The sequence below is a fragment of the Streptomyces sp. A01 genome (assembly GCF_059026195.1).
In genome coordinates this window covers 1-113,499 of record NZ_JBWLKN010000008.1, presented here as the reverse complement: position 1 = coordinate 113,499, position 113,499 = coordinate 1, and the positions used below count along the sequence as shown (strand labels likewise).

Below are 113,499 nucleotides of genomic sequence, written 5' to 3'. Positions count from 1 at the left end.
GCAGGGCGGCGTCCCCGACGAGCGCGAGGGCGGTCGCCGCGCGCTGGGCGAGGCCGCCGGAGAGCTGGTGCGGGTAGCGGTCGAGGTGGTCGGCGGGGAACGCGGCGCGCTCGGCGGCCGCTTCGGCCGCCCCGCGCAGCCTCGGCCGCCGGGTGCCGGTGAGCTCCCTGACGGTTTCCTCCAGCTGGGCGCGTACGGTCCGTACCGGCGTGAGGTGGGCCGCTGGGCTCTGCGGTACGAGGCCGACGCGCCGGCCGCGGATGGTGCGGGAGAGCCGTCGTTCGTCGGCGGTGAGCAGGTCGACGGGCTCTCCCCCGTCGGGGTCGCCGAGGTGGGCGCTGCCCGCTGTCTCGGCGTTGCCGGGCAGCAGTCCGAGGAGCGCGGAGGCGAGCACGGACTTGCCGCAGCCGCTCTCCCCCACCAGGGCCAGGCACTGGCCGGCGTGGAGCGCGAAGGTGACGTCGGAGACGGCCGCGATGGAGGGGCCGCCGCGCATCCGGAAGCGCACGGAGAGGTCGTTCACCCCGAGGACGGGTGCGACGACGGGCGCGCGGCCGGGCGTGTGGGGGCGGTCGCTGGTCACAGGGTCAACTCCGATCGGCGGCGCGGGTTGATCCGGTCGCGCCAGGCGCCCGCGAGGCCCGCGATGGCGAGCGTGGGGACGATGATCAGCAGCCCGGGGAAGAGCGTCGGCCACCAGTCACCGGCCAGCAGTGAGCCGCGGGCGCTCTGCACCATGGCGCCCAGGCTGGCCTTGTGGCTGGGCAGTCCGAGACCGAGGAAGGAGAGCGCCGACTCGTGCCAGATGGCGTGCGGCACCATCAGCACGGCGGCGAGCCCGGCCTGGGGCGCCACCGCGGGCAGCAGATGCCGTACGGCCACCCGCCAGCGTGACGCGCCGCCGGAGATGGCCGCGTCCACGTAGGGCCGGGTGCGCAGCGACAGCAGCTCGGCGCGGACGATGCGCGCGGTGGACAGCCAGTGGGTGAGGGCCACGGAGATGACGACCGGCCAGATGCCGGGCCGGAACATCGCCACGATGAAGATGCCGAGCAGCAGGTGCGGCACGGAGGAGAAGAGGTCCACGAGCCGCATCACGAGGCGGTCCGCCCAGCCGCCGAGGGCGCCCGCGAGCGCGCCGACGGCGGTGCCGATGACCGTGGCGGCGAGCGCGGCGACGACGCCGACGAGGAGGGAGACCCGCAGCCCGTACACGCAGCGCAGGAGGAGGTCGCGGCCCACGTCGTCGGTCCCGAAGGGGTGGTCGGGGGACGGCGCCTGGAGCTTGTCGGCCAGGTGGACGGCCTGCTCGTCCAGGGGGAAGAGCAGGGGGACGAGGAGGACGGTCAGGACGATGGCGGCCACGAGGGCGGCGGGGACGCCGGGCGGGGTGCCGGCCGCGCCGGGCTGGGCGTCGGCCGCGCCAGACGAGGCCGCGGCCACGCCAGACGAGGGCCCGGCCGCACCGGACGGGGCCTCGGCCGTGCCGGACTGGGCTGCTATGGACTGGGCTGGCCTGGATTGGGCCGGTGTGGACCGGGCCGGTGTGGACCGGGCGGGTGCGGGCCGTGGGCCGCTTTCCGGGTGGAGGGGGTGGTCAGCCATCGAAGCCCACCCTGGGGTCGGCGAGTCCGTACAGCAGGTCGGAGAGCAGGTTCCCGGCGAGGACCGCCAGCGTGGCGAGCACCGTGAGGGCGGCGAGGAGCGGGAAGTCCACGCTCGTCGCCGCCTCGACGGTCGCCGAGGCGATGCCGGGCCAGCTGAAGACCGTTTCGATGAGGAGCGCTCCGGTGATGAGCTCGGGGACCCGGGAGCCGATGAGGGTGAGGACCGGAAGGAGTCCTGAGCGCAGGGCGTGGCCGAGCAGGACGGTGCGCTCGCTCAGGCCGCGGGCGCGCGCGCCGCGTACGGGGTCCTCGTCGAGCGCGTCGCCGACGCCTTGCCGTACGTACAGCACGAACCACGGGAGCTGGGAGATCGCGAGGACGGCGGCGGGCAGGATGAGGTGGCTGGTGACCTGACTGAACGTGGCGACCTCGCTGGAGGTGTCGGTCAGCCCGCCCGCCGGGAGCGCGTCCAGCCTCAGCGCGAACAGCCAGACGGCGAGCAGTCCGAGCCAGAACGGCGGGGCGGCCTCCAGCGTGTAGCAGAGGAAGGTGACGACCCGGTCGAAGACCCCGCCCCTGCGGCGGGCGGCGAGCACGCCGAGTGCGGTGCCGATGAGCACGGCCAGCGCGAAGGCCACCGCGCACAGCAGCACGGACCAGCCGATGCGCTCGCTGATGACCTGGGCCACGGGCTGCCGCAGTGAGGTGGAGTCGCCGAGGTCTCCGGTGACGGCCGAGGTCAGCCAGTTCCACCAGCGGACGGCGAAGGGGTCGTCGGCGCCGAGGTTGGCCCGCAGCTGGTCGAGGTGTTCCTGGGAGGCGGTGAGCCCGGCGGTGCCCGCGTATGCCTTGACCGGGTCGAACGGGGAGGCCGCGGCCATGGCGAAGACGCCGAGGGTGACGCCGAGCAGCACGGGCACGGCGAACAGGACGCGCCGTCCGGCGAGCCGTGCCATGGAGGCCCAGGGCAGGCTGCCGCCGCGCCGGGGGCGGGTCACTTCTTCGGCTGCCACTTCTCGACGTTCCACCAGGGGCCGGAGGCGAGGCCGTGGTCGTGCGGCTCGGTCTGCGTGGTCAGCGGGGCCCATTTGTCGGCGAGGACGTAGAGGTGGTCGATGTGGGTGAGGAAGGTGTAGCCGGGGTCGTCGGCCAGTTCCCGCTGGATGGTGTCGTACGCCGCCTTGCGCCGCGCCTTGTCGCCGCTGCGGCGGCCTTCGGTGAGGGCCTTGTCCACGGCGGGGTTGTCGTAGTGGGCCATGTTGTTGAAGCCGTCACCGGCGAGCGAGGAGTTGAGCAGGGTGTACTGGTCGAAGTCCGGGTCGGCGGGGCTGCCGCCGCCCGCGAGGACCGCGTCGTGCTTCATGCGCGGCTCGATGACCTCCCAGGTGCCTGACTGCACCTTGGCCTGGATGCCCGCCTTCTTGGCGTCGGAGGCGTAGGCGAGGGCGTGGTCCTGGCGGAGCTTGTCGCCGGTGAGGTACCAGAGGGTGAACGAGGCGCGCTTGCCGTCCTTTTCGCGGATGCCGCCCTTGCCGGGCTTCCAGCCCGCCTCGTCAAGGATCTTCTTGGCCTTGCTGAGGTCGTGGGGGCGTTCGGTGCCCTTGGTGAACCACTCGCTGCCGGTCGGGACGGGGCCGTAGGCGGCTTTGCCCGCGCCGTCGAGGATGCTGTCGACCATGGCCTGCCGGTCGACGGCGACGTCCAGCGCGCGGCGTACGGCGCGGTCGCCGGTGACCGGGTTGCCGCTGGGGAGCGTCACGGTGCGGTAGTCGTACGTCGTGGCCTTCAGGGTCCGCAGGTCGCTCTCGCTCTTGAAGGTGGCGGCGAGGTTGGGCGGCAGGATGGCGCCGTCGAGGTCTCCGGAGCGCAGCCGGGTGGCGCGGATGTCGTCGTCCTTGATGATGGCCATCGTGAACTTCTTGACCTTCGGCGCGCCGCCCCAGTAGGTGGGGTTGGCCTTGAAGGTGAGCTTTTCGCCCTTGCTCCAGCGGCTGAGGACGTACGGCCCCGTGCCGATGGGCTTGGTGGTGAAGGAGCCGGTGTTCACGTCCTGCTCGCCCGCGACGTGTTCGGGCGCGACGGGCAGCACGGTGCGCTCCGCGAACGGCGCGTAGGGGTACTTCAGGTGGAAGACGACGGTCTTGTCGTCCTTCTCGCGGACGTCTTTGATCGCGTCGAGTTCGGTCTTGGAGGCGTTGTTCGTCTTCTTGTCGAGGATGGTGCGGTACGTGAAGACCACGTCGTCGGCGGTGAACGGCTCGCCGTCGCTGAACCGCACGCCGTCGCGCAGGGTGTACGTGTAGGTGCGGCCGCCGTCGGATATCGCGGGCAGCTTCTCCGCGAGGGCGGGCTTCAGGCGCATCTCGGCGTCGTGCGTCAGCAGGCCGTCGAAGATCTTGGAGTTGCCGTCCTTGCCGTAGCCGAGGAGCGGGCTCAGGGTCTCCGGCTCGTAGGCGATGCCGACGACCGCCGCGTCGGCCGGGCCGCCGTCCTTGCCGTCACCGGGGGTCGAGCAGGCTGCCGCGCTCAGTGCCAGGACGCCTGCCGTCGTCGTGGCGGCCACTGTCCGTATCGTCCGGGCCGTCATGCCCCACACACCTCTGTTGAAGATCAACCGTTACTGCGAAACGGTCGCAATTAAACACTGTCGCTATTAAACAACGTGTCGAAGTGAGCGGGGCCAGCGGGCCCCGACGAGGGGAAGGCCCGACCGGCGCCGGGCGGTGGTGCGGGCGACCGGCCCGGCGGCGCCGGGCTGACACCCTCCCGTGTCAGCCCGGCGCCGGGTGGTCGTGGGAACCGGTCAGCTCTGCGGCGGCGCCAGGCCGACGAGCCGGCCGAGGGCGTCCTGGTGGCGCCCGGGCGTGCCCAGCGCGATCTCGTCGCTCTTGGCCCGCTTGAGGTAGAGGTGGGCGGGGTGCTCCCAGGTCATGCCGATGCCGCCGTGCAGCTGGACGCACTCCTCGGCGGTGCGCACGGCGACCCGCGCGCAGTGCGCCTGCGCCACCGCCACGGCGACCGGCACGTCGGGGCTCTCCGTCGCGAGCGCGTCAGCGGCGGCGCGAGCCGCCGCGCGGGCCGAGACGAGATCGAGCCACAGTGCCGCCATCCGGTGCTTGAGGGCCTGGAACGAGCCCACGGGGCGGCCGAACTGGTGACGCTCCTTGGTGTAGCGCACAGTCTCGGTCAGGCACCATTCGGCGAGCCCGAGCTGCTCGGAGGCGAGCAGCCCGGCGCCGGTCAGCAGCGCCTGGTCGAGGGCGGCGGCGTGTCCTGGCCCGGCGACGCGGCGGGCGGGCGTGCCGTCGAAGGTGACGTCGGCGAGCGTGCGGGTCAGGTCGAGCGGGGTGACGGACTCGATGCGGGGAGCCGTCGCCCCGGTCCCCGCGCCGGACTCGCGCTCCGTGTCGACGGCGTACAGGCCGAGCCCTTCCGGGCCGTCGGCGGGGACGAGCAGCAGGTCGGCGGCGAGCGCGTCGGCGACGCCGGTGACCTTGCCGGTGAGGGCGGAGCCGCCGTCGGCTCGTACGGTGAGGGGCAGCGAGCCGCCCGGCGCGGCGGACAGCGGCACGGTGAGCACACCGACGCGGCTCCCGGCGGCGAGCGCGCCCAGCAGCCCGTTGACGTCCGGCCCGGCTGACGCGCCGCGCTCACCCGCCGCGCCGCTCTCGTCGGCCGCGGCGGCGCAGCTCAGCAGCGCCTGGGTGGCGATGACCGCGCTGCTGAGGTACGGGACGGGGGCGATGCCCCGGCCGAGTTCCTCCAGTACGACGGCCGCTTCCCTGGCGCTCGCGCCCTGGCCGCCCAGCTTCTCCGGGACGAGCAGCCCGGCCACGCCCATGTCGGCGGCCAGGGAACGCCACAGTCCGGCGTCCAGTGGGCGGCCGGTTTCGGTGTGGGCGAGCACGGCCGACGGCGGGCAGCGGTCGGCGAGCAGCGAACGTACGGCGGCCCGCAGGTCCTCCTCCTGCTCGGCGTAGAGCAGGTCGGGTGCGCTCGTGGGAGCCTGGTGCGTCATCGGGGGAGGTCCTTCCAGGCGGCGTCCTTGTCGGTGCGGGGCTCGGACGGCAGGCCGAGTACGCGTTCGGCGATGATGTTGAGCAGCACCTCGGAGGTGCCGCCCTCGATCGAGTTGCCCTTGGCGCGCAGATAGCGGTAACCGGCGTCGCGCCCGGTGAAGTCCACGAGTTCGGGGCGGCGCATCGTCCAGTCGTCGTACGCCAGTCCCTCCTCGCCGAGGAGCTCCACCTCCAGGCCGCTGATCTTCTGGTTGAGACGGGCGAAGGCGAGCTTCATCGCGGAGCCCTCGGGTCCCGGCTGGCCGACGGCCAGCTGCTGGCCGAGCCGCTGCCCGGCGAGCCGGGCGACCTCCGCCTCCACCCACAGCCGCAGCAGCCGCTGGTGCAGGTCGTGGGTGCGCAGCTCGGGGCGCTCACGCCAGGTGCGCGCCGCGACGCCGATCATGCCGTCCTCGCGGGGCACGCTGCCGCCGCCGATGGCGACGCGCTCGTTCATGAGGGTTGTCTGGGCGACGCGCCAGCCGTCGCCGCGCTCGCCGAGGCGGCGTGAGTCGGGGATGCGCACGCCGGTCAGGAAGACCTCGTTGAACTCGGCCTCGCCGGTGATCTGGCGCAGCGGCCTGACCTCGACGCCGGGGTCGGTCATGTCGCAGACGAAGTAGCTGATGCCGCGGTGCTTGGGCAGGTCGGGGTCGGTGCGGGCGATGAGGATCGCCCACCGGGCGACGTGGGCGCTTGAGGTCCACACCTTCTGCCCGTCGATCACCCAGTCGTCGCCGTCCGGTACCGCGCGGGTGGCGAGCGCGGCGAGGTCGGAGCCCGCGCCCGGTTCGCTGAACAGCTGGCACCACACCTCTTCGCCTGTCCACAGCGGGCGCAGCAGCCGCTGCTTCTGCTCGTCGGTGCCGTACCGCAGGATGGTCGGGGCCGCCATGCCGAGGCCGATGCCGATCCGGCGCGGGTCGTTGTCGGGGGCTCCGGCGGCGTCGAGCGCCGCGGTGACGACGCTCTGCAGGGCGCGCGGCGCGTCCAGGCCGCCGAGTCCGACGGGATAGTGCACCCAGGCGAGTCCGGCGTCGAAGCGGGCCCGCAGGAAGTCCAGCCGGTCCGTGGTGGCCGGGTCGTGGGCGGCGAGCAGGTCGGCGACCCTGCGCCGCAGTCCGGCCGCGTCCACCTGGCCGGGCGCCGCTGTGCTGTCCGCGGTCATCGGGCATCCTCCGTGAATCCGGGTACGACGACGAGGCGGCCGGTGGTGACGCCGTCGGCGACGCGCTGTACGGCGTCGGCCGCCCGGGACATCGGCACGCGCTCGCTGACCAGTGGCTTGACCGCGCCGCGTGCCGCGAGCCTGGTCAGCTCCTCGTGGCAGGCGCGGACGGCGGCCGGGTCGTGGGTGTTGTACAGCCCCCAGTGCAGGCCGAGCACCGCGTAGTTCTTCACGAGCGCGTGGTTGAGAGCGGCGCTCGGGATGACGCCGCTGGCGAAACCGACGATCACGACGCGGCCCTCGAAGGCCACGCACTTCACCGACTGGGTGAAGGCGTCGCCGCCCACCGGGTCGTAGATGACGTCGGCGCCGCGGCCGCCGGTCGCGGCCTTGACCGCGGCGACGACGTCGTCGGTGCGCCGGTCCAGAACGAGGTCGCAGCCGAGCTCGCGGGCGACGGCCGCCTTGTCCTGGCCGCCGACGACGCCGATCACGGTCGCCCCGGCCGCCTTGCCGAGCTGTACGGCGGCGCTGCCGACTCCGCCCGCCGCCGCGTGCACCAGCAGCGTCTCGCCCGCTTCGATCCGGGCCCTGCGGTGCAGGGCGAACCACGCGGTCTGGTAGCCGATGTGCAGCGCCGCGGCCTCGGCGTCGTCCAGGGTCTCCGGCGCGGGCAGCACGCTGTCCGCGCTCACGACGGCGTGCTCGGCGAAGCCGCCGGTGGGGACCGGAGGCTGGGCCAGTACGCGGGCGCCCACGCGCGTCGCGGGCGCTGCGGCATCCACGCCCTCGCCGAGTGCGGTGATCTCGGCGCACACCTCGACGCCTGGGATGAACGGCAGCGGGGGCCGCACCTGGTACTGCCCCCGGCAGAGCAGCGCGTCGGGGAAGTTGACGTTCGCGGCGCGGACGCGCAGCAGTACCTCGCCTGGGCCCGGCACCGGGTCGGGGACCTCGTCAAGGCGCATCACCTCGCGCGGCTCGCCGTTCTCGTGCACTCGCCATGCCTGCATTCGCTGGCCTCCCACAAACGGTCAGGTGGTACGCGGCGCGGTCCCGCGCTGGGCGCATACTAACCAGTCGGTACGAGCTGGAGACAGCCCCTGTCTCCGACGCGCGGGTCACACCCGGCCGGGGCCGGGTGCCCGGCGCCGCGCGCCCCCTCCGTCCGCCCGCCGGGTCGGCACGCGCGCCCCCGCGCGCGGTGCCCTCGCCCATCGCCGCCCTCTTGTGGCGGTGGTACGGCGGCCCTACGCTGTGGCGCGCCGAACGCTCGCGCGGCAGGCGCGGGGAGAGGAGCGCTCCATGCCGTTACGTGGCCGCCATCGCCGTTATCAGCCCAACCGAGTCTCTCGCGCCTCGCTCAGTGTCACAGCGGGCAGCGCGGGCATGGCCCTCCCGCTCGTCGGCGCCGCCGGGGCCACCGCCGCCCCGCAGGACACCTGGGACAAGGTCGCGCACTGCGAGAGCACCGACAACTGGGACATCAACACCGGCAACGGCTACTACGGCGGGCTCCAGTTCTCGCAGAGCACCTGGCAGGAGTTCGGCGGCACCGCCTACGCGCCGCGCGCCGACCTGGCGACCCGCGAGCAGCAGATCGCCATCGCCGAGAAGGTGCTGAAGGTGCAGGGCCCGGGCGCGTGGCCGAACTGCTCGGCTGGTGCCGGGCTGACCCGGGACAGCGCCGCCCCGCAGGCCCAGTCCGCCCAGGACCGGCCCGCGAAGGCCGACAGCCGCCGCACGAAGGCGCAGGCCGCGCCCACCTCGCTGCCCGGGAGCGGCCCCAAGGCCGGTGCCTATGTCGTCGTGGGCGGTGACTCGCTGTCCACCATCGCGGACAGCCACAACGTGGGCGGCGGGTGGCAGCGGCTGTACGACGCCAACCGGGAGACCATCGGCTCCGACCCCGACCTGATCCTGCCCGGGCAGCGGCTGTCGCTGAGCGGCGGCCGGTCGGCCCCCGTCAAACCGCGGCCCGAGCGCCCTGAGGCGCGGAGCGAGAGCCCGAAGGCGAAAAGCCCGGACAAGGCGAAGGGCGGCAACGGCGAGCAGCGGTCAGCGCCCACCCGGAAACCGGCGCCCAAGCCCGCGCAGAAGCCGGCGAAGAGGGCGGTGCCGATCTCGGGCTTCACCGCGCCCGTCAGCGGCAGCGGCGTGACCACCGGGTACGGCGTCGCGGGGTCCAGCTGGGCCAGCGGCTACCACACGGGTGTCGACTTCCCGGTCTCCATCGGAACCTCGGTGAAGGCGGTCGGCGGTGGCACGGTCGTCTCGGCGGGCTGGGCCGACGCATACGGGTACCAGATCGTGATCCGGCACACGGACGGCAAGTACAGCCAGTACGCCCACCTGTCACAGGTCTCCGTGCGTGCGGGCCAGCCGGTGAGCGGCGGGCAGCTGATCGGCCGGTCCGGCTCCACCGGCAACAGCAGCGGGCCTCACCTGCACTTCGAGATACGCACCGGTCCCGGCTACGGCTCCGACGTCAATCCCCTCGCCTACCTCAGATCACACGGCGTCAGCATCTGAGCGGTTGTCACAGCCGGCGGTTACGTTAGGCCGGTGACGACATACGTGGCGCTGTTGCGCGGCGTCAATGTGGGCCGGCACAACCGGATTCCGATGGCGACCCTGCGGGAGTTGCTGACGGGTCTTGGGTGCGCCGATGTGCGTACCCATCTGCGGAGCGGCAACGCGGTGTTCACCGCTCCCCGGCGGGAAGCCGGGCACGGGGCCCCCACCGGCCCCGACGCGATCGGTGACGCCCTGGAGCGGGCCATCGCCGAGCGGCTGTCGCTGGACGTACGGGTGCTGGTGCGGGACGGCGCCGAGCTGCGCCGGGTCGTCGAGCGCGACCCCTTCCGGGACCCCGGTGTGGACCCGGCCCGGCTCCTGGTCACGTTCCTGTCCGGGCCCGCCGCCCCCGCGCTGCTCGCGGACATCGACCCCGCAGCGTATGCCCCGGACGAGTTCCGCCTGGGCGAGCGCGAGATCTATCTGCACTGCCCGGACGGCGTGCGGAATTCGAAGCTGGCCCAGGTGCTGTCGGACAAGCGGCTCGGCGTGACCGGGACGGCGCGCAACTGGAACACCGTCAGCAAGCTGGCCGAGATGGCCACCGCGGCACAGGAGGCATGACGGTCGCGCCCGCGCCCTCCCTGGGAGCGCGAGGGCGGCGACTCGGGGCCGGCGGGCGGGACCCGGGCCGCTGCCGGGAAACGACGGCGGGGAAATCCGGCTCAGTGGGTCCAGGACTGGTTCTTACGGCCGTTGCAGGACCACTGGATCACCCGGGCGCTGTCCGCCTTGCTCGCGCCCTGCACGTCCACGCATTTCCTGGAATGCGCGGCCTTGAGCGACGAGTGCCGCTTGCTGATGTTGATCCAGAACGACTGGTTGCTTTGCGCGACACACGTGTACTGGTCGATCACCGCGCCCTTGGCCTTGCTCGCACGGCGCACGGTGAGGCACTTCCCGCTGTTCATGTTGCGCAGCGCGTAGGACAGACCTCCGGTGTTCTCCCCATTCCACCGCTGGTTGGCCGCCCCCACGCAGCGGTACTGGTTGACGATGGCGTTGTTCGCCTTGCTGGCCCGGTAGACGGTCAGGCATTCGCCGCTGTTCTTGCTCTTGATGTACTTGACGCTTCCGGCGGCGCCCGGGACCTGCTCGAACGCGAATTGCCGGATTCCGAAGTGACGCTCGGCAACCTACGGCGCCCGCACCCCGGTACAGTCCGCCCCTCGATGGAATTCCGTGCCAACCGAGGCGGTACGAGCGGCTCGCTGCCCACCCTCCGGGGTAGTGCTCAGCGCCGTCTGCGCGGCGAAGCGCCGCGCGCGGAGCCCGCCGTGAGCGCGCCTCGCGCCGAGGGAGCGCGCCCCGCCCCCGGTGGTTCCCGCCGAACCGCCGGGGGCCGGGGGCCGGGGGCGCACTCGGCGTCACTCCCGCGCTTCGGCTTCCGGCACCGCGGCCACGGCGCTGACGATGGCGGCCTCGGCGGCCGCCTTGTCGACGCCGAGGCCGGTCAGCACGCCGGTGCCCGCCTCGAACTCCAGCAGGGCGAGCAGGATGTGCTCGGTTCCGACGGCGGTGTGGTCCAGCCGTAGGGCCTCCCGGAAGGTCAGTTCCAGCACCTTCCGGGACCCGGCGTCATACGGGATGAGCTCGGGGACCTGGTCGGCCGCCGGGGGCAGCACCGCGGTCACGGCCTGCCGGACGGTCTCCAGCGGCACGCCCCGCGCGACGAGCGACGTGGCGGCGAGCGCGTCCGGCTCGCTCAGCAGTCCCAGCACCAGGTGCTCGGGGCGGATCTCGTCGTTCTGCGCGGCGCGGGCCTCGTTCTGCGCGCCCACGACGGCGTTCCTCGCCTCCTCGGTGAACCGGCTGAACCCCTGGCTCGGGTCGAGGTCCGAGGTCTCGCCGGGCTTCTTGGGCACGAACCGCTTCTGAGCCGCCTGCCTGGTGACCCCCATGCTCCTGCCGATGTCCGTCCAGGACGCGCCCGAGCGCCGCGCCTGGTCCACGAAGTGCCCGATCAGGTGGTCGGCCACCTCATCGAGGTGGTCGGCTGCGATGACCGCGCCGGAAAGCTGGTCGAGAGCGTCGGAGTGAACCTTCTTGATGGCCTCGATCAGATCGTCGAGCCGGATGGGGGACGTCATACGGACTTGATTCGCCATGCGTCAACCCTAGGTTGACATTTCCCGATCGTCAACCCGAAGTTGACAGTCGATCTCCCGGCGCCGGCGGCACCTGGTGAGCCCATCTCCAAGGCGGACGTGCGGAGTTCGGCGGCGGTCGGCACGGGGCCGTCACTCAGGCCGACTCCAGCGGGACGTGGACCGGGGCGCGCCGGTGGTCACCCTGTCGCGCGCTCGATCCACGAGATCAGCTCGGCGACCACCTCGTCGCGGTTGGTCTCGTTGAACAGCTCGTGCCGCCCTCCGGGGTAGATGTCGTACGTGATGTCGGTGAGCCCCGCCTTGCGGTAGCGCTCGACCAGCAGGTCACTCAGGGCCAGCCCCTGGTTGAGCGGGTCCTGGTCGCCGACCATGACATACAGGGGCTTGTTCGCGGGGAGGTCCCCGAACTCGACCAGCCTGCTCCGCGCGGCGACGGCCAGCTCCCCCATGGCCTTGTCGTCCAGGAGGAAGCCGCTCAGCGGGTCGGCGAGGTAGAGGTCCACCTGGGCGTCGTCGCGGCTGAGCCAGTCGGCTTCCGTGCGGAGGGGCTCGAACGGGGCGTTGAGGGCGCCCGTGATGTCGGGCCGCACCTCGTCGAGCCAGTCGACGAACCCGTCGACAACGGTGGTCCCGGACAGCACCACCGCGTCGGCGAGGCCGCTGTGGTCCAGCAGGTACTGCTGGACGGCGAACGAGCCGAGGCTGTGGCCGAGCATGACCAGCGGCAGCCCGGGGTGCCGGTCGCGGGCGATGCGCGACAGTTCGGCGATATCCGCCACCAGCAGGTTCCACCCGTCGTCGCCGAGCACCCCGGGACCCGCGTGCGTGGTCAGGCCGTGGCCCCGGTGGTCGTCGGCGTAGACGGCGTGACCCTTGCTGGTCAGCGCCCGTGCGAGCGGTGCGTAGCGGCCGGCGTGTTCGCCCATGCCGTGGGCGATCTGGACGATGCCGCGCGGCGGGCCGTCCGGGAGCCACGTACGTACATGGATCGGCAGGCCGTCCTGACTGGTGAAGGTGAACAACGGTGCCTCCTGTAGAGATTGGCTGTCAGCGATCGGTGACACGAGACCGGGCCTTTCGCCGGCCTCCCTTCCGGGGGAGTGACACGGCGGCGGGGCCGCGCACCCCGCCAAGGACCTGGCAGGACGCGCCGCACGGACAGCGGCCATCGGCGACGACGGCGTCGTCATGCCGGTGTATCCCACAACCCACGGCGACGGCCACCACATCGGCCGCGCCGCGCCGTTCCGGGGCGCCAGCACGCCGACGGTACGCGCGCGCGGAGTCGCCCGGCGCCCTTGGCGGAGACTGGCGAAGAGGCGTCCGACCTTTCGAGCCACACCCCTGATCCCCGTGAGCGGTTCGCCCGCCCGGGCGCGCGCGGAGAGGCATCCGACGCCACCGGCACCCGGCTCACCAGGGCTCGGCCGACCATGATCTAGGCTTACCGAATGATCTTTATTGTCGTGAAATTCCCCGTGAAGCCAGAACACGCCGACGACTGGATGCAGCACGTCGAGGCGTTCACCAACGCCACCCGGGCCGAGCCGGGCAATCTCTGGTTCGAGTGGTCGCGCGGTGTCGAGGACCCGAACACCTACGTCCTCGTCGAGGCGTTCAAGGACGACGCGGCCGAGGCGCATGTGAACTCGGACGACTTCCGTGCGGCGATGGAGACGATGCGCCCCTTGGTGCGCCACACACCGGAGATCGTGAGCACCACGATCGAGGGCGCCACGGGCTGGAGCGCCATGGGAGAACTCACGGTCGACTGACAACGCACCCCCAGGGATCTCTGCGAGGCTTCCGTACCGACAGCCCCGCAGACAGCCCCGCAGACAGCCCCGCTGGCAGCCCTGCCGCCGGCCCCGTGCGGGCTCGTCAGCGCGCCCCGTACACGGGTGGCGGCGGGTCGGCCGCCCCCAGCAGCCGCCGTGCCGTCGCGCCCGCCTCGCGCGGGGTCCAGCGAGCACCCTTGTCAGCGCTGGGGCCTGGGCGCCAGCCCTCCATGACGGTGATGCGGCCCGCCTCGGCCTCGAAGACGCGGCCCGTCACCCCGTCGCTGGCGGCTGAGCCGAGCCAGACGACCAGCGGTGAGACGTTCTCCGGTGCCATCGCGTCGAAGCACCCCTCCGTGGGCGGCGCCATCGCCTCGGCGAAGACCGTTTCCGTCATACGGGTACGGGCGGCCGGGGCGATGGCGTTGACCTGGACGCCGTAGCGGCCGAGTTCGGCGGCCGCGACGAGGGTGAGAGCGAGGATTCCCGCCTTGGCCGCGGAGTAGCCGCCCTGCCCGACGCTTCCCCGCAGTCCCGCGCCCGAGCTGGTGTTGATGACGCGCGCGACCGGCCCGCGGCCCGCCTTGGCTTCGGCGCGCCAGTGGGCGGCGGCATGCCGCAACGGCAAGGCGTGGCCTTTGAGGTGCACCCGGATCACCGCGTCCCAGTCGTCCTCGTCCAGCGTGACGAGCATGCCGTCCCGGAGGAATCCGGCGTTGTTGACCAGGGTGTCCAGGCGGCCGTAGGTGTCCACGGCGGCGGCGATGAGACCGGCGGCGCCGTCGGAGGTGGCGATGTCCCCGCCGTGCGCGATGGCCTCGCCTCCGGCGCGTACGATCTCGGCGGCCACGCGCGCGGCGGGCTCGTCGGCTCCAAGAGCGCCGGACCCGCCCGTCCCGGGAGGCGGGCCTGCCGCCGGGGCCTCCGGCGCGCCGTCCGCGCTCACTCCGAGGTCGTTGACGACGACCCGGGCGCCCTCGGCGGCGAGCGCCAGCGCGTGCGCCCGGCCGAGCCCCCGTCCCGCGCCGGTGACGACGGCGACGCGCCCCGCACATAATCCGGTCATCCCCACTCCCCTGGCTCCCCTGGCTCCTCTGGCTCGGACGGCGCAGCCGACCCGGGTCGGCGCGTGTCGTCCGGTCCGTCCGGGCCGTCCGAATGGGGCGTGGCGTCGCTCAACGCCCCGAGGTACGCCGGGCATTCCCCACCGCCGTCGAGCCGCAGGCTGGCGCCGCTGATGTACGAGGCCAGGGGGGACGCGAGGAAGACGCAGGCGTCGCCGACCTCGGCGGGTTCGGCGAGACGCCCCAGCGGCACGGTCCGTCCGACGGCGGCGACGCCCTCGGCGTCCCCGTAGTGGCGGCTGGACCGTTCGGTGCGGACCATGCCGACGATGAGCGCGTTCACGCGTATCCGGGGCGCCCACTCCACGGCCAGGGAGCGGGCCAGGTTCTCCAGCCCCGCCTTCGCCGCGCCGTAGGCTGCCGCGCCGGGGGACGGCCGGTTGCCGCTGACGCTGCCGATCATCACGATCGACCCGCCGCCGGGCTGCCGCCGCATCACCTCGTACGCGGCGAGACCGGCCGTCACAGATGCGGTGAGGTTCAGTTCGATGACCCGGGCGGCGCGGCGCCGGCCCACGTCGGCGAGCAGGCCAGGCGGGGTGCCGCCCGCGTTGCTGACCAGGATGTCCAGCCGCCCGAACAGGCGGTGGACGCCCGCGAAGAGAGCGTTGACGGCGTCCGGGTCGCAGAGGTCGACAGGCAGATAGCGGGCGGTGCGTCCGCCCGCGGTGAGGGCCAGGTCAGGGGGTCTGCGCGCGCAGACCACGACCTCGGCTCCCGCGGTGAGCAGGGCGCGGGTGATGCCGGCGCCGACGCCCCGGGTGCCCCCGGTGACGACAGCGACGCTGCCCGACAGATCGATGATGACGGCCAAGCGGCACCTCCCGTGACGCGTTCACCGCTGCTACGTTCGCACCTAACAAATGTTTGGTGGAAAGGTAGCTGATCCTGCCATGGGTGTCTCCACTTCCTTCCCCGGCTTCCCCGGTCTCTCCGCCGACGACTGCGGCATCGCCGTCGTCACCGTCGACTTCCCGCCGGTCAACGCCCTCCCGGTGCGCGGCTGGCGTGAGCTGGCCGCCGCCGTGCGCGAGGCGGGCGACCGGCCCGAGGTGCGCTGTGTGGTGCTCACCGCCACCGGGCGCGGCTTCAACGCGGGCGTGGACCTCAAGGAGTTGCAGCGCGCCGAGGACCACCGCGCGCTGCTCGACGTCAACCGGGGCTGCGCGGAGGCGTTCGCCGCGGTGTACGAGTGCGCGGTCCCCGTCGTCGCCGCCGTGCACGGGCACTGCCTCGGTGGTGGCATCGGGCTGGTCGGCAGTGCCGACGCCATCGTGGCGAGCGAGGACGCCACGTTCGCCGTGCCCGAGCTCGACCGGGGAGCGCTCGGCGCGGCGACGCATCTGGCCCGGCTGGTGCCGCAGCACCTGACGCGCGCCCTGTACTACACCTCACGCACGGTCAGCGCGGCGGAGCTGCACCACCACGGCTCGGTGTGGCGCGTCGTCCCGCGCGAACAGCTGCGGGAGGCCGCGCGGGAACTGGCCGCGGAGATCGCCGCCAAGGACGGCTACCTGCTGCGGTTGGCCAAGTCCGCCCTCAACGGCATCGATCCGGTGGACGTGCGGCGCTGCTACCGCTACGAGCAGGGCTTCACCTTCGAGGCCGCCCTCAGCGGCGTCGCCGCCCGCCGCCGTGCCGCCTTCGGCAGCCGGGACCGGCCGGGCGGCGATCCCGGCACGGGCCCGGACGCGCGAGAGCCGGGGGGACAGGCATGAGCCGCGACAAGACGATGACCGCCGACGAGGCGATAGGCCGCCTGGAGAGCGGCATGACGCTCGGCATCGGCGGCTGGGGGTCTCGGCGCAAGCCCATGGCTCTGGTACGCGCGTTGCTGCGATCGCCGCTGACCGACCTGACCGTGGTCTCCTACGGCGGCCCCGACGTGGGGCTGCTCGCCGCCGCGGGAAAGGTCCGTAAGCTGGTCACCGCCTTCGTCACCCTCGACTCGGTCCCGCTGGAGCCGCACTTCCGTGCCGCCAGGGAAGGCGGCGCGCTGGAGCTCACGGAGCTGGACGAGGCGATGGTCATGTGGGGGCTGACGGCCGCCGCGCAGCGATTGCCGTTCCTGCCGACGCGGGCCGGGCTCGGCTCTGACCTCACCCGGATCGACCCGGCGCTGCGGACCGTGACGTCGCCGTACGCGGATGCCGAGGAACTGGTGGCCGTGCCCGCGCTGCGGCTGGACGCCGCCCTCGTACACCTGAGCCGCGCCGACGCGTACGGCAACGGCCAGTACCTGGGCCCCGATCCGTACTTCGACGACCTGTTCTGCTCGGCGGCGGACGCGGCCTACCTCTCGTGCGAGCGGATCGTCGGCGGCGGCCGGCTGCTGGAAGGGCACGCCCCGCAGACCCTGCTGGTCAACCGGTCCCGGGTGGACGGCGTGATCGAGGCACCCGGCGGCGCCCACTTCACCTCCTGCGCCCCTGACTACGACCGCGACGAGGCGTTCCAGCGGGAGTACGTACGGGCCGCCGCCTCACCGGCGGCGTGGGCGGCCTTCGCCGAGCGGTACCTGTCGGGCGGCGAACGCGCGTACCGGACGGCTGTCGCCGCCTTCCGCGGGGAGCCGACATGAGCGGCCCGGCCCCGGGCGGGCGAACCAGCGGTGCGGGCGCGGGCGCCAGGGGCGCGCGGCCGGCGGCGCCGACCCGGGCCGAGTACTGCGCTGTTGCCTGCGCGGAGGCGTGGCGCGGGGACGGCGAGATCCTCGCCAGCCCGATCGGCGTGCTGCCCACCATCGGCGCCCGGCTCGCGAGGCTCACCTTCGCCGCTGATCTGCTGCTCACGGACGGCGAAGCGCTGCTCGTCGGCGAGGTGTCAGCGGTGGGCGCCCCCGCGGAGGCGGTGGAGGGCTGGCTGCCCTACCGGCGGCATCTCGCGCTCGTCGCGGGCGGCCGACGGCACGTCATGATGGGCGCCGCCCAGCTCGACCCGTACGGCAACCAGAACATCTCCCGCGTGGGCGGCGCCGACCGGCCGCTGCGGCAGTTGCTCGGCGTTCGCGGAGCGCCCGCCAACACCGTGAACCACACGTCGAGTTACTGGATTCCCCGGCATTCCCCGCGCGTGTTCACGCCACGGGTGGACATGGTGTGCGGCGTCGGCTACGACCGGGCCGCCGCCGCTGGGCCCTCGGCAGCCCGCTACCACGAGCTTCGCCGCGTCGTCAGCGACCTCGGCGTCTTCGACTTCGCCACCCCCGGCCACACGATGCGGCTGTGCTCACTGCACCCGGGCGTGACCCTGACACAGGTCGTCGAGGCGACGGGCTTTCCGCTGGCGCTGCCCAGCACCGTCCCGTACACCCGCGAGCCGACGAGGACGGAGCTGCGGCTGATCCGGGAGGTCATCGACCCGCGTGGGCTGCGGGACCGGGAGGTACGGGCGTGACGGGGCCACCCGGGCCGCCGCCGTCACCGGACCCGGCGCCGCTGCCGACCGCGCTGACGCGGCTGGCCGGGGTGCGGTATCCGGTCGTGCAGACGGGCATGGGCTGGGTGGCCGGGCCGCGTCTGGTGTCGGCCACCGCCAACGCGGGCGCCCTGGGCCTGCTGGCCTCGGCGACCATGAGCGTCCCCCAGCTGCGGGCCGCCGTACGGGAGGTGCGGGCGCGTACCGACGCCCCGTTCGGCGTCAATCTGAGGGCCGACGCGGGCGACGCCCCCGAACGCGTGCGGCTGATCATCGAAGAGGGAGTGCGCGTCGCCTCCTTCGCCCTCGCTCCCTCCCGGGCGCTGATGGCCGAGCTGAAGGACGCGGGTGTCGTCGTCATCCCGACCGTGGGAGCCAGGCGGCACGCGGAGAAGGCCGCCGGGTGGGGCGCGGACGCGGTGCTCGTGCAGGGCGGCGAGGGCGGCGGGCATACGGGCGAGGTCGCCACGACCGTACTGCTGCCGGAGGTGGTGGACGCGGTCGACATCCCCGTCATCGCGGCGGGCGGCTTCTTCGACGGGCGCGGCCTGGTCGCCGCGCTCGCCTACGGCGCCGCCGGGGTCGCCATGGGCACCCGCTTCCTGCTGACCTCCGACAGCACGGTCCCCGACGCGGTGAAGGCCAGATACCTGGCGGCGGCGGCCAGGGACGCCGTGGTCACCACCGAGATCGACGGGCTCCCGCACCGGATGCTGCGGACGGAGCTCGTCGGCTTCCTCGAACGGTCCAGCCGTGCGGCGCGGCTCGTACGGGCGCTGAGGCAGGCGAACGCCTTCGCCTCGGAGTCCGGCATGGGCTGGCCCCGGATGATCAGCGACGGGCTGGCGATGCGGCGGCGCCGCGACCTGACATGGAGCCAGGTCCTGCTGGCCGCCAACGCCCCCATGCTGCTGAAGGCTTCCCTGGTCGATGGCCGCACCGACCGGGGCGTGATGGCGTCCGGCCAGGTCACCGGGGTCATCGACGACCTGCCGTCGTGCGCGGAACTCGTCGGGCGCGTCATGTCCCAGGCCTACGAGGTCCTGGACGGGCTGCCGCGCCCGGAAGCCCCACCGCGTCCGTACCCGTCCTGAGCCCGCCGGACCGGCCACCCGCCACTGGCCGGGGCCGCGGGCCGTGCCGTACGGGCGTGGCCGCCGGGCGCTCAGCGGGGGCCGTGAGCGCGGGTCGCCACCGGACGTACGGTGTCATGTGCCGACGAGCGCCGGACGTACGGTGACGCGCGCGGGCGCGCGGAAGGACGTACGGCGGCGTGCTGACGAGTGAGGAAGAGACATGAGCGAGGCAGCCGAAGAGACAGCCCGTGCCCTGTGGCCGCTGGTGGAGACCGTCCACGCGGTCAGCTACTTCGCCCCCGACGCGCTTGCCGCCTTCCAGGAGGCGGGCCTGAAGGGCTTCTGGCGAGGGTACTTCGCGGGCCGTGCCGCGCCGCTCGGCCCGGTCGGCCCTGAGCCGGTCACCGCCGCCTTCTTCAGCTTCGCCCCGGGGATGGTCGCCCGGGCCGTACCCGAGGTGTGGAGGGCGGCCCCGCCCGAGCGGGCGCTGGAGGCGCGGCGCGCCGGGGCGGGCGCGGCGCTGCGGCGGCTGCTGGCCGGTCAGGAGGCCGGAGTGGAACGGGCGGCGGCGGCCCTTGGCGAGCTGACCGCCGGGCTTGACTGCGCGGGCCGGGTGCTCGCCGCCGCCAACGCCCGGCTCACCGGGCCGGAGGCGCCCGTCGACCGGCTGTGGCACACGACGACGCTGCTGCGCGAGCACCGGGGCGACGGCCATGTAGCGGCCCTCGTCGCCGCCGGACTCGACGGCTGCGAGGTGCTGGTGCTCCGTGCGGGCATCGATCTGCCGCGCGAGGAGCTTCAGCCGCACCGGGGATGGACGGACGCCGAGTGGGACGCCGCGCACGAGCGGCTGGCCGAGCGCGGGCTGCTCGCGGCGGACGCCGCCGCCACGGACGCGGGCCGGGATCTGATGCGCGAGGTCGAGCAAGCGACCGACCGGGCGGCGCGCCGCCCCTGGCAGGGCATCGGCGCCGGCGGACGCGAGCGGCTGACCGCGCTGTTGACGCCGCTGGCCCGGGCCTGCGCACCGGCGCTGCGGTTCCCCAACCCGATCGGTCTCCCCGCGCTCGCCGACGCTCCGGCGTAACGGCCCGAAGACGGGGCGACGGGGCAGCCGTGGCTCCGGGGCACACCGGGGACGGTGGGCACGGGGCGGGGTTGAGCATGGGCGGTGAGCGGCGAGTTCCGGACGTTGCGGCGCTTTCCGCGCGCACGCGGGGCACGCGGGCGCCAGGGTGAAGGGCGCCTGCCAGCAAGCCCGGCGGAAGCCCGCGACGACGCGGGGCGCCGGGCACAAGCGAAGGGATCACCGCACGTGCCGACCTTCAAGCCCCGCGTGAAGCACCGGCTGCGCCTCGCCGCCATCGGGACCGCCGTCGCTCTCGCGGTGGGGGCGCCCACCGCGTACGCCACCCTGGACACCGACTCCCCCGCGCCCGCCTCCACCACCACCAAGCGCGGCAAGGCGTACATCGAGACACGCCTGTTCTTCGGCACCGAGCGCCCGGACGGCGGGCCGCCGGTGACGGACAAGCAGTTCCTCACCTTCGTGGACCGCAAGGTCACACCCGCGTTCCCGAGCGGGCTCACCATCCAGGACGGCCGTGGCCAGTGGCGTGACCAGAACGGCACCATCGAGCGCGAACGCTCCTACGAGCTGATCCTGCTGTACCCGCGCTCCGAGGCCAAGATCCACGACGGCGACATCGAGCGCATCCGCGACGCGTACGAGAAGGCGTACGCGCAGGAGTCCGTGGCCCGTGCGGACGAGCCGACCTGGGTGGACTTCTGAGAACGAGGCCGGGGGCGGGGACGGGACGAGAACGGCGCCACGGTGAGGGTGAGTCGCGCGGGCGCGCGTCAGGCGAGCGGCGGACAGGCCGCAGGGCCGGTCAGGCGGCGCCCGTTCGCGTCGCGGTGACCACCACCGTGGCGTAGCGCATCGTGAAGCTGCCTCCCATCGCGTCGACGGCGGCGCCGACGCCGGCCAGCACCTCCTCCAGCCTGCCCGGCGGGAGCTGGGTGTGGCCTCCGGTCGTGGGCAGTTGGTCCAGCCACTCGTCGCGGGTGTAGATCCGCTCCCAGTCGAATCGCCACTGCTCCGGCTCGCTGAACGCGCCCGCCTCCCGGATGCCGTCGGCTGCCCTGGTGCTCAGCGCCGAGTACCCGTCCGAGCTGGTCGTCCACTGCCGGGAAGCCAGCGAGTCGGGCATCACCCGGCGGTAGACCGAGGCGAAGGACTCGGCCAAGTCGGGTGAAGGCCTGCCCGCGTTCCAGAACACCGCCAGCCGGCCACCGGGCCGCAGCGCCTCGGCCGCCTTCGCGGCTCCCGCGACCGGGTCGACCCAGTGCCAGGTCTGCCCGGAGACGACGGCGTCGAACGCCCGCCCTGCCGGGTCCCAGGCTTCGAACGCCGCCACCTCGACCGCGAGCCCGCGCTGCCGCGTCCACTCGGCCATCCGCGCGTCGGCCTCGACCCCGAGCACGCTGCGGCCGGCCGCCTGGAACTGCCGGGCCGCGATGCCGGTTCCGATGCCGACGTCGAGAAAGTCGGGCCCGGGGCTCCCGGCGACGATCCGCTCCACCATCGCGTCGGGATAGCGCGGCCTGGCCCGGTCGTAGCGTTCGGGGTCAGACCCGAACGACTCGGCTATCTGTCGGGCTCGATGGGGCTCGGATTCGGCGAGACGTGCGCGCTCCGGCGGTATAGTGGGCATGTGCCCACTATAAGTGGGCACATGCCCACTCGTCGACCGGGTGGGGCCGGTCGAGGCAGGAGGAACCACGGTGCCGACGGGCGTAGCCATCCGCGACGCGTGCGAGCAGCTGTTCGACGCCGCCGAGCGCGTCCTGCTCCGGGACGGGCCGAGCGCGCTGACCAGCCGAGCGGTCACCGCGGAGGCAGGCTGCGCCAAGGGGGTCCTGCACCGGCACTTCGCCGACTTCGACGCCTTCCTCGCCGAGCTCGTGCTGGACCGCGTCGCCCGGATCGACCACCAGGCCGCCGCCCTGCGCGGCGCCGCCGGGACCGGCACCGTCGCCGGTCACCTCGCCGGTGCGCTGACGGACCTGTTCGGGTCGGTCGCCGTGGCGATCGTCGGCCTCGTCACCTCCCGGGATGACCTGCGCGCCCGGCTGCGCCAGGCCAGACCGACCGGCGTCCCGGTCCTGACGGAAGCCGCGGCCATGATCGCCTCCTACCTCGCCGCCGAGCGGGAACTGGGCCGCGTCGCGCCCGACGCCGATGTCGACACTCTCGCTCCCACGCTGATCGGGGCCGCGCACATGCTGTTCGCCGACCGGAAAGGCACCCCGCCGGAGGCTGAAGCTGTCCACAAGGTCGTGACCACGGTCATCGCCGGCGTCACGCGGGAACCGCCACGCTGAAGGGGTGTGCGGGCGGAAGCCGTCACACTTCCGTCCGCACGATTCCAGGATCGCTCGCCCGGTGCCACCGAGCGAGCGCTCGCGCCCCGCTGCCTGATGGGCGTTGACGGGGTCGGCGGCCTCGATCCCGCGTTCCGGCCCCGGGCCCGTCGCCGAGGGCCGTCGTCCGTCTCCCCGACGGGAAGGGTGGCCGCCCGTCGCCTGCCACGGCGCCGCCGACGGCGGCGAGGTGGCCCGGCTGGCCGACTACGCGCGCGACGCGCGCGCGGACCACTCAGTCCTGGCGAGGCCCGGCCGCGGGCGGCGCCGTTGGCGCGGAGCGGCCCGCTCACAGCCGTTCGATGATGGTGACGTTCGCCTGGCCGCCCCCCTCGCACATCGTCTGGAGGCCGAACCGCCCTCCGGTGCGCTCCAGTTCGTGCAGCAAGGTGGTCATCAGCCGGGTGCCGGTCGCCCCCAGGGGGTGGCCCAGGGCGATGGCCCCGCCGTTCACGTTCACCGTGCCGGGGTCGGCGCCGGTCTCCTTCAGCCAGGCGAGGACGACGGGCGCGAACGCCTCGTTGATCTCCACCAGGTCGATGTCGTCCATCGTCATGCCCGCCGCGCGCAGGGCGTGGGCGGTGGCCGGGATGGGCGCGCTCAGCATCGTGATGGGATCGGCGCCGCGCACCGACAGATGGTGGACGCGGGCGCGCGGGGTCAGCCCGTGGTCGCGTACGGCGCGCTCGCTCGCGACCAGCACGGCTGACGCGGCGTCGGAGAGCTGCGAGGAGAGGGCGGCGGTCAGCCGCCCGCCGTCGGCGAGGGGGCGCAGTGCGGCCATCATCTCCAGGGAGGTGTCGCGGCGCGGCCCTTCGTCGGCCGTCACCTCCCCGTACGGCACCAGTTCGCGGTCGAAGCGGCCCTCGTCGATGGCCCGCACCGCGCGCTGGTGGGAGCGCAGCGCGAACTCCTCCATGGCGGTGCGCGTGATGTCCCACTTTCCGGCGATGAGCTCGGCGCCGTGGAACTGGGAGACGGGCTGGTCCCCGTAGCGTGCCCGCCAGCCCAGCGAACCGGCGAAGGGGCCACCGGTCAGACCGAGGGGTTCGGCGGCCCGGCCGCTGGCGTAGCCGATGGGCACCTGCGACATGCTCTGCGTGCCGCCCGCCACGACCAGGTCCTGCGTTCCGGACAGGATGCCCTGCGCGGCGAAGTGCAGGGCCTGCTGGGAGGAGCCGCACTGCCGGTCGATGGTCACGCCGGGCACGTGGTCGGGCAGTCCGGCGGCCAGCCAGCTGGTGCGGGCGATGTCACCGGCCTGCGGGCCGACGGTGTCCAGGCAGCCGAAGACGACGTCGTCCACGGCGGCCGGGTCGGCGCCCGAACGGTCCATCAGCGCCGTCAGCACCCGGGCGCCGAGGTCGGCGGGGTGGACGGCGGACAGCCCGCCGCCGCGCCTGCCGACGGGCGTCCGCACCGCTTCCACGAGGTATGCCTCCGCCATGGCCACTCCTTTCGTCGTGCCCGTCATGTGGCCGGCCGGGATGCCGCGTGGACTCCCCTCCGGCCCCGCCGGGCGTCATTCACGTACGGCGACCCCGTCGAGCACCATCGTCAGGTACTGGCGGGCGATCTCCTCCGGGCTGTGCTGTCCGCCCGGCCGGTACCAGGACGCCGCGACCCAGACGGTGTCGCGTACGAAGCGGTAGGTCAGCCGGATGTCGAGGTCGGCGCGGAAGGCGTGTTCGGCCACTCCGCGCTCCAGGGTGCCGAGCCAGGCACGTTCGAACTCGCGCTGCGACGCGGCCAGGTAGCCGAAGCGCGGCTGGCTCGCCAGATGCCTGGCTTCCCGCTGGTAGATCGCGACAGCGGCGCGGTGCCGGTCGATCTCCCGGAACGACTCGGTGACCAGCGCTTCGATGGTCTGCCTGGGCCCGTACCCGGCGGCGAGCACCGCGTCGTAACCGGCCCACAGCTCGTCCAGGAACGTGGAGAGGATCTCGTCGAGGATCGATTCCTTGGAGTCGAAGTGGTAGTAGAGGCTTCCGGCCAGCAAGCCCGCCGCGTCCGCGATCTGCCGCACGGTGGTGGCGTTGTACCCCTGCTCGGCGAACACGTCCGCCGCCGTGCTGAGCAGTTCGCGACGGCGCTCGGCGGCCGGGCTCACCGATGCCTCGCGCTGCCCGGACCCGCCACCGGCCCTGGCTCTCGTACGGGTGGCGGCCGGGCCGGTGGTCTTCTTGGCGGCCGGGGCGGCGGTCTTCTTGGGCACCGGGCCGCCGCTGGTCGGGGTGCTGGGTGTCGCGCTGGTCTCGCTGGTCTTCGGCACCCGGCCATTGTCGCCTCACGCGCGCTGGCTGCTGACGGACACCGTCTCGCCGGTCATGTACGAGGCGTAGTCGCTGGCCAGGAAGACGATGACGTTGGCGACCTCCCACGGCTGGGCGGAGCGGCCGAACGCCTCGCGCCCGGTGAGCTGTTCGAGGAGGTCCGCGCTGGTGACCTTCGCGAGGTGCGGGTGCGTGGCCAGGCTGGGTGAGACGGCGTTGATCCGTACTCCGTACGCGGCGGCCTCGATCGCGGCGCAGCGGGTGAGCGCCATGACGCCCGCTTTCGCCGCCGCGTAGTGGGCCTGGCCGCGCTGTGCGCGCCAGCCCGCCACCGAGGCGTTGTTGACGATGGCTCCGCCGCCGCTGGTGTCCCTCATCCGGCGCAGCGCGGCGCGGGTGCAGCGGAAGGTGCCGGTCAGGGTCGTGCCGATGACCTGCTCCCACTGGGTGTCGGTCATGTCGGCCAGTTCGGCGGTGCCGCCGAGACCGGCGTTGTTGACGAGGATGTCGAGCGGGCCGTGCCGCCGTTCGGCGAGGGCGAGGAGGTCGGCGATCTGCTGTTCGTCGGTGACGTCGCAGGGCAGTCCGGCGACGCTGGAAGCGCCGAATTCGGCGGCGAGGGCGTCCACGGTCTGTGTGAGGCGGCGGGCGTGCCGGTCGCCGAGGACGACCTGAGCGCCTTCTTCCAGGAAGCGCCGCGCGGTGGCGCCGCCGATGCCCGTGCCCGCCGCCGCGGTGATGACGGCGCTGCGGTGGGCGAGCAGGCCATGGCCCGGCACGTAGCCGGGCGGAGGGAGTGCGGGCGTCATGCGCGGGGCCTTCCTCGGGCGGCTGCCGACGGCCTTCTCGGTCTCTCGACTCGTGACGCACCGCAGGCTAATCTACCAAACACTTGTTAGGGAAGCTGGGAAGCTGTTTTCAGCGGAGCCGTTGTCAGGGCGCTGGCGCCAGGAGCGCTGGTGTCACCAGCGCGCGACCCGGTGAGGGGCGGAGCGGATGGACCTCGATGTCAGCGCGGAGGACGCGGAGTTCCGCGCCGAGGCGCGGCGCTGGCTCGCCGCCCACCTACCCGCCACGGCGCTGCCCTCGCTGGAGACCGCCGAGGGTTTCGCGGCGCACCGGGAGTGGGAGCGCGTCCTGTGGGACGGCCGATGGTCGGTGGTGTCCTGGCCCGAGGAGTTCGGCGGGCGCGGCGCGTCGCTGACGCGCTGGCTGATCTTCGAGGAGGAGTACTACGCGGCGGGCGCCCCCGGCCGGGTCAGCCAGAACGGCATCAGCCTCCTGGCCCCCACCCTCTTCTCGCACGGGACAGCCGCGCAGCGCACCCGGCTGCTGCCGGCGATGGCCAGCGGCGACGTCGTCTGGGCACAGGCGTGGTCCGAGCCGGAAGCGGGCTCCGACCTCGCCTCGCTGCGCTCCACCGCCACCCGGACAGGCGGCGGGTGGCTGCTGAACGGCCACAAGACCTGGTCGTCCCGGGCCGCGTTCGCCGACCGCGCCTTCGGTCTCTTCCGCGGCGCCCGCGCCGAGCGGCCGCACCAGGGCCTGACGTACGCGATGTTCGCGCTGGACGCGCCAGGGGTGACGGTGCGGCCGATCGGGCGCCTGGACGGCAAGCCCGCCTTCGCGGAGATCTTCCTCGATGACGTGTTCGTGCCCGACGCGGACGTCGTCGGCGAACCCGGCGAGGGGTGGCGGGTCGCGATGAGTGCGGCGGGCCACGAGCGCGGGCTGACGCTGCGCAGCCCCGGGCGCTTCAGCGCGGCCGCCCAGCGGTTGGCACGGTTGTGGCGGGCGCGGGCCGACCCGGCGGACGCGGCGCTGCGCGACCGCGTCGCCGACGTGCTGATCCGCGCCCGCGCCTACCAGCTGTCCGGTTACGCGGCCGCCGCGCGGGGCGCCGACGGCGGCCCCCGGGGGGCGGAGACGAGTGTGAACAAGGTCTTCTGGTCCGAGCTGGACATCGCCTTGCATGAGACGGCGCTGGATCTGCTCGGCCCGCTGGGCGAACTCTCCGACACGGCCGCCGAGGCTCCCGCGCACGGCAGCTGGTCGCAGGGCTATCTCTTCGCCCTCGCGGGACCGGTCTACGCGGGCACCAACGAGATCCAGCGGGACATCATCGCCGAGCGGCTGCTCGGCCTGCCGAGGGGGCGCCGGTGACGCGGTTCGCGCTGACCGGCGAGCAGACGGAGTTCGTCCGCACCGTGGACCGGCTGCTGACCGCCGCGGCGCCGCAACGGGCCGCACGGGCCTGGGCGAGCGGCGACCCCGCCGAGGGCAGGACGCTGTGGCGGCGGCTAGCTGAGACGGGCGTGTTCGCGCTGGCCGTGCCCGAGGCGCAGCGGGGAGTGGGACCGCTGCCGGTGGAGCTGGCGGCCGCCTACATCGAACTGGGCCGCCACGCGGTGCCAGGTCCCGTGGTGGAGACGGCCGCGGTGGCGGCGCTGCTCACCGCCCTGGCCGAGCACGGTGTGCCAGGCCCCGCCGACGCGTTCCTGCCGGGCATCGCCACGGGCACCATCACCGCGTCGCTTGTGCTGCCGGGTTCGGGACCGTACGCCCTCGACGCGGACACCTCGGATGTGACCTTCGTCGTCACCGGCCGGGCGGACGGCGCGGACACCGGCGACGGCGGCGCGGAGGGCTCGCCGACCGGTGACGGCGCATCGGCCACGCGGACCGCACCGGCCACGGCAGCGACCACCGAAGGCGTTCCGGACCGCACCGGCGACCCGCGTGGGCGGTGCGCCGGGCACGCGGTGTGGCGCGCGGGCGGGCACGGCCTCGTGCAGGCGTCGCTGGACCCCGCGCGGCGGCTGTCCCGGCCGGTGCCCGGCGGGCGGCCGCTGGCATGGGGCGCCGCCGTCGGGCCCGCGGCCGCGCGAGCCGGACGGTGGGCCACCCTGGCGACCGCGGCGCAGGCGCTGGGCGTGGGGCTGGCGCTGCTGGAGCGCACCGCCGAATACGCCAGGACGCGCACCCAGTTCGGCAGGCCGATCGGCTCCTTCCAAGCCGTGGCGCACCGGCTGGCCGACACTCTCGTCGGTCTGGAGTTCGCGCGTCCCCTGCTCTACGGGGCGGCTGTGGCCGTCGCTTCCGGCGCCGCGCACGCCGACGCCGAGGTGGCCGCCGCCAAGGCGATGGCCGGTGACGCCGCGTACGAGGCGGCGCGCACCGCGCTCCAGGTGCACGGCGCGACGGGGTACACCGCCGAGAACGACCTGTCGCTGTGGCTGACGAAGGCCCGCGCCCTCCGCACCGCCTGGGGCTCACCGGCCGCCTGCCGCGCCCGGGTCCTGGACGCTGACGCCCCACCGGATTCCCCGGATTCCCCCGACTCACCGGACCGCCCCCTCGCGTGGTGAAACACCCGGCGCCGTAAGGGAGTTGCTCCCCCGCCTGCCGTGTCCCGGCGCCGCATCCGGTCATCCGCGCATAGGCTGGCCCGGCACGGCGCGCCGCGCGGCGGCCCGAGGACCCGCGAGGGAGACGTCGATGGACCGGTCCAGGCCCACGCTGGAGAACGTGGCGCTGCACGCGGGCGTCTCGCGCGCCACGGTCTCCCGTGTCGTCAACGGCTCACCGCATGTCACCGATGACCGGCGTACGGCGGTCCTGCGGGCGATCCAGGAGCTCGGCTACGTCCCCAACCAGGCCGCCAGGAGCCTGGTCACGCAGCGCACGGACTCCTTCGCCCTGGTGCTGCCCGAGACGCCGGGGCGGGTCTTCTCCGACGACCGGTTCTTTCCCGCCATCGTGCGCGGGGTGGGCCAGGAACTCGAAGAGGCCGACAAGCAGCTCGTGTTGCTGATGGGCGGCTCGGCGGCCAGCCGGGACCGCATCGAGCGCTACGCGGTGTCCCGCCATGTGGACGGAGTGATCGTGGCCTCCGTGCACGGCGCCGACCCACTGCCCGGCAGGCTGGCACGGATGGGCCTGCCCCTGGTCAGCAACGAACGGCTGCTGGGCCCCGGCGCGGCGACCCTGCCCTATGTCGGCGTCGACAACGCCGGGGGCGCGGCGGCGGCCACCCGCCATCTGGCCGGGGCCGGGCGGGCCCGGATCGCCACGGTCGCCGGTCCTCCCGACATGGTCGCGGGGGTCGACCGGCTGGCGGGCTATCAGGCGGAACTGTCCGCCGCCCGGCTGCCGGCCACCGTCGCGACCGGGGACTTCACCCAGGAGTCCGGCGCCACGGCGATGCGGCGGCTGCTCCTGGAGGACCCCCGGCTGGACGCGGTGTTCGCCGCCTCCGACCTGATGGCCATCGGGGCGCTGCGCACCCTGCGCCTGGCGGGCAGGCGAGTGCCCGACGACGTCGCGGTGGTCGGCTTCGACGACATCGAGACCGCCCGGTTCACCGACCCGCCGCTGACGACCGTACGGCAGCCCATCACCGCACTCGGCCGCTGCCTCGCCGGGCAGTTGCTGCGCCTGGCCGCGGGCGAACGGGTCGCGCCGTCGGTCGTGCTGCCGACGGAACTCGTGATCAGGGAGTCGGGCTGACGGACCGCGCGGCGGGCCCGCTGGGCCCGAACGCGGATCTGACGCTCCGACCTGGCGTTCGCGTGGAGGCCGGCACGTCCCCCGCGGCCCGCGAGCCGTCACCGCCGCCGAGCACGCGCCGCATGACGGCCTCGGCCCACCCGCCGCTGCCCCGTCAGGCCGCGTGGCCGAGCACCACCGCGCGGAACTCCCGCTCGAAGCCGTCGTAGGCGGCCCGCAGCGCGCCGCCCGGCCAGTCGGCGGGCAGCAGGGGCTCCGGCAGGACGGGGTCGGACAGCAGGTGCCGCAGGATGGCCGCCGAGACGGTGAACCGCCGCGCCGGGTCGTCGGCCGCCGTCAGAGCTGACAGCAACCCGCGCGCACGCGCGGCCCAGTGGTCGAGGTCCCACAGGGTCGCCACGAGCCGGCCCGGCGCCCCCTCCGGGGTGCCGGTGAGCCAGGCGCACTGTTCGGCGGCGACGGGCGGGCGGGGCCGTACGAGGTTGGCGGGGCGCAGCCAGCTGCCCTCGCGGAGCTCGGCCAGCCGCAGGGTGCTCATCGCCTGCCGGAGGGCGGCGCGCTCGGCCGCCGGACGGCGGCGCTCGCCGGTGACGAGGGCGATCTCCCAGTCTCCCGCCCAGGGCCTGGTGCGCGGGGCGAGGCTGTCGTCCTGGCGCGCCTGCCGGGCCAGCAGGCGGGCGGACAGCCGGTAGGTGCCGTCGCTCTGCTCCAGGTCACCGGCGGCGACCATGCGGGTCAGCGCGACACGGACGGTGCCCTCGGCCGTGCCGAAGAGTTCACCGACGCGTACGAGGGCGCGGGCCGGGAGCTGGGCGGGGTGGTGGCCGAGCAGGGTGCTGAGCACGATCGAGCGGGCGGTCAGCGGCCGCGGCGTCAACGGCCCTGCGGCTGCCTCGGGTGTCTGGACTGCCTGGACTGCCCCAGCCGCTCTGACCGCCGTGCTCGCTCCTGAGGTCCTGGCTGTCTCAGTTGCCCCGGCTGTCCCAGCTGTCCCCGCTATCTCTGCCGCCTCCGCTGCCTCCGCCGCCTCGTGTACATTCCTGGCCGCGTTCGTGTCCCTGCCCGCGCCCGCTTCGCCGCCCATGCCTGTCTCCTGCCGTACACGTTCACCGGAGCCCACCCCCCACCGCATACGCGTACGTGCGTACGCGTGCACGCCACGCGCGTTCTCGCTGTCACACTCGCCGCTCTGCCCGTCGCTGTGCTCCATGGTGACGCCTTTGTCGTGGGGTCCGGAATCCAGGCGCCCCACCCCTGGCCATTACAGTTCACCATCACGCATCATAGATGTGTAAGGGTATCGGCTCGGCACGCCCGGAGGTCCTCGTGAGCCCCACGCATGACGTGTTCAACCAAGCCCCGCCGCTGACGGATTTCAGCACGGCCGACGACGCCGCGCTGCTGGAGTCCCTGCACCGCGAGGGCGGCGGCTGGGGGGAGCCCGAGCTGCGGGAGACCGGCGCCCGGGCGGGCTCGGCCGAGGTGCAGGAGTGGGCACGGCTGGCCGAGAAGAACCACCCCGTGCTGCGCACGCATGACCGGTACGGGCACCGTGTCGACGAGGTCGAGTTCCATCCGGCGTGGCACCAGCTGATGCGCGAGGCCGTCGCCAGTGGGCAGCACGCGGCGGCGTGGAACGAGCCACGGCCGGGGGCGCACCTGGTGCGGGCGGCGAAGTTCTACGCGTGGGCCCAGGCGGAGGCGGGGCACGGCTGCCCGATCTCCATGACGTACGCCGCCATTCCCGCGCTGCGCGCCGAGCCGGAGCTGGCCGCCGCCTACGAGCCCCTGCTCGCCTCCCGCACGTACGACTTCGGTCTGCGGCCGCCGCTCGGCAAGCAGGGTCTGATCGCGGGCATGTCGATGACCGAGAAGCAGGGCGGCTCCGATGTGCGGGCGAACACCACGAGCGCCGTTCCAGCGGGCGACGGCACCTATGTGATCACCGGTCACAAGTGGTTCACCTCGGCGCCGATGAGCGATGTCTTCCTGACGCTCGCACAGGCACCCGAGGGGCTGACCTGCTTTCTGCTGCCGCGTGTCCTCCCCGACGGCAGCCGTAACGCGCTGCGCCTGCAGCGGCTCAAGGACAAGCTGGGGAACCGGTCGAACGCGTCAGCCGAGATCGAGTACGAGCAGGCCGTGGGCTGGCCGGTGGGTGAGCCGGGGCGCGGGGTGCGCACCATCGTGGAGATGGTCAACATGACCCGGCTCGACTGCGTCATCGGCTCGGCGGCGGGCATGCGGGCCGGACTGCGCCAGGCGCTGCACCACACGGCGCACCGCCGCGCGTTCGGCGCCGACCTGATCGATCAGCCGCTGATGCGGCATGTGCTGGCGGACCTGGCGGTGGAGTCCGAGGCGGCGACGGTGCTGGCGATGCGGCTGGCCGCGTCGCTGGACCGGGCGCTGGCCGGTGACGCGGCGGAGGCGTCGCTGCGGCGGCTGGGGCTCGCGGTGAGCAAGTACTGGGTGTGCAAGCGCGGCAGCACGCACGCGGCCGAGGCGCTGGAGTGCCTGGGCGGCAACGGCTACGTCGAGGAGTCCGGCATGCCCAGGCTCTACCGCGAGGCACCGCTGCTGTCCATCTGGGAGGGCTCGGGGAACGTGGCCGCCCTCGATGTGCTGCGGGCGCTGGCGAAGGACCCCGGCGCCGCGGACGCGTTCCTCGCCGAGGTGGACGCCGCCGCGGGCGCCGACGCCCGCCTCGACGCGGCGGTCGCCCGGGTCCGCGACCTGCTCCGCCAGCTCACCGATCCGCAGCGGGCCCAGGTGCTCGCCCGTCGGCTCGCCGAGCAGCTGACGCTGGTGCTCCAGGGCAGCCTGCTCGTCCGGTACGGCCATCCGGCGGTCGCTGACGCGTTCTGCGCTTCGCGGCTCGGTGGGGACTGGGGGCACGCCTTCGGCACCCTGCCGCCCGGCACGGACACCCGGTCGATCGTCGAACGCGCGCACGCCAAGGAATCCCGGTGACCAGCCCCGTCCGTACCGAACATGCCGGCGACGTCAGCACGGTGATCCTCGCCCGCCCGCACGCCCGCAACGCGGTCGACGGGCCGACGGCGACGGCACTGGCCGACGCGTTCCGGGCCTTCGAGGCGGACGAGCGGGCGCGCGTCGCCGTGTTGTGGGGAGAGGGCGGAACGTTCTGCGCCGGGGCCGATCTCAAGGCGATCGGCACCGAGCGAGGCAACCGTGCCACCGAGGACGGCGACGGCCCGATGGGGCCCACCCGGCTGCGGCTGTCGAAGCCGGTGATCGCCGCCGTCAGCGGCCACGCCGTCGCGGGCGGTCTTGAGCTGGCCCTCTGGTGTGACCTGCGGGTCGCCGAGGAGGACGCGGTCTTCGGTGTCTTCTGCCGCCGCTGGGGCGTTCCCTTGATCGACGGCGGTACGGTGCGGCTGCCCCGGCTGATCGGCGCGAGCCGTGCCATGGACCTGGTGCTCACGGGGCGCCCGGTTCCGGCACCGGAGGCGTACGGCATGGGCCTGGTCAACCGGCTGGTGCCCACCGGGCAGGCGCGGGCCGCGGCGGAGGAACTCGCCGCTGGGATCGCCCGCTTCCCGCAGACCTGCCTGCGCGGCGACCGGGCCGCTCTCCTGGAGCAGGAGGGGATGCCGGAGGAGGCCGCCATGGCCAACGAGCTCCGGCACGGCCGGGCGGCGTTGGGTGAGGCGATGAGCGGCGCCGCCCGCTTCGCGGCGGGAGCGGGACGCCACGGGGACTTCGAGGACCTGGCCGAGGGCCGGTCCCGCGACCGGCCAGGAGACCAGCCTGGAGCCCCGGCCGCAGACCGGCTTCGAGGCCCGTCCGAAGGCCCGTCCCGGGACCAGTCCGAAGACCGGTGAGAGCCACCGGCCTGACCGGCGCCTCCTCAAGCCCATAGGGAGCCGACTGCGCGTCGTGCGCGGGTGGTGGGGACTGCCTCGCCCGCCGACCGGTACGGCGCGGCGGCTATCCCCCCGCCCGGTCACGGCCCCCCGGCCCCGCGGCGGTCGGCCCCCGGAGCCGCCCGCCGCGCGGGCCCCCGGAGCCGCGCCGGGTCCTCCCCGGCTCCCGTGAGCCGTCGCACGGGTGCCGGCTCGTGGCGGCAAACCCACGGCGTACGGTTTTCAGCCCATCGGAGGAATCCGCTGCCGCCTCTGTGGCTCCCCGCCACCAGGGGCGCACAGCATGGCGGCGTGAACCGATGGCACTGGGCAGCCCGTTCAGGGGTAGGGATCGCGGCCGTCGTCCTGGCTTCGGCGGGGGCCACGGCCTCGGCGGGTGACGGGGGTGACGGCAGCTCCGTCACCGTTGGCGGCACGCGGGTCGAGGCCGGTGACGGCTCCGCGCGGATGGAGGGACCCGGGTCGGCGCGGCCGGGACGGCCCGGGCCGGGAGTCCCCCGCGTGGAGGTGAGCGCGTCCGCCGGTGACGCGTCCGCCTCGGTGGCGGTCGGCCCGTGCGGGGTGTGCGTCAGCGCGTCGGCGGGCGGCACCACGGCCGTGGTCCAGCTCGGATCGTGTCCCACGCCCACCCCGCCACGGCCGACTCCCCCGGAGCCGAGCCCACCGGAGCCGAGCCCGCCCACCCCGCGACCGCCCACCGCGCCGCCGGTCACCCCGAAGCCGCCCCCGCGGCCCGCTCCGCCGACCGTACGGCCCCCGACGCCGCCGCCCGCGCGGCAGACGCCACCCGTCGCCGCCCGGCCCGCGCCACCCCGCACGCCGACGCAGGCGCCCTCCGCGCCCCCGCCCGAGCCCGAGCCTTCGACGTCCGAGGCCCCGCAGCCCGCACCTCCCAAGCCCGAGCCTTCCCAGTCGAAGCGACCGAAGGAGATCGAGCTGCGCGCCTACCACAAGCCGTCGCGGCAGCAACCGGAGCGCGGAGCCTCCGTCGTGACGCTCACCCTGCTCCTCACGGTGCCCGCGGTGCTCGCCGCTGCCGCCATGCGGGCCCGCTCCGCCACCCGCGGCCGCCGTCGTTAGACCGGCCACCGGACCAGCCGGCGAGCCGCCGCCCGTGCCAGCCGCGCGGGCGGCGCTCCACGGTTCAGCCCCCCGCTCCAGCTCTCCGCCGACGTGTCGCGCGTCGGCGTCCGGAGGTCTCCCATGTCCGAATGGTTCGTCCTGTCCCTCGCGATGGCCGCGGCCTGCGCGGTCGTCCTCGTCATCGTCCTCCTCAACCAGCGCCGCATCGGCGAGGACGACGACCCGTCCGAGACGCCGGACGTCATCGAGTACATGGCGATGATGATCGGTGTGGTGTACGCCATCGTGCTGGGCCTGGCCATCGCCGGGGTCTGGGAGGGCAGGGGCGCGGCCGGTGACACCGTACGGCTTGAGGCGCAGGCGCTGCACGAGGTGAGCGAACGGGCCCACGTGTATCCGGCGCCGGTGCGGGACCGTATCCGCGCGGACGTCGACGCGTACGTGACGTATGTGGTGGACGAGGAGTTCCCCCGGATGATCGACAAGGGTGAACTCTCCGAGCGCGGTGACGCGTTGCTGCGGAAGCTGCGCCATGACGTGGCGGGGTACGAGCCGCGCGGCGAACTCGCCGCGCAGACCTACCAGCCGCTGGTCGACCAGGTCGCCGCCGCCGATGACGCGCGGGGAGCCAGGGAGCAGAGCGCGGGCGCGACGCTGCCGGGGGTGGTGTGGTTCGGCCTGGTCGGCGGGGCGATGGTGACCGTGGGACTGATCTTCACCTTGCAGATCCGCCGCTCGCCACGGGAGTTGTCCCTGGCCGGGCTGTTCAGTGCGCTGATCGCCTTCCTGCTGTTCCTGGTCTGGCACTTCGACGCCCCGTTCGGCAGGTCGGCCGCCGAGGCGGCGGCCCCGTTCACCGACCTGTTTCCCAGCTGACCGGCAGGCTCTTGAGCCCGTTCTGGAAGTTGGAGGTCAGCCGCACGGCCGCACCCGACCGGCGCAGACCGGGCAGCCGGTCGAGGGTCTGCCGCAGCATGGTCCGCAGCTGCACGCGGCCGAGGTGGGCGCCGAGGCAGAAGTGCGGGCCGTACCCGAAGCTGACGTGGTCGTTGGGCGTGCGGGTGATGTCGAAGCGGTCCGGGTCGTCGAAGACGGTCTCGTCGCGGTTGGCCGACGCGTGGTAGACAACGACCTTCTCGCCGCGCCTGACGCGCGCTCCGCCGAGTTCGACGTCCCTGGTCGCTGTGCGGCGGAAGTCGATGACCGGCGGCCAGAACCGCAGGATCTCCTCGATGGCCGTGCCGGTCAGTTCGGGCCGCCGTCGCAGGAGTTCCAGCTGGCCGGGGTGGTCCAGAAGAGTGAGCAGGCCGCCGGGGAGGCCGTTGCGGAGCGTCTCGTTCCCGGCGACGGCGAACAGGAAGAACATGTTCTCGAACTCCGCCCGGGTCAGGCCGCCCTCCCGCATCCGCGCCATGACGCTGCCTGGCCGTGGCCGCTCGGCGAGCGCGTGCGCGTAGTGGAACATGTCGGCCAGGGCCTCCCGGGAGCGTGGGTTGAGCGGGCGGCCGTCGGGCCGGGTCATGGAGGCGGGCCGGTGGGCGAGGGCGGCGCGGCCCATGGCGCTGAGCCCGGCCGGATCGGCGGTGCGTGACTGGGCGTAGTCGGCGTCCTGGTAGCCGATCACCCGGCTGGCCCAGTCGAACAGCAGCCGCCTGTCCTGCTCCGGGACGCCCATGACATGGGCGAGGGTCCACACCGGCAGGTCCGCGGCGAGCTCGACGTAGTCGGCCTCGCCCTGGTCCACGACGGAGTCGAGCAGTCCGGCCGCCCGGGCCTCGATGACGCCCTCCAGCTCGCGGACGGCGCGCGGGGTGAGGGCGGCGGCGACGATACGGCGCAGCCGGGAGTGGTCGGGCGGGTCCTGGTTGAGCATCATCGCCCGGACGAACTCCAGGTCGGTGGGCGTGTCGGGGTCGCGGATCTGGGTGGCGCCCAGGTGCGAGGAGAAGACCTCGGGGGTGCGCAGCACATGTTTGACGTCGGCGTGCCGGAACACCGCCCAGTAGCCGGGCCCGGCGGGCCAGGGGCCGACGGCGGGCTCCTCGGCCCAGCACACCGGGTGCGCCGCGCGTGCCTGGCGGAACAGCGGGTAGGGCACCCCCTCGGCATACGTGCCGGGGTGGAAGACCGCGGACGCCACGAGAGGTTTCACGTCCGCGACCGTACGATGAGCTGTGGTGGCTGCGTCAAGGGGTAGTCAAGAGGCGGGCGCTCTTGAGTGTGGGCCACCACGGTGGCTATAGGTGGTGCGGGGCACCGTGCCCCCACCGGGCCGGATGAGCATGACCCGGCGGACGGGAGGCTGGATATGCCCGAACAGCTGCGGCCGTCGCGTGCGCGGACGGTCACCGAAGCCGAAGTGGATGTCCTGGTACGGGGCATCTGTTTCAAGACAGGCCCGCCGAGCAAGCTCGGTGTCGAGCTCGAATGGCTTGTGCACGACCTTCACGACCCCGTCCGGCCCGTACATCCCTCGCGGCTCACCGCCGCCACGGACGGCCTAAGGACTCTCCCGCTGCGTTCCGCCCTCACCTTCGAACCGGGCGGGCAGCTCGAACTCAGCTCCCTCCCAGCGTCCTCCCTCACCGCCTGTGTGCGGGAGATGGCCGAGGACCTGGCCGCCGTCAGAGCGGCACTGACTCCCCTGGGCCTCGGCCTCGCCGGTCACGGCGTCGATCCGTGGCGGCCGCCCCGCAGACTGCTCACCCAGGCCCGCTACGGCGCGATGGAGCGCTACTTCGACCGCTGGGGCCCGGCGGGCCGCACCATGATGTGCCGTACCGCCTCCGTGCAGGTCTGCCTCGACGCGGGGCATGAGGAGCCGGGGCCGCTGGGTTTCGGGCGGCGGTGGCGGCTGGCGCATCTGCTGGGCGCGGTGCTCGTCGCCGCTTTCGCCAATTCGCCACTGGACCAGGGCAGACCGACCGGATGGCGCTCCACCAGGCAGGCCGCGTGGACGATGCTCGACCCCGGCCGCACGCAGGCCCCCGCCGACGGCCCCGACCCGCGGGCCGCGTGGGCCGCGTATGTGCTGGACGCGCCCGTGATGTGCGTACGGAACGAGGACCACGGGACCAGCGAGGAGGACGCCGGGCCGTGGACGGTGCCCGAGCGGCTCAGCCTCCGGAGCTGGGTCGCCGGCGGCCTGCCGAGACCCCCGAGCGCCGACGACGTGGCCTACCACATCTCGACCCTGTTTCCGCCGGTCCGCCCGCGCGGGCATCTGGAACTGCGCATGATCGACGCTCAGCCGGGTGCTGACGGCTGGGTCGTCCCGCTCGCGGTGACCGCCGCCCTCTTCGACGACCAGGAGGCCGCCGAGTCCGTGTACCGCGTGGTCAAGCCGCTCGCCGACATGGCGGGCCCCGGGCCCGCGCCACGCAATCCGCTGTGGCGGCGCGCGGCGCGCGACGCCCTGACCGACCCGGAACTGCGCGCGGCGGCCGGTGCCTGCTTCGCCATCGCCCGGGAGGCGCTGCCCCGGCTCCGCGCACCGGGCGCGGTCCAGGCCGCCGTCGCCGCCTTCGCCGAGCGCTATGTCGCGCGGGGCAGATGTCCCGCTGACGATCTGCTCGACTCCGTACACGGGAAGGACAGCCGCCCATGACCGCCGCACCCCAACGGACCGGCCCCGGCCCCGCCGTCGGCACAGGCCCGGCGGACGACCTCGGCTCGGAAGCGCTTCGGGCCCGCGCGCTGGGCGCCCTCCGCCGCGCCCGGCTGCGCACCGCCCACCTCACCGGTTGCGTGGACGACGGTGAGCTGACCGCCCAGCACTCCCCCCTGATGTCGCCCCTGGTGTGGGATCTGGCGCATATCGGCAACCAGGAGGAGCAGTGGCTGCTGCGTACCGTCGCAGGGCAGGAGGCGCTGCGGCCTGAGATCGACACCGTCTACGACGCGTTCGAGCATCCGCGCGCCGCACGCCCCACGCTGCCGCTGCTGCCGCCCGCCGAGGCGCGCGGCTACACCGCCGATGTGCGTGGCCGGGTGCTCGACGTGCTGGAGAGCAGCCCGCTGCGCGGCGGTCCGCTGCTGGACGCCGCGTTCGCCTTCGGGATGATCGCCCAGCACGAGCAGCAGCACGACGAGACGATGCTGATCACGCATCAGCTGCGCCGGGGGACCACCGTGCTCACCGCCCCCGAGCCTCCCGCCGCACCGGCCGACGCCGTCCGGCTGCCCGCCGAGGTGCTGGTAGCCGGGGGTGAGTTCACGATGGGGACCTCGGCCGAGCCGTGGGCGCTGGACAACGAGCGCCCCGCGCACAGCAGGACGCTGCCCGCGTTCCACATCGACACGGTGCCGGTGAGCAACGGCGCGTATCTGCGGTTCATGGAGGACGGCGGCTACGCGCGGCAGCGCTGGTGGCGCCCCGAGGGGTGGGCGCTGGTGCGCGAACACGGCCTGACCTCTCCCCTGTTCTGGCGGCGGGAGGGCGGTGCCTGGCTGCGGCGGCGGTTCGGCTCCGTCGAGGACGTACCGCCCGATGAGCCGGTGCTGCATGTGAGCTGGTACGAGGCCGACGCGTACGCCCGCTGGGCGGGGCGGCGGCTGCCCACCGAGGCGGAGTGGGAGAAGGCCGCACGCCACGACCCGGCGACCGGGCGTTCCCGCCGCTACCCGTGGGGAGACGCCGACCCCACCCCCGGGCACGCCAACCTCGGCCAGCGGCATCTGCGTCCCGCGCCCGTCGGCGGCTACCCGCTGGGCGCCTCACCGCTCGGGGTGCGGCAGCTGATCGGGGACGTGTGGGAGTGGACGGCCGACGACTTCCTGCCGTACCCGGGGTTCGCCGCCTTCCCCTACCGCGAGTACTCGGAAGTCTTCTTCGGCGGTGCCCACAAGGTGCTGCGCGGCGGTTCCTTCGCCGTCGATCCGGTGGCCTGCCGGGGCACGTTCCGCAACTGGGACCTGCCGGTGCGTCGCCAGATCTTCTCCGGATTCCGCACGGCCCGCGACGCGCACCCGGACGAGCGGTGAGGGCGGCTGCCGGGGCCGGGCGCCCGGCCCGCCGTCCGGCCGCGGGGAGGCGGCGCTGATGTGCAGGCACCTCGCGTATGTCGGGGACGCGGTGAACCTCGGCGCCGTTCTCACCCATCCACCGCACTCGCTGCTGCGCCAGTCCTGGGCACCGCGCCGCCAGCGGCACGGGACGGTCAACGCCGACGGGTTCGGCGTCGGCTGGTACACGGCCGACGACCCACGGCCCGCCCGCTACCGGCGGGCCGGGCCCATCTGGGCCGACGAGTCGTTCGCCGACCTGGCCCGGGTGATCCGCTCCGGGTCGTTCCTCGCCGCCGTACGCGACGCCACCGAGAGCGGCGCCGACGGTGAGGCGGCCGCCGCCCCGTTCACCTCGGAGCGGTGGCTGTTCAGCCACAACGGCGCGGTCCAGGGGTGGCCCCGCACGATGGCCGGCCTGGTGCGCACGCTGCCCGCCGACGCCCTGCTGAGCATGGAGGCACGCTGTGACGCGGCGTTCCTCTGGGCGCTGGCGCTGCGCCGGCTGTGCGGCGGCGCCACCGTGGGCCAGGCGCTCGCCGGGACCGTGACGGCGGTGGACGCCACCGCTCCCGGTTCCCGGCTCAATCTGCTGCTCACCGACGGGGTGACGATCGCCGCCACCGCCTGGGGCGACAGCCTGTGGTATCTCGCCGACCAGGAGGCGCGGGCGGTCGTCGTGGCCTCCGAGCCGTACGACGACGACCCGCGCTGGGCCGAGGTGCCCGACCGCACGCTGCTGACCGCCACCCGGTCCGGCGCCGATCTCACCGCACTCGGCCCCACCGCGCCGCTACCCCGTTCTTTCCAGCAGTTCCACCCGCTCAAGGAGTCCTCCGCGTGAGCCCGTTCGCCCTGACCCGCACGCTCCCCGCCAACGCGACAGCGGCCGCTCTGCGCACCGACGTGTCCGCCGGGCTGACCGCCGAGCCCAAGTGGCTGCCGCCCAAGTGGTTCTACGACGCGCGCGGCAGCGAGCTGTTCGAAGAGATCACCCGGCTTCCCGAGTACTACCCGACCCGTGCCGAGCGCGAGATCCTGACCGAGCGGGCGCCTGACATCGCCGCGGCGGCCGGTGCTCTGACCCTGGTGGAGCTGGGCTCCGGCTCCTCGGAGAAGACCCGGCTGCTGCTCGACGCGCTGCCGCGGCTGCGGGCCTATGTGCCGGTGGACGTCAGCGAGAGCGCCCTCTCCCTCGCCGGGCACGCCCTGCTCGGCGAGCGTCCGGGGCTGGCGGTGCACGCCCTCGTCGCCGACTTCCAGCAGCGGCTGGAGCTGCCCCGTACGCCGGGCCCCCGGCTGCTGGTCTTCCTCGGCGGCACCATCGGCAACCTGCTGCCGGATGAGCGTGCGCACTTCCTCGCCTCGGTGCGTTCGCTGCTCGGACCGGGGGACGCGCTGCTGCTCGGCACCGACCTGGTCAAGGAGGAGAAGGTGCTGCTCGCCGCGTACGACGACGCGGCGGGTGTCACGGCCGAGTTCAACAAAAACGTTTTGTCGGTGGTGAACCGCGAACTCGGCGCCGACTTCGACCCGGCGGACTTCGAGCACGTCGCCCGGTGGGACGCGGAACACGAGTGGATCGAGATGCGGTTGCGGGCCACGGCCCCTGTGACCGCCAAGATTCCCGCCCTCGATCTCGCGGTGACCTTCGAGGCGGGCGAGGAGATGCGCACCGAGGTCTCCGCCAAGTTCCGGCGGGAGGGAGTGGCCGCCGAACTCTCCGCGGCCGGGCTCGGGCTGCGCCACTGGTGGACGGACGGCGCGGGCCGGTTCGCGCTCTCGCTGTCCACGCCCGAGAGCCCGGCCGCGCCGTCCTGACCCGTCAGGTCACCGGGCCACCTCGGGCAGCACCCGGCGCAGCAGGGTCTCCGGGAGCCCCCTGCGCCGCCACTCGCGGGGATAGCCGAGGGAGACCTCCTCGAACCGCACACCGTCCTCGGTGGTGACGCGCGGGATGTGGAGGTGACCGTAGATGACGGCGGCGGCGTTGAAGCGCCGGTGCCAGTCGGCGGTGAGCTTGGTGCCGCACCACAGCGCGAAGTCGGGGTAGTACAGCACCTCGGTGGGCAGCCGGGTGAGCGGCCAGTGGTTGATGAGCACAGGCGGGGCGGCGGGGTCGATCTCCGACAGCCGCCGCTCCGTCTCGGCCACCCGGGCCCGGCACCAGGCTTCCCTGCTCGGGTACGGGTCGGGGTGCAGGAAGTGCTCGTCGGTGCAGACCACGCCCGACTCGTAGGCGGCGGCCAGCGCCTCCGCCTGCGTGTGCCGGGGGTTGGCGCGGAAGGTGTAGTCGTACAGCGTGAAGACCGGGGCGATGGTGAGCGGCCCTGCGACGCCCTGCCACACCGCGTAGGGGTCCTCGGGCGTGCTGACGCCCAAGGAGCGGCACATCTCCACCAGGCGGTCGTAGCGCGCCACTCCGCGCAGTTCCAGGGGGTCCTTGGGGTGGCTCCACAGCTCGTGGTTGCCCGGCGCCCAGATCACCTTGGCGAACCGCTCGCTCAGCATCCGCAGGGTCCGCTCGATGTCCTCGAACACCTCGCCGACATCCCCGGCGACGATCAGCCAGTCTTCGTCGGAGTCCGGCCGCAGCTTCTCGGTGATGTCGCGGTTGTCCTGGTAGCTGACGTGCAGGTCGCTGACGGCGAGGAGTTCACCGTGGTGCCCGCCGCCCGTCACCGGGACGGCACCAGGGTCGCCGCGGTCCGCTCCACGGGACCGGCCGGGCCTGCGGCCCGCGTCAGCCGCCTTATGTCCACGCCGTCTTCGACGGGCGTACCGCGCATTCGTCTCTCCCGTTCTCGCCGCACCGTGCCGTGCGGGCGGCCGCCGACGTCCCGTACGGGCCGCGCCCCCGCGCGTGCCGGTGTCACGGTGACGGCAGCCCCCGACGGCCGTCGCACAAGGTCGTTTCCCGAAAGGATCGCATAGTGCGGCAGTTCGAGGCGAGCGACGAAGGTCACCCCTGCCCGGGCGTCAACCCTCCGTGGTGGGACCGTCTTCGGACTCCAGCGCCACCTGATGGGCCATCGCGCGGCGGGCTCTGAGCTGGAAGAGGCTGCCCGCCGAGGCCACCAGGAGGGAGACGGCGCAGCCGATCGCGATGGCGAGCCACCGGTTGCCGGCCGCGGCACTGCCGAGGTAACCGAGGCCGACCGAATAGCTCGCCCAGATCGACTCGGCGATGCCGGCACCGATGAGGTAGCGGTGCGCGGGGTAGCCGACGACACCGGCGCCGAGCGCGCCGATGAGGCGGCCACTGGGCAGGAAGCGTACGCCGATCACGAACGGCACCCCGTGCCGCTGGATCTGGCTCGCCGACCAGGCGAGCAGCGACTTGCGGCGTGTCCTGCGGTCGGCCCAGCGCTGTACGGGGCCGCTGAACCGGCTGCCGCACCAGTGCAGCAGCAGATCGCCGAGCAGCGCGCTCCCTGCGACGACCAGCAGGACCAGAACGATGTTGAGGCTGCCGCGTGACGCGAGCACCCCGCTGGTGACCAGCAGCGCCGAGTTCGGCACGAGGGGCGGCAGGGTGGTGATCACCAGCAGTGCGTAGGCCCAGGCGGCGCCGTCGGACAGCTCGCGTTCCAGGCCGTCCGCCAGTCCCCCGGCGAGCCCCGTTCCGTGCAGGAGTCCGAGGGCGGCCAGGGACTTCGTCACCGGTACGGCGTCCATCCGGCCACCTCTCGTCGGGTGCCACGGCAACGGCGGCACGCCCGTATAACAACGCTGACAACGGACCTCGTGCCAGGCAACACAAAATCAAGAAAGATAGGGGTACGAACTGATCCCTCTCACTTGTGGAGATCTGGCCGGGAACAGCCGCCGCCGGGGCCGCGAGCGCCGCACCGGGTCACACCGGCCTCGCCGTCGGCCTCGCCACCGGCCCGGGTGTCCGCGACCGGCTCCCGGCGGCGGCGAGCGTCAGCGGGCGGTGGCCCGCCCTGACAGCGGGGCGCGCCTCGCGGGGGCCCAGCGGTGGCGGGGGCCGTACCGGCCGTTAACCTCGCACCTGTGGTGGACAAAGTGCCCGCGGACTTCGAACGCGGAACGGACGGCCCGAAGGTCATCGTCGTCGGCCTGGACGGCTCGGAATCGTCATGGCGCGCGGCGGCCTACGCCGCCGGTCTGGCCAGGCGGCAGAACGCCCTGCTGGCCGTGGTCTACGTACAGCCCGTACTGGCCGCGGGCGCGACGCTGGGCGCTCCGGTCGTGGAGGCCACGGGCGAGATCGCCGAGGAGCTGATCGCGGAGATGCGGGCCGCCACGGAGCGGCTGCGGGGGGTCTTCGAGGTGCGCTGGGAGTTCCACACCTTCCGCGGCGACCCGTACAACGGCCTGGTGACGGCGGCCGAGCAGCTCAAGGCGGACGCGGTGGTGGTCGGCGTCTCCGAGCAGGCGGGGCACCGGATCATCGGCTCGGTCGCCCTCCGGCTCGTGAAGGCCGGGCGCTGGCCGGTGACCGTCGTTCCGTAGCGGCCCGCCGCCGCGGCCCGAGGGAGCGTGCGCCGCCCGGCTCGCGCGGCACGGTCGGGTAGGGCACGGTGGGAGGACAGACCAGCACCCAAGGGAGCCGGGAGTCGAAGATGTCCAACCACACCTACCGGGTGACCGAGATCGTCGGCACGTCGCATGAGGGCGTGGACGCGGCGATCCGCAACGGGATCAACCGCGCCTCGAAGACCGTGCGCAACCTCGACTGGTTCGAGGTCAAGGAAGTACGCGGGCAGATCGAGAATGGCGTGATCGAGCATTACCAGGTGGGTCTCAAGGTCGGTTTCCGGCTGGAGGACTCCGACTGACGCGTCGGGCGACGCCGGCTCCTGACCCCGCGCTCTCCCCGGCCCAGTGCCGGGGGCGGGCGTGGCGGGGTCAGCCGCGCGGCACGACGGTGGAGAGCGCGCCCGGCAGCGGGTACCAGTCGGCGGTCGCGAAGCTCGCGTGCCGGGAGGCCAGTTCGCCGACGCGGGCGCGGGCCTGCTGCTCGGTGGGGCGGGTGCCGTCGATCGCCGGGGGCACCTTGTGCGCGTCGGTCATGATGAGCAGGTAGTGCCGCTCGTCGTACCAGGCGGTGTCGATGCCGCTGCCCGCGTAGGTGGCCGCGTCGCCGTCGAACAGCACGAACCACGGCCGGATGGCGGCGTCCTGGTAGCGGGCGCGCGGGTCTCCCGCGACGGCACCGTGCACGGCGGGGAACGCGGTGGCCCGGCCCAGTTCGCCCCGGTCGGCCAGGTCGCGCAGGTGCGTCGCGTACTCGCGGTCGGTCCACAGCTTGTCCAGCGGGTTGTTCTCCTCGACGGTGCCGGGGATCAGCTCGACGATGAACTTGCCCGCGAGCGCGCCGCGCGTGGGCCAGCCCTTCGCCCGCACCGCCGCGTCCAGGCTGCCGTGTCCGGCCACGAGGTCAGCGGGCCGGTACAGCGCGTCGCCCAGGCCCGCGTCGAGCAGGGCGTCGAACTCGTCGGGGCCCCGGCCGCGCCGGTCGTTGAATCCGTCCTTCAGTTCGACCTTGAGCACGATGGGCCGGTGGCCGGGGTTCGCCTCGTGCCAGGCCCGCATGTCGGCCAGGCAGCCAGGCAGGCTCTGATCGCGGGGCAGGGTGCGGAGCTTGGCGGCGGAGTCCGCGTTCTCGCAGTTGTTGTCGTTGCCGAGCGGGTTGCTGTGCGAGACCCGCCACCGCGAGCTGAGACCGTTGGTCCATACGTCGAGTTCGAGCAGCGAGGCACCGGAGTCCAGCGCGTCGGCGAAGTACGGGTAGGAGCTCTTCTCGTACGCGTTGTGCACGCCGACCGAGGTGGTGGCGGAGAACGCCGGGTCGTCGGCCGCCGCCGCGCGCGCTCCCGCCGGTGCCGCGGCGACGGACAGTGCCGCCAGAGCCGCTATCGCCACCGTGCCCTGGTATGCCGCCTTGTTCATCCGTCCCGCCCTCACCGCCGCCGTCGTGATCGCGCGTCAGCGTACGGCAGCCGCCTCGGGAGCTGCCAGGAGGGAGGGGAACGGGGGCGGGGGACGGCCCCGGTCGTCGGCGGGGGCGATGACGGACCGGGGCCGCAGCTCCGCCGGGCTTGGCTGGAGCTGGTCTGGCTGGAGCTGGTCCGGGGCGGGCTGACCCGCGGCTCTGAAGGGCTCGCTGAGGGCAGGGAAGGCGGGCGGCTGCCTCAGCTGGGCGGGGCGTGGCCGGGGAAGTGGGCCAGTTCCGGGGTGGCGGTGTCCAGGGGCACCGAACCGGAGCGGACCAGTCCGAGCTGCACGCCCTGGCGCGGCAGCGCGGCGTCCAGCGCCCAGTCGGCCGCCACCCTGACCCGGTTTCCTGGCATGGCCATCAGGTGGTAGCCCCGGGTCACGGCGTTGGCCAGCGGGCCGGACAGCGGTACGTGCAGCGGGTTGGCGGCCGCCTCGGTCCCGCCGAGGTCCACGGTGAAGCCGAGATCGTGGTGCTTGTACGGGCGCTTGGTGCCGACGCCGCAGGACGCGGCGACGTTGTGGGCGGCGGTCTTGCCCTGGCGCCCGGCGTGCTGTGCGGTCATCGGCGTGTACTCACCGGGCTTGGTCAGGTCGGGGACGGCGGCCGCGTCACCGCAGGAGAACACCTCGGGATGGCCGGGCACGTTCAGGTACTGGTCGACGCACAGCCGCCCGCGCTCCGTGGGCAGGCCGAGACCGGCCACCAGCGGATCGGGCCGCACACCCACGCACCAGATCAGGGACCGCGTCTCCACGAACTCCCCGTCGTCGAGGAGCACGCCGTCAGGGGTTGCCTCCTTGACCGACGTCTTGGTCCGTACGTCCACGCCACGGGCCCGCAGGACCCGGTCAGCGGTGTCGGACAGGCGCCGGTCCAGCTCGGGCAGCACCCGGGGGGCCAGGTCGAGCAGCAGCCAGCGCGTCGGCGTGTTCCGCAGCCCGGCGTTCTGCCGGGTGAGCGCGTCGGTGTACGGCTTGCCGTGCGCGGCGACCTCCGTGCCCGTATAGCCCGCGCCGACCACCACGAAGGTGGACCGGCTGGCGCGCTCCCGGTCGTCGGCGGCGGCCCCGGCCAGTTCGATCTGCCGGGTCATGTGGTCACGCAAGTACAGCGCCTCCGGCATGCCGCGGAAGCCGTGCGCGTGCTCGGCGACGCCGGGGATCGGCAGCAGCTTGTTGACACTGCCGACGGTCAGCACCAGCCGGTCGTAGCGCAGCTCGCCGCGCCGCCCCTCGGGGTCGGTGTAGCCGACGGTGCGCGCGTCGAGGTCGACCGCGTCGGCTTCGCCGAGCACCAGGCGCACGCCCGGCAGGGTGCCGGTGAGCGACACCGAGACCCGGCGGGGCTCCAGGATTCCGGCCGCGACCTGCGGTAGCAGGGGCAGGTAGAGAAAATAGTCATTGGGGTTCACGAGCACGATCTCAGCGTTGCCCCGAGCGCTCCGGGACAGCTGGCGGGCGGTCTGGTAGCCAGCGAATCCGGCTCCGACGATGACGATCCGGACGGGCTTCACTCTCGGCTCCAAGGCTTCGGGGACGGCGGACCTTCCGCGACCGGTCGCGGACGTACCGGGTCCCCGCACGGCCCGGTGGCAAACGTCGGCGGGGCGGGGCGGGGACGGCGGACCGCGCGGACCGGTGCCGTACAGGCCGAGGTGGAGGCGGAGGCCACGGGCGAGGGCCACGCCGACACGTCCTCGGTCACCGCCCCGGTCACCGCCCCGGTCACCGCCCCGGTCACCGCCCCGGTCACCGCCCCGGTCACCGCCCCGGTCACCGCCCCGACCGCTGCTCCGACCGAGGCCGCGGCGGGCTCGGCGGGCTCGGCGGGCTCGGCGGGCTGACGCTCAGCGCGGAACACCCCCGTGGAACGCCCCGAGGTACGCCGCGCGAAGCGCCGCGCCCCCCTCAGTGATGGCCAGCGGCGAACGCGCGGACACTGGAGTCAGTTGACTCACGTGGAGGACTCATGACCGCCAGGAAACCGTTCAGTCCGCTGCCGCTCGCGGCCACCGCGCTCACCGGCGTGGTCGCCCTGTACATGGCGCTCGTGGCGTTCGGCAACATCACCGACTTCGGCACCAACCGCGCGTTCGTGCGCCACGTACTGGCGATGGACACGACGTTCAAGGACCCGGACCTGATGTGGCGGGCCATCGAGTCGGAGACGGTGGCGGACATCGCGTACGTCGCCATCATCGGGTGGGAGACAGCCGCCGCGCTGGTGCTGATCGCGGCGACCGTGGTGTGGGCCATGGCCCTGCGGCACGGCGGCGCGTCCCGGCACGGTGGCGTGTCGCGCGCCAGGCGGCTGAGTACCGTGGGCCTGCTGATGGTGCTGGTGCTGTTCGGCGGGGGCTTCATGGCGATCGGCGGCGAGTGGTTCGCCATGTGGCAGTCGGACGACTGGAACGGCCTTGACGCCGCCGCCCGCAACGTGGCACTCGCCGCCTTCGCGCTGCTGGTCGTCCATCTCCCGGTCAGGGACGAGGGCTGACGGCGCGCCGCGAACGTTCCCGGGCGCGGCAGGCCGCAGGCGCGGCGCCCGGCCTCACCACTGGATGCGCCTCACCACTGGATGCGGTAGTCGGTCAGCCAGTTCTCCGCGCCCGCCCCGCCCCGGTCGGTGCGGCGCGGCGCCCCGCTGCCGCCGGCCGCCCCGCTCGCCGGGCCTGGTGTGGTCTGGCGCGCCATGCGGGCGCTCGTGGCGACGGCCTTCTCCACCCGTTCGCGGCGCAGTTCCTCGTACGCGGCGAACGCCCGCCGCGGGCTGGGCCGGTCCCGCAGGCAGATGGCGAGGACGATGCCGTCCTCGATGGCCATCGAGGCGCCCTGGGCGGCGTTGGGGGTGGTCGCGTGCGCGGCGTCACCGATGACGACCATGGTGTCGGTGAACCAGGTGGGTGTGGAGGCGATGTCGTAGGAGTTGGAGCCGGTGATGTGGGCGCCGGTGGAGCGGATCACGTCGGCGGCGATGGTGTCGTCGTCGGAGAAGAGCCCTGCGACGCGGTCGCGCCACTGCGCCGGGGTGGTCGCGGCGAGCTCGGCCCTGGACAGCTCGGGCCCCGGCGCGTTGGCGAACCACCACACGCCGCCGTCCGGGGCGAGCGTGCAGCCGAAGAAGGCGCGCTTGCCGGAGATCATGGTGTACGTGTCGGCCGCGGGCGGGCGCGGGGCGGAGCGGGTGTAGCCGCATACGGTGTGCTGGCCCGCGTAGCGGGGGCGGGGTCCCGCGGGGTCGATGACGGCACGGGTGACGGAGTGGATGCCGTCCGCGCCGATGAGCAGGTCTCCTTCGGCGCGGCTGCCGTCGGCGAAGGAGGCGGCGACCCGCCCGTCGCTGAGCGTTTCGGCGGCGACGAGCCGCTTGCCGTAGTGGAGGGGTATGCCCCGCCTCGCCGCCTCGCGCTGCAGTTCCCGGTAGAGGACGGCGCGGCGCAGCGTGCGGGGCCCGAGGGCGCGCTCTCCGCGTTCGACGCCCGCGATGGGACGGGCTCCGACGCGCTCACCCGTATCGCTGAAGAACTCGACGCGCCCGGCGGGGAAGGAGTGCGCCAGCACGGGCGGGTGCGCGTCGATCACCCGGAGCGCTTCCAGGCCGTTGGCGAAGACGACGAGGAAGGCGCCCGCGTCGTCCGTGCCCCCTTGGTGGGCCTCGAAGACCTGTGCGTCGATGCCCGCCTTGTGCAGGGCCATCGCCGTCACGGCTCCCGCGATGCCGCCACCGATGATCAGGGCGTTGGTCATGGGCCGCTCCCCGTCGCGCTGCCGGCCGCGGCCCGGGCGGCCGCGGCTGCCCGTCCACCTTGGCCCTGGACAGTGGCCAGAACCAGACACCTTCGAGCCTGAGTTCGCCGTACGGGTGTCCTCAATGCGCCACGTACACGGCTTCGGCCCGGCGGCCGGATCGACGACACGCGGCGGCAGGCGGCGCGGACGCCCGGTGGCAGGGCCGCCTGTCACCCGGGCCGATGTCCCGCTGGCGTCCGGAGCAGCGGTGAAGGCCCTTGCGGGTGTTGTAGGTTGGGAGTTCTTACCGTCTTGCCGACCGGTGTGTACGCCACCCAGCCCCCGTTGTCTGCCCCCGATCCGAGATGGTGCTGCCCGCACCAACGATTCGGAGCCGATATGTCCCGGCGCGTGCCCGTCCTGGTCCTTGCCGTGTGCGCGGCTGCCCGGGTCACTGCCCTATGAGCGAGGCGGAGGGCTCCCCGCGCGACGAGCGGATCGCCGCCGCGCTGGTCGATCTGGCCGACACACTGATCGACGACTACGACCCGGCCGATCTGCTGCACCGGGTGAGCGGGTACTGCATGAACCTGCTGGACGTGCAGGATGTGGGCGTCATGCTCGCCCCGCCCGGTGGGTCACTGGAGCTGGTGGCGGCCTCGTCCGAGAACGTGCGCGTGGTGGAGCTGTTCGAACTCGACGCCGCCGAGGGCCCCTGCTTCAGCGCGTATCGCAGCGGCACCCCCGTAGACCATGCCGATCTGACCGTTCCCTCCACGCGGTGGCCCGGCTTCACCGCCCGCGCCCGGCAAGCCGGGTATCGCTCCGTGCACGCCACCCCGGTGCGGCTCCGGGAGGACACGATCGGTGTGCTGAACCTCTTCCGCAGCGAGCCCGGACCGCTGCTGCGGTCCGATCGCCGCATGAGCCGGGCGCTGGCCGGTATCACCGCGATCGTGCTTCTCCAGCAGCGCTCTCTGGAGCACTGCCGGACCCTGGGGCAGCAGCTCCAGCACGCGCTGACCAGCCGCACCCACATCGAACAGGCCAAGGGATTCCTCGCTGCGCAGCACGGCACCGATCCCCAGACCGCGTTCGAGCAGCTGCGCCGCCATGCCCGGTACCACCGCCTCAAGATCGTTTACCTCTCCCAGGACGTCATCAGCGGGACGACCGTCCTGCCTCCGCCCGGCCACTCGGGCTCAGCACCGACGTGAGCGCGTCCCGCCGCGCGGGCGCTGATGGTGCGGGTGGCCGGTGTCAGCTGATCAGGCCGGTCAGGAACATCAGCGCGCCGCCGAGGGCGGCCAGCGCGAGCGACAGCTGGACCAGCCGGTGCTTGCGCCAGGCGATGGCGCCGGCCCGTACGAGTTGACGGGTGAGTACGGGCAGTACGTCCCGCTCCCGCAGAGCACGCTGCAGCGCGACGGGGTCCCAGTGCCGTAGGTGACCGAAGTAGACGAAGTCCTGTGCCGCCTCGTCTCTTGCTCGCGCGGCACGCAGCCGGGGGGTGACGGCGAGCGCCGCGAGGACCGTCGCGAGCACCAGGGTCAGCACACCTGTCCAGTAGATGACCGGCACAGCGAGGCCGTGCCGGTTTCCGAGGGGCTGGCCGCTGGCGGACAGCGCCACGACGCCTCCCAGCGCGGCGGATTCCAGGGTGAGGGCGAACGACGCCTTGGCGTCCACCCGGGCCGTCCACTCACCGACGGCGGTGTGCACGCGCCAGGCCGTCTCGCGGGCCGTGTCCCCCTCCGGGCCGGGGTCTGTCACTCCGTCTCCTCCCCCGCCCCTGTCCGGGGCCGTTCGTCAGGGTGCGGGGACTCCTCGCGGTCGGGCCGGGCGGCGCGCCGGGGCGCGTCGCCGCCGAGCGCGTGGGACCGGCGGCGCAGCGCGTCGAGTCCGAAGCGCAGTGCGGTGTGGCGGGCCACGGTCGCCCGCAGGCCGGGGAGGCGGGCAGCGCGTTCGCGTACGGTGCGCTGCCTGCTCTCCTGGAGCCGCCGGACGGACTGCGCGAGGCTTTCGGTCTGCGTCTCGATGTGCTCGTCGAGCGCTCTGGTCAGGGCCTTGCCGTAGTCGCGCACCTGGTAGCCGAGGTCCTGTTCGGCCTGGCGGCGGCTGGCGTCGATCATCGGCAGTACCTGGTCCCGCAGCCGGGCCGTGGCCTCCCGGCGCTGGCGCGCCTCGGCTTCCGCACGGGCGAACCGGGAGCCGCCGACCCAGCCCGCGATCTGCCCGATGACCCCGCCGACGACGCCGCCCACCAGCGTGCCGATGACCGGCACGACGCTGCCGACCACCACGCCGATCGTGGCGCCGAGGCCACCGCCGGTCAGCCCGCCCGCCCAGGTCTCGCGCAAGCGGCGCCAGCCGGTGGCCGAGGGCGCGTCACCGCTTCCGGGAGCGGTGAGCACCGGCGCGAACGAGGAGTCGGCCGCGGCGGCCCGGATCGGGGCTGAGGTCTTCTCCGCGTACCGGGTGGCGAGGTCGTCAGTGATGGCCAGGAGAGCGCGGTGGGCGCGCTGTGCGGCGTCCACAAGGCCCTCCGAGGCCGTGCGGACCAGCGCGCCCGGGTCGGCGGTGGCCTGGTCGCTCTCGCTGCTCTGCTTGAACGCGGCGCGTACCGCGTCGATATCGGCGGCCAGGGCGCCGCGCACGGGGCGGGCCGCCGCCTCCAGTTCCTCCTGGAGCTCCCGCCTCCAGCGGCTGCCGCCGGAGCCGAGGTGCCGTGCCTCGTCCTGTGCGCGCTGGAGTTCGGCCTCGACCTGGGCCAGGGAGGACTCGTCGTGGAGGGCGGCGAGTTCGTTGAGCACGGGCGCCTCGACGTCGGTGAGGGCCGCCAGCAGGTCGTCGAGCGCGCCCTGTACGGCGGCGGCGCCGCAGGTGACGGCCAGTCCCTCCCAGACTTCGGCCTCCAGCTCCGGGAAGCCGGAAGCGACGAGCAGCGCGGGGTCCTCGTCCTCCAGCGCGTCCCACTTGCGGAACGCGGAGACGGCGATCACCGTGAGGTCGCCGGGCGGGACGGCCGCGACGGCCGCGATACGGCGGCGCGCCTCGGTGACGACGGGCGCCGGGTCCACGACCCGGTCGGCCATGGTGATGGCGGTGACGATGACCGGGCACTGGGTCAGCGCGTGGGCGAGGAAGTCGAGTTCGACGGTCGTCAGCGGCTCGACGGCGGCGCCGACGAACAGCACGGCGTCCGCGTTCGGCAGGAAGGCCCGGGTGGCCGCCGTGTGGGCGGGGTTGACGCTGCCGGCTCCGGGGGTGTCGACGAGGACGAGGCCGGTCGCCAGCTGCGGGACCGGCGCCTCCAGCTCGATGCGGTCGATGTGCTTGGTGTTACCGGGGTTGGCCTGCTCGGTGGCGTACTCGTACACCTCGTCCAGAGGGACCTCGAAGGGCTCGGGAGAGGTGGCCGCCCCGCCCCGGAAGGGCGGGTTCGGCGAGCGGGTAGACGACCGCTCTTTCCTTCGCGCCCCAGCGCAGGGTGACGACCAGCGCCGTCGTCACGTCCACGTCCACGGGAAACAGCCCGGGGCGTTCAACCAGCGCGTTGAGCAGGCTGGACTTGCCGCGCCGGAACTCCCCGCAGACGACGACGTGGTAACGGCCCGCCGCGAGCCGGTCCCGGCTCTGCGCGAGCATGCCGCGCCGGGTGGCGGGCAGCGCGTCGCCCAGCACCGCGAGCGCGTGGGGAAGATCTCCCGGGTCTCTGCCCTGAGCTGGTCGAACACCGCCCCCCTGCCGCAAGGCGGGAGTCCCGCAGGGCAAGTACTGCCGCCAGGACCAGGGCGACGGCGCCCTGCTGCTCTTCCCGCCGGGTATCGACGAGGCGCGGGCGGTGCCGCGCTCGGTGCTCGCCATGTGCGCGGCGCTGGGCGCTCTGAACTCGTCCCCCGACACCGGCGGCCGCATCCGGCTCCGGTTCGCCCTCGCCCAGGGCCTGGTCCACGAGGCCAGCACCGGCTACGTCGGTGACGCGGTGGTCCTGGCGGCCCGGCTGCTGGACTGCGACGAACTGCGCGCCGCGCTGACCGGCGCCCTTGGCAGTGATGTGGTCATCGCGGTGGCCGACGACCTGTACCGCGATGTGCTGCGGCACGGCTACGACAAGCTCCCCGCGCGGGTGTTCGCCCGCTTCAGTGCGACGCTTCCGGCCAAGACCTTCGCGGCCGAGGCGTGGATGTTCGTCCCGCCGTCCGAGCGGGGCCGCGGGCTGCCGCGCTATCCGGGCCCGCGTGACCCGGCGACGCGGCTGGCACAACGAGCCTTTTGGGCATCGGTCCTGGTCATCGGTGGCGCGACCCTGAGTCAGGGCAACGGCCACCCCGACCCGTCCACCGACACCGGCACCCTCCCCGAGGGCGGCGGGTCCCCTCCTGGTTCCGGGGAGTCGGCGGGTCCGGAGCGGCCCGGGGAGCGCACTGCCGACGCACCGCCGCCCGCTCCCCCGCCACCGCTGCCCCCGCCGGAGCCCTCGCACGCCGACGAGGAGCCGTTCGTCCACCAACCGGCCCTTCCCCCGCCCGGGGACCTTCCGCCCTCCGCGTCAGCGCCCGCGGAGTACGCGGTCCCGGAGCTGGCTCCGCCGACGTACGACCTCCCCGAGTTCGCCCCCGGGGACTGGCAGTTCGACGAGGGCCCGCTGCCCGACCTGGACATGCCTGACCTGGATCTCGGTGACGGCACACCCGACTGGTGAGGCGCGGGGCCCGTGCCGCGAGGCTGACGTACGCCCCTCCGGCGCGTCCCGCCCGCGAGGCACGGCCGCCAGGGCCCCGGAGGAGGATCGGCTCGCGGGGCCTCCGACGGGATGCGGCCATCGCCTCGGCCAGCGGATGGGGCTGGCGGGTCCCCCGGGGCAGGGCAGGCCGGGGACACGCCGCGCCGCGCGGGCATGTGCCGCGTCTGACCCCCGCCGAGCTGGGGACTTGAGCCGCGCCCCGCACCGCCCCGGCACCTCGGCCCGGCATCGGTTCATCGGCCCGAATCTCCCGCTGCCCCCGGTGATTCCCGCCGAGTAGCGTCTGGTTCCCCCTGTCCCGTATGGAGGATGCGATCCATGAGCGACAGCGCGACCGACACAGGGCGGTTCCACCGGTATTCGATGTACGAGAAATACGAGGGTGGCAGCCCGGAGGCGGAACGGAAGACCTTCGAGAAGCTGGCGCGGGACATCATGCGCGTACAGCTGGCCAACCGGCGCGGTGCCGAGCGGCCCACGAGAGCCTTCCACGCCAAGGCGGCCCTGGGAACGGAGAAGGCCCGGCTGCGTTTCCACGACAGCCTTCCCGAGGACCTGCGGGTGGGCTATGCCCAGCCCGGCGCCGAATACCGGGCGACCGCGCGGCTGTCGAACGCCAGCGGAATACCCCAGCCCGACGCCGCGCCCGACCTGCATGGCGCGGCCGTGCGCGTGGAGGTGTCGGGCGAGGAGAGCCACGATCTCCTGATGACGAGCTTCCCGGTCTCGCATGCCCGCGACGCACGGGAGTTCGTCGCGTTCGCCAAGGCGATGGCGGGTGCCCGCAGCCCCGTGGAGAAGGCGTTCGGCCTCTTCGTCAAACTGCCGCTGACCGTGGGGCTGGCCGCCGCGACCCGGATGCGCCGCACTGTGCGGGCCGCGACCCGGAACCCGGCGGGGAGTCTCGCCCGCGAGACGTACTGGAGCCGGGGCGCGGTGCTGTGGGGCGAAGCGGGCCCCGTGCAGTACCAGCTGCGGCCCGCCCCGGGCGGCGCCCCGGCGCCGAAGCCCGACCGCGCCGACCCCGACCGTCTCCGCCGTGAACTGGCCGCCCGGCTCGCGCGGTCCGACGTCGCCTTCGAGCTGTGTGTCCAGCGGTACGTGGATGAGGAGCGCACTCCCGTCGAGGACGGCTCGGTGGAGTGGCGGGACGCCGTCTCGCCGGTCGTCCCCGTCGCCTTGCTGACCGTGCCACGCCAGGACCTCGACACCGCCGAGGCGCTGTCGGCGGCCCGCAGGGTGGAGCGGCTTGAGTTCAACCCGTGGCACACCACCGAGGACTTCCGCCCGCTCGGCAACCTCAACCGGGCCCGCAAGGTCGCCTACCAGGCCAGTGCCGCACACCGGCTCGGCGCCAGGTTCGCCGTCGAGGAGCCGCGCCGCAACACGGTCCTCGGCGTGCCGCTGCGGGCGGCTTTCGGTCTCGTCAACCGCCTGGTGCCCTGGCACCGGCTGCCGGTCCAGATCGGGCTGCTGAACCTCGTCGCGCTGCGCCAGGCGCTGCGCCGCCACAACCTGATCGACACGGAGACGCGTGAGGCGCCGCCGAACCCGGTGCCGGTGCCGCCCGCGCCCGTCGATGAGAGCCTGCGCGTCGCGCGTTCCTACGACGGGACGGCCAACGACCTGTCGGAGCCGGGCATGGGCGCCGTCGGCTCGGCCTTCGGCCGCAACCTGAAACCGGTCTACCGGCCGGACCTGTTCGACACGCCGAACCCGGTGACGGTCAGCGAACAGCTGCTGCGCCGCGACACGTTCCGCCCCGCCCGGTCGCTCAACATCCTCGCCGCCTCGTGGATTCAGTTCCAGGTGCACGACTGGGTCAACCACCGCCGCCACCCGGTCGGCGGCAAGAGCGTCGAGGTGCCGCTGCCGCCAGGCCGCGGCTGGCAGAACACCCCCGACGGGCCGGAAGAGCGCGTCATGCGCTTCGCGGAGAACGTGGGCATCGAGCAGCCCGGCGGCCGGCCTCCGATCCTCTTCTCCAACGCGGCCTCGCCCTGGTGGGACGGCTCCGAGGTGTACGGGGGCGACGAGCAGACCGCGAAGTCGCTGCGCGACGCCGACGGCGGGGCCGCGCTGCGCCTGGAGGACGGCCATCTGCCCATCGGCGCGGGCGGCATACCGCTGACCGGCTTCAACGAGAGCTGGTGGCTGGGCCTCAGTGTGATGCACACGCTCTTCGCGCGGGAGCACAACGCGGTCTGCGAGGCGCTGCGGCACGCCTACCCGTCGATGAGTGAGGACCAGATCTACCGCACGGCGCGGCTGGTGGTCGCCGCCCTGATCGCGAAGATCCACACCGTTGAGTGGACCCCGGCGATCCTCGCCACCGAGGCCATCGACATCGGGCTGAAGACCAACTGGCATGGCCCGCCGAGCAACTGGCTCACCAAGCTCGGGCTGTGGCTGTTCGAGGCGCACGCCCTGACGGGCATCCCCAAGACGCTGCCGGACCACCACCAGGTGCCGTACTCGCTCACGGAGGACTTCGTGACCGTGTACCGCATGCATCCGCTCATCCCGGACGACTTCGAGTTGCGCGAGCACCACTTCGGGCAGCGGCTTGAGACCCTGGGTTTCAACGATGTGCGGGGTGTGGCGTCCGAAGGCGTCTTCCGTAAGACGGGCCTGTCCAACACCCTGTACTCGCTGGGCATCGCCCATCCCGGCGCCATCACGCTGAACAACTTCCCGCACGCGTTACGGCGCTTCGAACGGGACGGCGAGTTCATCGACCTGTCAGTGGTGGACCTGGTCAGGACCCGGCGGCGCGGCGTGCCCCGGTACAACGACTTCCGTGAGGGGCTGCGCAAGGGACGCGTCAGCAGCTTCGACGAGCTGTCCCGAGATCCCGAGACGGCCGCACGGCTGGCGGACGTCTACCGCTCGGTCGACGAGATCGACACCATGGTCGGCCTGTTCGCCGAGAACCCGCCGGACGGCTTCGGCTTCAGCGACACCGCGTTCCGCGTCTTCATCCTGATGGCGACGCGGCGGTTGCGGAGCGACCGGTTCCTGACGGTCGACTTCCGTCCCGAGGTGTACACACCGCTCGGGACGGACTGGGTGGAGCAGGGCAGCATGACGTCGGTCATCCTGCGGCACGCACCCGAACTCGCGGGCCTGCTGCCACGCGACGCGAGCGCCTTCGCGCCGTGGCGGCCCGTACAGCCCGCCCGTGACACGGGCGTCAGCGACGCGTAGCGGAAAGGAGGTCAGGTCACACGAGACGCCCCCCAGGCGACCCCTCGGCACCTTAAGGTGGCGCCGGGGGGTCTGCCACTGGGGAGGGGCGAACCATGCGGGGCGGGAAGGTGGTTGGCGGCGTCGTCGCCGTGTCGGCGACGCTGGCCGTGCTGGCTGGGCTGACGGGATTGGCCGGGTGTTCGTCGTCGGACGACGACTCGGGGAAGGCGAAGAGGAGCGGCGGTCCGTCCTCCGCCGGTGACGCGGGCAAGGGGCCGAAGAGCGCGGCGAGCCCGACGCCGACCGGCGGCGCGTTCACCGCGAATCCGGAGAAACTGCCGCACAGCTCGCCCGACGCGTTGCGGCTGGCCCGCGCGATCGCGGTCGAGCCCAGCGCGTTCGGCGCGGGTTTCATACGGCAGAGCGCCTTCGAGGACGACACCGGCCAGTGGGCCGTGCTCGGCCCGACGTGCGTATGGCAGCGCGAGAAGCTGCCGTCCGGAGTGCTGACGAGCCTGGCCCAGCACAGCGTGCTCCCGGCCCGGGGAGGGAAGGGTGCCGTGAAGGCGGTCACCGTGGTCTCCGTACACGGCGGCGCCGACAGCGCCGACCAGGAGATGGCGACCACCTTGGAGGAGGTCCTTCGCTGCCCCGAGCAGCAGCTGAGCGGGGACGAGCAGATCAGCGGACTGTCCTCCGCCGGCAGCCCCTGGGGCAAACGCGGGCAGCGGTCCTCCGACGACATGATCTGGGAATCGGGGCAGTACACCAGCCGGTCGGCGGGCGGCCCCCACCCGTACGAGTGGGCGACCGCCCGCCTCGGTCCCGTCACGCTGTCCGTGACGGTCAAGGGCAGCGAGGGGCACAGCGAGGAGGAGCTGGACGACATGCTGCGCACGCCGCTGGTGGAGATGATGTCGAACACCGAGAAGGAACTGGCGTGAGAAGGCCCCGCGCTGGTGAGCGCCGTCGTACCGGTGACCCTGTGGGCGGAGGACACCTCTGATGCGGCCGTTACGCTCCGCCGATCCCTCCCGGGTCGCTGACCTCCGCCTGCTCGGCCGCCTCGGGGCAGGCGGCATGGGCGTCGTCTATCTCGGCCGCTCCACCGGCGGCGGCCTGCTCGCCGTCAAGGTGATCCACCCCGAGCACGCGGGCGATCCGGGCTTCCGCACCCGCTTCCGCCGTGAGGTCGCCGCCGCCCGGCGGGTGGACAGCCGCTGGGTGGTGCCCGTCACCGAAGCGGACACCGAGGCGGACGCCCCCTGGCTCGCGTCGGCCTACGTCCCCGGCCCCTCCCTCAGCGAAGCGGTCGGTGCGCAGGGGCCGCTCCCGGCCCGTGCGGTACGGGCGCTCGGCGCGATGCTGGCCGAGGGGCTGGAGTCCGTGCATGGAGCGAGGCTCGTCCACCGGGACGTCAAGCCGGGCAATGTGCTGCTCGCGCTCGACGGGCCCCGGCTCATCGACTTCGGCATCGCCCGCGCCCTGGACGACACCGCGATCACCACGACCGACATGGTCATCGGCTCCCCCGGCTTCCTCTCTCCCGAGCAGGCCCAGGCCGCGGGCAGCGAGATCGGGCCGCCCAGTGACGTCTTCTCCCTCGGCTGTGTGCTCGCCTACGCGGCCACCGGCCGTCCGCCGTTCGGCACCGGCGACGCCGCCGCGATGCTGTACCGCACCGTCCACGACCCGGCGGATCTGAGCGGTGGGCCCGATGACCTGCTGCCGCTGCTGGAGCGGTGCCTGGACAAGGACGCCCGGGGCCGCCCGGACGCCGCCTGGGTCCGCCGCGAACTGACGGAGGTCGGCGCCCCCGACGGCCCCGCCGACTGGCTTCCCGACCCCCTGATGCTCCTGGTGGCGCGGCGCTCGGCGGACGTCCTCGCGCTGCCGGACGCCGAGCCCGCCCCTGCCCGCCCGGCCGTCCCGGCCACGGACGAGGTCGAGCCGGCTGAGGGAGCCACCGCCGTGGCCGCCACCGGACCGTCACGGCGCCGGTTCTTCGGCGCGTCGGGCGGCGCGGTGCTGGCCGTCGGCGGCGGGTTCGCCACCTGGGCCGCGCTCCGCGACGACGACGACGATGACGGCGCCCCCGGCGGGACGGGGCTTCCCGTGCGCACCATCGGCCTGCACGCCGACCTGAGCGGGGAGCACGCCGCCTCCGGCGACGCGCAGCGCACCGGCCTGCGGTTGGCGGTCGACCAGTTCAACGCCCGTGACGGCAAGCCGTTCGAACTGCGGCTGAAGACCGCCGACGACGGTGGCCGCGCGGACCGGGCGGCGGCCGCCGCCAAGAAGCTCGCCGCCGACCGCTCGGTGCTCGCCGTCATCGGTCCCACCACGGACGACGCCGCCGCGGAGGCGGTCGGCGTCTACGACGAGGCGCTGCTCCCGATGCTGGGCGTGTCCTTCGGCGCCTTCCTGGCGAGCTCGCTGCCCACCCGGTCGGTGGTCCTCACCAGGCCGGACGACCGCTTCCACGCGACCCCCATCGCGCCGTACCTGCACACCGTGACGAAGTCCCGCAGGACCGGGGTGATCGATGACCGCAACGCGGACAACTACAGCTGGATGACCACCCGCGCCCTCGCGGGCTCCCTGCGGATTCCCGGGCACACCGTCGTGCCGCGCGTCGTGCGGTCGCTGTCCCGGGACTACCGGCCGATCGTGCGGTACCTCCTGGACCAGGAGGTGGACTCGATCATGTTCGGCGGCTACGCGCACGGCGCGGCGGAAGTGGCGCGGGAGCTGCGGAAGGCGGGCTTCACCGGCCCCCGGGTGGCCACCCAGGCGGCCCTCGATCCCCTGTTCCTCACGGAGGCCGGGGAGGCGGCGGAGGGCTGGACGGTGACCTCGACCTTCATCGACCCGGCAGCGACGCCCAGGGCCGCGCGCTTCACCGCCGCGTACCGCGAGCGCTTCGAGAGCGCCCCGCCCTACCTGGCCGCCGAGGCGTACGACGCGGCCAACCTCGTCATCCGCACCCTCGGCGAACTGGCCGGGGGCGGCGGCGGGTCCGGCGGCGCGAACGGCACCGGCGGTGGCGGCAAGCGCTCGCCGAAGCCGACGGCGAGCGCGGCGGCCACGGCGCCGCCGAGCCGCAAGGAGCTGCTGGCGCGGCTGCGCCGGGCGACGTACCAGGGGATCGGGAAGAAGCTCGCCTTCGACCCGAGGACCGGCACGTACAACACCCCGGGCGGCGCGTACTTCTACCAGGTCAAGCGCGGCCGGTTCCAGTTCGTCGGTGACGCCCCGTCCGGGAGGGCGTAGGCCGTGGAACCACTGCGTCCCGCCGACCCCTCGCATGTCGGGGGCTACCGGCTGCTGCGCCGGCTCGGGGCGGGCGGCATGGGTGTCGTCTATCTCGGCCGGTCCAGGGGCGGGAGCCTGCTGGCCATCAAGGTGATCCTGGCCGAGCGCGCCGACGACCCCTCGTTCCGGATCAGGTTCCGCCGTGAGGTCGCCGCCGCCCGCCGGGTCAGCAGCCCGTGGGCGGCGGCGGTGACCGACGCCGACACCGGCGCCCCGGCGCCCTGGCTGGCGACGGCGTACGTACCCGGACCGGCGCTCAGCGAGGCGGTCAGCGCCTTCGGGCCGCTCCCCGAGCCGCAGGTGCGGGCGCTCGGCTCGATGCTGGCGGAGGCACTCGGCGCGGTCCACGCCGCCGGACTCGTGCACCGCGACGTCAAGCCGGGAAACATCCTGCTGGCCCTGGACGGGCCCCGGCTCATCGACTTCGGCATCGCGCGGTCCGCCGAGGACACGGCGCTGACCGGCCTGAACGCGGTGATCGGCTCTCCCGGCTACCTCTCCCCCGAGCAGGCGCGGGCACAGGGACCCGGGGTCGGCCCGCCCAGTGACATCTTCTCCCTCGGCTGCGTCCTCACGTTCGCCGCCGGTGGGCGGCGGCCCTTCGGGACCGGGACCCCGGCGGCGATGCTGTACCGCACGGTCCACGGCACCGCCGACCTGAGCGCGGTGCCCGACGAGCTGCTGCCGCTGCTTGAGGCGTGCCTGGACAAGGACCCCGCGCGGCGCCCCGACGCGGACGAGGTGCGCGGGCGGCTCGCCGCCGACGCCCCCGCCGACGGCTCGCGCTGGCTGCCCCGGCCGGTCACCCGGCTGATCGCGGAGCGCTCCACCGCCGTGCTCGCGCTCCCCGGCATCGAGCCGACGCGGGTCACACCGGTGGGCACGACCGGGACTCCGGGGGGACAGCCGCGCCCGGCCGCTCCGGGGCGCGCGGGCCTGGGTGGCACACCGCGGCCGAGCCGCCGCCGGTTCCTGAGGACGGCGTCGGCGGGCGGGGTGCTCGCCATGGGCGGCGGCATCGGCGCGTGGGCGGCCTTACGCGGCGGCGGGCAGACGCCTGACGGCGGGTCAGGCGGTAGCGGGCCGCGCTACACCATCGGCGTGCAGGCCGACCTGAGCGGCCCCGGCGCCGCGCTGGGCCGCGCGCAGGAGCGGGGCGCGCGGATCGCCGTCGCCGAGTTCAACGCGCGGCGGGGCGCTGCCTTCACGCTCGCCCTGCGGGTCCTGGACGACGGCGGGCGGGCGGCGACCGCGAAGAGCGCGGCGCGGCGGATGTGTGCGGACCGGTCGGTACTGACCGTCATCGGCCCGACGTCCGACACGGCGGCCCTGGCCGCCGCCGGCGTCTACGAGCGGGCCACGATGGCACTGGTCAGCGTTTCCGTCGGCACAGCGGAGGTCTCCCACATCGAGCACCACACGTACCTCGCGACCCGGCCGACCGACACCAGCCTGACCGTCCCGCTCCTGGGCTATCTCGCGAACAAGACGCGGCCGCGCGTCGCGGGCCTCATCGACGACCGCAACGCGGGTGACGTCAGCTGGGACGCCATGCGCGGCATGAGCGGGGCGCTGCGGGGCGTGGGCGTCACCACGGAGTTGCGCACCGTCCCCGAGGGGTCGGCGGACTTCCGTCAGGTGGTGGGGGAGCTGATGGCGGCGAAGGCGGACGCTGTGGCGTACGGCGGCTTCCTCGACGGCGCCGTCGCCTTGGCCAAGGAGCTGCACGGGGCCGGGTTCACGGGCGATCGGCTCGCCGCACAGCCGGTCCTCGAACCCGCGTTCCTCACCCGGGCGGGGGACGCGGCGCGGGGGTGGATCATCAGCGCGTCCTTCGTCGACGCCACGGCCAAGCGGGCGGCGCGGGCGTTCGCCGGCGCCTACCGCGCGCGGTACGGCGCCGCTCCCCCGAGGTACGCGGCCGAGGCGTACGACGCCGTGGGCTTCGTGGCGCGGGGCATGCGGGAGCTGGGTGCCGGCGGCGTGGAGCGGGGCGCGCTGGCGGCCAGGCTGCCCCAGGTGACGTACAAGGGTGTCACGAAGGAGATCCGTTTCGAGGAGGACACCGTCATCGTCAAGGACAGGGGGCTGTTCCTCTACCAGGCGGCCGAGGGGCGGTTCCGGTTCCTCGGGGAGTACAAGAGCGTGACCGGGGCCAGGACCTGACCGGTGACCGACACCCCGTCCGGCGGGCGCGGCCGGACGGGGTGTCGCTGACTTCGAGGTCTGTGCCAGTCCTATGCCAGTCCTCTGCCAGGCCCGTTCCGGGCTGGGTCAGACGGCCTGCTGCAGGCGGCGCAGGGACGCCACCAGCTGGTCCACCTCCTCCGATGTGTTGTAGAGCGCGAGCGAGGCGCGGGCCGCCGATTCGAGGCCGTAGTGCGCCAGCGCGGGCTGGGCGCAGTGGTGCCCGGCGCGGATGGCGATGCCGTCGCGGTCCAGCCAGTCGGCGACGGTGGCCGGGTCCTGGCCGATGAGGGTGAAGGTCAGCACGGCGATCCGGTCGGGCGCCGAGCCGATGATCTCCAGCCCCGGCACGGTGGACATGGCCTGCTGCGCGTAGGTCATCAGCGCCTCCTCGTACGCGGCGATGGCGTCGCGGTCGAAGGAGGTCAGCCAGTTGAGCGCGGCCAGCAGGCCGGTCACCCCCGAGATGTGACCGGTGCCCGCCTCCAGGCGGTGCGGCACGGGAGCGAAGGTGGTGCGGTCGAAGCCCACCGACTCGATCATGTTGCCGCCGCCCTGCCACGGCGCCATGCTCTCCAGGAGTTCGGGCTTGCCGTACAGGGCGCCGATCCCGGTGGGAGCGAACAGCTTGTGCCCGGAGAAGGCGTAGAAGTCGGCGTCCAGGTCCTGGACGTCCACGGGGAAGTGCGCGACCGCCTGCGCGCCGTCCACCAGCACCTTGGCCCCGTAGCGGTGCGCGAGCGCCGTCATCTCCTTCACCGGCGGGACGGTGCCGAGCACGTTCGACGCGTGGCTGATCGCGACGAGCTGGGTCCGCATGGACAGCAGATCGGCGTACGCGTCCTGGTCGATCCGGCCGTCCGGGAGGAGCGGTACGGGCACCACTCGGGCCCTGGTCTCCTTGGCGATCAGCTGCCAGGGCACGATGTTGGAGTGGTGTTCGAGCACCGGCACGAGGATGTCGTCACCGGGGCCGAGGTTGGCCCGCCCCCAGCTCTGGGCGACGAGGTTGACCGCCTCGGTGGTGCCACGGGTGAAGACGATGTTCTCCGGGGAGGCCGCGCCCAGGAACTGGGCGACCGCCGCGCGGCCCGCCTCGTAGATCTCGGTGGCCTCGCGCGCCATGGTGTGCGCGCCTCGGTGGATGTTGGAGTTGGCAACGCCGTAGTACGCGGCGAGCGCCTCGATCACCTGGAGCGGCTTCTGGGTGGTGGCGCCGTTGTCGAGCCAGACCAGCGGGTGGCCGTTCACGGTGCGGCGCAGGACCGGGAAGTGCTGCCGTGCCAGCTCGGCGGAGAAGGCACCCGGCTGGCGCGCTCCCTGGCCGGAGCCGGCGCCCTGGGCGGCTGCTGTGCCGGGAATCGCCGTGGTCAGGGGGGCGGTTGAGGTGGCTGGAGCCGTCGGGGCCTGGCCGAGGCCGGGGATTCCGGCGCCGGCGGGCGCCCCGGCGGTGGGCACCGCCGTGGCCGTCGGCGCCGTCGGCGCCGCCCCTGGGCTCATGGCCGCGCCACCTGGGACCGCACTCAGGCCGGGGACCGCGCCGAGACCGGGGACGGTGCCGAGACCGGGGACCGCGGCGGGCGGTGCGGGCGCGGTGACGCCCGGAAGGGCCGTGGCACCGGGGTCCGCCGCTGTGCCGGGGAGCGCGGTGACGGCTGCGGGAACCGCCGTTCCGGCTCCGCCGGGGCCGGGATTGCGCGCCGCGGCGAGCGGGTCGGCGCCCCCCTTCTCCCGCGGGCGCCGGGTAACGTCAGGAGTAGTCATGGTAGGTGGACACCTCGACGTTCTTGAGCACGGCGATCGCGTCTTCCACCAGGACCGCGGTGTTGAAGTACGCCGTCATCAGGTACGACGTGATGCCCTTCTGGTCGACCCCCATGTTCCGCATCGACAGGCCGGGCTCGACCTCGTCCGGGACGCTCGCCGGGCGCAGCCCCACGACGCCCTGTTCCGCCTCGCCCAGCCGCATCAGCAGGATCTCGGTGGTGCCCGTTCCCGCGCCGCCGGAGAAGCGCACCTTGTCGGAGGGGAGCAGCGGTACTCCGCGCCAGGTCAGCAGCGGGCTGCCGAACTGGTTGTCGGTCACCGGGGGCACGCCCCTGCGGGTACATTCCCGGCCGAAGGCGGCGATCGCCCGCGGGTGGGCGACGAAGTAGCCCGGCTGCTTCCACACCCGCGTCAGCAGCTCGTCCAGGTCGTCGGGGGTCGGCGAGCCGGTGCGGGCCTGTACGCGCTGACCGGCGGAGACGTTGTTGAAGAGGCCGAACTCCGGGTGGTTGAGGAGCGCCGCCTCCTGGCGCTCGCGCAGCGCGTGCACGGTGAGGTTGGACTGCGCCCGGGTCTGGTCGATGTCCCCGTTGTACAGATCGGCGACGCGGGTGTGCACCCGCAGCACGGTCTGGGCCAGGGACATGTGGTACTCGCGGGGCGCGTCCTCGTAGTCGACGAAGGTCCCCGGCAGTTCGGGTTCGCCGATGTGCCCGGCGGTGAGGTCCACGGGCACCTCGGAGCCCGCGGACGCGGCGTCCCCGGCGGCGTAGGCGTCCATGGCGGCGCTCATGGCCTCGTCGCGCTCGGCCAGGGCGGTCAGCGCGCCGCGGTCGGCGCAGAGGGCGACGCCGGAGGTGAGGGCCTTGACCCGGTAGGGCATCGGCTCGGAGCGGGTCCAGGCGCCCAGGTCGAAGTACTGGCCGTCGCCGATGACTTCGAGCACCGCGTCCTCGCCGTAGGGGCCGGTCACCCGCTTCTCGGCGCGGCCCCGGACGAGTATCCACAGCCGGTCCGCCGGGTCGCCGTCCTGGACGAGCACCTGCCCGGACTCGAAGGAGACCTCGGTGAAGGCGTCGGCGAGTTCGGCGAGCAGCGCGTCATCGGCCTCGCGCAGATACGGCACCTCCCGCAAGTCGCCGGGGATGACCCGCGCGGTGCCCTCGGCGCCGTCGGTGTGGGTGCTGATGCGGTCGTCACCGAGCATGAAGGTCCTGCGGCGGTTGACCCGGTAGACGCCGGACTCGACGTCCACCCAGGGCAGGGCGCGCAGCAGATAGCGGGGCGTGATGCCGCGCATCTGCGGGGTGGTCTTCGTCGCTGTCGCGAGTTGCCGTGCCGCGTCCGGGCTGAGACTCATCCGGTCGTTCACAGGGACCTCCTCGTTGAGTGGACGTGCCATACGGATGACGCCGAATGACACGCGATGACACGCTGGAACGAGAACTGATCGTGTTCTTGGCATCCCCCGACCACAAGAGACCGCTTACTCGCACTCGGCCTGAAACACATGAAATGCCGAATCCGCGGGTTCGCAAGGATGTGCGGCTGCCGCAGGTCACGAGCCTCGCCACCACGTACGCACACAGCGGAAAGGCGCGTTCCGAATCCGGTCCGCCGCATTTCCCCGTCTGATATATACGACGGGTTTTCACCCCATAACACGTCTTTGCCTTTCCTCAAGGACTCCTTATAGCGCGCACATGGATGTTCATAAACGACCGGAAGCGTCAATAAAAGACCGTTGATATTTCATCAGAACGGCGCGGACAGCGGGCGAGGCCGCGGCGGCGGACCCGCATTCGGGCCCACCTCACCAGGGCGCGCGAACCCAAGCGGAGCGGCGTCTTCCTTCGGGCCCCGGGCTGGGCCATCATGATCCGCCGTCAGTCGTCGGCGGAGAGGACACATCATGGCCAGGCTCCGGGCAGGACAGGGCGTGCTGCGCCGTAAACCCATCGAGAGCATCGACGAGACCGAGGGCGCACCGAGTGAGCAGCTCACCCGCACGCTGGGGCTGTGGCAGCTCACGGCGATCGGCGTCGGCGGCATCATCGGCGCCGGGATCTTCACCCTGGCGGGCACCGTCGCCAACGGGACGGCCGGGCCCGCCGTCCTGATCTCCTTCCTCATCGCGGGCGTCGCGAGCGCGGCGGCCGCCTTCTCCTACGCGGAGTTCGCCGGTCTCATCCCGAAGGCCGGTTCGGCGTACACCTACGGCTACGCGGTGCTCGGGGAGCTGGTCGGCTGGTTCATCGGCTGGGACCTGCTGCTGGAGTACACGGCGATCGTCGCCGTCGTCGCCATCGGCATCTCCGGGTACTTCTCCTTCCTGGTGGGGGAGATGGGAGCCGACCTGCCGAACTGGATGCTGGGCGCGCCGGGCACCGGCGACGGACACAAGGTCGATCTGTTCGCGGTGGTGCTGTGCTTGTTCGTGGCGTATCTGCTGACCCTCGGCATCAAGAGCGCGGCCCGCTTCGAGATGGTCGTGGTGGTGCTGAAGGTCCTGGTGGTGCTGCTGGTCATCGTGGTGGGCTTCTTCCACATCGAGACCGGCAACTACACCCCGTTCTTCCCCTACGGGGTGGGCGGCGCCTTCACGGGCGCGGCGACGGTCTTCTTCGCGGTCTTCGGCTACGACGCGATGAGCACCGCGGCCGAGGAGTCCAAGGACTCGCAGCGCCACATGCCGAAGGCGATCATGTACTCGCTCGCCATCTCGATGGTGCTGTACGTGCTGGCCTGCCTGGTGCTGACGGGCATGCAGAACTACACGGAGGTCGACAAGGAGAGCGGGTTCTCCACGGCGTTCAAGTCCGTGGGGCTCAGCGGGGTCGCCGACATCATCGCGGTCGGCGCGATCATCGGCATCCTCACCGTCATGTTCACCTTCATGCTGGGCGTGACCCGGGTGTGGTTCTCCATGAGCCGTGACGGGCTGCTGCCGAAGTGGTTCGCCAAGACGCACCCCACGCGGCACGTCCCGACGCGCGTGACGTGGATCATCGGCTTCGCCTCGGCCGGGATCGCCGGGTTCGTGAAGATCGGCGAGGCGGCGGAGCTGACCAACATCGGCATTCTGCTCGCCTTCGCCGTCGTCTGCGTCGCCGTGATCGTCCTGCGCTACAAGCAGCCCGACCTGCCGCGCTCCTTCCGCTGCCCCGCCATGCCGCTCGTGCCCGCCATCGGGGTCGCCGCCTCGATCTGGCTGATCACCTACCTCCAGTGGCAGACCTGGCTGCGGTTCGCGCTGTGGTTCCTCCTCGGGCTGATCATCTACTTCGCGTACTCCTACCGGCGCTCGGAGCTGGCCAAGGCGCCCGCGGTCCCGCCTGCCGGTCCGGGGTCACCCGGCTCGGAGGGCTGAGGCACCCCCCGTGACGGCGAGGGGTCAGGTCGGCAGCGCCCGGGCCAGGTAGCGGGCCGTCACGCTCTCCGCCGTCCGGGCGACACCGGCCGGGGTCCCGGTGGCGACGACGCGGCCTCCCTCGTCGCCCCCGCCGGGGCCCAGGTCGATGACCCAGTCGGCTCCGGCGGCGACCGCCATGTCGTGCTCGACCACGAACACCGAGTTGCCCGCGTCGACCAGTCCGTGCAGCTGACGCAGCAGCAGATCGGTATCGGCCGGGTGCAGCCCGGTGGTGGGCTCGTCGAGGACGTACACCGTGTGGCCCCGGTGCGCGCGCTGGAGTTCGGTGGCGAGCTTGATGCGCTGCGCCTCACCGCCGGACAGCTCGGTGGCGGGCTGCCCGAGCCGCAGATAACCGAGGCCGACCTCGCGCAGCGCCCGCAGGCCCCGCAGCGCGGCGGGGATGTCGGCGAGGAAACCGGCGGCGGCGTCGACCGTCAGCTCCAGGACGTCGGCGATGTTCGCGCCCCGGTAGGTGATCTCCAGCGTCTCCGGGTTGTACCGCGCGCCGTGGCAGGCGGAGCAGGGCGCGTACGTGCCGGGCAGGAAGAGCAGTTCCACGGCGACGAACCCCTCGCCCTGGCACGTCGAGCAGCGCCCGCTGGCGACGTTGAAGGAGAACCTGCCCGCGGTGTAGCCGCGCGCCCGCGCCTCGTCGGCGGCGGCGAAGACCTTGCGTACGGCGTCGAACAGGCCCGTGTACGTGGCCAGGTTGGAGCGTGGCGTACGGCCGATGGGGCGCTGGTCCACGCGGACGATCCGGTCGACGGCCTCAAGCCCCTTGGCCGCCGTCAGCACGGCCGCTCCAGCCGCGTCCGCTCCGGGCTCGGCGGCCGGTTCGGCGTCGGCGGCGCCGGGGGCGGCGGCGTCCCCGCCGATGTGGTCGGTCAGGACCTCGGCGAGCACCTGGGTGATGAGCGTCGACTTGCCGGAGCCGGAGACCCCCGTGACGGCGGTGAACACCCCCAGTGGCAGTTCCACGTCGAGATCCCGCAGGTTGTGCCTCCGCACGCCGTGCAGCTCCAGCCAGCCGGACGGCTGCCGTGGCGTGCGGGCGGGCACCCGCGGCCCCTCGGGGAAGACGTACGCGCGGGTGGCCGACTCGGTGACGGAGGCGAGCCCGGGCACGGGCCCGCTGTACAGCACCCGGCCACCGTGCTCACCGGCCCGTGGGCCGACGTCGACGATCCAGTCGGCGCGGCGCACCACATCGAGGTGGTGCTCCACGACGAACAGGGAGTTCCCGGCCGCCTTGAGCCGGTCGAGGACGGTCAGCAGCGACGCGCTGTCGGCTGGGTGCAGCCCGGCGGACGGCTCGTCGAGCACGTACACGACGCCGAAGAGCCCGGAGCGCAGCTGGGTGGCCAGCCGCAGCCGTTGCAGCTCACCAGCGGAGAGGGTGGGGGTGGGGCGGTCCATGCTGAGATAGCCCAGGCCCAGTTCGGTCAGCACCTCGATACGGGCGACGAGGTCGCCCGCGAGCGTCGCGGCGACCTCGACGGTGACCTCGTCCATGGCCTCGCCGCCCGCCTCTCCCCGCGCGCCGCTCTCCTTGGCCGCGGCCGGGCGCAGCACCTCCACGAGGGCGCTCAGCGGCAGCGCGGCGAGCGCGCCGATGTCGTGCCCGGCGAAGGTGACCGCCAGCGCCTCCGGCCGCAGCCTGCGCCCGCCGCAGGCCGGGCACGCCGCGCTGACCAGGAACTTCCCCACGCGCCTGCGCAGCGTCTCGCTCCCGGAGTCGGCGAAGGTGTGCAGCACGTAGCGCTTCGCGCTCATGTACGTGCCCTGGTAGGGGCGTTGGACGCGCCCGGCGTCCCGTACCGGGTGCACGGTGACCACCGGCTGTTCGTCGGTGAACAGAATCCACTCGCGCGCCTCAGGCGGCAGCTCGCGCCAGGACCGGTCGATGTCGTGACCGAGCGCCGCGAGGATGTCCCGCAGGTTCTTGCCCTGCCAGGCACCGGGCCAGGCGGCGATGGCACCGTCCCTGATGCTCAGCGAAGGGTCGGGCACCAGCGAGTCCTCGGTGACGTGGTGCACCCGCCCGAGCCCGTGGCACTCCGGGCAGGCCCCGGCGGCGGTGTTGGGCGAGAAGGCGTCGGAGTCGAGCCGTTCCGCCGCGCCCTCCGGGTACGTACCGGCGCGGGAGAAGAGCATCCGCAGCGAGTTCGACAGGGTGGTCACGGTGCCGACGGAGGAGCGTGCGGTGGGCGCGGAGCGGCGCTGCTCCAGCGCGACGGCGGGTGGCAGCCCGGTGATCTCCTCCACCTTGGGCGCGCCCACCTGGTGGATCAGCCGGCGGGCGTACGGGGCGACGGACTCGAAGTAGCGGCGCTGGGCCTCCGCGTACACGGTGGCGAAGGCGAGCGAGGACTTGCCGGACCCGGACACCCCCGTGAAGACGACGAGGGCGTCGCGTGGGATGTCCACATCGACACCGCGGAGGTTGTGCTCGCGGGCGCCGCGCACCCGCACATACGAGTCGGTCATCCCTCCATGATCAGGCCTGTCGCCCGCCGCCTCACGCGGGGGCCGCCTTGTGGCGGTGAGTCCCGGCGGCGGGTCCCGTCCGCGCGGCGCTGACCGCCCACCGGGCCGTTACCCGCAAGGCTTACGCTGCGGGGCATGCCTTTCTCCACGTCACCGGGAAACTCCGACGCCCCTGGCACACCGAACAGCCCTGATATCCCTGACCTGCCCGCCGCCTCCGATGCCGCTGCCGCCTCTGATGCCGCTGACAGCTCTCACAGCTCTGCCGCCTCCGCCGACCTGCTGCCGCCCGGTCTGCCCGTCGTGACCGAGATGGCCCGGACCCCGTCCGGCCGGGCGTGGCTCGAGCGGCTGCCCGCGCTGATCGAGGAGTTCCGGAGCCGCTGGTCCCTGCGGCTGGGGCCGCCGATCCACGGCGGGAGCTGTTCCTGGGTGGCGCCCGCGACGCTGCCGGACGGCGGCAGGGCGGTGCTGAAGCTGACCTGGCCGCACCGCGAGGCGGCGGGTGAGCCGGTCGGTCTGCGGGCCTGGGACGGCAACAGCGCGGTGCGGCTGCACGCCGCCGACCCGGACAGGTTCGCGCTGCTGATCGAGCGCTGCGAGCCGGGCACCGAGCTGACCGACGCCGATGACCTGGCGCCGGAGACGCGGCTGACGGCGGCGGCCGAGCTGCTGAACGGCCTGTGGTCGGCGAAGCCACCGGCCGACGGCGCCCTGGAGACGGTCGCCGCGGTGACCGGCGAATGGGCCGACGAGGTGCTGGAGCGCATGGCCCGGCTCAACCCCCGCTACGACCCGGCTCTGGTGGCCACCGGGGCGGACCTGCTGCGTACGCTGCCGGCCGGTGCGACCCGTGAGGTCGTGGTGCACGGCGACTTCAACCCCGGCAACGTGCTGGCCGCGGCGCGCCAGCCGTGGCTGGCGATCGACCCCAAGCCCATGCTGGGCGACCCCGGATACGACGTGTGGCCGCTGCTCACCCAGCTCGACGACCCGTTCGAACACTCCGACCCGCACCGGGTCCTCCGCCACCGGTACGCGCTGGTCGCCGACGTGGTCGGCGAGGACGCGCGGCGGCTGCTGGCATGGTCGGTGGCCCGCTCCGTGGAGTGCGCGCTGTGGCTGGCGGACCTCGGCGAGCCCGAGGACGGGGCGGAGGAGCTGGTGCAGGCCCGGACCCTGGCGGAGCTGGCGGGCCTGTGAGGCGGTGAGGCCGTACGGCGGCCAGTCCGTACGGCAGTGAGTCTGTACGGGCGCCGCGAGTCCATACGGCGGTGACTCCGAACGGCGGTGGGGCTGCGACTCCGTACGGCTGTTAGGCCGCACACACCGCGGTGCCCTCTTCGTCGCATCGACGAGGAGGGCACCGTACGGCGCTGCCACCGGCGGCCTCACCGGGCGGCGGCCACCGGCTCGGGAGCGGCCGGGCCCGAAGCGGCCTGGTCGGGGTTGGCGTCGTCGGCGAACTGGGTGCGGTACAGCTGCTCGTACCTGCCGTGCTCGGCGAGCAGTTCGGTGTGGGTGCCGCGTTCGACGACCCGCCCGTTCTCGACCACGAGGATGAGGTCGGCGGCCCGTACGGTGGAGAGCCGGTGGGCGATGACGAGGGACGTCCGGCCGTCGAGGGCCTCGGTCAGCGCTTCCTGGACGGCCGCCTCCGAGGTGGAGTCCAGGTGGGCGGTGGCCTCGTCGAGGATGACGACCCGGGGGCGGGCCAGCAGCAGCCGGGCGATGGTCAGGCGCTGGCGTTCGCCGCCGGAGAGCCGGTAGCCGCGTTCGCCGACGATGGTCTCCAGGCCGTCGGGCAGTCCGGCGATGAGGCCGTCGAGACGGGCCCGGCGCAGCACCTCCCACAGGTCTTCCTCGGTGGCCGCCGGGCGGGCGAGCAGCAGGTTCGCGCGGATCGACTCGTGGAAGAGGTGCCCGTCCTGGGTGACCATGCCCAGGGTTCCCCGGATCGAGTCGGCGGTCAGGTCGCGTACGTCCACCCCGCCGATCCGTACCGCGCCGCCGTCCGCGTCGTACAGCCTCGGCAGCAGCTGGGCGATGGTCGACTTGCCCGCTCCTGAGGAGCCGACGAGGGCGACCAGCTGTCCCGGCTCGGCGCGGAACGAGACCTCGTGCAGCACCTGCTCGCCGCCGCGGCTGTCGAGGGTGGAAACCTCCTCCAGGGAGGCGAGGGAGACCTTGTCGGCGGACGGGTAGGCGAAGTCCACGCTGTCGAACTCGACCGACACCGGCCCCTCGGGCACCTCGCGGGCATCCAACTTTTCCGTGATCAGCGGCTTCAGGTCGAGCACCTCGAAGACCCGCTCGAAGCTGACGAGGGCGCTCATCACCTCCACCCGGGCACTGGCGAGTGCGGTCAGCGGGGCGTAGAGGCGGGTCAGCAGCAGGGCGAGGGCGACCACGGCGCCCGGGTCGAGCTGACCGCGCAGCGCGTAGTAGCCGCCGAGGCCGTAGACGACGGCGAGGGCGAGCGCCGAGACGAGGGTGAGCGCGGTCATGAACACCGACTGCACCATCGCGCCGCGTACGCCGATGTCCCGCACGCGCCGGGCCCTGGCGGCGAACTGCGCCGACTCGTCCGCCGGGCGGCCGAACAGCTTGACCAGCGTGGCGCCGGGCGCGGAGAACCGCTCCGTCATCTGGGTGCTCATCGCGGCGTTGTGGTTGGCCCCCTCCCGCTCAAGCCGGGCGAGCCGGGCGCCCATCCGGCGGGCCGGGAGGACGAAGACCGGCAGCAGGACCAGCGCGAGGAGGGTGACCTCCCACGACAGGCTCAGCATCACACCGAGGGTGAGCAGCAGCGTCACCAGGTTGCTGACGACACCGGAGAGGGTGTCGCTGAACGCCCGCTGCGCGCCGATGACGTCGTTGTTGAGACGGCTGACGAGGGCGCCGGTGCGGGTCCGGGTGAAGAAGGCGATCGGCAGCCGCTGCACGTGGTCGTAGACGGCGGTCCGCAGATCGAGGATCAGGCCCTCGCCGATGCGGGCCGACATCCACCGCTGGGTGATGCCGAGGGCGGCTTCCGCCACCGCGATGACCGCGATGAGCACGGCGAACCAGACGACTTTGCCGGTGGCGTCGCCGTCCACGATGGAGTTGACGACGCGGCCCGCGATGACGGGGGTGGCGACGGCCAGTGCGGCGGTGAGGACGCTGAGGATCAGATATCTGGCCAGCTGGGGCCGGTGCGGGCGGGCGAAGCGGGCGATCCGCCGGACGGTGGCCTTGGAGAACGGGCGCTTGTCGTCCTGTGCGTTCACCACGCTGTGCAGCGATGTCCAGGCGGCGATTTCCATGCTCATGGGAACTCCTCGGTGCGGAGAGCACCGCCTGACCGGCGGCTCCAGAGGAACGTACGACTTAAACTATTGTTCAAGTCAAGCCTCCGGGCCGCCGACGCCTTTCCAGCGGTCGCCCGTACGTACCGTGCGGGTTCGCCGGTTCGCCGGTCAGTTGCTCCGCCGGTCCGCCGTGCGCCCGCGCTACGGGGCCACGGTCTCGCCCACCGCGCGGGGCCGGGCAGCGGGACCGCTCGCGTCATGGGTCTCGCTCGCCGCGATCAGTGAGGCCGTGAACGGGTGCCGCGGGGCGGTCAGCACCTGCCACGCCCGCCCGCGCTCCACGACCTCTCCCCCGTCCAGGACAGCTACCTGGTGCGCCAGCGCCGCCGTGTCCAGATCGTGGGTGATCAGGACGAGTGCCATGTCATCGCGCTCACGCAGCAGTGTGACGAGGAGTTCGAGGATGCCGCGCCGGGTGACCGTGTCGAGCCCGGAGGTGATCTCGTCGCAGAGCAGCACGCGCGGGCGGGCGAGCAACGCGCGGGCGAGTGCGGCCCGTTGCAGCTCACCGCCCGACAACTGCCCGGGAAGACGGGCCCCGAGGGCGGCGTCGAGACCCGTACCGGCCAGGGCCGCGTTCGCCTGCTCCCGTGCGGCGCCCGGCTCGGCGCCGCGCAGCCGCACGGCCGTGCGTGCCACCTGGTCGAGCACCGGCCGGTACTCGTCGAACGCGGAGCGTGCGTCCTGGAAGACGTACTGCACAGCGGCGAGCTGCTCGCGTGAGCGGTCCCGCAGGCTACGGGGCAGCGCGCGGCCGTTGAGCAGCACCTCGCCCTCGTACGCGCGGTGCAGCCCGGCCACACATCTGGCGAGGGTGGTCTTGCCGCTGCCGGACCGCCCCACGACCGCCAGGCACTCCCCCGGGCTGACCTCCAGCTCCGCGTCCCGCAGCACGGCGACGGTGCCACGGCCGCCCGCGCGGTGCCGCGCGGTGAGCCCCCGCACGACGAGCGCACCGGGCCGGGGGCCCCCGTGCGCGTCGGCGTTCGCGGGTGCCTCCGGCGCCGTATCCGATCCGGCGATCGCGTCCGGGCCCGTCACCGCGGCCCTGCCCGCGCCTATGCCCGCTCCCTGGCCGGGGTTGCGGCCGGGGCCGTGGCCCGTGTCCAGGTCGGCGTCCTGCCCTCCGGCCGGGTCCGGCGCGGCAGTTGCCGTGGCGGCCCGCCCTGAACCCGCCCGGGCGGCCGGGTCCGCGACGGTGTCCGGGTCCGTCGCCGCACCCCCGTCCGCGCCCGCGTCCTGTCCCCCCGCCGAGTCCGCAGCGCCGGGCCGGCGGCGAGCCGCAGGCCGCCCCGTGCTCCCCGCTTCCGGCGCGGCAACTGCCCGCGCGGCCCGCCCGGAACCCGCTCGGGCGGCCGGTACGGCGCCCTCGACGGGCTGCCGCACGGGGCCAGGGTCCGCGTCCGGCGCACCGTCAGGCACCGTGTCCGGCGCGGCGGTCCGCCCGGCGTCCGGGGACGGGCGTTCCCGGCCCGGCTCCGGGAGGGTGGCCAGCAGCTCGCGTGTCCAGGGGTGACGGGGACTGTCCCAGACCTCGGCGGCCGGACCGCTCTCGACGACCTGGCCGTCACGCATCACGAACACCTCGTCCGCGAGTTCCCGCACCACGTCCAGATCGTGGCTGAGCAGCACCAGCGCGATCCCGCGCCGGGCGACAGCGGCCAGTTCCGCGACGACGCGGCGCTTGGTCAGCGCGTCCTGCCCCGTGGTGGGCTCGTCGGCGACGATGACGCGCGCGCCGAGCAGCAGAGCCTGCGCCAGGACGACGCGCTGCTGCTGGCCGCCGGAGAGCTGGTGCGGATAGCGCCCGATCACCTCGCGGCCGTCGGGGAGCTGCGCCGCCTCCAGAGCGCTCAGCACGCGTTCCGTGGCCGCGCTCCGGCGCCGGCCGCGCGGGAGGTCGCCGACCTGCGCACGGGCGATGTCCCGCAGCAGGGCGCCGACCCGACGCGCCGGGTTGAGCACGGACGCCGGGTGCTGCGGTACGTATCCCGCCAGGCCGTCGGCGACACGGACCTCGCCGGTGACCGTGGCGCCCGCCGGGTGTTCGCCGAGCAGCGCGAGACCGGTGGTGGTCTTGCCACTGCCCGAAGCGCCGACCAGCGCCGTCACCTTGCCCGGCCGGGCAGACAGGCTCACACCGTCCACGATGGCCCGGCCGCCCACCTCGATCCGCAGATCCCTGACCTCGGCTACGGCGTCCGTCATGGCGCTCACCGGCGCTTCTCCTTCACTGTGCGCTCGCTGTCGCGCTCCGGGGCGCGCTCGCTTCCACCAGGTGTCGCCGCGCGCCCGTCGGCTCCCGCCCCGGAACGCCGCTCGGCGCGTCGCGCGGCCCTCTTCGCGCCGCTACGCGTCCGGCGCGGCGCCAGCGCGGCGTCGAACAGCAGGTTGGTGCCCATCGACAGGGCCACGATCAGCAGCGCGGGCACCACCACCGCCCATGGCTGGAGGAACAGCCCGGTGCGGTTGCGGTCGACCATCACCGCCCAGTCGGCGGCGTCCGGTTCGACTCCTACGCCGAGGAAGGCGGCGGTGGCCACCAGGTACAGCACACCGGTCAGCCGCACGCCCGCGTCGGCGGCGAGGGTGCGCCGCATCGACCGCCCGACGTACCCGACGGCGATACGGCGCCAGGTCTCGCCCTGCATCCGCAGCGCTTCCACGGCCGGGCGGGACGCCGCCTCGGCCGCGGAGGCGCGGACGATGCGCGCCGCGTCGGGGATGTTGACCAGCGCCACCAGCAGGGCGAGCCCCGCGCCGCCCGGCGAGTACACCGAGGCGACGAGCAGGACGAGCAGCAGCGACGGCACGGCGAGCAGCACATCGAGCGGGCGCATCAGCAGTTCTTCGAGCCAGCCCCGGTGGGTGAGGGCGGCGGTGAGGCCGATCGGCAGGGCGGCAGCGTAGGCGAGAGCCGTCGCCGACAGGGCGACCAGGACGACCGACTGGCCGCCGAGGAGCACCTGCCGCCACACGTCACGCCCGACGAAGTCGGTGCCGAGCCAGTGGCCGCCGCCGGTGGTGAAGGAGACTCCGCGCGCCCCGGCGTCCCCGGCGAGCAGCGGGCCGAGGAGGGCGAGCAGCAGCGGTACGGCCACGATGACGAGGCCCAGGGCGAACCGCCCAGCCCCCAGCTCGCGAAGCCGCCCGAGACCGGACGCCGTTCCCCCGGGCTGCCTGGGCTCCTGTGGTCCGGCCTCAGGTGAGGTCGCGGACGGGCCGCCCGGGTTCGCGGCGGCGGATGGGGGGAGCGGACTCACGCGGCCACCCCCGTCCGGGGCGCGAAGCGGTGCGCTACCACGTCGGCGGCGAGGTTGAGGACCACGGCGAGCACGCCGAACACCACGGCGAGCCCCTGCACGACCGGCACGTCGCGCGCCGCGACCGCGTCCATCAGCACCGTGCCGAGGCCGGGGATGATGAACAGCGCCTCGACGACGATGACTCCGCACAGCAGCCAGTCGACGGTGCGGGCGAGTTGCTGGGCGGCGGGCGCCACGGCGTTGGGCAGCGCGTGCGCGTAGCGGACGCGCGGGCCGCTGACGCCGTAGCGGCGGGCCTGCACGGCGTACGGGGACGCCAGCGCGTCGATCATCCCGGCTCGCACCAGGCGGCTGATGGAGCACACGGGCCGGGACAGCAGCACCAGGACGGGCAGCACGAGCACCGCCGGGTGGGCCAGCAGGTCCGTGCCGTAGCCGACGGCGGTGGGCGGCAGCCAGTCGAGGCGCAACGCGAAGACGGTCACCAGCAGCACGCCGAAGGCGAACTCGGGCACGGCGTACACGCCGAGCGTGACCGAGCTGATGATCTTGTCAGCGGGGCCGCCCTCGCGGCGGGCCGCGAGCACGCCGAGTCCCACCGCGATCGGCACCAGCAGCGCCACGGTGAGCGCGGCGAGCAGCAGGGTCGGGCCGAACCCGTCGGAGAGGTAGCCGGTGACGGGCCGTCCGGACGCCAGCGACGAGCCGAAGTCGCCGTGCAGCATTCCGGCGGCCCAGTCGGCCAGCCGCTCCAGCGCGGGCCGGTCCAGGTCCATGGCCTCGCGGATCGCCTTGACCCGTTCGGGATCGGGGTTGTCGGCGGCCAGCGCGACGGCGGCGTCTCCCGGCAGCGCCTCGGTCAGCGCGAAGACCAGCAGCACGACGGCCACCGTCTGCGCGACGCCGAGGAGCAGCCGCCGGGCGAGCCAGGAGCGCAGTGGACTCAACGCAGCCACACCTTGTCGAACCGGGCCCAGTCCAGGGTGTTCGCGGGCGCCTGCCGTTCGACGCCGCGCACCTTGTTCGCCGTGCCGACGATCCAGTCGGCGAAGCCCCACACCAGGAAGCCGCCCTCGGAGTGCAGACGGCGCTGCATGCGCCCGTAGACGGCCGCGCGGGCCTTCTTGTCCTTGGTGGACTGGGCCTGCTGGTAGAGGCTGTCGAAGTCCTTGTGGTGCCAGTGCGTGGCGTTGGTGGAGGAGTCGGTGAGCAGCCGCTGCGAGATGTGCGACTCGATGGGCATGGCCCCGGAGCGGTAGCAGCACAGGGTGCCGGAGTCGAGGATGTCGCTCCAGTAGGTGTCCTTGTTGCCCGTCTTCACCTTGATCTTGACGCCCGCCTTGGCGGCCTGGTCGCGGAAGATCCCGGCGGCCTCGGTGAACCCGGCGGCGACGTCCGAGGTGTCCAGGGTGATCCGCAGGTCGTCGGCTCCCGCCTTCTTCAGCAGGTGGCGGGCGCGGTCCAGGTCCTGCTCGCGCTGCGGCAGATCCTTCGCGTAGTACTCGTACCCCTTGCCGAACAGGTCGTTGCCGATCTCCCCCGCACCGGAGAGCGCACCGTCCACGAGTTCCTCGCGGTCGGCCATGAGGAAGAACGCCTCCCGCACCCGCTTGTCGTCGAACGGCGCCCGGTCGGTCTTCATCGCGAACGCCTGCATGGCGCTGTTGCGCAGCCGGACGACGTCGATCTGCCCCTTGCCCTCGTAGGCGCGGGCGGTGGCCGGGTTCAGCTCGTGCGCGTACTCGATCTGCCCGCCGAGCAGCGCGTTGATCCGCGCGGACTCCTCGTTGGCGATGACGAACTCCAGCTCGTCCAGGTGCGGCGCGCCCTCCCAGTAGTCCTCGTACCGGCGGACGACGCAGGAGCGGCCGGGGGCGAAGGACACGAAGCGGAACGGTCCCGAGCCGACCGGCTTGTCGAACTTCTCGGTGCCGTCCGGCACGATGTACGCGCCGAACGCCGCGAGGATGTTGGGGAATTCGGCGGTGGGCCGCTTGAGCCGGAACTCGATGGTCCGCGCGTCCTTGGCGCGGCTCGCCTTGAGGTCGATGGGTTCCAGGGACGCCTTGGCGCGGTAGGTCTTCTTCGGGTCGGCGATGCGCCGGTAGCTGAACAGGACGTCCTGCGCGGTGACCGGCTCGCCGTTGTGGAAGGTGGCCTCCCGCAGGGTCACCGTCCAGCGGTCCAGGTTGGCGTTCGGTTCCCACTTGGCGGCGAGCCGGGGCTGGGCGGCCATGTCGGCGCCGCAGTCGGCGAGCTTGTCGAACAGTGCCTTGGCGCGGGCGGCGTCGGCGAACAGGTTGCCCAGGTGCGGGTCGAGGGTTTCGGCGGTGCCGCCACCGGCGAAGGCGGCACGCAGCCGCCCGCCGCGGCGCGGCTTGCCGTCACCGCCGCCGTCTCCGCTGTCGCCGGAGGAACCGCCGCCGCAGCCGGTGAGGGCGAGCGCGCCCAGCCCGGCCGCGGCGCCCACGGCGAGGAACCCACGCCGCCGCAGGGCGGGGTACGAGCGGTCAAGGTCAGCGGATTCGGTCACTGGGGATCTCCTCGCGATGCGGTGGCGTTGTCGTCTGGTGTCGCGGTGTGCGGTGCTTGGTGTCGCGGTGCTTGGTGTCGCGGTGGGGGCTGGTGCTGTGGGCGCGTGGTGCTGTGGGCGGGCGGGGAGCGGGGTGCGGTACGGGGGCGTGCGTACGGGTCCGGGCGGTACGGGTCCGGGCTGGTGGGCGGCGCGGGCGTCAGTGGTCCGCCAGGCGGGCCACGACGTGCAGCCGGTCGCCGTCCGCCGCTGCCCCCGGCAGGTCCCCCTCCCGCCACGGGGGTTCGGTCCGCGGCCCTGGCCCGTCGTGCAGGTCGAGCACCGTGAAGCCGTGGGCGGCGAGCAGGTGGCGCAGCTCCTGCGGGAACAGCAGCCGCCAGGCGGAGCACTGCTCGACGGGCGGTGAGCCGTCGTCGGCGGCCCATGTCCTGCGGCGGCGCAGCAGTTGCGCGGCGCGGTCCACCCACAGCGTGGTGACCGACTCGTACGTGATGCCCTGCCAGCTCAGGGACCCGTGGGCCGGGGCGTCGAGGAGTTCGGTGCTGCCGAGGAAGAAGGCCCCGTTGCGCATCTCGGCGACGAGCAGTCCGCCGGGGTTCAGCGCACGGCGGCAGGAGGCGAGCAGGCCGTCGATGTCGTCGTTGGTGTGGCAGTACAGCAGGGCGCTGTCCAGGCACACGACGGCGTCGAAGGCGCGGCCGAGGTCGAAGTCCCGCAGGTCGGCGCTGACGTAGGTGGGCCCCGGGTGGTGCTGGCGCGCGTGCCGCAGCATCGCCTCTGAGAGGTCGGCGCCCACCACCCGGCGTCCCGCCGCGTGCAGATGCGCGGCGTCGCGGCCGGTGCCGCATCCGAGGTCGAGGACGCGCGGCCCGGCGCCGTGCCGCGCGAGGGTCGCCTCCGTCCAGCGTGCGGCGAGCCGGTCGGTGTCGGGGAACCGCGCCTCGTACAGGGCCGGGTTGTCGGTGAGGAGGTTGCCGCCGCCCTCCCGCGCGGGGGCGGCGGCGTTGGCGGTGACCGAGGGGCCGGGCGGTGGGGTTCCGGTCGTCATCGTCGCGCTCCCGTCTTCTCGTCACTCGCTGCGTCAGCACTCGTCGCGTCAGCACTCGTCGCGTCAGCGCGCGTCCCGCCGTCACCGCGGTCTCCGGGACGCTCCCGCCGGAAGGCCTGTGAGATCTGCGCGCGCGTGCCGGGCCGCCGCGCCGGAGCGCCCGCTGCCACGGTCTCCCGCGTGTCCACCGGGCCTTCCTGTGCCGCGCCGCTGCCTGGTGCCGCCGCAGGGGCCTCCGGCGGGGGCGGGGCGGGCAGGACGCGCAGCCGGTGCAGCCAGGCCACGCCGCACGCCGAGGCGAGCCCGAAGGCCAGGCAGCAGACCCAGGGCAGCCAGGCGGCGCCCTCCTCCCCGGCGTCCATGGCCCAGCCGACCGCCGTGTTGCCGAGCGCCGCGGCGATGCCCGACACCACGTAGAAGATCCCGAAGTACGTGCCGGTCAGCTGGGAGCGGCCGAACGCGGGGATCAGCTCCATCACGAACGGCTGCGCGATCATGACGCCGAGGTAGAGCAGCAGCGCCCCGGCCAGGACGGGCAGCAGGCCGAGCACCGCGCGGCCCGTCCCCTCGGGCGTACCCGCCCCGGCCACCGCGAGCGGGGGCACGAAGGCGAGACCCATCAGGGTGAGTCCGAGGGTGATCCAGCGGGCGCGGCTGCCGCGTTCTTTGAGCTTCCCTGTGATGCGCATCTGGAGCGTGAGGTTGGCGAGGGTGCCGACGAGGAAGACGATTCCGGCGGCGCCCTGCCAGCCGGTGGCGTGCCTGGCGCCGTCGGGGATCAGCAGGTACAGCTGGTTCTCCATGGTGAACATGCCGACCATGGCGAGCGAGAAGGCGAGGAACGCGCGGTTGCCGAGGACTTCGCGCCAGTCGCCGAGCACGCTGCTCTTCGCGGGCGGCACCTCGCGGGCGGGGAGCACCAGCGCCTGGGCGACGGTGAGCACCGCGAAGATCGCGGCCGCGGTGAGGGCGGAGACGCGGAAGTCCACGAGCAGCAGCGCGCTGCCGAGCAGCGGGCCGATCAGGGCCCCGGTGGTGGCGAAGACGTTGAACAGTGCGAACGCCTCGGCCTTGCGGCCCCCTGCCTCCTGGGCGAGGTAGGCCCGTACGGCCGGGTTGAACAGGGCTCCGGCGAGGCCGCTCAGCACGGAGGCGGCGAGCAGCACGGGGAGTCCGTCGCCCAGCGCGAAGAGGGCGAATCCGACGGTGCGCAGCGCGCATCCGGCGATGATGACGCCGCGTGCGCCGAGCCGGTCGGCCGCTGAGCCGCCGATGATGAACAGGCCCTGCTGGCTGAGGTTGCGGACGCCGAGGACGATGCCGACGACGGCCGCCGACATCCCGAGGTCCTCGCCGAGGTGGGTGGCGAGGTAGGGGATGAGCAGGTAGAAGCCGGTGTTCACACCGAGCTGGTTGATCAGCAGGAGGCGGATCGCGAGCGGGAAGCCGCGTATCTCACTCCAGGTCTTCACGGTGCGATGTCTCCTTGGTACGGGCGGTGCCGGTGCGAGGGATGTGTGGGAGGGCCTCGGCGCGAGGGCGGGCCGGGTGCGGGTCCACCGGGGCGGAGCCGCGCCGGGTCAGGTCAGCCGCCGCTCCGGCGCCTCGGCCCCGAGCTCTTCGCGCGCGCCCGGGCGCGTAGGGCGCACCCCGAGTCCCGCGCGGCTGCTGGCGCGTACGGTTCCGTCGGTGCCGCCGATGCCGGTCCACGGGTCGTCGGCGAGCAGCAGATGCCCGTCGAGGTCGATCCAGCGGGCCCGGTCGGCGAGGTGGACTGCGGGCGCGATGCCCAGGGAGCTGGCGGTGAGGCAGCCCAGCATGAGCGAGGTGCCGCTGCCCGCGATGAGTTCGGCGATGCGCAGGGCGGCGTGCACCCCGCCGCACTTGGCGAGCTTGACGTTGACGCCGTGCACCCGGCCCGCCAGGCGGCGGATGTCCTCGTAGCTGACGGCGTCCTCGTCCGCGATGACGGGCAGCGGGGAGCGCTCGGCGAGGGCGGCGAGGCCGTCGGGGTCGCCGGGGGCCGTGGGCTGTTCGACGGCCTCGACGCCGAGTTCGGCGTACCGGGGCAGCAGGTCGAGTGTCTCGGCCGCCGTCCAGGCGCCGTTGGGGTCGAGCAGCAGCCGCATGCCGGGAGCCTCGGCGTGGATGACGCGCACGCGCTCCACGTCCTCCTCGGGGTCGGCGCTCCCGGCCTTGACCTTGATGGTGGTGAAGCCGCTGTCGGCGAGGCAGCGGGCGCGGACGGCGGCCCGGATGGCGGTGGTGATGCCGATGGTGCGGGCGGTCGCCGCCGCGGGCGGGGTCAGCGTGCCGAGGAGGTGGTGGACGGGTGCCCCGGCGCGCTTGCCGACGAGGTCGAGCAGGGCCGCTTCGACGGCGGCGGTGATGGCGGGCGGCGTACCGTCGGCGGGCAGTTCCCCGGCCCGCAGCGCGCCGAGGGCCGTCTCCGGGTCGGGGAAGCGGGCGAGGTCGAGCGCGGCGTCGGTCAGCAGCCGCCCGATGGTCTCGGTGTCGAGCCCGAAGTACACGCTGGCGACGACTTCGCCGTGGCCGCGCAGCCCGCGGTGCTCGATGGACAGCCATACCGCGTCACGCGCCGCCATCACCGAACGCGAGATGCGCAGCGGCTCGGCGAGTTCGAGCCGCGTGGTACGCAGGGTGGTCTTCATGCGGTGCCTTCCAGGGGGTCGACGACCGTGGTGCAGCGCACCCATCCGGCGGCTTCGGCGGCACGGGGGTGCGGTATCTCCATGGGCCGGGTGGCGGCTGCGGCGGGGTCGATGCCGTGTGCCGTGGTGAAGGCGTCGTCGTAGACGCTGCCGAGGTAGCGCTGCGGGCCGTCGGGGAAGACGGTGGCGACGACGGCGCCGGGGTGGACTCGCGCCGCCCACGCGGAGACGAGGGCGACGGCGCCGGTGCTCCAGCCGCCGCTGACGAAGCTCGAACGGGCGAGTCTGCGGCAGCAGTCGGCGGACTCGGCGGGTCCGACCCAGTGCACCTCGTCGAAGGCGCGGTAGGCGACGTTGCGGGGGTGGATGCTGCTGCCGAGGCCGCGCATCAGCCGGGGCCTGGCGGGCTGGCCGAAGATGGTGGAGCCGGTGGCGTCCACGCCGATGAGGCGCAGCGCGGGCCAGTGGCGGCGCAGCGGTGCGATGATTCCGGCGCTGTGCCCGCCGGTGCCGACACTGCACACGAGGATGTCCAGGTGGTCGAGCTGGACGGCGAGTTCGGCGGCGAGTGAGGCGTAACCGGCCACGTTGTCGGGGTTGTTGTACTGGTCGGGCCAGTACGCGCCGGGCAGTTCGGTCAGCACTTCCCGCAGCCGGTTGATGCGGGCGGCCTGCCAGCCGCCGTCGGCGGCGGGCCGGTCGACGATGTCGAGCCTGGCCCCGTGGGCGCGCAGCAGCTGGCGCATCGACGGTTCGAGCTCGTTGTCCCCGACGAGGACGACGGGGTGGCCGAGGGCCTGCCCGGCGAAGGCGAGGCCGATACCGAGGGTCCCCGACGTGGACTCCACCACCGGGGCACCGGGCAGCAGTTCACCGCGTTCCCTGGCGCCGAGCAGCATGGAGACGGCCGCGCGTGCCTTCATGCCGCCCGCCCCGAGCCCTTCGAGCTTGGCCCAGAACCCGGGCTGCGGGCAGGGCAGGTCGGTGGTGATGCGGGCGAGGGGGGTGCGGCCCAGCAGGGCGAGGAGTTCGTGGTTGGCGGCGGGCGCCATGGCCGTGACGGTCAACAGGTCTCTCCGTAGCGGTAGATGACGCTGGGCCCGCCGTCGAGCCAGAAGAACGGGTAGGGCTCAGCGGATACGGCGCTGACGCCGGAGCCGAGCAGGCGGGGCAGCACACCGCTGCCCGTCTGGGCGAACATCACCAGGGGCTTGCCGTGCCGTTCGGCGTGGTCGCGCAGGGTCTCGAAGGTGCCGTTGCCCAGGGTCATCCCTGAGGCGAGGATGGCGTCGCAGCGGGCCAGTTCGGCGGTGGCGTCGGTGCTGATGGGCTCGCCCCACTCGGTGGTCCCGCCCTTGAGGTCGCAGGGCAGGCAGGTCAGGCCGCGCTCCCGCAGGGCTTCCAGGAGGGAGTTGACGACGCCGATGACGAGGACGGTCGCGCCCGGTTCGGCGTCCACCAGGGCCGCCACCGCGCGGGCCCTGGCCCGCGACTTCTCCAGCGAGCTGCCGCCGGGCAGCGGGCAGGGCGCGGCGCCGGGGGCGGTGGCGTGCGGGAGGCAGTGCAGCAGGTAGGCGTCGAGAGCGGCGACGCGTACCGCGGGCAGCGGGTGGGCGAGGAGGGTGGCGATGTCGGCGCCGACGCAGTCGTCGAGGGCGGCGGGGGGCAGCGCGCCGGGCTCCACGGCGCAGGAGCCGACGGCTTCGGCGAGGCGCAGGCTCAGCACCTCGTTGCGGTAGCCGCCGCCGCGCCCGTCGTGCCGTACGGCCTGGGTGGTGGTGAAGGCGACGGATATTCGCTGGCCGGTGGGGTCGGGGCCGAACTTTCCCGCGCGCACCCGGCGGACGAGGTCGGCGTAGCCGGTGGCGGGCCGCAGTGTGGTGCTCATCGGCTGACCACCTTGGGCCGCAGTCCGCCCAGCAGCGCTTCGACGCGGGCACGGGCGCCCGGGCCCGCGGGGTCGGCGACCATGACGTGGCCGAGGTATTCGTTGTTGCTGCCCGCCGCCTTGACGGCCTTGCCGGGCTCGGCGAGCTGGACTTCCAGCACACCGGGCCGCGCGTCGAGACCTTCGCCGCCGTCGATGGCCTCCAGTACGCCCTCCTGGTCGGGCACCAGGAAGCCGATGGCCGCGCTGGCCACGCCGGTGTCACGGGGCGTCACGTCCGGGGTCTGGCCGAGGGCGACGTCCACGCAGGCGGCGGCGAGGTCCACCCCGGTGACGTGCCGCACCAGTTCGGTGATGCGGTTCCCCGCGGGGCGCGGGTTGACCTCGACGACGCGCGGCCCGGCCTCCGTCAGTTTGATCTCGGTGTGCGCGACGACGTTGTCGAGGCCGAGCGCGGCCAGCGCGCGTACGGCGGTGCCCGCGGCGGCCTCGGTGTCGGCGGGCGTGAGGGCGGCGGGAAACATGTGGCCGGTCTCGATGAACGCGGGGGCGCCGCCGACGCTCTTGTCGGTGACGCCGACGACGTGCGCCGTCCCGCCGAAGGAGACGGTCTCGACGCTGACTTCGGGTCCTTCGAGGAGTTCCTCGATGAGGACCTGGGGCTCGCGGCGCTGGCCCCTGGCGTTGACGGGGAAGTCGGCGAGGGCCCGGTAGGCGGCGCTCAGCTCCTTCTCGTCGTCGACGCGGCGTACGAACATGCCCGCGCACAGATCGACGGGCTTGATGACCAGCGGGTAGCCGAGCTCCCGTGCCGCCTGGGTGGCGGCGGCCAGGTCGGCGCAGACCGCGAAGCCGGGGCCGGGGACGTCCGCCTCGCGCAGGGCGCGCCGGGTGGCGTCCTTGCGGCAGGCGTTCCGTACGGCCTCGGGCGAGGCGCCGGGCAGGCCGAGGTGCTCGGCGACGCGGGCGACGGCGGGCAGGTAGTAGTCGCAGGAGGTGAGGACGCCGTCGAAGCCGAGCACGGCGTGCAGGCGCTCCACGTGGGGCAGCAGCGTGGCCAGGTCGTTGGTGTCGGCGGTCAGCACATTGCGGGCGCCGAGCAGGGGGTGCGCGCTGCCTTCGGGTGCGTTGCGCAGGTAATGGTGCAGGTCACGGGTGAGGAAGGTGAACTCGTGCCCGCTTTCGCGAAGGGCTCGCGGCAGCAGTCGGCTCATCGACCCGACCCAGCTTTCGATCATCAGCAGGTGACCCACAACGCTCCTTTTCGGCGGTGACGCTTTGGTCCGGGCATGCCGGAGGGAGCCCTCCGGGGGGGCCGGGACCGTGTTGACCGAGAGCACACGCTACCGATAATCATTTTCATTGTCACCTAGCTGGACCACTCCGGTCCCGATTGCGAGAACCGCCGTGCCTGAACCCGCTCCGACCTCGGCCGCCACCCCGGCGACCAGCGCCGCCAGCTCCCCAACCACCCGCCGCGGAGCCGCGATAGTGTGCGCGGTGCTCGCTGGCACCGCCGCCCTCGCGCCCGCCGCCCCGGCCCCCGCCGCCGCCCGCCCGGCACCCGCGGCCCACCCGGTCGCCTCCCTCGGCTTCGGGCCCTGCCCCGACTCGGTGCCCGCACCGGGCGGTGCCGACCGCGTGGAGTGCGGCACGGTGCGGGTGCCGCTCGACTGGAGCCGCCCCGGCGGTGCGCGCCTGGACATCGCCGTCTCACGGGTACGCGCCTCGGGCAGCGCCGCCGAGCGGCGCGGTGTGCTGCTGGTCAACCCCGGCGGGCCCGGCGGCTCCGGCCTGTCGTACGCCGTCACCAAGCGCGCCAAGCTGCCCGAGCGGGTGCGGCGCGCCTACGACGTGATCGGCTTCGACCCGCGCGGCGTCGGGCACAGCGCGCCCGCCGACTGCGGCCCGATGGGCGGCCTCTTCGACAGCCCGGGCGCCGACCCGGTGCCCGTCGGGCGTACCGCCGAGCGCGGCTACCTCCGCTCGCTGCGGGACATGGCCGCTGACTGCGCCACCGGCACCGGTGGGGCGCTGCGCCACCTGTCGACCGAGGCGACAGCGCGCGACATGGACGCGATCCGCGCCGCGCTCGGCGAACGGCGGACCAACTTCCTCGGTGTCTCGTACGGGAGTTACCTGGGCGCGGCGTACGCGGCGCTGTTCCCGCACCGGACCGGGCGGATGGTGCTCGACAGCGTCGTCGGCCCCTGGGACTGGCACGACTTCGACGTGCGGCAGGCCAGGGCGCTGCTGCGGCAACGCGACGTGCTGTTCGGGTGGCTGGCCAGGGAGCCGGGGCGGTTCGGTCTCGGCGACAGCGCGGCCGAGGTGCGCGCCGCGTACGAACGGGTCCGCGACGGTCTGCGCGAGCGCCCTGTGGACGGATTCGGGCCCGCCGGGTTCGACCGCGCCGTCTACCGGGCGCTGGGTCGCACCGAACGCTGGGCGGGGCTCGGCGAGGGCCTGCGCGACTATCTGCGCGGCGGTGACGTGGCGGGCCTGCGCCCCAAGGCCCCCTTCGACGCGCCGGATTCACGGAACTTCGAGGCCGCCAACCGCGCCGTGAAGTGCGCGGACGGGCCAGGGCCGAGTCCAGCGAAAGTCATCTCCGACGTCCGCGGGCTGCGGCGGCTCGACCCGCGGCCGGTGCTGTCGGGCCTTGAGGCCACCGCCTGCGCCTACTGGCACCACCGTCCCGCGCACCGCACACCGCTGGGCCGCCCGGACGCGCCGCCCGCGCTGCTGGTGGCCTCCGCGCACGACCCGGTCACCCCCATCGAGGGGGCCAGGGCCATGCTCACCAAGCTGCCCGGCTCACGGCTGGTCACCCTGCACGACGACTACTCGCACGGCGTGTTCGCCAGCCGGAAGAACGCCTGCGTGGACGACTCCGTGGCCGCCTACCTGGTGGACGGCGCCGTGCCGCGGTCGGGCGTGCACTGCTCGGGTCCCGGCCTCCCGTAACCTGACGCGCCCCGGGCGGGACGCGGGTGCGCGCGTCCCGCCCGCCGCCACCCGGGTGGCGGCCGTCGGCGCGGGGCACGCGTACGGCGGCGGGTCGCGGCGGTGAACGGGGGTGCCGGGCGGCGGGACGCGCGCCGTGCCTCGCCCCGTGAGCGCGGCGCGGATGGTACGGATGGCCCCACCGCCCGACAGGACGCGCGCGAGGAGCGAGGGTCATGGAGTGGTTCACCGCACCCGACTACTGGTGGAGCCGACTGGCCTTTCAACGGGCTCTGGCGGCCGTGTACCTGACCGCGTTCCTGACCGCCGCCTGGCAGTTCCGGGCGCTCATCGGCGAACGCGGGCTGACGCCGGTGCCGCGCTTCGTGCGGGCGGTGCCCTTCCGCGCGGCGCCCAGCCTGTTCCAGCTGCGTTACTCCGACCGGCTGTTCGCCGCCGTCGCCTGGTCGGGTGCGGCGCTGTCGGCCGCCGTGCTGGCCGGGGCCGCCGACGCGGTGCCGCTGGGGGTGGCGATGCTGATGTGGGCGGTGCTGTGGGCGCTGTATCTGTCGATCGTCAACGTCGGCCAGACCTGGTACGGCTTCGGCTGGGAGTCGCTGCTGCTGGAAGCGGGGTTCCTCGCGGTCTTCCTCGGCAACGCGCGTACGGCGCCACCCGTGCTGACGCTGTGGCTGGTGCGCTGGCTGCTGTTCCGGGTGGAGTTCGGCGCCGGGCTGATCAAGCTGCGCGGCGACCGCTGCTGGCGGGAGCTGACGTGCCTGGACTTCCACCATGAGACGCAGCCCATGCCGGGCCCGCTGAGCTGGTTCTTCCACCACCTGCCGAAGCCGCTGCACCGGGTGGAGACGGCGGCCAACCATGTCGCGCAGCTCATCGTGCCCTTCGCGCTGTTCGCACCGCAGCCGGTGGCGACCGTGGCGGCGGCCGTCATCATCGTCACGCAGCTGTGGCTGGTGCTCTCCGGGAACTTCGCCTGGCTCAACTGGATCACGATCACCCTGGCCCTGGTCGCGCTGGACGGCTCACTGGCCGGCGACGCGCTCGGGCTTCCCGAGCCGCCCCACCCCGCCGCTCCCCCGCTGTGGTTCGAGGTCGTCGTCATCGCCGCGACCGCGCTGGTGGTGTGGCTCAGCTACTGGCCCGCGCGTAACCTCGTCGCCCGCCACCAGCGGATGAACGCCTCCTTCAACTCCCTGCACATCGCCAACGCGTACGGCGCCTTCGGCAGCGTCAACCGCCACCGGCGCGAGGTGGTCATCGAGGGCACCGAGGCGGCGCCCGGCACGCCCGAAGCGGTATGGCGGGAGTACGAGTTCAAGGGCAAGCCGGGCGATCCGCGCCGCTTGCCGCGCCCGTTCGCCCCGTACCATCTGCGGCTCGACTGGATGATGTGGTTCGCCGCGATGTCACCGGCCTTCGCCCGCCCATGGTTCGCACCGCTCCTCGGCAAGCTGCTCGCGGGCGACGCGCGCACGCTGCGGCTGCTGCGGACCAACCCCTTCCCCGGCGCGCCGCCCGCCCAGCTGCGCGCCAGGCTCTACGCCTACCGCTTCACGACCTGGCGCGAGCTGCGGGACACCGGCGCGTGGTGGCATCGCACCCCGGTCGGGATGTACCTCCCGGCCGTCTCACGGGACACCCTGGGGCCCATGGCCCACCGGGCCGGGCTGGCCCCGCCGTACGACGGACTCTGACCAGTCACCGGGCCGCCGACGGCGGGGGCCGGAAGTCGCAGGCCAGCGGCCCGGGGCCAGTGGTGGAGTGAGGAGCCACGGACTCAGCCGCCGGCAAGTCCCTTGACCATCACGGCGTACAAGGGCGCGTCCTCGAAGGGCCTCGATTCGGCGATTTTGCGGTATCCCCAGCGCTCATAGACGGCTTGTACTTTCGGGTGAGCCGAGTCCACGAACAGCGTCACGGTATCGGCACCCTGATGGTTGATCAAGGCGTCATGGATCTGGGTCGATGCCCGTGTCTTGCGCCACTTAGGCACGATCATGAGTTCGGACAGGGCGAATACCTGAGTCTCCTCCGTGAGCCAATCAGGTGTCTCGACGCCGCGCCACCACCCGCCAGGGCTGAACAACGCACCGTAGGCGTATCCGACCGGTTGCCCTTCCGCGAAGCCGACGACACAGGACCATGTCTCCTTGCTCGACCACGCGTCAACGAACTCGGCGAACCGATCGCGGGAGTGAAACTCGTCGGGGTCGTCGGCGTACGCCTCATCGTGTATGTCCAGGAGCATGGCCCTGATATGCCGTGCGTCTTCATGGCCGTAGCGTTTCAGCTCCATAGCCGAGACCTCTCCATCCATTCCGTGACTGCGGGCGCCCTTGATCCCGAGGCGACCAGGGCTTTCCGTACATTCCCGAGCGTGTCAGTGGTGCGCTTCGAGCCGGCCCCCTCGGGAAGGAGCTCGTACGCACGGAGGCCCGTGGCACAGGCAAGCTCAAGCTCCCCTTGATTCGCCTGGGACAGTGCCAGATGCGCCGAGTACAGCGCTCGATTTCGAACCATGTCAGGCCGGATACCGGAAAGCGTGCGATGGAAGAAGGCTTCGGCACGGTCATAGGCCCCCAAGGCGGACCAGACACTCGCAGCCAAGCCGTCCACTTCGCTCTGATCGTAGAAACTCAGCCATGCCGGACGCCCCTTGCCCTCCGCCCGCGCGAAAGCCCTCTCCGCCGTAGACAGGGCACGTAGCGTGTCACTCCGCGCGTTCATCTTGACCAAGCACCGAGCATTGCGCATGTGGGCGAGAGACGCGTACAGGGGGTCTCTACGGGCGACGGAGGACGCCTTCATCACCTCCGCGGCTGCCACGCCCTCACTGAAATCCTGCCGCTGACACGCCGTCATAGCGAGATGGTTCCACACGTGGTACTGCGTCTCGCTGTCTCCCGAAAGACCAGCGAACGTCACTGCTCGGTCCAGGTGATCGCGGGTCCGTTTGGTCGACTTGGCGTCGATGGCGGCGAAGGCCGCCGAGCATGACGCGTCCGAGGCCAAACAGTGGAGCCTTCTGCGGACGCGGGTCGATGTCGTGCCCACGGATAAGGCCGACTGAACCCGGAGGGCTAGTTCGGCAGCCCGGTTCTCCACCGTTCGCATACCGCCGATGCGCCAGTCCTGCTCAAGGACGCGCTCGTACTCCGCCTGGAAGCGGTGAGCGTCGCTCATCCCGAGTTTGGCGCCGCTGGAACCAACAACGGCCAGCACGGTACCGCTGGTGGCAGTGAAGAACTTACGGCGGTGCACAGACTCGTCCTCCGGGGGTACGGTTGCGCTTCGTTTGCGCCGGGGGATGAACCCTAATTCTTCGGACGTCGCCTGAAGAACCTTCTCGGCGCAAAGCCTGATGCGGTCCTGAGGCCATCCTGTCTCGCCTCGGAGCCAGCGCCGGATGTCACGAGCTTCGAGGCGCCCCGGCTTGCCAGTCAGCGCCTCGATCTTCCCGTTGATCTTGCGCGCCAACTCAGGTTGGGAAAAGCCCAGTTCCTTGATACGGGCTGCCAGCTTGACGTTCTCAGCCACACCCCAACGGTAGCGCTGTGCGATCACCCGGCGACAGTCCGAAGGCAAAAATCACCGGGGTCACGCAACCGGGCCGCCCCTTATTTCGCCTTTCCCTCTGACCACAGCATCCGTTGACTAGACATCACCAGGTCAACGGACAACGGAGGCAGGCGCATGGCAGCGGTCCAAGGCGAGCAGCCGATCACGGTAGAGGGCACTGAGATCCCCAGGTGTCCCAACCCCAAATGCCGCGCCTTGATCATCTGGGTCGGTGAGGACAAAGACCAGAACCGCTGCGTGCACTGCGACACCGACCTCAGCACCGGCCGGAGCCAGGACGCATCATGAGGACACCCACAGACCCAAGGCCGGGACCCGATCGCCCCGGCTCCCCCCTTCCGCCACAGTCGGCATCCGCCGGGACAAGGAGGTAACGCCCATGGCAGGCAAGCACGGTGGCGAGCCCGAGGACAAGCCGTGGGCACCTCCCCCGGACCCGCCGTCGCCCGATGGATCACGACCGAAGTAGGTGACCGTGGACTACCGCGAGATCGCATGTACTGAGCTTGAAGTGATGGGGGCCTTCCGGTCCCCATGGCTTCGGCCGGCCTTCGATGCTGTCGATCGCGAGGCATTCGCACCACCGGCCTTCTGGCACCAGAAGGCCGGTCGCGACGGCTTGCACCCGGTCATCGACCGGTACAAGGACGAGAGCGCGTGGCCCAAAGCGGTCTGGGACACTCATCGTTCCCTCATCACACAGATGGACGATGGCCGGACCGTGGCCGAGGGGCCCGCCAAGGGTGACTACTCCTCATCCATCTCCGGCCTTGACATCGTGTTCGAGAAGCTGAATCAACTGGACTTGAAGCGTGGGCACAAGGTGCTTCACATCGGGACGGCTTCGGGGTACGACACGGCCCTGATCAGCGAAGGCACCGGTTCCGAAAATGTCACCACGGTCGAGTTCGATCCGATCCTGGCGGCGTGGGGCAGCAAGAATCTGGAGGACGCCGGCTACGGGCCGGAAGTCATCTGCGGAGACGGTCTGAAGGGTTGGAAGAAGTCGGCCCCCTATGACCGCGTCATCGCTACGTGCGCGGTCAAGGACATCCCAAGGGAGTGGAGAGAGCAGGCAGCGGACGGGGCGGTCATCCTGACCCCGTTCAACACACGGTACGCACGCGGGGGGCTGTTGAAGCTCCGGGTGTTCTCCGGTGTCGCCTCGGGGCAGTTCGTCGGCGGGGCCTGGTACATGTGGGCCAGGGCGCACCGGCCCAACAACGAACTCAGCCCAGCTGCTGATGCCCACTACGGGCCGTCGCTCATTGACCCTGATGAAGTGCTAGGGCTCGGCTGGGCAGTTGACTTCACTCTGGGACTGCATGTCCCGGACATCTCCTTCACCAGCCGGGGTGAGGGAGAGGATCGCCAAGTTCAGCTCTGGAGCGAGGATGGCACGTCCGTGACCATCGTGAACTTCGGCGAGTGGTACGGGACGGAGGCCGTGTGCGTGTACGGCAAGCGGAACCTGTGGGCGGAGGTCGTCCGGGCCTACCACCGCTGGAAGTCGGCGGGTTCCCCCCATTACACCCGCTACGGGCTCACCTTCGATGATGTCGGCTCTCAGCTCTGGCTCGATGAGCCAACGAACATCGTCAGGACTGGATGACGTGGTTCGCCGCGATGTCACCGGCCTTCGCCCGCCCATGGTTCGCGCCGCTCATCGGCGAGCTGCTCGCGGGCGACGCGCGCACGCTGCGGCTGCCGCGGACCAATCCCTTCCCCGGCGCGCCGCCCGCCCAGGACCGGAAGCCGGAGCCCAGCGGTCAGCGGCCAGTGGTCAGCGGTCCGGGCCCGTGGTCAGTGGTCCGGCAGGTCGCGGGCGCCGAGCCTGAGGTGCTCGATGTGGTAGACGGCCTCGTCGAGCAGCTGGGCGACGTGGTTGTCGTAGAGGCTGTAGACGATGCGGCGGCCCTGCCGGGAGCCGGTGACCAGGCTCAGGGCGCGCAGCAGCCGCAGCTGGTGGGAGACGGCCGACTGTTCCATGCCGACGGCCTCGGCCAGCTCGGTGACCGGGCAGGGCCCCTGCCGCAGCCTGGTGAGGATCATCAGCCGGGACGGCGTCGCCAGCGCCTGAAGGGTGGCGGCGATGGTCGCGGCGGCTTCCGCGTCGAGAACTTCCGCCCGATTGGTCTCGCCCTTGGCTCCATGTCCCATGGAGCCATCGTAGTCGCGATCAAGGACAAACACTTGAAGACCTCTTCATATGAGCGGCTATAGTGAGAGGACTCCCCGCCCGCTCCTTCGAAGAGGTACGCCTCCCATGGCAGCCCAGCTCGTCGACGACCGCCGCTCCCCCGCCGCCACGGCGGCGGGCGGCCCGCCGCCCCCGCGCCGCACCCGGCTCGCCGCCCTGCCCGAGGTGCGGTGGGCCGCGCTGTCGGCCCTCGCCTTCGTCCTGGCCTTCCCCCTCGACCTGGCCGGGGCACCGGCCTGGGCCTGGGGGCCGCTGTACGCCGTGTGCTACGCGGCGGGCGGCTGGGAGCCGGGCCGGGCGGGGCTCCAGGCGCTGCGGGAGAAGACCCTCGACGTCGATCTGCTGATGGTGGTCGCCGCCCTGGGCGCGGCGGCCATCGGCCAGTTCCTCGACGGCGGCCTCCTGATCGTCATCTTCGCCGTCTCCGGCGGCCTTGAGGCCCTGGCGACCCGCCGTACCGCCGACTCGGTGCGCGGCCTGCTCGACCTGGCACCGGCCACCGCGCTACGGCTCACCGACGGCGGTGGCGAGCAGCGCGTGGAACTGACGGAGCTGCGCGTGGGCGACACGGTGCTGGTGCGCCCCGGGGAGCGGCTGCCCGCCGACGGCACCGTGCTCAGCGGCTCAAGCGACGTCGACCAGGCCACGATCACCGGCGAGCCGCTGCCCGTACCGAAGGAGCAGGGCGATCCGGTGTTCGCCGGGACCCTCAACGGCACGGGCGCGCTGCGGCTGCGCGTGGACCGGGACGCCGCCGATTCCGTCATCGCCCGGATCGTGGCGATGGTCGAGGAGGCCAGCGAGACCAAGGCGCCGACGCAGCTGTTCATCGAGAAGGTCGAACAGCGCTACTCGGTGGGCGTCGTCGTCGCCACCCTCGCCCTGTTCACGGTGCCGCTCGCGTGGGGCGCGGGTTTCACCGAGACGCTGCTGCGTGCCATGACGTTCATGATCGTGGCGTCGCCGTGCGCCGTCGTGCTGGCGACGATGCCCCCGCTGCTGTCCGCCATCGCCAACGCCGGGCGGCACGGCGTGCTCGTGAAGTCCGCCGTGGTGATGGAGCGCCTCGGCGAGGTGACCCGGGTGGCGCTGGACAAGACCGGCACCCTCACCGAGGGAGCGCCGCGCGTCGCCGAGGTCCGCGTCCTGGCCACGGCGGCGTCTCCGCTGCGGGCCGCCGTGCCCGGCGCGCCGGAGCGGGACGCGGCCCTGGCACTGGCGGCGGCCGCCGAGCACCCGAGCGAACACCCGCTGGCGCGGGCCGTGGTGAGCGCGGCGCGGGAGCGCGGGCTGGAGCTGGCGCGGGCTTCGGACTTCGGTTCCACGCCGGGCCGCGGGGTGCGCGCACTGGTCGCGGGGCGGGAGGTCAGGGTCGGCAGCCCGGCGGCGCTGCTCGGTTCCGGTTCCTCCGGCCTCTCCGGCCAGGCGGCGGAGCACGATGAGGCGGCGCGGGCGGTCGCCGAGGTGGAGGACACCGGCCGTACCGCCGTGGTCCTCGTGCTCGACGGCGCCCCCGCCGCCGTCCTGGCCATCGCCGACCGCACCAGGCCGGGCGCGCGCGACGCGGTCGCCGCGCTGGGCGAACTGACCGGCGCCACGCCCACCTTGCTGACCGGCGACAACGCGCGGGCGGCTGCCCGGCTGGCCGGGGAGACCGGCATCACGGACGTACAGGCCGGGCTGCTGCCACAGGACAAGGTAGCTGCCGTACGCGCGTGGGAGGACGCCGGGGAGCGGGTACTCGTCGTCGGTGACGGCGTCAACGACGCGCCCGCGCTCGCCGCGGCGCACAGTGGTCTCGCCATGGGCCGGGCCGGGTCCGACCTCGCGCTGGAGACCGCCGACGCCGTGGTCGTACGCGACGAACTGCGCGCCGTCCCCGCCGTGGTGTCACTCTCCCGGCAAGCCCGCAAGGTCGTACGGCAGAACCTGCTTATCGCCTCCGTCTGCATCGGCGCCCTGGTGGTCTGGGACCTCGTGGGCCATCTGCCGCTCCCGCTGGGCGTCGCCGGGCACGAGGGCTCGACCGTGCTGGTCGGGCTGAACGGGCTGCGGCTGCTCCGGGAGTCGGCGTGGCGCCAGCCGACGGACGAGAGCGGGAGCGGCGAGAGCGGGAGCGGCGCGGGCTGACGCGGGCGTGCCCCCGCGAGCCAGACACTGTTGGGAAATGGGTCTGTTGACTGCGCCCGCCGCCGTTAGGCGGCGGGACGCAGTGCTTCGAAGCGTGAGGTGCGGGTTTCGCTTCGGGGGACGCCGTTGGTCCAGGCGTCGAGTCGGGTGAGGTTCATCGCGGCGGCGGTGAAGGTGTGCTGCAGATGGGTCTTGTCCCGTCCGCGGTAGCGGGAACGGCGCAGGCCGAAGGCGCGGACACCTTGCGAGACAGTGCCCTCGATCCCGTTGCGAGCCTGGTGCCGTTCCTTCCAGTCATCGGTGTCTGCGGCGGCCCGGAGCTCGCGGATGGCTTCATGTTCGTCCCGGGGACGCAGTGTGATCATCCGGCCGTTGGGTGAGCTGGTGCACTGCTCCCGTGCAGGGCAGGGAGAGCAGTGCCGCGCGGCGAACTTGGCCCGGACGACCGGTGTGCCGCGGTGGCTGGTGGTGTCCCGCCAGACCGTGCTGGTCTGGCCGTTGGGGCAGGTCACGGTCCGGTTGTCCCAGTCGACGCTGAAGGCGTCCTGGTGGTACTGGCCCTGGGCCTGGGTGGCGGTGTCGGCCTGGATCGGGCCGAGGAGTTCAATGCCCAGGTCACGACGGGCAGTGACCAGATTGTGCCCGTCGATGTAGTTGGCATCCACCAGGTGCACTGCGGGAAGCCGCCCGCGCTCGGCCAGCGCGGCATGGATGACGCCTGTCATTTTCACGTCGCCGACCGAGGCGTCCGTGGTAGCGACATGGGTGATCAGGTTCGGAAGATCGGTCTCGCAGGTCTCGGTGAGATGGACGACGTATCCCGTCCATCCGGAGCCACGCTTGGAGCCCGGCCGGGCCTCGGAGTCGTAAGGAGACGCCGACCGCAGCCTGCCCGGCGGGAGGTCCTTCTCCTCCCGCCAACGCACCTCCCCCTCCACCATATGGAAGTTGTGCACCCAGGCCTGCCGCAGCAGTTCGACCGCCGACAGATCCCGCAGACCGCCCGGCGCCGACGGACCGAACACCGCCCCCAGTAACCGCACCCCGTCCGCGCCGATCCGCTCAGCCCGCTCCCGGCGCTTGTCCCTGCCCTTGGGCAGCCGGGCGTCCTCAACGCGGTGCCCGTACCGGTCGAACCACTTCGGGTCCGCCTGCGCCACCAGCCATTCCGGAGCGACAGCGGCCAGCGCGTTGAGCGCGGCCCGCAAGGTCTCTCCCATGTCCTCCAGCCGGTTGACCGACCGGATCGCTCCCAGCACCCGCGTGGAGTCGGTCCTGGCCCGCCCCGCCGGCTTCAGCAGTCCCCGGCTCCGGGCAGTCACGAGTACCCGCTCGAAGACCTCCCCTGCCATGCCTCCCTCGACCAGCCGGGCCCGGAAGTCGCTCAGTACCGAGTAGTCGAACCCGGTATCGGTCAGCTCGACCCCCATCGCGTACTTCCAGTCGATCCGGGTGCGAACCGCTTCCGCGGTCTGCCGGTCAGACAGCCCTTCGGTGAACTGCAACACCGTGACCAGCATCAGCACCCCCGGCGGCACCACCGGACGGCCTCCCGCAGGGAACAACCGCCCGACCTCCTCGGCGCGGAAGACATCCGCAAACTCATCCCGCAGGCGCATCGCCAGCGTGCCCTTCGGACACACCGTCCACGCAACCCGAGCTGTCTCCGCCGGGATCTCCCCGAGCCCCCACTGCCGCAGCGACACCGACACCCTCCCCAAACACAACGTCGACCCTCACCACCCCAACAGGGCGGCGAAGGCCGACGTCACGTTCAGTCCCCGGTTCCCCAACAGTGTCAGCCAGGCGGGGGCACGCCGCATCGGCGGTGCGTCGGGAGCGGGGCGCCGGACGGCGGCACGGTGACAGACCCGGTGACAGACCCGGTGGGAGACCGCGGTGACAGACCGCGGTGACAGACTGCTGGTCGTGAGCGAGCGCAACGCGGCAGGAACCGGACGGAAGGCGGCGAGCCGTGGGCGGCCCGCCCGGCTGTCCCGTGAGCGGATCGTCGAGGCCGCCCTGGACATCGTCACCCGGCAGGGCAGCGACGCGCTGTCCATGCGGCGCGTCGCCGACGCCCTGGGCAGCGCCCCCATGAGCATCTACCGGCACGTACGCGACAAGGACGAGCTGCTGATCCTGCTCCTGGACCGCATCGTGGCCGACCTGCCCCGCCCCACGCTGCCCGAGGAGCCCCGCGCGCGCCTGCTCACCCTGCTGACCTGGGAACACGATGAGCTGGGCGCCCGGCCCTGGGTCGTGGAGGTGCTGGGACGAGGCGACCTCATGGCGCCGTCCGTCGTATGGCTGCTGGAGGAGATCTACGCCGCTTGGCAGGCGTGCGGGCTCTCCCTCGAACAGGCGGCCACGGCCAACCGGATCGTCTGGGCGTTCCTCCTCGGCGACCTGACCCAGCGCGACGCGCGCCCCGACGGCCGCGCCCCGTACCAGGTGAGCGTCCCCGCGGAGGCCGACCCCGCCGAGCACCCCACGGTGGCGGCGCTGCGCGGCTACTGGACCTCCCCCGATCGCCGTGACCACTTCGCCGACGACCTCGCCACGCTGGTCAGCGCCCTGACGAACAGGGCAGGAGACACGCCGCCCCACGGTGATTGACGTCTCTGCGTACGCGTACGCAAAATGGAGGCATGAACGACATCGAAGCTCTCTACCGGCGCTGGCTCTTCGAGGTGTGGCACGGCGACTTCTCCGTCGCCGAGGACATCCTGACCCCCGACTTCGTCGGGCACTGGCCCAGCTTTGACGTGCACGGGCCGCGGGAGGCAGCCGAACAGATCCGCCAGTCGCACGACTACTTCAGCGACATCGAGACCACCCTCGACGTCGGACCGGTCATCGGTGACGGCCTGGTGGCCGCGCACTGGACGTTCCACGGCTCCTACCGCTCGGGCATCCCCGGCGCCTCCGTCGAACCCGGCACCCGGATCTCCTTCGCCGGGCAGGACATCTTCCGCGTCGCCGACGGCCGGTTCGCCGAGTTCTGGGTCGTCTCGGACGGTCTCGGCATGATGACCGCCCTGGGCGCCCTGGGCGGTCAGTGAGTCACCCACGGAGCTGGGACCGCCGCCCCGGCGGTTCTGACCCCGGCTCCCGGCGGAAAGGCGACATGACCTCCGTCAGTGACGTCGGCGGCGAAAATCTGCCAGATCCTGGCAGGTGGCGGCTGCTGGACTGGTGCGCCCAGCCCAGCAGGGCGTCCACCACAGGACGGATTCCATGACCACCGCCGCCACGTCCGCCGACGGCACACCCATCGGCCCCGCGTCCCCCGAAGAGACCGCCGCTCCACCCCGCTCGCCCCTCGTCGGCTGGCTCGCCGTGGCCGCGATAACGCTGGGCATCTTCTCGATCGTCACCACCGAGATCCTGCCGATCGGCCTGCTGACGTCGATCGGCTCCAGCTTCGGCCTCTCGGACGGAACGGCCGGGCTGATGATGTCCCTGCCGGGCGTCCTCGCCGCGGTCGCCGCCCCCACCGTCACCCTGGCGACAGCGCGCCTGGACCGCCGCTTCATGCTGTGCGCCCTGACGCTCATGTTGGCGCTGGCGAACTTCCTGGCCGCCGTGGCACCGGACTACCGGCTCGTCCTGGTCTCCCGCGTCATGGTCGGAATCGTCATCGGCGGCTTCTGGTCGATCGGAGCCGGTCTGGCCGACCGGCTGGTCCCGCCGGAGTCGGTCGGCAAGGCGACGGCGGTCATCTTCTCGGCGGTTCCGCTGGGCTCGGTACTGGGCGTGCCCGCCGGGACCTTCCTCGGCGACGTCGCGGGCTGGCGCACGGCGTTCTGCGTCATGGGCGTGCTGACGGTGGCCGTGTTCGGCATGCTGCTCCTGGTCCTCCCGCCACTGCCCGCCGAGCGGATCACCAGGCTGCGTGTGCTGCGTGACATGGTGCGGGGCACCAACACCCGCTTCGCACTGCTGATGACCTTCCTCGTCGTGCTGGCCCACTTCGGCACGTACACGTATGTGACGCCGTTCCTTGAGCAGGTCACCCACGCGGGCCCGGGGCTGGTCACCGTGTTCCTGCTGGCGTACGGGGTCGCCGGGATCGCCGGCAACTTCGCGGGAGGCGCGACGGTCGTCCGCCGTCCGCGTGCCACGTTCGCGGCCGCCGCCGGGCTGCTCGCCCTCGCGGCCCTGCTGCTCCCCGTCCTCGGCCGGTGGAGCGCCGGAGCGCTCGCGCTGCTGATCGTCTGGGGAGTCGCGTACGGGGCGGTGCCCGTCTCGTCGAAGACGTGGTTCTCCGCGGCGGCCCCGCACGCGCCGGAGGCCGCCGCCGTGCTGTTCACCGCCTCGTTCCAGGCGACGTTCGCGCTGGGGGCGCTGGCCGGCGGGCTCGTCGTGGACCGCGCGTCCCCCTCGGCGGTCATGGCGCTCGGCGGCGCGACCGCGCTGCTCGTCGTTCTGGTCGCGTGGATTCACTTCGCCAAGCGCCTCACCTGGCCGGACGACGCCTGAGTGACGCGGCGACGCGCGGGCCCGTGCGAGGTCCGCGTCCGTGCTGGCGCTGCTGCGGGTGCTGGCGCCAGTGCGGTCGCGGGGCCGTGCGTACCGCCTGTCGTGTCTGCGCCGGGTGAGCCTGCCGGTGCGCGATGCTGTGCCGGTGGCCCAGCGCTACGGGTGCCCGTGCCGGCTCGCTCCGGTCCCGCACCGATGCCCGGACCGCGAACAGCGCGCGGGCGGAAGGGAGATGGCGTGTACGACACGGAGGTCGCCATCGTCGGGGCGGGCGCCGCCGGGCTCTCCCTCGCCCACCGGCTGTGCGAGCCTCCTGCCGGCTGCCCCCGGCGCGAGGTGACGCTGGTCGGTGCGCCACCGGGACCGCTGAGCGCTCCGGAACGGACCTGGTGCTTCTGGGAGGAGCCCGGCGGTCCCTACGACCAGGCGCTGGCGGCCTCGTGGGACCGGCTGCGCGTGCGGGCCCCTGACGGGGAGGAGCTGGAGCGGGGGCTGGCTCCGCTGCGGTACAAGATGCTGCGGTCGGGCGCGTTCGAGTCGCTGGTGGGCGCGGCGCTCGCCGGTTCGCCGTCGCTGCGGCACGTGGCGGCGGTGGTCCACGAGATCCGCGACGCACCACCGCACGGGGCGGAGCTGCGGGGCGTCACCGCGGGCGGCGCGCCGCTGCGGTTGCGCGCCCGCTGGGTGTTCGACTCCCGCCCCCTGCCGGTGCTTCCGCCCGCCCGCACCACGCTGCTCCAGCACTTCCGGGGCTGGTTCGTCCGCACCGAGCGGCCCGTGTTCGACATGGACGTCGCCGACTTGATGGACTTCCGCACGCCGCCACCGCGCCGCGGCCTGTCCTTCGGCTACGTACTGCCGCTCAGCGCCGAAGAGGCCCTGGTGGAGTACACGGAGTTCGCCCCCGCCGTACTCGGTGACGACGGCTACGACCGGGCGCTGCGGCACTACACGGGCCGGGTGCTGGGGCTGGGCCGGTTCGAGGTGACCGGCACCGAGCAGGGGGTGATCCCGATGACCGACGCCCGCTACCCGCGCCGGTGCGGCGCCCACGTCTTCCGCGTCGGGGCCGCCGGTGGGGCGACGCGCGCCTCGACCGGATACACCTTCGCCGCCGTGCAGCGGCAGACGCGCGCCATCGCCGACGCGCTGCACCACGGCCGGTCGCCACTCCCGCCGCCCGCTCACCCTGCCCGGTCGCGCGCGATGGACGCCGTGCTCCTGCGGGCACTGGCCAGCGGCCGGGTGGACGGGGCGGAGTTCTTCACACGGCTGTTCCGGCAGGTACCGGTGGACCGTCTGCTGCGCTTCCTGGACGGCGCCACACGGGTGCGCGAGGACATCGCGATCGGCCTGCGCACCCCTGTCCTGCCGATACTGCGCACCGCGGCCGAACTCCCGCTGCTGCGCCGGAAGCCCGCCCCGGCGGGCGGTGGCTGACATGCTGCCGGTTCCCGGCATCCGTGCCCCACTGGAGGAGGAGACCGTGTCATGAGTACGCCGCGTGAGACGGAACGTCAGAACACGGAACGACGGGGCGCGGACCGCCAGAACGTGGGCTACCCGGACACGGACCACCACGTCATGGACCACCGCGTCACGGACCGCCAGGACACAGGACGACGGCGCACCTGCCGGCGGGGCAGGGACCGGCGGGCCCGGGTGCTCGTGCCGCCGCCGGGCCGTCCCCGGGTCACCGGTGAGGCGCCGCGTGTGGCCGTCGTCGGCGGGGGCATCGCCGGGCTCGCCGCTTCCACCGCGCTCGCGGAACGCGGGGTGCGCGTCACCCTCTACGAGCGGGAACCGGTCCTCGGTGGCCGGCTGGCGGGCTGGCCGGTGGAGCTCGCCGACGGCTCGGCGGCGACCATGAGCCGGGGCTTCCACGCCTTCTTCCACCAGTACTACAACCTCCGGGGGCTGCTGCGGCGTATCGACCCGGAGCTGACGTCGCTGGTGACCCTGCCCGACTATCCGCTGCGGCACAGTGGCGGCCTGTGCGACAGCTTCGCGCGGGTGCCGCGCACCCCGCCGTGGAGCGCGCTCGGCTTCGTGGCGCTGAGCCCGACGTTCGGCTGGCGGGACCTGGCCCGGATGCGGCCACGCGCCGCGCTGCCGCTGCTCGATGTGCGCGTCCCGGAGGTGTACGAGCGGTTCGACGGCATCAGCGCCCGGGAGCTGCTGGAGCGGGTCCGCTTCCCCGAGGCCGCCCACCATCTGGCGTTCGAGGTGTTCTCGCGGAGCTTCTTCGCCGACCCGCGCCACCTGTCCGCCGCCGAACTGGCGCTGATGTTCCACATCTACTTCCTGGGCTCCAGCGAAGGACTGCTGTTCGCCGTGCCCACGGAGCCCTTCCCACAGGCGCTGTGGGACCCGCTGGCCCGCTATCTGACGGGCCATGGCGTCGAGGTGCGGTGCGGCGAGGCCGTGCGGAGTGTGGACCCCGCGCCGGACGGCGGTCTCATGGTCACCGCTGACGGCCGGGGCCGGCGCCATGACGCCGTGGTGCTGGCACTGGACCCGGGCGGTCTGCGCGACCTCGTCGCGCGCTCGCCGCGCCTCGGTGACGCGCCGTGGCGCGCCCGCATGGCGCGGCTGCGCCTCGCACCGCCGTTCCTGGTCTCCCGCTGGTGGCTGGACCGCGCGGTGGCCGCCGACCGCCCCGGCTTCCTGGGCACGAGCGGATACGGCTCACTGGACAACATCAGCGTGCTGGACCGCTGGGAAGGGGAAGCGGCGCGCTGGGCGGCCCGTACCGGCGGCTCCGTCGTCGAACTCCACGCGTACGCCATCGAACCCGGCACCGGTCGGCAGGCGGCGCAGGACCGTCTGCTCGCGCAGCTGCACCGCGTGTACCCGGAGACCGCCGGTGCCAGGGCCGTCGGCCAGCACCACGAATGGCGGGCGGACTGCCCGCTGTTCCCGGTGGGCGGCTACCTGGACCGGCCGACCGTGCGGACGCCCGACCCGGCCGTGACGGTGGCGGGCGACGTGGTGCGCAGTGGGCTGCCGGTCGCCCTGATGGAACGGGCGGCGACCACGGGCTTCCTCGCCGCGAACACCTTGCTGGAGCGCTGGGGCGTGCGCGGCCAGACCCTGTGGACCGTGCCTGACCGGGGAAGGGTGCCCGCGCTGCGCGCCCTCGCTCGCTGGAGTGGCGGCTGAGGACGCGAGGGCGGAGCACCTGGGAGCATGGCCTGACGCTGTGTCAGCCAGGGAAGCGCCCTGCGGCGCGCAGTTCCCAGCGGCGCTCGGCGTAGGCGAGGTCGTCGCGCCACAGGCGTCCGGCGGTGGCGCGCATCAGCGGCCGCAGCAGCGGCGCGGCGTTCCGGGCGAGCGCGAAGCCACGTCGGCCGGAAGCGGCGACGACCGCCTCGATGACCGCCGTACGCGGCCGCCCCGCCGCGTCAGGGGCGAGCGGCGTGGCGTGCGTCTCCACGACGGAGCCCTTCCCCTCCCCGCGCGTGACGCGCATGACGACCGTGCGGGGCCCTGGCGCGGTGAACACCGCGCGGACCGGCACGACCGCCCGGCCCGCGACCTTGAACGACACCTCAACGGAAAGCCCGTCACCGCCCGCTGCGGCGCCCTCGTCCGGCGCGCCGGTCACCCTGAGGTCGGCGAAGGAGTACGGGTGCAGCCACGCCCCGTGCCACGGGTCGAGGCGGTTGGCCACCACGTCCTCGGGCTCGCACCGCCCCACCCCGGTGTACACGGCGTCGAGCGCCGTCGCGAGGCGCGGCCGGTCGGGCACCGGGGGCCGCTTCAGGGGCTGTTCGCCGCCGACGTGGTCAAGGCGCACCCAGGTGAGCACGCCGTCGTCGTGGACGGGATACGGCTCCCATCCCGCGAACGGGCGGCCGTCGAGGGGGAGCCCGTGCCAGTGGCAGATGAGGGTCCCGCAGCGTACCCGGCCGTCCCGCAGGGCGGCGCCCAGATGCGGGCACGCTCCGGGACCGGCGCGGAGCCCGCCCTCCGTGCCCCGCCAGACGACGACCTCGGCACCGGCGACCGTGCGCCCGTAGGGACGGCCGGGCCGGATGTCCCGGGTGGCGCCCACGACGTACCAGTTGCCGCTGGGGCGGGCCTGGGCGCGCTTGACCGCCTGCGCGATGACGGCGGGGGCGGCGTCGCGCCAGGTGGGCCGCTGGTCTTCCCATGGGGTCGCGCGGCGGCGCAGGCGCAGCGGGTACAGTCCGCCGGGCCGCGCGGCGCCCCCGCTCACGCCGCCTCCGTCCGCTGCCGGGGCCGCTCGGCGCCCGGTCGGGTCGGCGCCGGGCCCGGCATGGCCCGCTGGTCGCGGGCGACGCGGGCGCGCACCCGGGCGGCGGCGACCCGCGCCAGCCCGTCGGCGGCCACGGCCGCACGGCGACGGCGCGGGACGACGGCGCGCCGGTGGAGGGTGGCGTAGCCATCGCGGTCGATGGCGTCCAGGATCGCGCTGTAGAGAACGAAGGCGGTACGGATACACGGGCGGGACACCGGGTCGAGCATGCCGAGGCCGGGCGCGGCCCGCCGGTACATGTCGCCGGTCAGAGCGGCGGCGGCCTTCAGTGCCGCGGTGATACGCGCGTCACGGGCGCCGGTGGCGCGGCTCCACTGGAGGAGCCCGCGGCTGACGCCGTGCGCGGCGAGCAGGTCGGCGGGAAGGTAGACCCGGCCCCGGTCGAGGTCTTCGCCGACGTCGCGGACGAAGTTGGTGAGCTGGAAGGCCACGCCGAGCGCGGCGGCGTACGGGGCGGCCTCGGCGCGCGGGACGACGGTGCCGAGTACGGGCAGTATCTGGAGTCCGATGACGGCCGCTGAGCCGTGCGTGTAGCGGTACAGGTCGTCCAAGGTGGCGTAGCCGGTCACGTCGAGGTCGCTGCGCATGGCGGCCATGAAGTCGGCGAAGTACCGGTGGTCGATGCCGTAGACGGCCGCTGTGTGCGCCAGCGCCCGGACGACCGGCTCGTCGCTGTGCCCGCGCCGCAGCCCGGCGTCGAGCCGGTCGTGCAGTGCCCGCAGCGTCGCGCGGCGCTCCCCGGGTGTCGCGTCGCTGCCGAGATCGTCCACGATGTCGTCGGCCCAGCGGGCGAACCCGTACAGCGCGTGCACGGCGGGCCGCCGCTCGACGGGGAGCAGCCGCGTCGCGAGGAAGTACGTCTTGCCGTGCCGTGCGTTGAGCAGTCGGCACTGGGTATACGCGGCGCGCAGGGCGGGGTCGGTGATGCCCGCCGCGTCGAGTTCACGGCCCGTCATACGCGTACCCCCTGCCGGGCGCGGTCGCCGGCAGCGGCCGTGGGCGTGAACACCCGGGTGCGGGTGGGGGGAAGGCCCGTGACGCGGGCCGCCGCGAGCTTTCCGGAGATCAGCACGGTGGGCACGCCGACGCCAGGGGTGGTGCCGCACCCGGCGAGTACGGCGTTCACGGTGCCGCGCACGAGGTTGCGGGGGCGGAACGGGCCGGTCTGCGCGAAGGTGTGGGCCGCGGAGAACGGGGTGCCCGCCGCGTGTCCCATGGCGGTCCAGTCGACCGGTGTGACCAGGCACTCCGTCTCGATGGCCGAGGCGATGCCGGTCAGCCCCCGCCGCTCCAGTTCGGTGAGAAGGGCGGCGCGGTAGCGGGGGGCGAGGCCGCGCCAGTCGTCGGTGCCCGGGCCGATGTCGGTGTTCGGGCACGGCACGAGGAGGTGGTGCAGATGACGGCCGGGCGGCGCCAGGGAAGGGTCGGTGGCGGTGGGGCGGGTGATGAGCAGGGACGGGTCGGTCATCAGCTGCCCGCTGCGGGTCAGTTCGTGGAAGGTGTTCTTCCACGCCGCCCCGAACGAGAGCGTGTGGTGGGCCAGGCCCGGCCAGGTCCTGTCGGTGCCCACGTGCAGGACCAGCGCGGAGGGGGAGCGCCGCAGCCGCACGGCGCGGCGCGGCTGGCGGCCGAGCAGCCGGTAGCTGACGGGCAGGTCGGGGGTGAGCACCACGGCGTCGCAGGGGATGCGGTCGTGTGCGGTGATGACGGCCGTGACCCGGTCGGCCGACCGTTCCAGCCGGAGTACGTCGTGCCCGTAGCGGAAGTCGGCTCCGGCGTGGGCGGCGGCGTCCGCCATGGCGCGGGGCAGGGCGTGCATGCCGCCCCGGGGGAAGTACACACCGGCGACGGTGTCCATGTAGGCGATGACGGCGTACGCGGCGAGGGCCCGGGCGGGCGGCACTCCGGCGTACAGCGACTGGAAGGAGAAGACCCTCCGCAGGCGCTCGTCGGTGAGGAACCGGCCGATGCGGGCGTCGAGTCTGCCGAAGCCGCCGAGCGCGGCGAGCCGTGCGAGGTCGGGGTGCAGCAGCTGGAGCGGTGAGTCGTAGTTGGTGTCGATGAAGCGGCGTCTTTGCACCGCGTACAGCTGTCGCAGCCACTCGCGCAGCCGCCGGTAGCCGGCGGCTTCCCGGGGCCCGGCGAACTCCTCGATGGCCGCCTCCATCGCGGCCACCTCGGTGTGGACGTCCAACTGGCCGCCGTCGGCGAAGTGGGCGCGGTAGGCGGGGTCGAGGCGGATCAGGTCGAGGCGGTCGCCGAGCGTGTCACCGACGGCGGCGAAGGCTTCCGCGACGAGGCTGGGCATCGTCAGCACGGTCGGGCCGGTGTCGATCCGGTAGCCGTCGAGGTCCAGGCGTCCCGCGCGGCCGCCCGGCAGCGCGTCGCGTTCGACGACGGTCACCCGGCGTCCCGCGCCGAGCAGGTGCAAGGTGGCGGACAGACCGGCGAGCCCGGCCCCGACCACTACTACATGCCCGGTGGGGCCTTCCAGCGTTCTCACTGGCTGACCCCGTCGGGGGCCCTGTGGCCGGTGGGCGACCCGGTGCCCGTGGAGGGCTGACGTCCGGTGAGGGGGCGTCCCCCTGGCTGCGTGCGGCGCATCCCTGGTCCTCTTCTCGCGTCGGCCGGCTGGTCCCCCGTCACGCCGGTCTTGGGCTCTTGCGGACGCGGCGGGGGGGCGACGTCAGAGAAGTGGCGTCGGGGCAGGTCACAGCCGCGGCCACAGTGCACCACGGCGGGTGGTCTCCCGCCCCGGCAGCACGTCGGGCCTGGGCCCTTCGGGCGACAGCGACCACCCGGACGCACCGTGCGAGCCGGAGCGCCGGGCGCACGGAGCGCCTCCGTACGGTGCCGTCGCCAGGTCCGGCGACACGAGCGCGTGCCGCGAAAGTGTGTGCGGTGCCGGGTGGGTCGTAGTACTCCTGAGACCTCAGATATACGTGCGCTCTCACCTGGAGTCGTCCATGGCAGTCCACCGCGTCGTGCCCAACATCCGTTCCGAGGCCCTGGAGGAGAGCAAGGAGTTCTACGCTCTGCTGGGTCTGCGGGAGGTCATGAACCACGGCTGGGTCATGACGCTCGCCTCCCCGTCCCACCCGGCCGCCCAGGCGAGCTTCATGACCAGCGACAAGACCGCGCCCGTGGCACCCGACATGAGTATCGAGGTGGGTGATGTGGACGCGGTCTACGAGGCGATGCGTGCGAGCGGCGCGGAGATCGTGCATCCCTTGCAGGACGAGGAATGGGGAGTGCGCCGGTTCTTCGTGCGCGACCCCAACGGCCAGGTCGTCAATGTGCTGGGCCACGTGTGACCCGGCCACTGGCGCCCGTCGTTCAGTAAAGCGCCGCGTCTCGCACGCGGGCGCGCGTCACGCCGTCAGCCGGCGGTCGGGGCACCCCGACCGCCGGGCCGGCGAGGCGGCCAGTGGCGCCGCCCGGCCCCGACCGCTCAGAACGCGCCATTTCTGTCCCCGCCTCTGCGCCGTCCACTGAGAGCTGTCCAGCGCACCGGCGCCGTCACGCGCGCCGGTCTTGCGCACTACCGGCCAAACCCGCTGACCTGGCGGGCGACCGCCTGGCTCGAGGGGTAACTCACCAGTAGGTCAAGGGAAACCCAGCAGTAACAGCCGACGGCATATGCCAATTACACGAGCTGCACGTTCCAGCAGGTCTCTGCGGCAAGGCGAAGGAAGGCCCAGAAATAGAGTCTGTCTTCAACTTTCTCGCTCATGAACGTCGGGAAACGAGCTAATTCGGGTGACCAGTTTCCGTCCGACTTGATGCTGAGTAGGGTGTGGCCTGCCGTAGCCGTTGGAGCCGGGGATGACTTCCGGCCGAATTCGGCATGGGCGGGATCTGCGCGTGTGGGTGGTGTCGTCGGCAGGATCGGCAGGAGAACATGTCCGCTGGGTTATTCGAGGGGCAGTACGTGTGGCATCCGGCGGCCGATGACCATCGACTGGCGCGTGCGTGTGTGGATGTACGGGCGGGCCGGTACCTGAGTGCGGATGAGGCACTGAAGGAGGCCCGGCCGGATTTCGGCCTTCGGGCCCACCGGTCGCTGGTGCTGGCGTCCGAGGCCGCGGACTCCGACCTGGCCGAACGCTGGTTGGCCGAGGAGCCGAACCCCGAATCAGCGACGCTCTGGGCGCGGGTGGCGGTGCTGCGCGCTCTCCGCGCCGCCGATGACGGCGACCGGCGGGCCGCCGCGCTGGCGCAGATAGCGCTGGCGGCGTGCGAGCGTGCGGCGGAGACCTCGCCCGGTGACCCGACACCGTGGGTGGCTCGGCTGAGCCTGACCCGCCTCCAGCGGCCCCGTGATCCCGCCCCGCAGGGGCTGCTCACCGCGCCGCCGGGGCCCTGGGCGCTGTTCGCCCACATCCTGCGGCTCGACCCCTGGCACCGCGAGGCGCATCACCGGTTCCTGGCGTTCTTCTTCGCCCGCTACGGCGGGATGACCAATGAGGCGTGGGACGTCGCCGCGTTCCTCGGCCAGCGCGCCCCGGCCGACTCGGTCCTGCGGCTGCTGCCGCTGGTGACGCTCGCCGAAACGTACAACCCGGACTCGCCGCTCGCCGACCGCGTCTGGGAGCAGCCCCAGTGGAGCTCGACGGCCCTCGGCGTCTACCAGCACTGGCTTCCGCATGTCCCCGGATACCACTTCACCCCCGTCCTCGACCTGGCGTACCTCGCACACGCGCTGTTCATGGCGCGCCGCGAGTTCGAGGCGCGGGCGGTCTTCACCGCCATGGGCCCGTACGCCTCGCGTATGCCCTGGAGCATGTTCGGCGACCCGGAGGAGCAGCTGAGCAAGGCCAGACGCATGTGCGGTCTCCCGGTGCCCGGCGCGACCTGAACGACGGAAGCGACCTACCGCTCACACCTCGCACGACCCGGCGTTCCCGGCGCCCAGGCGACAAGGGGCCGGTGGCGCGGACGCCTTTCAGTGACGCGTACGGAAAAAACGACATCGATGTCTTCCTGTCACCCCCATCAGAGAGGTCCCGACAGTGTCCGATCCCGCATTCCTCGCGCGTGAGAAAACCCGGCGCCGTGCCGCGCCCGTGCCCATCGACGACGACGCGACACTGCACGCGATGGGATATCCGCGAAAACTGACCCGGCGCTTTCGGGCATTCGATAATTTCGCGATCTCGTTCACGATCATCAATATCATCTCCGGCATCTTCTCCTCTTTCGGTTTCGGTATGCATGCCGGAGGTCCGCGGATACTGGTATTCGGCTGGATCGCCGTTTCCATCATGGTGCTGTTCGTCGGCGCTTCCATGGCGGAAATCTCCTCCGCCTATCCGACCAGTGGCGCTTTGTATTTCTCGGCGGGCAAACTCGCCAAGCGGCACCGGGGCGCCTGGTCCTGGTACACGGGATGGCTGAACTTCGTCGGCCAGGTGGGCGGAACCGCGGCCACCGGCTACGCGGCCGCCACCTTCATCCAGGCGTTCCTCGCGATGCAGTGGCCGTCCTACGACGTGACGCCGCAGCGCACCGTCCTCATCACCGCCGTGATCCTGCTGGTCCAGGCGCTGGCCAACACCTTCACCGTGCAGCTGGTCGCCCTCCTGAACCGGATTTCCGTGTGGTGGCTGCTGGTTGGCCTCGTGGTGATCGTCACCTGCCTGACCGTGATGCCCTCGCACCACCAGTCGGCGTCGTTCGTCACCCATTTCGCCAACGCCACCGGGTTCAGCAACGGGCTGTACGGCGCGATGCTCGGCCTGCTCGTCACCAGCTGGACCTTTACCGGCTTCGACGGCAGTTTCCACATGTCGGAGGAAACCGTGCGGGCGACCGTCAACACACCGCGGGGCATCATGCGGGCCATCGGGTACTCGGCGGTGGCCGGACTGATCCTCATGCTCGCCCTGGTCTACGCGATCCGCGACTACGCGCAGGAGGCGAGCGCGGCGGCGCCGCCCGTACAGATTCTCATCGACGCGCTTGGCATGGGCACGGCCAAGTTGCTGCTGTTGATCGTCATCGGGGCCATGCTGTTCTGCGGCCTGGCCAACATGACCAGCAATACCCGGCAGATCTTCGCCTTTTCCCGGGACGGCGCGATGCCCGGCTCACGCTGGTGGCACTCGGTCTCCTCCCGGACCCGTACGCCCGTCAAGGCGGTGTGGCTCGCCGCCGCCTGCTCGCTCGCGCTGGTCATCCCCGGCTGGTGGTCGCACACCGCGTTCACCGCCATCGTCAGCGTCAACGTCGTCGGGCTCTTCCTCGCCTACGGTGTGCCGATCTTCCTGCGGCTGCGGCTGGACGACGAGTTCGAGCACGGCCCGTGGCACCTAGGGCGGTACGGCAAGGCCGTCGCGCGCGTCGCCGTCACCTGGATCGTGTTCAGCAATGTGCTGTTCATGCTGCCGCACTCGTCGCCGATCACCCCCACCTCGTTCAACTACGCGCCGATCGCGCTGGGGACGGTGCTCCTCATCGCCACGGTGTGGTGGTTCGCCAGCGCCCGGCGGCGCTTCCAAGGCCCCGTCAGCTACGGTCGGCCAGACGAAGTCGCGGCCATGGACCTCATCTGACGTCACCGCGACCGCCCGCGGCCGTTCGCGGCCGCGGGCTCGCCTGCCCCCAGAGGAAAGGACCACACACGGCATGAACTCCCTCGGCGACGACCCGTCCCAGCCCACCACCCGCGAGACCCCGACAGCCCCCTCCCCTGGCGGCGGGACGTCCGCCACCGGTGAGCGCGCGGCAAGCCACCGCGGCGGGCCCGCCGACCGACTCACCGTCAGCCGGGCCGGCCTGGACGACTGGCACCACGTCGTGGAGTGGGCCGCCGAGGAGGGGTGGAATCCCGGGCACAGCGACGCGGCGTGCTTTCACCCCACGGACTCCGCCGGATTCTTCCTCGGGCGCCTCGACGGGCGGCCCGTCTCGGCCGTCTCCGTCGTCAACTACTCCGACCAGTACGCGTTCCTCGGCTACTACCTGGTGCACCCCGAGCATCGCCGCCGCGGTCTCGGCCTGGCCACCTGGCGTGCCGCCACGCCCCACGCCGGGGACAGGCTCATCGGCCTCGACGCGGTCCCCGCCCAGGAGGCGACCTACCGGCGCTCCGGATTCCGCACCGCGTACCGGACCGCCCGCTACGCCGGACGGCCCGAGCGGCACACCACCCCGCCACCGGGGGTCACGCCCGTCACCGCCGCCCACCTCGACGCCGTCACCGCCTACGACCAGCGGTGCTTCCCGGCCGAGCGGCGCGCCTTCCTCGCCCGCTGGCTGACCACCGAGGGGCACGCCGCCTACGTCTGCCTGCGCGACGGGGAGATCGCCGGTTACGGGGTGATCAGGAAGTCCCGCGACGGACAGCGCGTCGGCCCGCTGTTCGCCGACACCCGGGAGGACGCCGAGGCCCTGTTCGACGCCCTCACCACCCAGCTCGGCCCGGACGAAGAGGTCTGCGTCGACGTCCCCGAACCGAACGCCGCGGGCGGAGCGCTCGCCACGGCCCGCGGCCTGACGCCCGCGTCCGAGACCATGCGCATGTACACCGGCCCCGTCCCGCCGACCCGCCTTGAGTGCACCTACGGCGTCAGCACGCTGGAACTGGGCTGACGGCCCCGACGCCACGGTGGGCATGGGCGGCGCCCGTGCGGCGCGCCACCGGCCGGGGCCACGGCCTTACAGCGTGCGGCCGCCCGTACGCGTGGGCCGGTCCCGGCCGGAGGCGTCAGCGGGCCCGGAAGAGCCCCGCCGGCGCCCGGGGAGGACCCAGGAGAGCAGCGCGGCACCCGCGAGCAGACCCGCCGCGGTGAGCAGCCCCGCGCTGTACCCGTCGTTGAGCGCTGTCAGGGCCGGGTCACCGTCGCGTACGGCGGCTCCCGCGCGGCTGGTCGCCACGCTCACCGCCACGGCCGGTCCCAGCGAACCGCCCACCTGCTGGGCGCTGTTGAGCAGCCCTGAGGCCACGCCCTCCGCACCGGCCGGGACGCCGGTGGTCGCCGCGCCCGCCAGCGGGACGAAGCAGGCGCCGATGCCGAGGCTGGTGAGCGGCGAGGCCGTGTGAGGTCGCCTGAGGCCGCGTAAAGGCGTGTGAGGCCGTCTGGGCCGTCGTCCGGTCGGGCCACCGCCCGGCGCGCCGAGCGGCATCAGCGGCCGGGCTGCCCCTGGTTGCCGGCCGCCGAGGGACGCGCGGACATGGCGCGGTCCGCGCCTGCCAATCGGCGGGCCATCGCTCACGCACATTAACGTACACATATAATAAAAGTATCCTCAAAGCCGGTTCCGCGACAGCGGGACACCGGCCGGCGGCACCATGACGAGGCGAGACGATGAGGGCAGAGCACTGACTGGGAACACGACGGCCCCGCCGAGGCGAGGGCGGCCACCACGGCTGTCACGGGAACAGATCGTCACGACGGCATACGAGATCATCGTGAGAGACGGCTCGGAGCAGCTGACGATGCGGCGACTGGCGACAGCGCTCGACAGCACGCCGATGGCCGTCTATCACCACGTGCGGGACAAGAACGAGCTGCTGGCGCTCGTACTCGAACACGTCGCACGGACTCTGCCGCACCCGCCCCTGCCGGACGATCCCAGACAACGGCTGCTGACGGCTTGCGAGTTGATGTACCAGGCGTTCCTGGACAACCCGTGGGTCGTGCCCATCGTCGCGCGCGGCGACCTGGTGGGCGTGTCGGCTGTCTGGATGACCGAGGAGATCATCGGCTCGCTCATCGCGCTGGGCCTGAGCGACGAGCAGGCGTTCGGGGCCCACCAGACGATCTGGTACTTCACGGCCGGGAAGGTCATGGCGACCGTTCCGCGCCCGGGGGCGACAGACCAGGGAGCGGAGCACCGGGCGGACGCGCCGCACTACATCGAGGTGGCCACCGCGGGATCGGAAGCCGGCACGTTCCGGCATCTGGCCGGACTCGCGTCGCGGGCCCGGCGACTGGAGGCGGAGTACACCTACCAGCGGGGCGTCGAGCACATCCTCGACGGGGTGCTGGCGCGGCGCCCCTGACGCCTCGTCCGGTTCGCCCGGGCAAACGCGACGGCCAGGCCGCGAAAGCGGCCTGGCCGGTACGGGGACCCCGGTCCGGGCGGGTCAGGCGAGTCCCAGCTCACGCTCCGCTGCTTGGCGTGCTTGTTGGGGGGTGTCGGTGGTGCGGGCGGCTTGGGCGGCGCGTTGGCATTGGGCGAGGGTGT

The 113,499-nt window shown here is 73.2% G+C and carries 95 protein-coding genes and 2 pseudogenes (1 of these 97 only partly in view); 49 read left to right on the top strand and 48 right to left on the bottom strand.

Annotated elements, in window-relative coordinates; genetic code table 11:
• The 7 genes from AC5P1B_RS13125 to AC5P1B_RS13095 form a co-directional block, all read right to left on the bottom strand.
• A protein-coding gene (locus AC5P1B_RS13125) for an ABC transporter ATP-binding protein (protein WP_493887357.1) crosses the window boundary here: on the bottom strand, positions 1–496 show its beginning. Its footprint begins 641 nt before the window's first position; the window shows 496 of its 1,137 coding nt (coding positions 1–496); the start codon lies at positions 494–496; the stop codon falls past the left edge of the window.
• An 83-nt stretch (positions 497–579) separates the two neighbouring features.
• Complete coding sequence (locus AC5P1B_RS13120) at positions 580–1,605, bottom strand: ABC transporter permease (RefSeq protein ID WP_493887141.1); 1,026 nt, start codon at positions 1,603–1,605, stop codon at positions 580–582.
• On the bottom strand, positions 1,598–2,563 hold the full coding sequence (locus AC5P1B_RS13115) for an ABC transporter permease (protein WP_493887356.1): 966 nt from the start codon (positions 2,561–2,563) through the stop codon (positions 1,598–1,600). The genes AC5P1B_RS13120 and AC5P1B_RS13115 overlap by 8 nt, the downstream gene beginning before the upstream one ends.
• A gap of 38 nt (positions 2,564–2,601) precedes the next feature.
• Entirely contained in the window at positions 2,602–4,194 is a 1,593-nt protein-coding gene (locus AC5P1B_RS13110; RefSeq protein ID WP_493887140.1) for an ABC transporter substrate-binding protein, read from the bottom strand.
• Between the two features lie 216 nt (positions 4,195–4,410).
• Complete coding sequence (locus tag AC5P1B_RS13105; protein ID WP_493887139.1) at positions 4,411–5,625, bottom strand: acyl-CoA dehydrogenase family protein; 1,215 nt, start codon at positions 5,623–5,625, stop codon at positions 4,411–4,413.
• Positions 5,622–6,833 carry an acyl-CoA dehydrogenase family protein gene (locus tag AC5P1B_RS13100; RefSeq protein ID WP_493887138.1) on the bottom strand — a complete coding sequence of 404 codons (1,212 nt, stop codon included), beginning with the start codon at positions 6,831–6,833 and terminating at the stop codon, positions 5,622–5,624. Before AC5P1B_RS13100 ends, AC5P1B_RS13105 begins: the two co-directional genes overlap by 4 nt.
• The gene (locus tag AC5P1B_RS13095; protein ID WP_493887136.1) at positions 6,830–7,846 is read right to left on the bottom strand and encodes an NADPH:quinone oxidoreductase family protein; all 1,017 of its coding nucleotides are present in this window, start codon (positions 7,844–7,846) and stop codon (positions 6,830–6,832) included. Before AC5P1B_RS13095 ends, AC5P1B_RS13100 begins: the two co-directional genes overlap by 4 nt.
• Before the next feature lie 292 nt (positions 7,847–8,138).
• Between AC5P1B_RS13095 and AC5P1B_RS13090 the strand changes: the two genes are divergently transcribed.
• Complete coding sequence (locus AC5P1B_RS13090) at positions 8,139–9,365, top strand: transglycosylase family protein (protein WP_493887135.1); 1,227 nt, start codon at positions 8,139–8,141, stop codon at positions 9,363–9,365.
• A 33-nt stretch (positions 9,366–9,398) separates the two neighbouring features.
• A complete protein-coding gene (locus AC5P1B_RS13085; RefSeq protein WP_493887133.1) occupies positions 9,399–9,974 on the top strand; it encodes a DUF1697 domain-containing protein in 576 nt (191 codons plus the stop codon).
• Positions 9,975–10,075: 101 nt separating this feature from the next.
• Here AC5P1B_RS13085 and AC5P1B_RS13080 read toward each other — a convergent pair whose 3' ends face one another.
• The 3 genes from AC5P1B_RS13080 to AC5P1B_RS13070 all read right to left on the bottom strand — a co-directional run bounded on the left by AC5P1B_RS13080 (position 10,076) and on the right by AC5P1B_RS13070 (position 12,543).
• Positions 10,076–10,471: an RICIN domain-containing protein gene (locus AC5P1B_RS13080; protein ID WP_493887355.1), complete on the bottom strand. Its 396-nt coding sequence runs from the start codon at positions 10,469–10,471 to the stop codon at positions 10,076–10,078.
• 306 nt (positions 10,472–10,777) lie between these two features.
• Positions 10,778–11,518 carry a Clp protease N-terminal domain-containing protein gene (locus tag AC5P1B_RS13075; protein WP_493887131.1) on the bottom strand — a complete coding sequence of 247 codons (741 nt, stop codon included), beginning with the start codon at positions 11,516–11,518 and terminating at the stop codon, positions 10,778–10,780.
• 179 nt (positions 11,519–11,697) lie between these two features.
• Positions 11,698–12,543 (bottom strand): alpha/beta fold hydrolase, encoded by an 846-nt coding sequence (locus AC5P1B_RS13070; RefSeq protein ID WP_493887129.1) that lies wholly within the window; start codon positions 12,541–12,543, stop codon positions 11,698–11,700.
• 429 nt (positions 12,544–12,972) lie between these two features.
• Here AC5P1B_RS13070 and AC5P1B_RS13065 point away from each other — a divergent pair, with 429 nt between their 5' ends.
• Positions 12,973–13,296: a putative quinol monooxygenase gene (locus AC5P1B_RS13065; RefSeq protein ID WP_493887127.1), complete on the top strand. Its 324-nt coding sequence runs from the start codon at positions 12,973–12,975 to the stop codon at positions 13,294–13,296.
• 106 nt (positions 13,297–13,402) lie between these two features.
• Here AC5P1B_RS13065 and AC5P1B_RS13060 read toward each other — a convergent pair whose 3' ends face one another.
• Both AC5P1B_RS13060 and AC5P1B_RS13055 read right to left on the bottom strand, forming a co-directional pair.
• On the bottom strand, positions 13,403–14,365 hold the full coding sequence (locus tag AC5P1B_RS13060) for an SDR family oxidoreductase (protein WP_493887126.1): 963 nt from the start codon (positions 14,363–14,365) through the stop codon (positions 13,403–13,405).
• Positions 14,362–15,237: an SDR family oxidoreductase gene (locus AC5P1B_RS13055; RefSeq protein WP_493887124.1), complete on the bottom strand. Its 876-nt coding sequence runs from the start codon at positions 15,235–15,237 to the stop codon at positions 14,362–14,364. The genes AC5P1B_RS13060 and AC5P1B_RS13055 overlap by 4 nt, the downstream gene beginning before the upstream one ends.
• A gap of 79 nt (positions 15,238–15,316) precedes the next feature.
• Here AC5P1B_RS13055 and AC5P1B_RS13050 point away from each other — a divergent pair, with 79 nt between their 5' ends.
• The 6 genes from AC5P1B_RS13050 (at position 15,317) to AC5P1B_RS13025 (ending at position 20,708) form a co-directional block, all read left to right on the top strand.
• Positions 15,317–16,141 carry an enoyl-CoA hydratase family protein gene (locus AC5P1B_RS13050; protein ID WP_493887122.1) on the top strand — a complete coding sequence of 275 codons (825 nt, stop codon included), beginning with the start codon at positions 15,317–15,319 and terminating at the stop codon, positions 16,139–16,141.
• Positions 16,138–17,004: a CoA transferase subunit A gene (locus AC5P1B_RS13045; protein ID WP_493887120.1), complete on the top strand. Its 867-nt coding sequence runs from the start codon at positions 16,138–16,140 to the stop codon at positions 17,002–17,004. Before AC5P1B_RS13050 ends, AC5P1B_RS13045 begins: the two co-directional genes overlap by 4 nt.
• Positions 17,001–17,819 (top strand): CoA-transferase subunit beta, encoded by an 819-nt coding sequence (locus tag AC5P1B_RS13040; protein ID WP_493887119.1) that lies wholly within the window; start codon positions 17,001–17,003, stop codon positions 17,817–17,819. The genes AC5P1B_RS13045 and AC5P1B_RS13040 overlap by 4 nt, the downstream gene beginning before the upstream one ends.
• 41 nt (positions 17,820–17,860) lie before the next feature.
• Positions 17,861–18,934 (top strand): NAD(P)H-dependent flavin oxidoreductase, encoded by a 1,074-nt coding sequence (locus AC5P1B_RS13035; RefSeq protein ID WP_493887353.1) that lies wholly within the window; start codon positions 17,861–17,863, stop codon positions 18,932–18,934.
• Positions 18,935–19,136: 202 nt separating this feature from the next.
• Entirely contained in the window at positions 19,137–20,003 is an 867-nt protein-coding gene (locus AC5P1B_RS13030) for an SCO6745 family protein (RefSeq protein WP_493887118.1), read from the top strand.
• 228 nt (positions 20,004–20,231) lie between these two features.
• Positions 20,232–20,708, top strand: a complete 477-nt coding sequence (locus AC5P1B_RS13025; protein WP_493887117.1) for a DUF3574 domain-containing protein — start codon at positions 20,232–20,234, stop codon at positions 20,706–20,708.
• A 100-nt stretch (positions 20,709–20,808) separates the two neighbouring features.
• On the opposite strand, the gene AC5P1B_RS13020 is transcribed toward AC5P1B_RS13025, so the two are convergent.
• Complete coding sequence (locus AC5P1B_RS13020) at positions 20,809–21,633, bottom strand: class I SAM-dependent methyltransferase (RefSeq protein ID WP_493887116.1); 825 nt, start codon at positions 21,631–21,633, stop codon at positions 20,809–20,811.
• Between the two features lie 70 nt (positions 21,634–21,703).
• Here AC5P1B_RS13020 and AC5P1B_RS13015 point away from each other — a divergent pair, with 70 nt between their 5' ends.
• Complete coding sequence (locus AC5P1B_RS13015; protein ID WP_493887115.1) at positions 21,704–22,303, top strand: TetR/AcrR family transcriptional regulator; 600 nt, start codon at positions 21,704–21,706, stop codon at positions 22,301–22,303.
• Positions 22,304–22,631: 328 nt separating this feature from the next.
• On the opposite strand, the gene AC5P1B_RS13010 is transcribed toward AC5P1B_RS13015, so the two are convergent.
• The 3 genes from AC5P1B_RS13010 to AC5P1B_RS13000 all read right to left on the bottom strand — a co-directional run bounded on the left by AC5P1B_RS13010 (position 22,632) and on the right by AC5P1B_RS13000 (position 25,424).
• Positions 22,632–23,789 carry an acetyl-CoA C-acetyltransferase gene (locus AC5P1B_RS13010; RefSeq protein WP_493887113.1) on the bottom strand — a complete coding sequence of 386 codons (1,158 nt, stop codon included), beginning with the start codon at positions 23,787–23,789 and terminating at the stop codon, positions 22,632–22,634.
• Between the two features lie 75 nt (positions 23,790–23,864).
• Complete coding sequence (locus tag AC5P1B_RS13005; protein WP_493887351.1) at positions 23,865–24,452, bottom strand: TetR/AcrR family transcriptional regulator; 588 nt, start codon at positions 24,450–24,452, stop codon at positions 23,865–23,867.
• A 177-nt stretch (positions 24,453–24,629) separates the two neighbouring features.
• Positions 24,630–25,424: an SDR family oxidoreductase gene (locus AC5P1B_RS13000; protein WP_493887112.1), complete on the bottom strand. Its 795-nt coding sequence runs from the start codon at positions 25,422–25,424 to the stop codon at positions 24,630–24,632.
• Positions 25,425–25,611: 187 nt separating this feature from the next.
• Here AC5P1B_RS13000 and AC5P1B_RS12995 point away from each other — a divergent pair, with 187 nt between their 5' ends.
• The 3 genes from AC5P1B_RS12995 (at position 25,612) to AC5P1B_RS12985 (ending at position 29,124) form a co-directional block, all read left to right on the top strand.
• On the top strand, positions 25,612–26,778 hold the full coding sequence (locus AC5P1B_RS12995; RefSeq protein WP_493887111.1) for an acyl-CoA dehydrogenase family protein: 1,167 nt from the start codon (positions 25,612–25,614) through the stop codon (positions 26,776–26,778).
• Positions 26,775–27,983 (top strand): acyl-CoA dehydrogenase family protein, encoded by a 1,209-nt coding sequence (locus AC5P1B_RS12990; protein WP_493887109.1) that lies wholly within the window; start codon positions 26,775–26,777, stop codon positions 27,981–27,983. The genes AC5P1B_RS12995 and AC5P1B_RS12990 overlap by 4 nt, the downstream gene beginning before the upstream one ends.
• Positions 27,984–28,113: 130 nt before the next feature.
• Positions 28,114–29,124 carry a LacI family DNA-binding transcriptional regulator gene (locus AC5P1B_RS12985; protein WP_493887107.1) on the top strand — a complete coding sequence of 337 codons (1,011 nt, stop codon included), beginning with the start codon at positions 28,114–28,116 and terminating at the stop codon, positions 29,122–29,124.
• Between the two features lie 154 nt (positions 29,125–29,278).
• Here AC5P1B_RS12985 and AC5P1B_RS12980 read toward each other — a convergent pair whose 3' ends face one another.
• Positions 29,279–30,001 carry a PaaX family transcriptional regulator C-terminal domain-containing protein gene (locus tag AC5P1B_RS12980; RefSeq protein ID WP_493887350.1) on the bottom strand — a complete coding sequence of 241 codons (723 nt, stop codon included), beginning with the start codon at positions 29,999–30,001 and terminating at the stop codon, positions 29,279–29,281.
• A 449-nt stretch (positions 30,002–30,450) separates the two neighbouring features.
• On the opposite strand from AC5P1B_RS12980, the gene AC5P1B_RS12975 reads away from it, so the two are divergent.
• From AC5P1B_RS12975 to AC5P1B_RS12960, 4 genes are all read left to right on the top strand, one after another.
• Complete coding sequence (locus AC5P1B_RS12975) at positions 30,451–32,097, top strand: acyl-CoA dehydrogenase family protein (RefSeq protein WP_493887106.1); 1,647 nt, start codon at positions 30,451–30,453, stop codon at positions 32,095–32,097.
• Entirely contained in the window at positions 32,094–32,972 is an 879-nt protein-coding gene (locus AC5P1B_RS12970) for a crotonase/enoyl-CoA hydratase family protein (protein ID WP_493887104.1), read from the top strand. The genes AC5P1B_RS12975 and AC5P1B_RS12970 overlap by 4 nt, the downstream gene beginning before the upstream one ends.
• A gap of 333 nt (positions 32,973–33,305) precedes the next feature.
• Positions 33,306–34,094: a hypothetical protein gene (locus AC5P1B_RS12965; protein ID WP_493887103.1), complete on the top strand. Its 789-nt coding sequence runs from the start codon at positions 33,306–33,308 to the stop codon at positions 34,092–34,094.
• Positions 34,095–34,217: 123 nt separating this feature from the next.
• Entirely contained in the window at positions 34,218–34,973 is a 756-nt protein-coding gene (locus AC5P1B_RS12960; protein ID WP_493887102.1) for a bestrophin-like domain, read from the top strand.
• On the opposite strand, the gene AC5P1B_RS12955 is transcribed toward AC5P1B_RS12960, so the two are convergent.
• Positions 34,951–36,249, bottom strand: coding sequence for a cytochrome P450 (locus tag AC5P1B_RS12955; protein WP_493887100.1), 1,299 nt, complete (start codon positions 36,247–36,249; stop codon positions 34,951–34,953). The two genes, AC5P1B_RS12960 and AC5P1B_RS12955, sit on opposite strands and share 23 nt — an antisense overlap.
• A gap of 156 nt (positions 36,250–36,405) precedes the next feature.
• Here AC5P1B_RS12955 and egtA point away from each other — a divergent pair, with 156 nt between their 5' ends.
• Genes egtA through egtD form a run of 4 tightly spaced genes read left to right on the top strand, consistent with a single transcriptional unit; the run spans position 36,406 to position 40,922 of the window.
• Complete coding sequence (egtA, locus tag AC5P1B_RS12950; protein ID WP_493887098.1) at positions 36,406–37,704, top strand: ergothioneine biosynthesis glutamate--cysteine ligase EgtA; 1,299 nt, start codon at positions 36,406–36,408, stop codon at positions 37,702–37,704.
• A complete protein-coding gene (egtB, locus tag AC5P1B_RS12945; RefSeq protein WP_493887097.1) occupies positions 37,701–39,080 on the top strand; it encodes an ergothioneine biosynthesis protein EgtB in 1,380 nt (459 codons plus the stop codon). Before egtA ends, egtB begins: the two co-directional genes overlap by 4 nt.
• Positions 39,081–39,138: 58 nt before the next feature.
• Positions 39,139–39,945, top strand: coding sequence for an ergothioneine biosynthesis protein EgtC (gene egtC / locus AC5P1B_RS12940; protein WP_493887096.1), 807 nt, complete (start codon positions 39,139–39,141; stop codon positions 39,943–39,945).
• Positions 39,942–40,922 carry an L-histidine N(alpha)-methyltransferase gene (gene egtD / locus AC5P1B_RS12935; RefSeq protein WP_493887095.1) on the top strand — a complete coding sequence of 327 codons (981 nt, stop codon included), beginning with the start codon at positions 39,942–39,944 and terminating at the stop codon, positions 40,920–40,922. Before egtC ends, egtD begins: the two co-directional genes overlap by 4 nt.
• Positions 40,923–40,931: 9 nt before the next feature.
• Here egtD and AC5P1B_RS12930 read toward each other — a convergent pair whose 3' ends face one another.
• The gene (locus AC5P1B_RS12930; protein ID WP_493887094.1) at positions 40,932–41,783 is read right to left on the bottom strand and encodes a metallophosphoesterase family protein; all 852 of its coding nucleotides are present in this window, start codon (positions 41,781–41,783) and stop codon (positions 40,932–40,934) included.
• Between the two features lie 297 nt (positions 41,784–42,080).
• A complete protein-coding gene (locus AC5P1B_RS12925) occupies positions 42,081–42,779 on the bottom strand; it encodes a DedA family protein (RefSeq protein WP_493887093.1) in 699 nt (232 codons plus the stop codon).
• Positions 42,780–43,118: 339 nt separating this feature from the next.
• Here AC5P1B_RS12925 and AC5P1B_RS12920 point away from each other — a divergent pair, with 339 nt between their 5' ends.
• Positions 43,119–43,580, top strand: a complete 462-nt coding sequence (locus tag AC5P1B_RS12920) for a universal stress protein (RefSeq protein ID WP_493887092.1) — start codon at positions 43,119–43,121, stop codon at positions 43,578–43,580.
• A gap of 110 nt (positions 43,581–43,690) precedes the next feature.
• Positions 43,691–43,906 carry a dodecin gene (locus tag AC5P1B_RS12915; protein ID WP_493887091.1) on the top strand — a complete coding sequence of 72 codons (216 nt, stop codon included), beginning with the start codon at positions 43,691–43,693 and terminating at the stop codon, positions 43,904–43,906.
• Between the two features lie 70 nt (positions 43,907–43,976).
• On the opposite strand, the gene AC5P1B_RS12910 is transcribed toward AC5P1B_RS12915, so the two are convergent.
• Both AC5P1B_RS12910 and AC5P1B_RS12905 read right to left on the bottom strand, forming a co-directional pair.
• Positions 43,977–45,020, bottom strand: a complete 1,044-nt coding sequence (locus tag AC5P1B_RS12910; RefSeq protein ID WP_493887090.1) for a phosphatidylinositol-specific phospholipase C domain-containing protein — start codon at positions 45,018–45,020, stop codon at positions 43,977–43,979.
• Between the two features lie 242 nt (positions 45,021–45,262).
• A complete protein-coding gene (locus tag AC5P1B_RS12905) occupies positions 45,263–46,582 on the bottom strand; it encodes an NAD(P)/FAD-dependent oxidoreductase (RefSeq protein WP_493887089.1) in 1,320 nt (439 codons plus the stop codon).
• 75 nt (positions 46,583–46,657) lie between these two features.
• Between AC5P1B_RS12905 and AC5P1B_RS12900 the strand changes: the two genes are divergently transcribed.
• Both AC5P1B_RS12900 and AC5P1B_RS12895 read left to right on the top strand, forming a co-directional pair.
• Positions 46,658–46,912: a hypothetical protein gene (locus tag AC5P1B_RS12900; protein ID WP_493887088.1), complete on the top strand. Its 255-nt coding sequence runs from the start codon at positions 46,658–46,660 to the stop codon at positions 46,910–46,912.
• Between the two features lie 125 nt (positions 46,913–47,037).
• Positions 47,038–47,565, top strand: coding sequence for a DUF2165 domain-containing protein (locus AC5P1B_RS12895; RefSeq protein WP_493887087.1), 528 nt, complete (start codon positions 47,038–47,040; stop codon positions 47,563–47,565).
• A 71-nt stretch (positions 47,566–47,636) separates the two neighbouring features.
• Here AC5P1B_RS12895 and AC5P1B_RS12890 read toward each other — a convergent pair whose 3' ends face one another.
• On the bottom strand, positions 47,637–48,815 hold the full coding sequence (locus tag AC5P1B_RS12890; protein ID WP_493887086.1) for an FAD-dependent monooxygenase: 1,179 nt from the start codon (positions 48,813–48,815) through the stop codon (positions 47,637–47,639).
• A gap of 443 nt (positions 48,816–49,258) precedes the next feature.
• On the opposite strand from AC5P1B_RS12890, the gene AC5P1B_RS12885 reads away from it, so the two are divergent.
• On the top strand, positions 49,259–50,014 hold the full coding sequence (locus AC5P1B_RS12885; RefSeq protein ID WP_493887085.1) for a GAF and ANTAR domain-containing protein: 756 nt from the start codon (positions 49,259–49,261) through the stop codon (positions 50,012–50,014).
• A gap of 43 nt (positions 50,015–50,057) precedes the next feature.
• On the opposite strand, the gene AC5P1B_RS12880 is transcribed toward AC5P1B_RS12885, so the two are convergent.
• The 3 genes from AC5P1B_RS12880 to AC5P1B_RS12870 are packed head-to-tail and all read right to left on the bottom strand — an operon-like array spanning position 50,058 to position 52,664.
• Positions 50,058–50,570: a Pycsar system effector family protein gene (locus tag AC5P1B_RS12880; protein ID WP_493887083.1), complete on the bottom strand. Its 513-nt coding sequence runs from the start codon at positions 50,568–50,570 to the stop codon at positions 50,058–50,060.
• Positions 50,567–52,177 (bottom strand): dynamin family protein, encoded by a 1,611-nt coding sequence (locus AC5P1B_RS12875; protein WP_493887082.1) that lies wholly within the window; start codon positions 52,175–52,177, stop codon positions 50,567–50,569. The genes AC5P1B_RS12880 and AC5P1B_RS12875 overlap by 4 nt, the downstream gene beginning before the upstream one ends.
• The gene (locus AC5P1B_RS12870; protein WP_493887080.1) at positions 52,140–52,664 is read right to left on the bottom strand and encodes a dynamin family protein; all 525 of its coding nucleotides are present in this window, start codon (positions 52,662–52,664) and stop codon (positions 52,140–52,142) included. Before AC5P1B_RS12870 ends, AC5P1B_RS12875 begins: the two co-directional genes overlap by 38 nt.
• Here AC5P1B_RS12870 and AC5P1B_RS12865 point away from each other — a divergent pair.
• From AC5P1B_RS12865 to AC5P1B_RS12845, 5 genes are all read left to right on the top strand, one after another.
• Positions 52,642–53,502 carry a hypothetical protein gene (locus AC5P1B_RS12865; protein WP_493887078.1) on the top strand — a complete coding sequence of 287 codons (861 nt, stop codon included), beginning with the start codon at positions 52,642–52,644 and terminating at the stop codon, positions 53,500–53,502. The genes AC5P1B_RS12870 and AC5P1B_RS12865 overlap by 23 nt on opposite strands.
• Positions 53,503–53,862: 360 nt before the next feature.
• Complete coding sequence (locus AC5P1B_RS12860; protein WP_493887076.1) at positions 53,863–56,751, top strand: peroxidase family protein; 2,889 nt, start codon at positions 53,863–53,865, stop codon at positions 56,749–56,751.
• 95 nt (positions 56,752–56,846) lie between these two features.
• Entirely contained in the window at positions 56,847–57,677 is an 831-nt protein-coding gene (locus tag AC5P1B_RS12855) for a hypothetical protein (RefSeq protein ID WP_493887074.1), read from the top strand.
• Between the two features lie 61 nt (positions 57,678–57,738).
• A complete protein-coding gene (locus tag AC5P1B_RS12850; protein WP_493887072.1) occupies positions 57,739–60,006 on the top strand; it encodes a bifunctional serine/threonine-protein kinase/ABC transporter substrate-binding protein in 2,268 nt (755 codons plus the stop codon).
• A gap of 3 nt (positions 60,007–60,009) precedes the next feature.
• On the top strand, positions 60,010–62,214 hold the full coding sequence (locus AC5P1B_RS12845) for a bifunctional serine/threonine-protein kinase/ABC transporter substrate-binding protein (RefSeq protein ID WP_493887070.1): 2,205 nt from the start codon (positions 60,010–60,012) through the stop codon (positions 62,212–62,214).
• Between the two features lie 108 nt (positions 62,215–62,322).
• On the opposite strand, the gene AC5P1B_RS12840 is transcribed toward AC5P1B_RS12845, so the two are convergent.
• Positions 62,323–63,999, bottom strand: a complete 1,677-nt coding sequence (locus AC5P1B_RS12840) for a SufS family cysteine desulfurase (RefSeq protein ID WP_493887068.1) — start codon at positions 63,997–63,999, stop codon at positions 62,323–62,325.
• Positions 63,986–65,374, bottom strand: a complete 1,389-nt coding sequence (locus tag AC5P1B_RS12835) for a family 2B encapsulin nanocompartment shell protein (RefSeq protein ID WP_493887066.1) — start codon at positions 65,372–65,374, stop codon at positions 63,986–63,988. Before AC5P1B_RS12835 ends, AC5P1B_RS12840 begins: the two co-directional genes overlap by 14 nt.
• A 540-nt stretch (positions 65,375–65,914) precedes the next feature.
• Between AC5P1B_RS12835 and AC5P1B_RS12830 the strand changes: the two genes are divergently transcribed.
• Positions 65,915–67,372 (top strand): amino acid permease, encoded by a 1,458-nt coding sequence (locus tag AC5P1B_RS12830; protein ID WP_493887065.1) that lies wholly within the window; start codon positions 65,915–65,917, stop codon positions 67,370–67,372.
• A gap of 24 nt (positions 67,373–67,396) precedes the next feature.
• Here the strand turns inward: AC5P1B_RS12830 and AC5P1B_RS12825 are convergent, their stop codons facing one another.
• Entirely contained in the window at positions 67,397–69,904 is a 2,508-nt protein-coding gene (locus tag AC5P1B_RS12825) for an excinuclease ABC subunit UvrA (protein ID WP_493887063.1), read from the bottom strand.
• Positions 69,905–70,039: 135 nt separating this feature from the next.
• Here AC5P1B_RS12825 and AC5P1B_RS12820 point away from each other — a divergent pair, with 135 nt between their 5' ends.
• Positions 70,040–71,107, top strand: coding sequence for an aminoglycoside phosphotransferase family protein (locus AC5P1B_RS12820; protein WP_493887062.1), 1,068 nt, complete (start codon positions 70,040–70,042; stop codon positions 71,105–71,107).
• A gap of 188 nt (positions 71,108–71,295) precedes the next feature.
• Here the strand turns inward: AC5P1B_RS12820 and AC5P1B_RS12815 are convergent, their stop codons facing one another.
• From AC5P1B_RS12815 to AC5P1B_RS12765, 11 genes and pseudogenes are all read right to left on the bottom strand, one after another.
• The gene (locus AC5P1B_RS12815; RefSeq protein ID WP_493887060.1) at positions 71,296–73,218 is read right to left on the bottom strand and encodes an ABC transporter ATP-binding protein; all 1,923 of its coding nucleotides are present in this window, start codon (positions 73,216–73,218) and stop codon (positions 71,296–71,298) included.
• 180 nt (positions 73,219–73,398) lie between these two features.
• Positions 73,399–75,465 carry an ABC transporter ATP-binding protein gene (locus AC5P1B_RS12810; RefSeq protein ID WP_493887349.1) on the bottom strand — a complete coding sequence of 689 codons (2,067 nt, stop codon included), beginning with the start codon at positions 75,463–75,465 and terminating at the stop codon, positions 73,399–73,401.
• Between the two features lie 5 nt (positions 75,466–75,470).
• Positions 75,471–76,394: an ABC transporter permease subunit gene (locus tag AC5P1B_RS12805; RefSeq protein WP_493887347.1), complete on the bottom strand. Its 924-nt coding sequence runs from the start codon at positions 76,392–76,394 to the stop codon at positions 75,471–75,473.
• Between the two features lie 122 nt (positions 76,395–76,516).
• Positions 76,517–77,470, bottom strand: a complete 954-nt coding sequence (locus AC5P1B_RS12800) for an ABC transporter permease (protein WP_493887058.1) — start codon at positions 77,468–77,470, stop codon at positions 76,517–76,519.
• Positions 77,467–79,056 carry an ABC transporter substrate-binding protein gene (locus AC5P1B_RS12795; RefSeq protein ID WP_493887056.1) on the bottom strand — a complete coding sequence of 530 codons (1,590 nt, stop codon included), beginning with the start codon at positions 79,054–79,056 and terminating at the stop codon, positions 77,467–77,469. Before AC5P1B_RS12795 ends, AC5P1B_RS12800 begins: the two co-directional genes overlap by 4 nt.
• Positions 79,057–79,255: 199 nt before the next feature.
• Positions 79,256–80,104: a class I SAM-dependent DNA methyltransferase gene (locus tag AC5P1B_RS12790; protein ID WP_493887055.1), complete on the bottom strand. Its 849-nt coding sequence runs from the start codon at positions 80,102–80,104 to the stop codon at positions 79,256–79,258.
• A 218-nt stretch (positions 80,105–80,322) separates the two neighbouring features.
• A pseudogene (locus tag AC5P1B_RS12785) lies at positions 80,323–81,576 on the bottom strand (MFS transporter); the annotation flags it as partial.
• 108 nt (positions 81,577–81,684) lie between these two features.
• A complete protein-coding gene (locus AC5P1B_RS12780) occupies positions 81,685–82,776 on the bottom strand; it encodes a dipeptide epimerase (protein ID WP_493887054.1) in 1,092 nt (363 codons plus the stop codon).
• Positions 82,773–83,828 (bottom strand): PLP-dependent cysteine synthase family protein, encoded by a 1,056-nt coding sequence (locus AC5P1B_RS12775; RefSeq protein ID WP_493887346.1) that lies wholly within the window; start codon positions 83,826–83,828, stop codon positions 82,773–82,775. Before AC5P1B_RS12775 ends, AC5P1B_RS12780 begins: the two co-directional genes overlap by 4 nt.
• Before the next feature lie 11 nt (positions 83,829–83,839).
• Positions 83,840–84,664 carry a Rossmann-like domain-containing protein gene (locus AC5P1B_RS12770; RefSeq protein ID WP_493887053.1) on the bottom strand — a complete coding sequence of 275 codons (825 nt, stop codon included), beginning with the start codon at positions 84,662–84,664 and terminating at the stop codon, positions 83,840–83,842.
• Positions 84,661–85,917 (bottom strand): ATP-grasp domain-containing protein, encoded by a 1,257-nt coding sequence (locus AC5P1B_RS12765; RefSeq protein ID WP_493887052.1) that lies wholly within the window; start codon positions 85,915–85,917, stop codon positions 84,661–84,663. The genes AC5P1B_RS12770 and AC5P1B_RS12765 overlap by 4 nt, the downstream gene beginning before the upstream one ends.
• 247 nt (positions 85,918–86,164) lie before the next feature.
• Here AC5P1B_RS12765 and AC5P1B_RS12760 point away from each other — a divergent pair, with 247 nt between their 5' ends.
• Both AC5P1B_RS12760 and AC5P1B_RS12755 read left to right on the top strand, forming a co-directional pair.
• A complete protein-coding gene (locus AC5P1B_RS12760; protein WP_493887051.1) occupies positions 86,165–87,631 on the top strand; it encodes an alpha/beta hydrolase in 1,467 nt (488 codons plus the stop codon).
• 215 nt (positions 87,632–87,846) lie between these two features.
• Positions 87,847–89,325: a lipase maturation factor family protein gene (locus AC5P1B_RS12755; protein ID WP_493887050.1), complete on the top strand. Its 1,479-nt coding sequence runs from the start codon at positions 87,847–87,849 to the stop codon at positions 89,323–89,325.
• A gap of 83 nt (positions 89,326–89,408) precedes the next feature.
• Here the strand turns inward: AC5P1B_RS12755 and AC5P1B_RS12750 are convergent, their stop codons facing one another.
• Positions 89,409–89,927 (bottom strand): GNAT family N-acetyltransferase, encoded by a 519-nt coding sequence (locus AC5P1B_RS12750; protein WP_493887049.1) that lies wholly within the window; start codon positions 89,925–89,927, stop codon positions 89,409–89,411.
• Positions 89,918–91,168: an NsdA family TPR-like regulatory protein gene (locus tag AC5P1B_RS12745; RefSeq protein WP_493887048.1), complete on the bottom strand. Its 1,251-nt coding sequence runs from the start codon at positions 91,166–91,168 to the stop codon at positions 89,918–89,920. The genes AC5P1B_RS12750 and AC5P1B_RS12745 overlap by 10 nt, the downstream gene beginning before the upstream one ends.
• Before the next feature lie 156 nt (positions 91,169–91,324).
• Here AC5P1B_RS12745 and AC5P1B_RS12740 point away from each other — a divergent pair, with 156 nt between their 5' ends.
• From AC5P1B_RS12740 to AC5P1B_RS12730, 3 genes and pseudogenes are all read left to right on the top strand, one after another.
• Positions 91,325–91,498: a hypothetical protein gene (locus tag AC5P1B_RS12740; RefSeq protein WP_493887047.1), complete on the top strand. Its 174-nt coding sequence runs from the start codon at positions 91,325–91,327 to the stop codon at positions 91,496–91,498.
• A 226-nt stretch (positions 91,499–91,724) separates the two neighbouring features.
• Entirely contained in the window at positions 91,725–92,822 is a 1,098-nt protein-coding gene (locus tag AC5P1B_RS12735) for a methyltransferase domain-containing protein (RefSeq protein ID WP_493887345.1), read from the top strand.
• A pseudogene (locus AC5P1B_RS12730) lies at positions 92,807–92,962 on the top strand (lipase maturation factor family protein); the annotation flags it as partial. The gene AC5P1B_RS12735 and the pseudogene AC5P1B_RS12730, both read left to right, overlap by 16 nt.
• 51 nt (positions 92,963–93,013) lie before the next feature.
• Here the strand turns inward: AC5P1B_RS12730 and AC5P1B_RS12725 are convergent.
• Positions 93,014–93,370, bottom strand: coding sequence for an ArsR/SmtB family transcription factor (locus AC5P1B_RS12725; protein WP_493887045.1), 357 nt, complete (start codon positions 93,368–93,370; stop codon positions 93,014–93,016).
• Positions 93,371–93,476: 106 nt separating this feature from the next.
• Between AC5P1B_RS12725 and AC5P1B_RS12720 the strand changes: the two genes are divergently transcribed.
• Positions 93,477–95,540, top strand: coding sequence for a heavy metal translocating P-type ATPase (locus tag AC5P1B_RS12720; protein ID WP_493887044.1), 2,064 nt, complete (start codon positions 93,477–93,479; stop codon positions 95,538–95,540).
• A 65-nt stretch (positions 95,541–95,605) separates the two neighbouring features.
• Here the strand turns inward: AC5P1B_RS12720 and AC5P1B_RS12715 are convergent, their stop codons facing one another.
• Complete coding sequence (locus tag AC5P1B_RS12715; RefSeq protein WP_493887043.1) at positions 95,606–97,246, bottom strand: IS1182 family transposase; 1,641 nt, start codon at positions 97,244–97,246, stop codon at positions 95,606–95,608.
• Positions 97,247–97,469: 223 nt separating this feature from the next.
• On the opposite strand from AC5P1B_RS12715, the gene AC5P1B_RS12710 reads away from it, so the two are divergent.
• The 5 genes from AC5P1B_RS12710 to AC5P1B_RS12690 all read left to right on the top strand — a co-directional run bounded on the left by AC5P1B_RS12710 (position 97,470) and on the right by AC5P1B_RS12690 (position 103,187).
• A complete protein-coding gene (locus AC5P1B_RS12710) occupies positions 97,470–98,159 on the top strand; it encodes a TetR/AcrR family transcriptional regulator (RefSeq protein ID WP_493887042.1) in 690 nt (229 codons plus the stop codon).
• Positions 98,160–98,191: 32 nt separating this feature from the next.
• Complete coding sequence (locus AC5P1B_RS12705; protein WP_493887041.1) at positions 98,192–98,605, top strand: ester cyclase; 414 nt, start codon at positions 98,192–98,194, stop codon at positions 98,603–98,605.
• A gap of 175 nt (positions 98,606–98,780) precedes the next feature.
• Positions 98,781–100,025: an MFS transporter gene (locus AC5P1B_RS12700; RefSeq protein ID WP_493887040.1), complete on the top strand. Its 1,245-nt coding sequence runs from the start codon at positions 98,781–98,783 to the stop codon at positions 100,023–100,025.
• Between the two features lie 237 nt (positions 100,026–100,262).
• The gene (locus tag AC5P1B_RS12695; RefSeq protein WP_493887039.1) at positions 100,263–101,465 is read left to right on the top strand and encodes a lycopene cyclase family protein; all 1,203 of its coding nucleotides are present in this window, start codon (positions 100,263–100,265) and stop codon (positions 101,463–101,465) included.
• 144 nt (positions 101,466–101,609) lie between these two features.
• Positions 101,610–103,187 (top strand): FAD-dependent oxidoreductase, encoded by a 1,578-nt coding sequence (locus tag AC5P1B_RS12690; RefSeq protein WP_493887343.1) that lies wholly within the window; start codon positions 101,610–101,612, stop codon positions 103,185–103,187.
• 43 nt (positions 103,188–103,230) lie between these two features.
• On the opposite strand, the gene AC5P1B_RS12685 is transcribed toward AC5P1B_RS12690, so the two are convergent.
• The 3 genes from AC5P1B_RS12685 to crtI are packed head-to-tail and all read right to left on the bottom strand — an operon-like array spanning position 103,231 to position 106,810.
• Positions 103,231–104,247, bottom strand: coding sequence for a Rieske (2Fe-2S) protein (locus AC5P1B_RS12685; RefSeq protein ID WP_493887037.1), 1,017 nt, complete (start codon positions 104,245–104,247; stop codon positions 103,231–103,233).
• On the bottom strand, positions 104,244–105,263 hold the full coding sequence (locus tag AC5P1B_RS12680) for a phytoene/squalene synthase family protein (RefSeq protein WP_493887036.1): 1,020 nt from the start codon (positions 105,261–105,263) through the stop codon (positions 104,244–104,246). Before AC5P1B_RS12680 ends, AC5P1B_RS12685 begins: the two co-directional genes overlap by 4 nt.
• Positions 105,260–106,810, bottom strand: coding sequence for a phytoene desaturase family protein (gene crtI / locus AC5P1B_RS12675; RefSeq protein WP_493887035.1), 1,551 nt, complete (start codon positions 106,808–106,810; stop codon positions 105,260–105,262). The genes AC5P1B_RS12680 and crtI overlap by 4 nt, the downstream gene beginning before the upstream one ends.
• Before the next feature lie 463 nt (positions 106,811–107,273).
• Here crtI and AC5P1B_RS12670 point away from each other — a divergent pair, with 463 nt between their 5' ends.
• The 4 genes from AC5P1B_RS12670 to AC5P1B_RS12655 all read left to right on the top strand — a co-directional run bounded on the left by AC5P1B_RS12670 (position 107,274) and on the right by AC5P1B_RS12655 (position 111,900).
• Positions 107,274–107,621 (top strand): VOC family protein, encoded by a 348-nt coding sequence (locus AC5P1B_RS12670; RefSeq protein ID WP_493887034.1) that lies wholly within the window; start codon positions 107,274–107,276, stop codon positions 107,619–107,621.
• 587 nt (positions 107,622–108,208) lie between these two features.
• The gene (locus AC5P1B_RS12665; protein WP_493887033.1) at positions 108,209–109,165 is read left to right on the top strand and encodes a hypothetical protein; all 957 of its coding nucleotides are present in this window, start codon (positions 108,209–108,211) and stop codon (positions 109,163–109,165) included.
• 241 nt (positions 109,166–109,406) lie between these two features.
• Positions 109,407–110,861, top strand: a complete 1,455-nt coding sequence (locus tag AC5P1B_RS12660; protein ID WP_493887342.1) for an amino acid permease — start codon at positions 109,407–109,409, stop codon at positions 110,859–110,861.
• A gap of 73 nt (positions 110,862–110,934) precedes the next feature.
• Positions 110,935–111,900: a GNAT family N-acetyltransferase gene (locus tag AC5P1B_RS12655; protein ID WP_493887032.1), complete on the top strand. Its 966-nt coding sequence runs from the start codon at positions 110,935–110,937 to the stop codon at positions 111,898–111,900.
• 66 nt (positions 111,901–111,966) lie between these two features.
• Here the strand turns inward: AC5P1B_RS12655 and AC5P1B_RS12650 are convergent, their stop codons facing one another.
• On the bottom strand, positions 111,967–112,254 hold the full coding sequence (locus AC5P1B_RS12650; RefSeq protein WP_493887031.1) for a hypothetical protein: 288 nt from the start codon (positions 112,252–112,254) through the stop codon (positions 111,967–111,969).
• A 466-nt stretch (positions 112,255–112,720) separates the two neighbouring features.
• On the opposite strand from AC5P1B_RS12650, the gene AC5P1B_RS12645 reads away from it, so the two are divergent.
• On the top strand, positions 112,721–113,314 hold the full coding sequence (locus AC5P1B_RS12645) for a TetR/AcrR family transcriptional regulator (protein WP_493887030.1): 594 nt from the start codon (positions 112,721–112,723) through the stop codon (positions 113,312–113,314).
• Positions 113,315–113,499 lie beyond the last annotated feature (185 nt).

What these genes read in the sequence shown, in the direction of transcription:
- AC5P1B_RS12895 (WP_493887087.1), top strand. Translation starts at nt 47,038, where the DNA reads ATGACCGCCAGGAAACCGTTCAGTCCGCTGCCGCTCGCGGCCACCGCG.
- AC5P1B_RS12855 (WP_493887074.1), top strand. Translation starts at nt 56,847, where the DNA reads ATGCGGGGCGGGAAGGTGGTTGGCGGCGTCGTCGCCGTGTCGGCGACG.
- AC5P1B_RS13090 (WP_493887135.1), top strand. Translation starts at nt 8,139, where the DNA reads ATGCCGTTACGTGGCCGCCATCGCCGTTATCAGCCCAACCGAGTCTCT.
- AC5P1B_RS12680 (WP_493887036.1), bottom strand. Translation starts at nt 105,263, where the DNA reads ATGACGGGCCGTGAACTCGACGCGGCGGGCATCACCGACCCCGCCCTG.
- AC5P1B_RS12825 (WP_493887063.1), bottom strand. Translation starts at nt 69,904, where the DNA reads ATGACCGACTCGTATGTGCGGGTGCGCGGCGCCCGCGAGCACAACCTC.
- AC5P1B_RS12750 (WP_493887049.1), bottom strand. Translation starts at nt 89,927, where the DNA reads ATGGAGCTGAAACGCTACGGCCATGAAGACGCACGGCATATCAGGGCC.
- egtC (WP_493887096.1), top strand. Translation starts at nt 39,139, where the DNA reads ATGTGCAGGCACCTCGCGTATGTCGGGGACGCGGTGAACCTCGGCGCC.
- AC5P1B_RS13095 (WP_493887136.1), bottom strand. Translation starts at nt 7,846, where the DNA reads ATGCAGGCATGGCGAGTGCACGAGAACGGCGAGCCGCGCGAGGTGATG.
- AC5P1B_RS12870 (WP_493887080.1), bottom strand. Translation starts at nt 52,664, where the DNA reads ATGGCGAGCACCGAGCGCGGCACCGCCCGCGCCTCGTCGATACCCGGC.
- AC5P1B_RS12705 (WP_493887041.1), top strand. Translation starts at nt 98,192, where the DNA reads ATGAACGACATCGAAGCTCTCTACCGGCGCTGGCTCTTCGAGGTGTGG.
- AC5P1B_RS13020 (WP_493887116.1), bottom strand. Translation starts at nt 21,633, where the DNA reads ATGCCCACTATACCGCCGGAGCGCGCACGTCTCGCCGAATCCGAGCCC.
- AC5P1B_RS13120 (WP_493887141.1), bottom strand. Translation starts at nt 1,605, where the DNA reads ATGGCTGACCACCCCCTCCACCCGGAAAGCGGCCCACGGCCCGCACCC.
- egtA (WP_493887098.1), top strand. Translation starts at nt 36,406, where the DNA reads ATGCCCGAACAGCTGCGGCCGTCGCGTGCGCGGACGGTCACCGAAGCC.
- AC5P1B_RS12790 (WP_493887055.1), bottom strand. Translation starts at nt 80,104, where the DNA reads ATGACGACCGGAACCCCACCGCCCGGCCCCTCGGTCACCGCCAACGCC.
- AC5P1B_RS12780 (WP_493887054.1), bottom strand. Translation starts at nt 82,776, where the DNA reads ATGAAGACCACCCTGCGTACCACGCGGCTCGAACTCGCCGAGCCGCTG.
- AC5P1B_RS12655 (WP_493887032.1), top strand. Translation starts at nt 110,935, where the DNA reads ATGAACTCCCTCGGCGACGACCCGTCCCAGCCCACCACCCGCGAGACC.
- AC5P1B_RS12925 (WP_493887093.1), bottom strand. Translation starts at nt 42,779, where the DNA reads ATGGACGCCGTACCGGTGACGAAGTCCCTGGCCGCCCTCGGACTCCTG.
- AC5P1B_RS12700 (WP_493887040.1), top strand. Translation starts at nt 98,781, where the DNA reads ATGACCACCGCCGCCACGTCCGCCGACGGCACACCCATCGGCCCCGCG.
- AC5P1B_RS13105 (WP_493887139.1), bottom strand. Translation starts at nt 5,625, where the DNA reads ATGACGCACCAGGCTCCCACGAGCGCACCCGACCTGCTCTACGCCGAG.
- AC5P1B_RS12830 (WP_493887065.1), top strand. Translation starts at nt 65,915, where the DNA reads ATGGCCAGGCTCCGGGCAGGACAGGGCGTGCTGCGCCGTAAACCCATC.
- AC5P1B_RS12820 (WP_493887062.1), top strand. Translation starts at nt 70,040, where the DNA reads ATGCCTTTCTCCACGTCACCGGGAAACTCCGACGCCCCTGGCACACCG.
- AC5P1B_RS12735 (WP_493887345.1), top strand. Translation starts at nt 91,725, where the DNA reads ATGGGGGCCTTCCGGTCCCCATGGCTTCGGCCGGCCTTCGATGCTGTC.
- AC5P1B_RS13115 (WP_493887356.1), bottom strand. Translation starts at nt 2,563, where the DNA reads ATGGCACGGCTCGCCGGACGGCGCGTCCTGTTCGCCGTGCCCGTGCTG.
- AC5P1B_RS13000 (WP_493887112.1), bottom strand. Translation starts at nt 25,424, where the DNA reads ATGACGCCCGCACTCCCTCCGCCCGGCTACGTGCCGGGCCATGGCCTG.
- AC5P1B_RS12755 (WP_493887050.1), top strand. Translation starts at nt 87,847, where the DNA reads ATGGAGTGGTTCACCGCACCCGACTACTGGTGGAGCCGACTGGCCTTT.
- AC5P1B_RS12810 (WP_493887349.1), bottom strand. Translation starts at nt 75,465, where the DNA reads ATGACGGACGCCGTAGCCGAGGTCAGGGATCTGCGGATCGAGGTGGGC.
- AC5P1B_RS12960 (WP_493887102.1), top strand. Translation starts at nt 34,218, where the DNA reads ATGTCCGAATGGTTCGTCCTGTCCCTCGCGATGGCCGCGGCCTGCGCG.
- AC5P1B_RS12815 (WP_493887060.1), bottom strand. Translation starts at nt 73,218, where the DNA reads ATGAGCATGGAAATCGCCGCCTGGACATCGCTGCACAGCGTGGTGAAC.
- AC5P1B_RS12840 (WP_493887068.1), bottom strand. Translation starts at nt 63,999, where the DNA reads ATGACTACTCCTGACGTTACCCGGCGCCCGCGGGAGAAGGGGGGCGCC.
- AC5P1B_RS12690 (WP_493887343.1), top strand. Translation starts at nt 101,610, where the DNA reads ATGGACCACCGCGTCACGGACCGCCAGGACACAGGACGACGGCGCACC.
- AC5P1B_RS12725 (WP_493887045.1), bottom strand. Translation starts at nt 93,370, where the DNA reads ATGGGACATGGAGCCAAGGGCGAGACCAATCGGGCGGAAGTTCTCGAC.
- AC5P1B_RS12720 (WP_493887044.1), top strand. Translation starts at nt 93,477, where the DNA reads ATGGCAGCCCAGCTCGTCGACGACCGCCGCTCCCCCGCCGCCACGGCG.
- AC5P1B_RS12890 (WP_493887086.1), bottom strand. Translation starts at nt 48,815, where the DNA reads ATGACCAACGCCCTGATCATCGGTGGCGGCATCGCGGGAGCCGTGACG.
- AC5P1B_RS13110 (WP_493887140.1), bottom strand. Translation starts at nt 4,194, where the DNA reads ATGACGGCCCGGACGATACGGACAGTGGCCGCCACGACGACGGCAGGC.
- AC5P1B_RS13065 (WP_493887127.1), top strand. Translation starts at nt 12,973, where the DNA reads ATGATCTTTATTGTCGTGAAATTCCCCGTGAAGCCAGAACACGCCGAC.
- egtB (WP_493887097.1), top strand. Translation starts at nt 37,701, where the DNA reads ATGACCGCCGCACCCCAACGGACCGGCCCCGGCCCCGCCGTCGGCACA.
- AC5P1B_RS13040 (WP_493887119.1), top strand. Translation starts at nt 17,001, where the DNA reads ATGAGCGGCCCGGCCCCGGGCGGGCGAACCAGCGGTGCGGGCGCGGGC.
- AC5P1B_RS13050 (WP_493887122.1), top strand. Translation starts at nt 15,317, where the DNA reads ATGGGTGTCTCCACTTCCTTCCCCGGCTTCCCCGGTCTCTCCGCCGAC.
- AC5P1B_RS13075 (WP_493887131.1), bottom strand. Translation starts at nt 11,518, where the DNA reads ATGGCGAATCAAGTCCGTATGACGTCCCCCATCCGGCTCGACGATCTG.
- AC5P1B_RS13045 (WP_493887120.1), top strand. Translation starts at nt 16,138, where the DNA reads ATGAGCCGCGACAAGACGATGACCGCCGACGAGGCGATAGGCCGCCTG.
- AC5P1B_RS12740 (WP_493887047.1), top strand. Translation starts at nt 91,325, where the DNA reads ATGGCAGCGGTCCAAGGCGAGCAGCCGATCACGGTAGAGGGCACTGAG.
- AC5P1B_RS12995 (WP_493887111.1), top strand. Translation starts at nt 25,612, where the DNA reads ATGGACCTCGATGTCAGCGCGGAGGACGCGGAGTTCCGCGCCGAGGCG.
- AC5P1B_RS12770 (WP_493887053.1), bottom strand. Translation starts at nt 84,664, where the DNA reads ATGAGCACCACACTGCGGCCCGCCACCGGCTACGCCGACCTCGTCCGC.
- AC5P1B_RS12985 (WP_493887107.1), top strand. Translation starts at nt 28,114, where the DNA reads ATGGACCGGTCCAGGCCCACGCTGGAGAACGTGGCGCTGCACGCGGGC.
- AC5P1B_RS13100 (WP_493887138.1), bottom strand. Translation starts at nt 6,833, where the DNA reads ATGACCGCGGACAGCACAGCGGCGCCCGGCCAGGTGGACGCGGCCGGA.
- AC5P1B_RS13030 (WP_493887118.1), top strand. Translation starts at nt 19,137, where the DNA reads ATGAGCGAGGCAGCCGAAGAGACAGCCCGTGCCCTGTGGCCGCTGGTG.
- AC5P1B_RS12860 (WP_493887076.1), top strand. Translation starts at nt 53,863, where the DNA reads ATGAGCGACAGCGCGACCGACACAGGGCGGTTCCACCGGTATTCGATG.
- AC5P1B_RS12915 (WP_493887091.1), top strand. Translation starts at nt 43,691, where the DNA reads ATGTCCAACCACACCTACCGGGTGACCGAGATCGTCGGCACGTCGCAT.
- AC5P1B_RS12850 (WP_493887072.1), top strand. Translation starts at nt 57,739, where the DNA reads ATGCGGCCGTTACGCTCCGCCGATCCCTCCCGGGTCGCTGACCTCCGC.
- AC5P1B_RS12885 (WP_493887085.1), top strand. Translation starts at nt 49,259, where the DNA reads ATGAGCGAGGCGGAGGGCTCCCCGCGCGACGAGCGGATCGCCGCCGCG.
- AC5P1B_RS13010 (WP_493887113.1), bottom strand. Translation starts at nt 23,789, where the DNA reads ATGGCGGAGGCATACCTCGTGGAAGCGGTGCGGACGCCCGTCGGCAGG.
- AC5P1B_RS12665 (WP_493887033.1), top strand. Translation starts at nt 108,209, where the DNA reads ATGTCCGCTGGGTTATTCGAGGGGCAGTACGTGTGGCATCCGGCGGCC.
- AC5P1B_RS12910 (WP_493887090.1), bottom strand. Translation starts at nt 45,020, where the DNA reads ATGAACAAGGCGGCATACCAGGGCACGGTGGCGATAGCGGCTCTGGCG.
- AC5P1B_RS12660 (WP_493887342.1), top strand. Translation starts at nt 109,407, where the DNA reads ATGGGATATCCGCGAAAACTGACCCGGCGCTTTCGGGCATTCGATAAT.
- AC5P1B_RS12670 (WP_493887034.1), top strand. Translation starts at nt 107,274, where the DNA reads ATGGCAGTCCACCGCGTCGTGCCCAACATCCGTTCCGAGGCCCTGGAG.
- AC5P1B_RS13060 (WP_493887126.1), bottom strand. Translation starts at nt 14,365, where the DNA reads ATGACCGGATTATGTGCGGGGCGCGTCGCCGTCGTCACCGGCGCGGGA.
- AC5P1B_RS12775 (WP_493887346.1), bottom strand. Translation starts at nt 83,828, where the DNA reads ATGGCGCCCGCCGCCAACCACGAACTCCTCGCCCTGCTGGGCCGCACC.